At 48.1% G+C, this 115,343-nt stretch carries 89 protein-coding genes (2 of these 89 running past the window's edge); 4 read left to right on the top strand and 85 right to left on the bottom strand.

Translation table 11 applies throughout. The annotated features are described in order from the left end of the window. Nucleotides 1-1,339, top strand: partial view of an S-layer homology domain-containing protein gene (locus B212_RS33545; RefSeq protein WP_019915093.1) — the 3' end only. Its footprint begins 3,782 nt before the window's first position; the window shows 1,339 of its 5,121 coding nt (coding positions 3,783-5,121); its start codon lies off the left edge, out of view; the stop codon is at nucleotides 1,337-1,339. 232 nt (nucleotides 1,340-1,571) lie between these two features. Here B212_RS33545 and B212_RS0130125 read toward each other — a convergent pair whose 3' ends face one another. The 5 genes from B212_RS0130125 to ftsE form a co-directional block, all read right to left on the bottom strand. Beyond that, nucleotides 1,572-2,831, bottom strand: a complete 1,260-nt coding sequence (locus B212_RS0130125) for a PDZ domain-containing protein (protein ID WP_036670371.1) — start codon at nucleotides 2,829-2,831, stop codon at nucleotides 1,572-1,574. A gap of 167 nt (nucleotides 2,832-2,998) precedes the next feature. Continuing rightward, on the bottom strand, nucleotides 2,999-4,471 hold the full coding sequence (locus B212_RS0130120; RefSeq protein WP_019915090.1) for a S41 family peptidase: 1,473 nt from the start codon (nucleotides 4,469-4,471) through the stop codon (nucleotides 2,999-3,001). A gap of 130 nt (nucleotides 4,472-4,601) precedes the next feature. Beyond that, complete coding sequence (locus B212_RS0130115) at nucleotides 4,602-5,918, bottom strand: murein hydrolase activator EnvC family protein (protein WP_019915089.1); 1,317 nt, start codon at nucleotides 5,916-5,918, stop codon at nucleotides 4,602-4,604. Between the two features lie 56 nt (nucleotides 5,919-5,974). Next, nucleotides 5,975-6,889: a permease-like cell division protein FtsX gene (gene ftsX, locus B212_RS0130110; RefSeq protein WP_019915088.1), complete on the bottom strand. Its 915-nt coding sequence runs from the start codon at nucleotides 6,887-6,889 to the stop codon at nucleotides 5,975-5,977. Further along, nucleotides 6,879-7,565, bottom strand: coding sequence for a cell division ATP-binding protein FtsE (gene ftsE / locus B212_RS0130105; protein WP_028531121.1), 687 nt, complete (start codon nucleotides 7,563-7,565; stop codon nucleotides 6,879-6,881). The genes ftsX and ftsE overlap by 11 nt, the downstream gene beginning before the upstream one ends. Before the next feature lie 663 nt (nucleotides 7,566-8,228). On the opposite strand from ftsE, the gene B212_RS0130100 reads away from it, so the two are divergent. The 3 genes from B212_RS0130100 (at nucleotide 8,229) to B212_RS0130090 (ending at nucleotide 11,207) form a co-directional block, all read left to right on the top strand. Further along, complete coding sequence (locus B212_RS0130100) at nucleotides 8,229-9,650, top strand: VanW family protein (protein WP_019915085.1); 1,422 nt, start codon at nucleotides 8,229-8,231, stop codon at nucleotides 9,648-9,650. A 95-nt stretch (nucleotides 9,651-9,745) separates the two neighbouring features. Then, on the top strand, nucleotides 9,746-10,153 hold the full coding sequence (locus B212_RS0130095) for a hypothetical protein (protein ID WP_019915084.1): 408 nt from the start codon (nucleotides 9,746-9,748) through the stop codon (nucleotides 10,151-10,153). A 268-nt stretch (nucleotides 10,154-10,421) separates the two neighbouring features. Further along, on the top strand, nucleotides 10,422-11,207 hold the full coding sequence (locus tag B212_RS0130090) for an alpha/beta hydrolase (RefSeq protein WP_019915083.1): 786 nt from the start codon (nucleotides 10,422-10,424) through the stop codon (nucleotides 11,205-11,207). A 105-nt stretch (nucleotides 11,208-11,312) separates the two neighbouring features. Here the strand turns inward: B212_RS0130090 and argH are convergent, their stop codons facing one another. The 80 genes from argH to B212_RS0129690 all read right to left on the bottom strand — a co-directional run. Then, a complete protein-coding gene (gene argH, locus B212_RS0130085) occupies nucleotides 11,313-12,728 on the bottom strand; it encodes an argininosuccinate lyase (protein ID WP_019915082.1) in 1,416 nt (471 codons plus the stop codon). A gap of 147 nt (nucleotides 12,729-12,875) precedes the next feature. Next, on the bottom strand, nucleotides 12,876-14,108 hold the full coding sequence (locus B212_RS0130080; RefSeq protein ID WP_019915081.1) for an argininosuccinate synthase: 1,233 nt from the start codon (nucleotides 14,106-14,108) through the stop codon (nucleotides 12,876-12,878). Nucleotides 14,109-14,447: 339 nt separating this feature from the next. After that, nucleotides 14,448-15,416 (bottom strand): ornithine carbamoyltransferase, encoded by a 969-nt coding sequence (gene argF / locus B212_RS0130075; RefSeq protein ID WP_019915080.1) that lies wholly within the window; start codon nucleotides 15,414-15,416, stop codon nucleotides 14,448-14,450. Beyond that, entirely contained in the window at nucleotides 15,413-16,699 is a 1,287-nt protein-coding gene (locus B212_RS0130070; protein WP_019915079.1) for an aspartate aminotransferase family protein, read from the bottom strand. The genes argF and B212_RS0130070 overlap by 4 nt, the downstream gene beginning before the upstream one ends. Nucleotides 16,700-16,754: 55 nt before the next feature. Continuing rightward, the gene (gene argB, locus B212_RS0130065) at nucleotides 16,755-17,576 is read right to left on the bottom strand and encodes an acetylglutamate kinase (protein ID WP_019915078.1); all 822 of its coding nucleotides are present in this window, start codon (nucleotides 17,574-17,576) and stop codon (nucleotides 16,755-16,757) included. Nucleotides 17,577-17,615: 39 nt separating this feature from the next. Continuing rightward, nucleotides 17,616-18,848 (bottom strand): bifunctional ornithine acetyltransferase/N-acetylglutamate synthase, encoded by a 1,233-nt coding sequence (gene argJ, locus B212_RS0130060; RefSeq protein ID WP_019915077.1) that lies wholly within the window; start codon nucleotides 18,846-18,848, stop codon nucleotides 17,616-17,618. Nucleotides 18,849-18,869: 21 nt separating this feature from the next. After that, a complete protein-coding gene (gene argC, locus B212_RS0130055; RefSeq protein ID WP_019915076.1) occupies nucleotides 18,870-19,925 on the bottom strand; it encodes an N-acetyl-gamma-glutamyl-phosphate reductase in 1,056 nt (351 codons plus the stop codon). Between the two features lie 284 nt (nucleotides 19,926-20,209). Next, complete coding sequence (locus tag B212_RS0130050; RefSeq protein WP_019909933.1) at nucleotides 20,210-21,430, bottom strand: IS110 family transposase; 1,221 nt, start codon at nucleotides 21,428-21,430, stop codon at nucleotides 20,210-20,212. Nucleotides 21,431-21,697: 267 nt separating this feature from the next. Beyond that, on the bottom strand, nucleotides 21,698-22,591 hold the full coding sequence (locus B212_RS0130045; RefSeq protein WP_019915073.1) for a YitT family protein: 894 nt from the start codon (nucleotides 22,589-22,591) through the stop codon (nucleotides 21,698-21,700). Nucleotides 22,592-22,694: 103 nt separating this feature from the next. Next, nucleotides 22,695-23,808 (bottom strand): peptide chain release factor 2 gene (gene prfB / locus B212_RS0130040; protein WP_156830410.1). Its coding sequence is split into 2 segments (ribosomal slippage): nucleotides 22,695-23,735 and nucleotides 23,737-23,808, totalling 1,113 coding nucleotides; the frame shifts between segments, so codons are not numbered across the junction. A gap of 525 nt (nucleotides 23,809-24,333) precedes the next feature. After that, entirely contained in the window at nucleotides 24,334-26,841 is a 2,508-nt protein-coding gene (gene secA / locus B212_RS0130035) for a preprotein translocase subunit SecA (RefSeq protein WP_019915071.1), read from the bottom strand. A gap of 321 nt (nucleotides 26,842-27,162) precedes the next feature. Then, complete coding sequence (gene hpf, locus B212_RS0130030) at nucleotides 27,163-27,714, bottom strand: ribosome hibernation-promoting factor, HPF/YfiA family (RefSeq protein WP_019915070.1); 552 nt, start codon at nucleotides 27,712-27,714, stop codon at nucleotides 27,163-27,165. A gap of 277 nt (nucleotides 27,715-27,991) precedes the next feature. After that, nucleotides 27,992-28,189 (bottom strand): cold shock domain-containing protein, encoded by a 198-nt coding sequence (locus B212_RS0130025; RefSeq protein ID WP_019915069.1) that lies wholly within the window; start codon nucleotides 28,187-28,189, stop codon nucleotides 27,992-27,994. 221 nt (nucleotides 28,190-28,410) lie between these two features. Next, nucleotides 28,411-28,746 (bottom strand): flagellar protein FliT, encoded by a 336-nt coding sequence (locus tag B212_RS0130020; RefSeq protein ID WP_019915068.1) that lies wholly within the window; start codon nucleotides 28,744-28,746, stop codon nucleotides 28,411-28,413. After that, nucleotides 28,739-29,131 carry a flagellar export chaperone FliS gene (gene fliS / locus B212_RS0130015; protein ID WP_019915067.1) on the bottom strand — a complete coding sequence of 131 codons (393 nt, stop codon included), beginning with the start codon at nucleotides 29,129-29,131 and terminating at the stop codon, nucleotides 28,739-28,741. Before fliS ends, B212_RS0130020 begins: the two co-directional genes overlap by 8 nt. 31 nt (nucleotides 29,132-29,162) lie before the next feature. Then, nucleotides 29,163-31,061, bottom strand: coding sequence for a flagellar filament capping protein FliD (gene fliD, locus B212_RS33540; RefSeq protein WP_019915066.1), 1,899 nt, complete (start codon nucleotides 31,059-31,061; stop codon nucleotides 29,163-29,165). 16 nt (nucleotides 31,062-31,077) lie between these two features. Further along, nucleotides 31,078-31,467, bottom strand: coding sequence for a flagellar protein FlaG (locus tag B212_RS0130005; RefSeq protein ID WP_019915065.1), 390 nt, complete (start codon nucleotides 31,465-31,467; stop codon nucleotides 31,078-31,080). Between the two features lie 142 nt (nucleotides 31,468-31,609). Beyond that, complete coding sequence (locus B212_RS35780) at nucleotides 31,610-33,352, bottom strand: flagellin N-terminal helical domain-containing protein (protein ID WP_019915064.1); 1,743 nt, start codon at nucleotides 33,350-33,352, stop codon at nucleotides 31,610-31,612. A 302-nt stretch (nucleotides 33,353-33,654) separates the two neighbouring features. After that, entirely contained in the window at nucleotides 33,655-33,888 is a 234-nt protein-coding gene (gene csrA, locus B212_RS0129995; RefSeq protein WP_028531118.1) for a carbon storage regulator CsrA, read from the bottom strand. 1 nt (nucleotide 33,889) lies between these two features. Then, the gene (gene fliW / locus B212_RS0129990; protein WP_442950104.1) at nucleotides 33,890-34,345 is read right to left on the bottom strand and encodes a flagellar assembly protein FliW; all 456 of its coding nucleotides are present in this window, start codon (nucleotides 34,343-34,345) and stop codon (nucleotides 33,890-33,892) included. A gap of 106 nt (nucleotides 34,346-34,451) precedes the next feature. Beyond that, nucleotides 34,452-35,018 (bottom strand): DUF6470 family protein, encoded by a 567-nt coding sequence (locus tag B212_RS0129985; RefSeq protein WP_019915060.1) that lies wholly within the window; start codon nucleotides 35,016-35,018, stop codon nucleotides 34,452-34,454. Nucleotides 35,019-35,033: 15 nt separating this feature from the next. Continuing rightward, nucleotides 35,034-35,951, bottom strand: a complete 918-nt coding sequence (flgL, locus tag B212_RS0129980) for a flagellar hook-associated protein FlgL (protein ID WP_019915059.1) — start codon at nucleotides 35,949-35,951, stop codon at nucleotides 35,034-35,036. Nucleotides 35,952-35,965: 14 nt separating this feature from the next. Next, the gene (gene flgK / locus B212_RS0129975) at nucleotides 35,966-37,561 is read right to left on the bottom strand and encodes a flagellar hook-associated protein FlgK (protein WP_019915058.1); all 1,596 of its coding nucleotides are present in this window, start codon (nucleotides 37,559-37,561) and stop codon (nucleotides 35,966-35,968) included. Nucleotides 37,562-37,618: 57 nt separating this feature from the next. After that, nucleotides 37,619-38,119: a flagellar protein FlgN gene (locus B212_RS0129970; protein WP_019915057.1), complete on the bottom strand. Its 501-nt coding sequence runs from the start codon at nucleotides 38,117-38,119 to the stop codon at nucleotides 37,619-37,621. A gap of 12 nt (nucleotides 38,120-38,131) precedes the next feature. Continuing rightward, complete coding sequence (gene flgM / locus B212_RS0129965) at nucleotides 38,132-38,419, bottom strand: flagellar biosynthesis anti-sigma factor FlgM (protein WP_019915056.1); 288 nt, start codon at nucleotides 38,417-38,419, stop codon at nucleotides 38,132-38,134. 105 nt (nucleotides 38,420-38,524) lie between these two features. Continuing rightward, on the bottom strand, nucleotides 38,525-38,932 hold the full coding sequence (locus B212_RS0129960; RefSeq protein WP_028531117.1) for a TIGR03826 family flagellar region protein: 408 nt from the start codon (nucleotides 38,930-38,932) through the stop codon (nucleotides 38,525-38,527). Nucleotides 38,933-39,098: 166 nt separating this feature from the next. Further along, complete coding sequence (locus B212_RS0129955) at nucleotides 39,099-39,971, bottom strand: ComF family protein (protein ID WP_019915054.1); 873 nt, start codon at nucleotides 39,969-39,971, stop codon at nucleotides 39,099-39,101. Between the two features lie 30 nt (nucleotides 39,972-40,001). After that, nucleotides 40,002-42,161 (bottom strand): helicase-related protein, encoded by a 2,160-nt coding sequence (locus B212_RS0129950; RefSeq protein ID WP_019915053.1) that lies wholly within the window; start codon nucleotides 42,159-42,161, stop codon nucleotides 40,002-40,004. Nucleotides 42,162-42,246: 85 nt separating this feature from the next. Beyond that, entirely contained in the window at nucleotides 42,247-42,702 is a 456-nt protein-coding gene (locus tag B212_RS33535; protein WP_019915052.1) for a hypothetical protein, read from the bottom strand. Between the two features lie 221 nt (nucleotides 42,703-42,923). Beyond that, nucleotides 42,924-43,646, bottom strand: a complete 723-nt coding sequence (locus tag B212_RS0129940; protein ID WP_019915051.1) for a response regulator transcription factor — start codon at nucleotides 43,644-43,646, stop codon at nucleotides 42,924-42,926. 4 nt (nucleotides 43,647-43,650) lie between these two features. After that, nucleotides 43,651-44,808, bottom strand: a complete 1,158-nt coding sequence (locus tag B212_RS0129935) for a sensor histidine kinase (RefSeq protein WP_019915050.1) — start codon at nucleotides 44,806-44,808, stop codon at nucleotides 43,651-43,653. A gap of 58 nt (nucleotides 44,809-44,866) precedes the next feature. Beyond that, nucleotides 44,867-47,596, bottom strand: a complete 2,730-nt coding sequence (locus B212_RS0129930) for a stalk domain-containing protein (RefSeq protein ID WP_019915049.1) — start codon at nucleotides 47,594-47,596, stop codon at nucleotides 44,867-44,869. Nucleotides 47,597-47,843: 247 nt separating this feature from the next. After that, on the bottom strand, nucleotides 47,844-51,881 hold the full coding sequence (locus B212_RS0129925; protein WP_019915048.1) for an Ig-like domain-containing protein: 4,038 nt from the start codon (nucleotides 51,879-51,881) through the stop codon (nucleotides 47,844-47,846). A 237-nt stretch (nucleotides 51,882-52,118) separates the two neighbouring features. Next, nucleotides 52,119-53,321 (bottom strand): methionine adenosyltransferase, encoded by a 1,203-nt coding sequence (gene metK / locus B212_RS0129920; RefSeq protein WP_019915047.1) that lies wholly within the window; start codon nucleotides 53,319-53,321, stop codon nucleotides 52,119-52,121. Nucleotides 53,322-53,519: 198 nt separating this feature from the next. Next, nucleotides 53,520-53,786 (bottom strand): alpha/beta-type small acid-soluble spore protein, encoded by a 267-nt coding sequence (locus B212_RS0129915; RefSeq protein WP_019915045.1) that lies wholly within the window; start codon nucleotides 53,784-53,786, stop codon nucleotides 53,520-53,522. A 190-nt stretch (nucleotides 53,787-53,976) separates the two neighbouring features. Further along, nucleotides 53,977-54,516: a hypothetical protein gene (locus B212_RS0129910; protein WP_028531115.1), complete on the bottom strand. Its 540-nt coding sequence runs from the start codon at nucleotides 54,514-54,516 to the stop codon at nucleotides 53,977-53,979. Nucleotides 54,517-54,621: 105 nt separating this feature from the next. Next, nucleotides 54,622-57,525 carry a beta strand repeat-containing protein gene (locus B212_RS0129905; protein ID WP_019915043.1) on the bottom strand — a complete coding sequence of 968 codons (2,904 nt, stop codon included), beginning with the start codon at nucleotides 57,523-57,525 and terminating at the stop codon, nucleotides 54,622-54,624. Between the two features lie 510 nt (nucleotides 57,526-58,035). Then, nucleotides 58,036-58,377, bottom strand: a complete 342-nt coding sequence (locus B212_RS0129900; RefSeq protein ID WP_019915042.1) for a hypothetical protein — start codon at nucleotides 58,375-58,377, stop codon at nucleotides 58,036-58,038. Between the two features lie 152 nt (nucleotides 58,378-58,529). Then, entirely contained in the window at nucleotides 58,530-62,447 is a 3,918-nt protein-coding gene (locus tag B212_RS0129895) for an S-layer homology domain-containing protein (RefSeq protein ID WP_019915041.1), read from the bottom strand. Nucleotides 62,448-62,606: 159 nt separating this feature from the next. Further along, a complete protein-coding gene (locus tag B212_RS0129890; protein WP_019915040.1) occupies nucleotides 62,607-63,734 on the bottom strand; it encodes a glycosyltransferase family 4 protein in 1,128 nt (375 codons plus the stop codon). A 116-nt stretch (nucleotides 63,735-63,850) separates the two neighbouring features. Next, nucleotides 63,851-64,606, bottom strand: a complete 756-nt coding sequence (locus tag B212_RS0129885) for a WecB/TagA/CpsF family glycosyltransferase (protein ID WP_019915039.1) — start codon at nucleotides 64,604-64,606, stop codon at nucleotides 63,851-63,853. 7 nt (nucleotides 64,607-64,613) lie between these two features. Beyond that, nucleotides 64,614-65,753 (bottom strand): polysaccharide pyruvyl transferase CsaB, encoded by a 1,140-nt coding sequence (gene csaB, locus B212_RS0129880; protein ID WP_019915038.1) that lies wholly within the window; start codon nucleotides 65,751-65,753, stop codon nucleotides 64,614-64,616. Then, nucleotides 65,726-67,765, bottom strand: a complete 2,040-nt coding sequence (locus B212_RS0129875; protein ID WP_019915037.1) for a DUF5693 family protein — start codon at nucleotides 67,763-67,765, stop codon at nucleotides 65,726-65,728. The genes csaB and B212_RS0129875 overlap by 28 nt, the downstream gene beginning before the upstream one ends. Before the next feature lie 105 nt (nucleotides 67,766-67,870). Beyond that, complete coding sequence (locus tag B212_RS0129870) at nucleotides 67,871-69,589, bottom strand: phospho-sugar mutase (RefSeq protein ID WP_019915036.1); 1,719 nt, start codon at nucleotides 69,587-69,589, stop codon at nucleotides 67,871-67,873. 49 nt (nucleotides 69,590-69,638) lie between these two features. After that, nucleotides 69,639-70,061, bottom strand: a complete 423-nt coding sequence (gene fabZ / locus B212_RS0129865; protein ID WP_019915034.1) for a 3-hydroxyacyl-ACP dehydratase FabZ — start codon at nucleotides 70,059-70,061, stop codon at nucleotides 69,639-69,641. A gap of 292 nt (nucleotides 70,062-70,353) precedes the next feature. Continuing rightward, on the bottom strand, nucleotides 70,354-70,584 hold the full coding sequence (locus B212_RS0129860; protein WP_019915033.1) for a DNA-directed RNA polymerase subunit beta: 231 nt from the start codon (nucleotides 70,582-70,584) through the stop codon (nucleotides 70,354-70,356). An 8-nt stretch (nucleotides 70,585-70,592) separates the two neighbouring features. After that, complete coding sequence (locus B212_RS0129855) at nucleotides 70,593-71,414, bottom strand: flagellar hook-basal body protein (protein ID WP_019915032.1); 822 nt, start codon at nucleotides 71,412-71,414, stop codon at nucleotides 70,593-70,595. A 17-nt stretch (nucleotides 71,415-71,431) separates the two neighbouring features. Next, nucleotides 71,432-72,307, bottom strand: a complete 876-nt coding sequence (locus B212_RS0129850) for a flagellar hook-basal body protein (RefSeq protein ID WP_019915031.1) — start codon at nucleotides 72,305-72,307, stop codon at nucleotides 71,432-71,434. A gap of 50 nt (nucleotides 72,308-72,357) precedes the next feature. Beyond that, nucleotides 72,358-73,356 carry a rod shape-determining protein gene (locus B212_RS0129845; RefSeq protein WP_019915030.1) on the bottom strand — a complete coding sequence of 333 codons (999 nt, stop codon included), beginning with the start codon at nucleotides 73,354-73,356 and terminating at the stop codon, nucleotides 72,358-72,360. A 153-nt stretch (nucleotides 73,357-73,509) separates the two neighbouring features. Further along, entirely contained in the window at nucleotides 73,510-73,797 is a 288-nt protein-coding gene (spoIIID, locus tag B212_RS0129840) for a sporulation transcriptional regulator SpoIIID (protein WP_019915029.1), read from the bottom strand. Between the two features lie 211 nt (nucleotides 73,798-74,008). Beyond that, nucleotides 74,009-74,752, bottom strand: coding sequence for a M23 family metallopeptidase (locus B212_RS0129835; RefSeq protein ID WP_019915028.1), 744 nt, complete (start codon nucleotides 74,750-74,752; stop codon nucleotides 74,009-74,011). 61 nt (nucleotides 74,753-74,813) lie between these two features. Further along, a complete protein-coding gene (gene spoIID, locus B212_RS32840; protein WP_019915027.1) occupies nucleotides 74,814-75,968 on the bottom strand; it encodes a stage II sporulation protein D in 1,155 nt (384 codons plus the stop codon). A 162-nt stretch (nucleotides 75,969-76,130) separates the two neighbouring features. Further along, nucleotides 76,131-77,513 (bottom strand): UDP-N-acetylglucosamine 1-carboxyvinyltransferase, encoded by a 1,383-nt coding sequence (gene murA / locus B212_RS0129825; protein WP_019915026.1) that lies wholly within the window; start codon nucleotides 77,511-77,513, stop codon nucleotides 76,131-76,133. A 147-nt stretch (nucleotides 77,514-77,660) separates the two neighbouring features. Continuing rightward, complete coding sequence (locus B212_RS0129820) at nucleotides 77,661-77,918, bottom strand: DUF1146 family protein (RefSeq protein ID WP_019915025.1); 258 nt, start codon at nucleotides 77,916-77,918, stop codon at nucleotides 77,661-77,663. Nucleotides 77,919-78,043: 125 nt separating this feature from the next. Continuing rightward, nucleotides 78,044-79,348 (bottom strand): hypothetical protein, encoded by a 1,305-nt coding sequence (locus B212_RS0129815; protein WP_019915024.1) that lies wholly within the window; start codon nucleotides 79,346-79,348, stop codon nucleotides 78,044-78,046. A 27-nt stretch (nucleotides 79,349-79,375) separates the two neighbouring features. Further along, nucleotides 79,376-80,074 (bottom strand): thioesterase II family protein, encoded by a 699-nt coding sequence (locus B212_RS0129810; RefSeq protein WP_019915022.1) that lies wholly within the window; start codon nucleotides 80,072-80,074, stop codon nucleotides 79,376-79,378. Continuing rightward, nucleotides 80,071-80,334 (bottom strand): acyl carrier protein, encoded by a 264-nt coding sequence (locus tag B212_RS32835; protein ID WP_019915020.1) that lies wholly within the window; start codon nucleotides 80,332-80,334, stop codon nucleotides 80,071-80,073. The genes B212_RS0129810 and B212_RS32835 overlap by 4 nt, the downstream gene beginning before the upstream one ends. Continuing rightward, nucleotides 80,331-82,139 (bottom strand): ABC transporter ATP-binding protein, encoded by a 1,809-nt coding sequence (locus B212_RS0129800; RefSeq protein WP_019915019.1) that lies wholly within the window; start codon nucleotides 82,137-82,139, stop codon nucleotides 80,331-80,333. Before B212_RS0129800 ends, B212_RS32835 begins: the two co-directional genes overlap by 4 nt. Nucleotides 82,140-82,144: 5 nt before the next feature. Further along, a complete protein-coding gene (locus B212_RS32830) occupies nucleotides 82,145-83,872 on the bottom strand; it encodes an ABC transporter ATP-binding protein (RefSeq protein WP_019915018.1) in 1,728 nt (575 codons plus the stop codon). Nucleotides 83,873-83,876: 4 nt separating this feature from the next. Then, a complete protein-coding gene (locus tag B212_RS0129790; RefSeq protein WP_019915017.1) occupies nucleotides 83,877-84,440 on the bottom strand; it encodes a chorismate pyruvate-lyase family protein in 564 nt (187 codons plus the stop codon). Nucleotide 84,441: 1 nt separating this feature from the next. After that, entirely contained in the window at nucleotides 84,442-85,410 is a 969-nt protein-coding gene (locus tag B212_RS0129785; protein ID WP_019915016.1) for a hypothetical protein, read from the bottom strand. Next, nucleotides 85,410-87,131 (bottom strand): carbamoyltransferase family protein, encoded by a 1,722-nt coding sequence (locus tag B212_RS0129780; RefSeq protein ID WP_019915015.1) that lies wholly within the window; start codon nucleotides 87,129-87,131, stop codon nucleotides 85,410-85,412. The genes B212_RS0129785 and B212_RS0129780 overlap by 1 nt, the downstream gene beginning before the upstream one ends. Nucleotides 87,132-87,147: 16 nt before the next feature. After that, the gene (locus tag B212_RS0129775; protein ID WP_019915014.1) at nucleotides 87,148-87,945 is read right to left on the bottom strand and encodes a dimethylarginine dimethylaminohydrolase family protein; all 798 of its coding nucleotides are present in this window, start codon (nucleotides 87,943-87,945) and stop codon (nucleotides 87,148-87,150) included. A 6-nt stretch (nucleotides 87,946-87,951) separates the two neighbouring features. Next, complete coding sequence (locus tag B212_RS0129770) at nucleotides 87,952-91,155, bottom strand: non-ribosomal peptide synthetase (protein WP_232231600.1); 3,204 nt, start codon at nucleotides 91,153-91,155, stop codon at nucleotides 87,952-87,954. Nucleotides 91,156-91,175: 20 nt separating this feature from the next. Beyond that, the gene (locus tag B212_RS0129765) at nucleotides 91,176-94,436 is read right to left on the bottom strand and encodes a non-ribosomal peptide synthetase (protein ID WP_019915012.1); all 3,261 of its coding nucleotides are present in this window, start codon (nucleotides 94,434-94,436) and stop codon (nucleotides 91,176-91,178) included. Nucleotide 94,437: 1 nt separating this feature from the next. Continuing rightward, on the bottom strand, nucleotides 94,438-97,668 hold the full coding sequence (locus tag B212_RS0129760) for a non-ribosomal peptide synthetase (RefSeq protein WP_019915011.1): 3,231 nt from the start codon (nucleotides 97,666-97,668) through the stop codon (nucleotides 94,438-94,440). Nucleotides 97,669-97,680: 12 nt separating this feature from the next. Further along, nucleotides 97,681-104,172 (bottom strand): non-ribosomal peptide synthetase, encoded by a 6,492-nt coding sequence (locus B212_RS33530; protein WP_019915010.1) that lies wholly within the window; start codon nucleotides 104,170-104,172, stop codon nucleotides 97,681-97,683. Further along, on the bottom strand, nucleotides 104,172-104,447 hold the full coding sequence (locus B212_RS0129750; RefSeq protein WP_019915009.1) for an acyl carrier protein: 276 nt from the start codon (nucleotides 104,445-104,447) through the stop codon (nucleotides 104,172-104,174). The genes B212_RS33530 and B212_RS0129750 overlap by 1 nt, the downstream gene beginning before the upstream one ends. 7 nt (nucleotides 104,448-104,454) lie before the next feature. Further along, nucleotides 104,455-105,969: a class I adenylate-forming enzyme family protein gene (locus tag B212_RS0129745; RefSeq protein WP_019915008.1), complete on the bottom strand. Its 1,515-nt coding sequence runs from the start codon at nucleotides 105,967-105,969 to the stop codon at nucleotides 104,455-104,457. Between the two features lie 27 nt (nucleotides 105,970-105,996). After that, complete coding sequence (locus tag B212_RS0129740; protein WP_084673379.1) at nucleotides 105,997-107,163, bottom strand: archaeosine biosynthesis radical SAM protein RaSEA; 1,167 nt, start codon at nucleotides 107,161-107,163, stop codon at nucleotides 105,997-105,999. 126 nt (nucleotides 107,164-107,289) lie between these two features. Next, nucleotides 107,290-107,982, bottom strand: a complete 693-nt coding sequence (locus B212_RS0129735; RefSeq protein WP_198015904.1) for a hypothetical protein — start codon at nucleotides 107,980-107,982, stop codon at nucleotides 107,290-107,292. Between the two features lie 557 nt (nucleotides 107,983-108,539). Then, nucleotides 108,540-108,947: a F0F1 ATP synthase subunit epsilon gene (locus B212_RS0129730; RefSeq protein WP_019915005.1), complete on the bottom strand. Its 408-nt coding sequence runs from the start codon at nucleotides 108,945-108,947 to the stop codon at nucleotides 108,540-108,542. A 65-nt stretch (nucleotides 108,948-109,012) separates the two neighbouring features. Continuing rightward, nucleotides 109,013-110,410, bottom strand: a complete 1,398-nt coding sequence (gene atpD / locus B212_RS0129725; protein WP_019915004.1) for a F0F1 ATP synthase subunit beta — start codon at nucleotides 110,408-110,410, stop codon at nucleotides 109,013-109,015. Between the two features lie 42 nt (nucleotides 110,411-110,452). Then, a complete protein-coding gene (gene atpG / locus B212_RS0129720) occupies nucleotides 110,453-111,322 on the bottom strand; it encodes an ATP synthase F1 subunit gamma (RefSeq protein ID WP_019915003.1) in 870 nt (289 codons plus the stop codon). Nucleotides 111,323-111,475: 153 nt separating this feature from the next. Further along, the gene (gene atpA / locus B212_RS0129715; protein ID WP_019915002.1) at nucleotides 111,476-112,987 is read right to left on the bottom strand and encodes a F0F1 ATP synthase subunit alpha; all 1,512 of its coding nucleotides are present in this window, start codon (nucleotides 112,985-112,987) and stop codon (nucleotides 111,476-111,478) included. 11 nt (nucleotides 112,988-112,998) lie between these two features. Next, nucleotides 112,999-113,550, bottom strand: a complete 552-nt coding sequence (locus B212_RS0129710) for a F0F1 ATP synthase subunit delta (protein WP_019915001.1) — start codon at nucleotides 113,548-113,550, stop codon at nucleotides 112,999-113,001. Beyond that, entirely contained in the window at nucleotides 113,547-114,035 is a 489-nt protein-coding gene (gene atpF, locus B212_RS0129705) for a F0F1 ATP synthase subunit B (RefSeq protein ID WP_019915000.1), read from the bottom strand. The genes B212_RS0129710 and atpF overlap by 4 nt, the downstream gene beginning before the upstream one ends. Before the next feature lie 99 nt (nucleotides 114,036-114,134). Further along, nucleotides 114,135-114,359, bottom strand: a complete 225-nt coding sequence (gene atpE, locus B212_RS0129700; protein WP_019914999.1) for a F0F1 ATP synthase subunit C — start codon at nucleotides 114,357-114,359, stop codon at nucleotides 114,135-114,137. A 106-nt stretch (nucleotides 114,360-114,465) separates the two neighbouring features. Further along, nucleotides 114,466-115,293 carry a F0F1 ATP synthase subunit A gene (gene atpB / locus B212_RS0129695; RefSeq protein WP_019914998.1) on the bottom strand — a complete coding sequence of 276 codons (828 nt, stop codon included), beginning with the start codon at nucleotides 115,291-115,293 and terminating at the stop codon, nucleotides 114,466-114,468. Nucleotides 115,294-115,322: 29 nt separating this feature from the next. After that, on the bottom strand, nucleotides 115,323-115,343 hold the end of the coding sequence (locus tag B212_RS0129690; protein WP_019914997.1) for an ATP synthase subunit I. It continues 357 nt past the right edge of the window; 21 of the gene's 378 nt are visible here — the last part of the coding sequence; its start codon lies off the right edge, out of view; it ends in the stop codon at nucleotides 115,323-115,325.

The following is a 115,343-nucleotide window of genomic DNA, read 5'->3' as shown; positions in this document are numbered from 1 at the left end:
TAAAGCGACTGTAGGCTCAAACTCTGCATCTTCTGCAGACATTAACATCAAGCGCCATACGAATACCGATGGAACCAAGAGTGATGAGCTGGTCATCTCGGCAGCAAATGCAGTGGATGCTATCGCCAAAGCCAAGGATGCCAAACTTGACAAGATTCAGATTACGATTCCGGATGCAAAACATGAGGTTACCCAAACCTCCCTGCAACTGGACAGCGGCGTAGCAAAACAATTGGCTGCGGCCAATCTTCCGCTGGAGATTATCACCAGTCAAGGAATCGTCACTATACCAACAGCTTCTCTTCAAGGTATTGAAGACAGCGTCAAGCTGGTAATTAGTACTGTAAAATACAGCAATGACCAAGCCCAAGCGCTGCTTCAGAGCAAAATCGTAACAGCAGTATCCGATAAGGTTCAACCGGTATTACTCACTCCAGCCCTGCAAGTAAGCGGAAGTGCAGCTATTACAGGACAACCTATCAAAGTGATCATTCCACTCCAAGGAGTGGCAGTACCGGCCAACGCACAGGAACGTGAGGCATTCGTCAATTCTCTCGCTGTATATGCAGTCGATGCCAAAGGAACTGTTAGCCTGATCCGCGGAAGCCTTGTTGATCTTGGCGGCGGAAATTACGGATTGGAAGTTATGGGCAATGTCGGCGGTAAATATTCTGTACTTCAGTGGCCAAATAGCAACCTGTCTCAACTATTTACAACTGATTCCAAATCGCACAGTGCGTATATCAAAGGGTATACGGACGGTACATTCAAACCGGACCTTGCAATTACAAGAGCTGAGCTTGCAGCCCTAATTGCCCGCAATCTGGATCAGAACACATCTGTTAAAGCCGCTGCAAGCAGCTTTTCAGATGTCAGCAACAGCCACTGGGCTTCCGGTTACATCGCACAGGTGGTTGCCGCAGGAATCATGAAGGGCTTCCCTGATGGTCAATTCCATCCGAATCAACCAATAACCCGTGCCGAAATGGCGCTGCTAAGCGCACGTTTCAAACAGCTTACCTTCACCGAAGATGGCACTGCTGTTTCCTCCATCTCTGATGTAGGTACTCACTGGGCTGCGGGAGCTATTGATGCGGCCCGTGCTGCAGGTATCATGAAGCCATATGCAGATGGAGCATTTGCACCAGCCAAATCGTTGACACGTGCAGAAGCGGTCACCGTAATTAACCGCCTGTTCGCCAGAGGGCCGCTTAACGGTGTGACATCTCCTACTTGGTCAGATGTTCCGGCTAGTCACTGGGCATTTGCCGATATCGAAGAAGCAAGTAAGGATCACACCTATCGTATTGACAACAACAAGGAATGGCTGACCCATTAATTAATCATTGCGGACAAGTTGTAGGGGGCGTCAAGCCCCCTACTTCTTACACCGCACACAAGACAGATAACACCAGAAAGCACAAGTGGGAACGGCTTCGCCGTCCTTAAAAGGACGGTATCCGTTTCAGCGAGAAATAGAAGCAAAAAATGCCCTTTTGATTCCCAAGGCGGAATTCAAAAGGGCATTTTAATATTTCAGGATATTCCATATCTTGCACAGACACTCTTGTCTATAGCCGCTTATCCTGCACTCGGCTCCGGCTCTTCCCGGTCTTCATTGAGATAATGCTGAAGATGCTGGACGGCTTCGCCTCTGCCGTTACCGTTCCGTCCGGCTCCGGCACCAGAATGATGCCGAGCTGATGGTGGTCGCCATCGTAGATCGCCCGCTGGAGATATTTGCTCTCGCCTTCGCGGTTCAGCACCTCCAGCTTGCAGAACGCGGGATTCATGCGCAGCGCCTCATGAAGCTGCGCCGCATCGGTCAACAGAACTCCGTTGACCTTCAGCAGAATCTCGCCCGGCAGGATGCCCAGCTCCTGCGCGGGGCTGTCCGGCAGCACGGCCAGCACCTTGCGGCCGGCAGCCGGATGCACGAAGATGGGGCTTAGACTGCGCTCCTCCAGAGCGCCGTACCAGCCCAGAGCTTCGTGCAGCAGTACAGCCGCGAGCGACGCGAGCACGGTCAGCGGGCTCCACCAGGCGGCAAGCAGGCTTAAGCCCAGCAGGACGATGCTGTACAGCAGCAGCCGCCCTGCTGTGCGGGTACTCTTGCGCCCGGGCAGCAGGCCCTGGGTCATCTCGCTGAAGCCGATGATGACCGGCAGGGAGACCAGGCCAAGCCCGCCGCCCAGCAGCGGGTGCCAGGGCAGATCACCGATTCCCGCTCCAGGGGGAATCAGCAGGAACAGCGGCAGCGGCCAGAAGGCTTGCAGTTGATAGCCGCCAACAACCTTGCCGCGCTTGCCCTTGAGGAAGAGCGGCGACGCCAGCCCTGCGCCCTGCCAGCGCGCCAGCAGCGCTTCGGCAAGATGCAGGAGCGCTGCCAGCACCAGCAGCGCCGGGATATTCATTTCCCTGATCGCTCCGGCAACCGTTCCTGCCGGTCCGTTCTGCAGGGTACCCGGAATGAAGGAAAGGACAAATTGCACAATTCCCAAGAAGCCTATGGAATAGGCAAAACACAAATAGCGCACACGAAAGAGCATAAGCACCAGACTGACAATCCAAATGCAGGCCACCGCCGTCCCTGACAAGGAAATCCCCAGCAGAACAGCGGCAAGGGAAACAACCAGCCCCATCACCAGGCCGCTCCATACCGTGCGCCAGGTTTCCCGGCCCCAGCTATGGAGCTTCACATGGATCAGCTTCCGTTCCAGCGCTACCTGCCTGCGGTAATAGAAAGCGATAAAGAGAATAGCAATATAGTAATAAGGCTGAATCAGCAGATGTATGGCCGCTGTGCCCAAGCTTGCAAGCAGTTCTGGCATCCCATTCAAACCGTTCGTCACACTCCTTTGGGTCCGGCAAGTTGAAACGGCTTCTCCGTCCATAAAGGGGCGGTATCCGTTACAGCGAGAAATATTAGGCTGATTGATGAGTTGAAATATACAGATCCTTATATTATTAGAAAAAAAGAAGGCTGAAATCAGCCTTCTTACTTTTTCGACGACGACGCCTTAATTTCCTTCTGTATCTCGGCAATTCCCTTATTGAGCTGATTGTCGTTGACCGGGTCCTTAATGGCCTTGACCAGCGCCAGCTCCAGCGCCTCGGCTGTCTTGGCATTGATGATGCCGGTCGCCTGCAGCTTGGATGCGCTTTGGAATTTCTTGACCGCATCCTTCGTCGCCGTATCGAAATATCCATCCTTGCGTCCCGGCTTGTAGCCAAGACCATTCAGCATGATCTGCGCGTTCTTGACGTCCGTGCTGTTCATATTGTATTGCAGGGTTACGCTTTTGTTAATCGGTGCTACCGAGAAGTAGTCCGGCTGGGCCACGGCGATATCCGGCTTGATGCCCTTGCCGTGAATCCATGTGCCGTTGGGCGTCAGCCATTTGGCAATCGTAATCTTCAGCAGGCTGCCATCTCCGAGCTGCTTGTCGAAGCTGGTCTGCACTGTGCCTTTGCCGAAGGAATTGTCGCCAATCAGCTTGGCTCCCGCAGATTGCTGCAGAGCTCCGGCCAGAATCTCCGAGGCACTTGCACTGCCTTTGTTCATCAGCACTACGACCGGATAATCTTTGCTTGAGCCCTTGGAGGTGCTTACCTCACGTTTCTTATTCTTATCCTCAACCTGAACAATGGCTTTGCCGGATGGAACGAATTGCTGTGCCATCTCGATAACAACCGGCAGCACGCCGCCCGGGTCGTTGCGGACATCAATAACAAGTCCCTTCATCCCCTGCTTCTCCAGCTTGCCAAGCTCTTCCTTGAACCGTTCAGCGGTATTCATGGAGAACTGCGTCACTTCGATTACACCCACGCCATCCTTCCCAAGCTTGGCGTAGACCGTCTCCAGCTTCACATCATCGCGGGTGAGCACGAACTCCAGCGGCTCCGCAGCGCCGGCACGCTGAATCTTCAGCGTGGCCTTGCTTCCCTTAGGGCCGCGAATCTTGGCTACCGCGGCATTTAGCTCCATCCCTTCAAGTGTTTCTCCGTTCACGGACAGAATGATATCCTTAGCCTGCAGCCCGGCTTTTTCAGCCGGTGAGCCCTTGATCGGGGAGACGATAACCACCTTACCGTTATCCGAAGATACCTCTGCCCCGATTCCCGAGAACGAGCCTTCGATACTCTCCTCGAACTTCTGCGCTGTTTCCTTACCCATATAATTGGAATAAGGATCGCCCAGTGCCTCCATCATCCCGTTGACAGCACCGTCGATCAGCTTCTCCCGGTCTACCTTTTCGTAGTAGTTACCCTCAATCAGACTCAGTGCGGTTCCAAGCTTCTGCGATTCCTTCTCCTGAAGACCGCCGGCCGCCGGCACGGGCGCCGCCGCTACTCCTTCACCCGCAGCTTGTCCGAATACATTCACATAGCCGGTCACACCCAGAGTCAGCAGGCTGCCGCACAGCAAGGCGGCGATCATCATAAACGCCGCTGTGCTTTTCTTCAACATGATGTTCCCACCGTCCCTTCTTATCTATCTCATCAAGTCCAGTATTCCGCTTCCGCAAAGAACGGCATCTCTTCCAGTATATGCCGAAAACTGCAATAATATTTATGATATAGAATCAATGTCTTTAAAATCAAAGATAAGGCATCGGATCAACCGGTTTGCCGTCAATCCGTACTTCGAAGTGCAGATGCGGACCGGTTACACGTCCGGTGGCTCCGGATTCGGCGATAACCTGGCCGCGTTCCACGCGGTCACCCACCTTAACCTTGATGCCGCCTTCGCGAATATGGCCATAGAGCGTCCATACACCGCCGCCGTGGTCGATGATCACGCAATAGCCGTACCCGCTCCACCACTCTGCTACAATTACCGTACCGGAATCGGCAGCATGAATGTCGGTCCCCTGCGGAACGGCAAAGTCCGTACCCGTATGCATCTTGCCTACCTCACCGGTTACAGGATGCGTACGCAATCCATAAGGCGAAGAAATGCGTGCCGAGCCAACTGGAAGCAGGAACGGTCCGTTTCCACCGGCATATTCCTCCGCAGCAGGGCTGCTGTCTGAGCTTGAACTGCTGCTGCTGGCTACTTTGGCTCTGGCCGCAGCAGCGGCAGCCGCTGCTGCGGCTCTACGGGCCGCGGCTGCTTTGGCTGCCGCCGCTTTGCGTGCGGCTTCCTCGGCTTTGATCTTATCCTTCTGTTCCTCAAGCGCCGAACGGTCGCTGGCGAGCTGCACCAGCTTGGCATTCTGCTCTTCCGTCACGCCGTCCGTTTCTTGGATTTCCTTATCATAATAGGCGATAAGCTCCTGCTTCTCCGCCTCCTTATCCTTCAGCACGCCTCGCTGGGATTCCAGATCCGTATACAGTTGCTTAGCCTGCGCGTACTGCCCTTCCAGCTCTTGCTTCTTGGCAATAACCGTCTGCTTGTCCAGCTTATGCTGTACCAGCAGGTCCTGATCCTGATCCACAATCATCTTCAGCGAGTCCGCCCGATCCAGGAAATCAGAGAAGCTCTTCGAGGAGAGCAGCACATCCAGGTAGGAGACTGCACCGTCGGTGTACATCAAGCGGACCCTGGATTCAAGCAGCTTCTCCCGGGCGGCGACACGCGCTTCCGCCTCATCGAGCTCATTCGCTGTAACCTTCAGCGATTTCTCCGTGCTGGAGATTTTTCCGGAAATCGTTGTCATCTGACCCTTCACCTGACCAATCTGATCCAGCACGTATTGGAGATTTAGGTTTGTTTTGTTCTTGTAATGCTGGGCCTCCTGATTGCGTGAAGCAGCCTTCTCCTGCGCCGCCTTGGCAGCCTGCACCTCTTGCTGCAACTGCTTTAGCTGCTTGTCGATCTCAGCGACCGAAGTCTTTTTGGCATATCCGTCAGAGGGCTGGAATAATGTCACAGCCAGCAATACAGCGGACAATCCGGCAGTAATCTTCTTCAACTCGCACTCCCCGTCCTTTATCCTGTTATGATCGTCATCCTCCCGCGGATGATGGACTATACTTTCAAAAACTTCCGGATCGACACGCTGCTTCCCCATATACCAATCAGTACGCCAAGGCTAACCAGCAGCCCGCAGAATAGAAGCCAGATATTGCCAAAAGGAATAAGCTGCAATCCCAGCATCGGGTCTCCCTGCACAGAAGATGTCAGGCTGCTGTAGCCAACGTAGAGCAAGCCCGAGGTAATCAGTGAACCAATTAGGCCAATGAGCGCCCCTTCAACAAAGAAAGGCCAGCGGATAAAGTAATTCGTCGCCCCGACCAGCTTCATAATACCAATCTCCCTGCGGCGGGCAAGAATTGTAACCCGTATCGTATTGGAAATCAGGAACATGGACATAACCGCCAGCCCTGCTACAAAAATAAATCCGATGTTGCGTATCGCCTTCGTCACCTTGAAGAGCGTCTCCACCGAGCCTTTGCCGTAATTCACTTTGTAAATGGGCTGCTCTTTATGGGTTGTGTTCAGGGCTTCGATCTTCTCCGCCACAAAAGGAACGGTTGTCGGCTGAACTACTTCCACTAGCAGCTTGTCCGGCAGAGGATTGTTATCATTATCAAAGCCCTCCAGCAGCCCGGCGGCATCCGGTCCCATATCCTCGCGGAATTCCTTCAGCCCCTGCTCTTTGGAGATGAACTCTACCTTGCTGACTTCCGGCATACTGCCGATTTCATTTTGCAGCGTTTCGCGCATTTTCTGATCGGTGTTCAGGGCCAAATGCACGTTGATCTGCACCTGGCTGTCCGCCTTGTCGGCGACCGCATTGACATTAAGCACTAGCAATATAAAAACACCAAGCACGAAGAGGGAGACGACAATAGACGTGATGGAAGCCACCGACATCCAGCCGTTGCGGAATACATTTTTGAAGCCTTCCCGCACATGCCGCAAGAAGGTTTTAAAACTCATAACCATATTCCCCTCTCACTTGGTCTCTCACAATGTTTCCGTTCTCAATAGCGAGTACGCGTTTGCGCATTTTATTGACGATATCCCTATTGTGGGTAGCCATTACAATCGTGGTCCCGCGAAAATTGATTTCATCCAGCAGTTGCATAATTCCCCAAGAGGTTTCCGGGTCCAGGTTGCCGGTAGGCTCGTCCGCAATAATGACGGAAGGGTTGTTGACAATCGCCCGCGCTATTGCAATCCGCTGCTGCTCCCCGCCTGATAGCTGCGAAGGCTCGCGGTTTGCTTTGCTGCGCAGTCCGACCAGTTCGAGCACTTCAGGCACACGCTTCTTGATGACCTTCTTCGGCGCCTCGATAACCTCCATCGCAAAAGCGATATTCTCATAGGCGGTCAGCTTCGGCAGCAGGCGGAAATCCTGGAACACCACGCCGATATTGCGGCGGACATAAGGAATTTTGCGCGGCTTCAGCTTGCCTATGTTAAACCCGCCTACGGATATTTGCCCTTTGGTCGGCGACTCTTCTCTATAGATTAATTTCATGAACGTTGATTTACCGGCACCGGACGGTCCGACGATATACACGAACTCGTTGCGGTCGATTTTGACGGATACGCCTTGAAGCGCATGGGTTCCATTGGGATAGGTTTTCCACACATCCTGCATTTCGATCAATTCATCACTTCCCGATTCTGACATATTCCCCTGTGCCTGCTTTCTGGCAGCAAACCACAGTAGTTTCCATTAACTGCATTCATACCGCAGGCGTATCTATTGTAACAAATCCGTAACTGCTTGAGTACCCGAAAGTTTTTCGGACAACACACATATACATATAAAAGCACCTATAAATACCTGCTCAATAAAGGGATTCTTCGTATCCAGCCTCTGTTCCTTACAGACCGCAAGGACGTTATTTTCCCGAAAGGGATAGATTTAGCCGAAGGACGGACCGTAAAGCGCTTATCGCCTCTTCGGCAGGTATATTTGGGGTGAATATCTGCCCATAAAGGCGCTGGAGTCCGCACACTTGCGAAAAAATAACTTCCAGTGGAAATAAGAGCGGCTCAGTCCGTTACAAGCAGGTAGACTCCTCCGATCAGGAGATGATTCTGTTCGCGGGGCCTGATACGCCTCCAGCGTGATCTCCACGCCCTGACCCGTTCAGCGGAGTATCGTTTGAATTCCAACATTTAGTTTGGACTTCCCCTCTGTCGCTACTGCCCTTTAGTTCAACATATCTATTTATTATATCGGCTGCAAAGAGCTTTCCTTAAGCCTGTCCGCCCCGGCCCGCGCTGAATCAGCGCAAATCCGCCCTGCAGAAGGAGATTATTCATGAAAAAAACCCATACCGCCCTCATCATAGTGATCGGTCTTATATTGACTGGCTCACTGGTAACCGGAGGATTGCATTTATATGGAAATCAGCATACCCTGCCCCAAAAAACTGCCATTGCCGGCTGGGACCTTGGCGGAATGGACGTTGCCGTGGTGCGCACGGAATTGAAGTCACGGCTTAAGGCGCTGGAATCGGTTCCCTTGGTGCTGAAGGCGGAAGGAAGTACAGAAACAACCTTGACACTGAAGCAGGCTGGAATGGCCTATGATGCGGCGGATTTCCTCCGTACGCTAGACACACTCACTGAGGGCGGATTGCTTGACCGGGTGCGCGCCCGCCTGAGCTTTCCCCGCAGCTTCGAGCTTGGGATGAACCTCGATCTCACACAACTGCAGAAGCGCCTGAGTCCCGCCTGGGAAAAAAAGACCTTCGGCGCCCCCGTGGATGCCGTCCGGGTAATCACCGCAGATGACCGTGTGGTGTACACGCCCGGAACAACCTCCTTCGAGGTAGACTGGCATGCGCTGGAGCTTACCCTGCGGGCGGCTGTGCCATCCACCTTGCGCAGCAGCGGCAACCTTCAGGGGAAGCCAATCGTCTTTGAAGTGCCTCTTAGCGTTCAACAGCCGGATGTTACCTTGAAAGCGCTGAAAGCTCAAGGTGTTGAACGAAAAATCTCTGAATTCAGCACCTCGCTCGGCGCAAGCGGACCCGGACGCACCTTCAACATCGAATCCGCCGCCCAAGCCGTTGACGGCACTATTCTGCCTCCGGGTGCCGTCTTCGATTACGGCAAAGCCATTCAGAAGGCACAGGCAGACACAGGCTTCCGGGAAGCGCCGGTAATCGTCAACGGCAAACTTCAGCCCGGCACAGGCGGCGGCATCTGCCAGGTGTCGAGCACGCTTTACAACGCTGCGCTCCGCTCAGGCCTCGAAATCGTGGAGCGGCGGAATCACTCCCTGCCGGTCAACTATCTCCCGAAAGGCCAGGATGCCACCTTTTCCGAAGGCAACATCAATTTCCGTATCCGCAACAACACCGGCAAATACCTGATTATCAAAGCGGGGGTGCAGGGCCGCTATTTAACCGTGAAGCTGTTCGGCACATTCCCGAAGAACGTGACCTTTCTCATCCAGTCCCGGACAGTAGAGGTGCTGCAGCCTGCCGACAAATACGTAAGCGACTCCTCGCTTCCGCGCGGCGACACCCGCGTCATTCAGAACGGCAAAACCGGCTATATAGTCGAGACCTACATCACCCGCCTGATTGACGGTAAAGCCGCTGAGAAGAAGCTGCTCTCCCGCGACACCTACTATGCGCAGAAACGCATCATTGCCATCAACCGGGGCGGCATGGGCAAGTCACTGCCGGAGTCCCCTAGAAACCCGCTGGTGGAGGATGGCGTACGAGGGTAATCTTTTCTTTACATTGCGATTACCTTTGTCCCCATTGCAGTTTATGATTGAGCGTTACTGTAAGAGTACAATGATCACAGAAAGGATGAACTGCAATGAGCATCATCGCTGCCAATGAATTATCCGCCATTCTCCGCATGGCTCCGTCAGTTCCCGCCTCCTCCACCTGCCGCGAAACCCTGCGCGTGATGTTCCAGCACCCGGAAGCCAAATCCATCGTTGTCTGCAATACACACAATGAGCCGGTTGGGCTGCTGATGTGCGAACGCTTTTTCCTTAAGGTAACCGGACGTACAGGCATGGAACTCTTCTACCGGGAATCCGTAACCAAGCTCATGAACCGCAAACCGCTAACCGCCGATATTTCCGCCCCGCCGTCCCTCGTTTTAACTTCAGCCATGAACCGCCCCGATACCCTGAAGCAGGATAGCATCATTATTACGTCAAACGGCACCTTCGCCGGCGTAGTTTACACCTCGGACTTGATTGGCGGGCAGCAGTAGAACTGCTCCCCGTTTGCTGGCTTTGTGTATATATTCGGCTAGCCGCCGCCTCATTCCTCTGCATGAATTCCTCTTTATGTGCCGAAATTCTTTTCCATTCCAGCTTTACCCTTGTTCACCGCCTATCAAGTGTCAGATCGCCGCTAGGGCGGTGAACCCCTATTTCGGATCTAAGGAAAGCCCTTTCATCGGAGCTATTATACTGTATTAATACGCAAATATGGTACGATGACTATAAGCCTGGACGAATGGAGAGGGGATATGGAACATGGCTTTAATAGAATGTAAGTTTTATTCGGAAGTGCTGGGCCTGAGCACCTCGATGACGGTTATTTTGCCCCAGCAGACGACAACGCAGATTGGCATGAGCAATGTAACACGCGGAAAGCTGCACCCGACACTGTATTTGCTGCATGGCCTGTCCGACGATGACTCGATCTGGCTGCGCCGGACCTCGATTGAACGTTATGTCGCGCAAATGGGGATTGCCGTAGTGATGCCGCAAGTGCACCGCAGCTTCTACACAGATATGGCGGAAGGAGGCCGGTACTGGACCTTCATCAGTGAAGAACTTCCGGAGCTGGCCCGTTCTTTCTTCCCGCTGTCGCCGGAGCGTGAGGATACCTTTGTGGCCGGGCTGTCGATGGGCGGCTACGGGGCAATCAAGCTGGGACTGCGCAAGCCCGAGACCTTTGCGGCGGCGGCGAGCCTTTCCGGGGCGCTCGACATGGCACATCATTTCATGAACATGGAAGATCCCACTAAGAAAGCCCCTGAGTATGAACGGATTTTTGGCAAAACCGATATCGAAAACACCCCGCAGGATCTGCTCTGGCTGCTGAATGAGGTTGACCACTCCACTGGCCCCAAACCGCTTCTCTATCAATGCTGCGGCACGGAGGATTTCCTCTATGACGATAATCAGGCGTTCCGCAAGGCGTGCGCCAAGACTTCGCTGTCTCTGACCTATGAGGAAGGTCCGGGCGAACACGAATGGGGCTATTGGGATACCAAAATTCAAGATGTGCTGGCCTGGCTGCCGCTGGGTAAGTGAGGGTAGACCTCATAGCGGATTAAAAAAAGACTGTCCTTCCGCATCACCAAAATGCGAAAAGACAGTCTTTATTGATTTCAGCCGCCAGATTGGCCTTACGGCCTCTTAGCCTATCGTATTCACGTGCTGCGCTACCCACTCACCGGTCTCTTGCAGTGCGGCTTCGGCGCGCTCAATCGCTGCCTTCACCTGCACCGAAGCCGTGCCGCCGTAGACGTTGCGGGCGTTCACCACAGCCTCCGGCTGCAGGACGGCATAGATCTGCTCATCGAACAGCGGGGAGAACTCCTTGAACTCCTCCAGCGTCAGATCAAGCAGGAATTTGCCTTCATTGATGCAGTACAGCACTGTCTTGCCAATCACCTCATGCGCCTGGCGGAACGGCAGACCTTTGCCTACCAGGAAGTCGGCGATGTCGGTTGCGTTGGAGAAGTCCGTATTGACGGCTTCGCGCATCCGGCCTTTGTTCACCTTCATCGTGGAGATCATCGGCGCGAATAGCTGCAGCGCTCCGGTCAAAGTGGCTACAGTGTCGAACATGCCTTCCTTGTCTTCCTGCATATCCTTGTTGTAGGCCAGGGGCAGCGACTTCAATACGGTCAGCAGGCCGATCAGATTGCCGTAGACACGGCCTGTCTTCCCGCGCACCAGCTCCGGCACATCCGGGTTCTTCTTCTGCGGCATAATGCTGCTGCCTGTACAGAAGGCATCGTCCAGCTCCACGAAGCTGAACTCGGTGCTGCTCCACAGCACCAGCTCCTCGCTGAGCCGGGACAGATGGGTCATAACCAGCGCGGCATTCGCCAGGAACTCCACGATGAAATCACGGTCGCTGACAGCGTCCAGACTGTTCTCATACACGCTGCCAAACCCAAGCTGCTCCGCTACAAAATGACGGTCAATCGGGAAGGTGGTTCCCGCCAGCGCCCCTGCACCCAGCGGCAACACGTTGATCCGCTTGTAGCTGTCGGTGAGTCTCTCCGCATCGCGGCGGAACATGGACACGTAGGCCAGCAGATGGTGGGCGAACAGAATCGGCTGGGCACGCTGCAAATGCGTGTAGCCCGGAACAATCGTCTCCACATTGTCTTTCGCTTGTCCAATCAGCGCTTCCTGCAGCTCATGCAGCAGGGCCACCAGCTCCACCACGCGGTTCCGCAGATAGAGGTGCATATCCGTAGCCACCTGATCATTCCGGCTGCGTCCGGTGTGCAGCTTGCCGCCGACAGGACCAATTTCCTCGATCAGGTTCTTTTCGATATTCATATGAATATCTTCGTCCGCCACTGAAAATACAATCTCGCCCGTACGCACCTTCTCCAGCACCTTGTTCAGTCCATCCTTAATCGCCTCTACGTCCTCTTGCGGCAGGATGCCGCATTTGCCCAGCATGGTGACATGGGCCAGACTGCCCTGCACATCTTCTTCAGCCAAGGCTTTATCGAATCCGATAGAGGCTGTATATTCCTCCACCAGCTTGTTCGTTCCTTTGGTAAAACGTCCGCCCCACAGCTTGCTCACCTGTTATTTCCTCCTCTGCCCGACGTTAGAAGGGCCGCTCCTGTCCTGACGGGAGGAACGGCCTTCTGTGGGCTGGTTATTTCACGCTATGCTTTATATTTCCCGCGGAAACGGGCCGCGTCCTTTTATGGACGGCGCAAGCCGTTTTTACTTGGATTCTGCTACACCCGCCGAAACCTTCAGACGCAGGGCGTTCAGGCGGATAAAGCCTGTTGCATCCCCTTGGTCATAAGCCTGGGTCGGGTCAGCTTCCATTGTCGCAATATCCGGGTTGTACAGGCTGACCGGAGACTTCACGCCAGCTCCGATAATGTTGCCCTTATACAGCTTGACGCGCACGGTTCCTGTAACGTTCTTTTGGCTTTCCTTCACCAGCGCCTGCAGCGCAAGGCGTTCAGGCGCAAACCAGAAGCCGTTGTATACCAGTGTGCTGTAACGGGTGATCAGGCTGTCGCGCAGGTTCATTACTTCGCGGTCCATGGTGATGGACTCCATTTTGCGGTGTGCAGTGAACAAAATCGTTCCGCCCGGAGTTTCATATACACCGCGGCTCTTCATGCCGACAAAACGGTTCTCTACCATATCGACGCGTCCAATGCCATGCTTGCCGCCGAGTTCATTCAGCTTCTCCATGACCTGGAGGGGAGATAACGACTCTCCGTTCAGCGCCACACAGTCGCCCTTGAGGAATTCCAGCTCCAGGTATTCCGGCTGATCCGGGGCATCCTCCGGCGCATTGCTGAGGAGGAACATCCCTTTGTTCTCCGGTGCGCTTGGATCGAACCAAGGATCTTCCAGCACGCCGCTCTCATAGCTGATGTGCAGCAGATTGCGGTCCATGGAATACGGCTTGGCAGCCGAGGCCTGGACCGGAATGCCATTCGCTTCGGCGTAGGCAATCATTTCCGCACGACCCGGGAACTGGCTGCGGAATTCTTCCAGCCGCCAAGGTGCAATCACCTTGATGCTTGGCGACAGGGCCGCCGCATTCAGCTCGAAGCGCACCTGGTCGTTGCCCTTGCCGGTTGCACCGTGGGCGATGGCCGTAGCGCCTTCGGCGATGGCGATGTCCACCATGCGCTTCGCGATCAGCGGACGGGCGATGCTTGTGCCGAGCAGGTACTGGCCCTCATACAAAGCACCCGATTGGAACATCGGGTAGATGAAGTCACTCGCGAATTCGTCGCGCAGGTCATCAATGTAGACCTTCGACGCGCCGGTGGCGAGCGCTTTTTCCTCCAAGCCTTCCAGCTCTTCCTTCTGGCCGATATCGGCTGTAAAAGCAATAATCTCCGCGTCATAGGTTTCTTTCAGCCATTTCAAAATGACCGAGGTATCCAGCCCGCCGGAATAGGCGAGCACGATTTTTTCTTTTGGCATGGGGGTGTGACTTCCTTTCGTGTGGGGGGTATAAGATGAGCCTGGACCGGCGTGTAGAAATCTGTTGCCCGGACGCAACTGCGTGAAATGTTTGGACTTCCGGCCGCTGTTGTCTCCAGATGTTTCTGAATTATACCGCTAAGCGGATAACATCTGGAGACAAAGGCGGACGCTATCGCTCCTACAGTTCCAAACTTTCACTCCGCTGCTTCGCACCAGATTCTAACGCTTAATACTAAGTTCATCTTATATAGTTTTTTATATAATATTAGACCCATACAGGCTCGACGGCTCGATCCTGAATTCCTCTAAATCCTAAATTTCAAACGCGAATGCAGCTTAGCCCATCAACGCAGCCATCAGCGCCTTCTGCGCATGCAGGCGGTTCTCGGCCTGGTCGAAAATGACCGAGTTCGGACCGTCGATCACGCCGGTGCTGACCTCTTCTTCGCGGTGGGCAGGCAGGCAGTGCAGGAACAGATAGTCACTCTTCGCGCCTTTTACCAGTTCTTCGTTGACCTGATAGTCCTTAAAAGCAGCCTCACGCGCCTTCTGCTCGGCCTCGAAGCCCATGCTCGCCCAGACGTCCGTGTAGATCACATCGGCATCCTGTACAGCTTCCTGCGGGCTGCGGGTGATCACGATTACCGCTCCGGTCTCCTTGGCAATCTCGCGCGCCTCCGCCACTACAGCCGCATCCGGCTCGTAGCCCTCAGGTCCGGCAACCGAGACATTCACACCCAGCTTGGCTCCGCCGATCAGCAGGGAATGCGCCATGTTGTTGCCGTCCCCGATATAGGCCAGCTTCAGGCCCTTCAGCTTGCCCTTGTGCTCGTATACCGTCTGGTAATCGGCCAGCACCTGGCACGGGTGCGCCAGATCGCTCAGCCCGTTGATCACGGGAACGGAAGCATAACGGGCCAAATCCTCTACTTTATCATGGCCGAAGGTACGGATCATAATGCCGTCCAGATAACGCGACATCACCTGCGCTGTATCGCCAACCGTTTCGCCGCGTCCGAGCTGGATGTCATTTTTGCTCAGGAAAAGCGCATGGCCGCCAAGCTGATACATGCCCACTTCGAACGATACGCGCGTGCGGGTCGAGGATTTCTCAAAGATCAGTCCAATGGTCTTGCCCTTCAGGGGCTGGTAGACCTCACCGCTCTTCTGCTTGCGCTTCAGCTCAATGGCCAAATCAATCAAATACGTGATTTCCTCCGGGCTGTAGTCGTTCAGCTCCAGCAAATCACGGCCTTTAAGCTGCTGTGCTAGTTTCCCGGTATCCTGTTGTACTCCCTGGCTCATGAACCTGCCTCCCACTTTCCATTGTTAGCATAAGTATGAATGAGTTCCGAAAGGATGTCCACCGCCTGGTGGATCTCCTCGACGCTTACATAAAAGTTAGGCAGCAGCCGAATCACATTCGGTCCGGCCTGTACGAACAGCAGTCCGCGCTGCTGTCCAGCCAGCACAATGTCCCCTACCGGCGCTGCGCATTCGATGCCGATGAGCAGGCCTTTGCCGCGGATTTCCTTCACAAACGGCGTATCCGCCAGCTTGTCGCCCAGCAGCCCCTTGAGGTACTCGCCCATGTCGGCGGCACGCTGCGCCAGATTATCCTCCAGCATCGTTTCAATCGTCGCTTCCATCACCGCCGCTGCCAGCGGCGTTCCGCCAAAGGTGCTTGCATGCGCACCCGGGCTGAACGCTTCGCGCAGATAGCCCTTGCCCAGCATCACGCCTGCAGGGAATCCGCTGGCCACGCCCTTAGCCAAGGTGAAAATATCGGGCTCAATGCCGTAGTGCTGATGCGCGAACAGCTTGCCCGTGCGCCCCATACCGGTCTGAACCTCATCCACGATCAATAGCAGACCGTGCTCCTTGCACAGCGCTACAACAGCGTCGAGGAACTCCTGCTGCACCTCCAGCACGCCGCCTTCAGCCAGAACCATCTCCAGCATGATTGCTGCGGTATTCTCGGAAATTGCGGCCTTCAGCGCCGGAAGATCATGCAGCGGCACGGTCTTGAAGCCTGCCGGGAGCGGCAGGAAGCCTTCTTTTACCTTTTGCTGCCCGGTAGCTGTCAGTGTCGCAATGGTCCGTCCATGAAAGGACTGCTCGAACGTGATCACTTCATAACGTCCCGTCCCCTTCACCTTCTGGTGGTAACGGCGCGCCAGCTTAATGGCCGCTTCATTCGCTTCGGCCCCGCTGTTGCAAAAGAATACCTGATCCGCACAACTGTTAGCTGTAAGCAGCGCCGCTACCCGGTCCTGCCCCGGAATGTGGAACAGGTTCGAGACATGCCACAGGGTATCAATCTGTTCCTTCAGCTTCGCGCCAACCTTCTCGGGAGCGTGTCCCAGACTGGTTACGGCGAGGCCGCACATGAAATCAAGATACTTGTTACCCTGATCGTCCCATACCCAGCTACCCTTGCCCTTGACGAGACTGATGTCATATCTCGCGTAGGACGGGAATACCGCACTCAGCTTGGCAGGAGCAGCCTCCTGAACCTCCTTTTCCACTGAACGGTCCTGCGGCTCCCCTGTCAAAGAATCTTTGTCCGCTTGCGTAAGCTCACTCATTCTTAGTCACTCTCCCACCATGCTGCTTCCGGTATTCCCGTCAGCGCTTGTTATTTTATAATGAACGAATAATCCGTGTTCCCAGCTCTTCACCCTGCAGCACCCGGCTGAGCACCTGCGGCTCCTTGCCGTCAACAATGACCACTTCCGACACGCTGCCCTGAATGCAGTCCATCGCGGCGCGTACTTTTGGAATCATTCCGCCATAGATCTCGCCGCTCTCGATTAATTCCTCAATCTGCGTTACCGTTACTGATGGAAGCACTTTTTTGCGGCCATCTATCGTGCGCATAATACCCGGCACATCCGTCACGACAATCATTGAGGGCGACTCAATAAAAGAAGCCACCGCTCCCGCCGCCGTATCTGCGTTAATGTTATAGCGCTGACCCGCAGCATCTACGCCAATCGGCGCAATTACGGGGATATAGCCCATCGCCAGCACACCTTTTACAATCTCCGCATTGACCTCCGTCACTTCGCCAACCAGTCCTACCTCGCCGCTGTTCGCGACCAGCCGGGCGGTAATCAGCCGTCCATCCACACCGGATAAGCCGAGCGCCTGTCCGCCGCTGCCCTGAATCCTTCGGACAATCGCCTTGTTGATGCTTCCCGCCAGCGTCATCTCTACGACGTCCAGCACTTCCTCGGTCGTCACCCGCAGGCCGTTCACGAAGCTGCTCTCGATACCCAGCCGCTCCAGATTGCCGGAGATCGCAGGTCCGCCCCCATGAACAATAACGGGCTGAACGCCGCTTAGCTGTAGCTCCCGTAAGTCCTCAAAAAACGAATCGGGAAGCGCAGCCAGCGTACTGCCGCCGCATTTCATCACGAACAAGCCGCCCGCCCTGCGATTCTCTGTAGTTATCAAAGTCATAGTATCAGTATCCTTCCCTGGCTTTATACAAGCCGCAAATCAGGTACGGTAGGCGGCATTAATGCGCACGTAATCATAAGTCAGGTCGCAGCCCCAGGCTGTTGCCTTGCCGTCACCGTCAGCCAGAGTTACCGTAATCAGCACGGTATCGCTTTTTTGCAAATAATGCAGAGCCTTCTCTTCATCAAAAGCCACCGGCCGCGACTGCCTCAGCACCGCAATCTCACCAAGCGAAATATCCACCCGCTCCGGCGATACCGGCACACCGGCGCGTCCTACAGCAGCTATCACTCTGCCCCAGTTGGCGTCCGCACCGAAAATCGCCGATTTCACGAGACTGGAACCGACCACCGTCTTGGCAATCGCCCCTGCCGCCTCGTCGTGCACCGCACCGCTTATCTGTACTTCAATCAGCTTGGTCGCACCTTCACCGTCCCGGGCAATCGCCATCGCGAGACTCCTGCAGACATGCGTAAACGCCGCTGCAAAAGCCTCCCAGTCCGCATGCAGACGCGTCAGCTTCTCATTTCCCGCAAGCCCGCTTGCCATTGTGACCAGCATATCATTCGTGCTTGTATCTCCATCTACCGTAATCATATTAAAAGTCGTATTGGTCGCTGTACGCAGCAGACTGAGCAAATCCTCTCCGTCAATCACAGCGTCCGTGGTCATGAAGCCTAGCATTGTCGCCATATTGGGATGGATCATTCCTGACCCTTTGGCTGCTCCGGCAATCGTAACCTCCACTCCGCCGACCGTTACTGTAACACAGCATTCTTTTTTAACTAAATCCGTTGTAAGTATCGCCTGGCTGAACTCCTCCGCCCCTGCGGCTCCCCCATCCAGCTTCTCCGGCAGTCCGGCAATACCGCTGCGCACACGGTCCATCTTCAGCAGCTCACCAATCACGCCTGTGGAAGCAACCGCAACATCCTGCTCACTTACGCCCAAATAGCGGGCAGCGGCAGCGCGCATCTCGTAAGCATCCGCTTCACCCTGCTCGCCCGTACAGGCGTTGGCGTTCCCGCTGTTCACAATAACCGCCTGCAGCGTGCCGTCGACCAGACTCTCCCGCGTCACCTTCAGCGGCGCTGCCTGGAATACATTCGTTGTATACACCGCCGCCGCCGTTGCCGGCACCTCGCAGAGGATCGCTGCAAGGTCGTTGCGTTCCGTTTTTTTGAGGCCGCAGTGCAGCCCTCCAGCCTTGAACCCTTTAGGGGCAGTAATACTTCCGCCGTCCACGACGGTAAAAACCTGCTTCTGAGTCATTGTATTGTTGACCGCTGAACCTTACGGATACACAGGCGTGTAGCCAAGGCCACGGGTTTCCTCCCATCCCATCATCAAATTCAGGTTCTGAATCGCTTGACCTGCCGCGCCTTTAACAATATTGTCAATGACGGATACAATGGTCACCCGACCTGTACGGGCATCTGTAGCAAAGCCGATATCGCAATAATTGGAGCCGCTGACCTCTTTGGTCGCCGGAAGCACTCCCGCATCACGAACCCGCACATACGGCCGTCCTGCATAATACTTACGGTATAATTCCACCAAATCCTGCTCGCTGTATTTACCGTTCATCCCGGCATACATCGTGCTCATAATCCCCCGGGTCATTGGCACCAGATGTGTGGTGAATGTAACCATAACCTTCTCTCCCGCAATCTCCGTAAGCGTCTGTTCAATTTCCGGGATGTGCTGATGCTTATTAACCTTGTAGGCTTTGAAATTCTCATTAATCTCGGAGTAATGGACCATCAGACTCGTCCCCCGGCCTGCCCCGGACACCCCTGATTTCGCGTCAATAATGATACTGTCGTGCTTGATCCAACCAGCCTGCAATGCCGGAATCAAGCCAAGTAAGCTAGCCGTCGAATAGCAGCCCGGATTAGAGATGAAATCCACGCCAGCCGCGCGTTCTCCGAACACCTCGCATAATCCGTATACAGCCTGTTGCAGATACGCCTCGGGCGCAGCCGGATGTTTATACCACTGCTCATACTCCGCGCTGTCCTTCAGCCGGAAGTCACCGGACAAATCAACGACCTTCAGCCCTGCCTCCAGCAGTTGCGGCACCAGCTTCGCGCTTACCCCGGACGGCGTTGCCGTGAAGACCACATCCGCCCTGCCGGCAATCTCCGCTGCATCCACTCCATCCAGATTGCGCTGCACAATGCCTGTTAAATGCGGAAACCCCTCCTCAATAGGCGCGCCTGCGCTTGAAGAGGAGATCACTGAAGTAATCTCTATATCAGGGTGGCTCTGCAAAAGCCTAATCAGCTCCACGCCCCCATAACCCGTTGATCCAACAATTGCTGCTCTCAGCTTGCCTGTCACTGTCATCCCCGCTTCCTGCTTATCATGGATAAAATGAATACCGTCCTTAGAAATATGTATTATTATACGACCGAATTAATATAAATACAACACGTAACGTTAAGTTTATTGGGACAAGTGGAAACGGCTACGCCGTCCTTATAAGGACGGTATCCGTTTCAGCGAGAAATAGAAGGATAATTTATAGAGTAAAACATATAAATTCTGCCCTGAAAATAAAGTTGCTCTAAGGAACCAAAAGTGCGCATACCAAAACAAACCCCATGTTTTTATTTTTTTGAAATTGGCCGTTAGGCCGATTGTTCACTCAGGTTTACTTGATACCCGAGCGATTCCAAGCGTTTTATGGATCGGTTCATTACCATCTCGCGGTTTCGTTGGTCGAAGTAGTCAAACCCTAATTCTTTATATGCTTGTCTTCGCGTTAACAAGACATAGACTATCGCTAAAATGCTGTGCCCGACGGCTACGGCTGCTCTGTTTTTCCCTCGCCTGCCTGCGATCCGGTGATATTGGGCCGACAGGTAGGTGTTCTTTTTTCGTCCTGCCGCTCGCGCCGATTCCACCAGTGCACTTCGCAGCTTTTTATTCCCTTTTCGTGTCCTTGCTGATCGTTTTTTCCCCGCGCTTTCATTGTGACCTGGAGTCATACCTGCCCAAGAGCATAAATGCCCTGCGCTCGGAAACCGTGTCATGTCGGTCCCAATTTCCGCCAGAATTTGTTCGGCGGTTCGTTTACCGACACCGGGAATGGTATCCACTAACTTCAGGTCCTCTGCAAAAGGGGCCATTCGGCGCTCAATCTCTTCATCCAGTTCAGTGATCAACCCATTCAACTGGTCAATATGTCCTAATTGTTTCTCCAGCATGAGCAACTGATGAGGACCTAGGCTTCCCTCTAGTGCCAGCTTTAATTGTTCTTTCTTGGCTTTCAGCTTCTTTTGCGCAAAGTCCGCTAGAATCGAAGGATCCGTTTCGCCCTGAATCATCGCTTCCAACATGTTTCGTCCTGACACTCCAAGCACATTGGATGCCACGGACGAGAGCTTGATATTGCCTCCTTCCAGCACCTTTTGCAATCGGTTCACTTCCCGGCTTCGCTCTTCGATGATACTTCGCCGATACCGGATCACTTCCCGAAGTTCCCGCTGCTCCCGATTCGGAATATAGCTCCCTTGCACCAGCCCATGCCGGAGTAATTTCGCAATCCATTCCGCATCTTTCACATCTGTTTTGCGTCCGGGCACGGCTTTGATATGCTGCGCATTCACGACAACCGGCTTGACGTCTTCCAGTTCAAGCAGGTTATAAATCGGTTTCCAGTAATCTCCGGTGCTCTCCATCGCGACATGGGTGCACCGCTCGCTTTTAATCCAATCCACTAAATCGACTAGCCGGCGAGTCAGCGTTTCAAAGCTTCGAATCTCCTTTCCTTTCGGGGTGATGATACAGGCTGTGATACTCTTCTTGTGTACATCTAATCCACAACAACGTTCAATGAGGATCTCCATCTTTTCTGTCTCCTGCCTGCTGGCGCTTATTAAGGCTGGTGCAAAGACCAATGCTAAGGTTATTCTGCCCTGCGTGCTTCCCCGGAGGGAGCAACAATCTGTGATGCACCGGGTCGTTGGGGTCCGTCTTATATTCGGGTTCGTAACACCAAGAAGTTCCGACCTACCTTCGCCAGCCCAGTAACCAGTATAGACAATATTTTCATTCCTCAGTGATGCCGCGCAGCGGCATGGGTGTCTTATATTTTAAAAAAAGAGCGCAGCCCCCTAAGGAGACTGCACCTCTCTTTTGAACCCTTCGCCCAGTACTTCATGTGCCTCGGTTATAATAACGAACGCCCCCGGATCTACGGAACGAACGATAGCTTTTAGCCGGGTAATCTCATTTTGACCCACAACCACCATAAGTACGGTGCGATTGTCGCCAGTGTATCCGCCTTGCGCGTTCAGCTTGGTCAGCCCACGATCCAGATCAGTGAGAATCGCTTGTGCAATGTCATCCGTCTGGTCGGAAATGATATACGCTACCTTAGTAATGCTGAAACCAACCTCCAGCGCATTGATCACCCGGCCCGTCACGAACAGACCGATCAGCGCATACATGGCCTGTTCCATCCCCAGCACAAAAGCAGCCAGCGTAATCACCGTACCATCCAGCAGCACAACAGAGAGCGAGAAGCTGAAGCCGGTGAATTTCTGGATAATCTGCGCCGCAATCGTCAGCCCCCCTGTCGATCCCCGCCCACGGAATACCAGTCCAAGTCCCAGCCCTACGCCAATCCCGCCATAAATGGAAGCAAGCAGGGGATTCGTAGTCGGCACCGGTCCATCCTTCGTCAAAAAGATAAACAACGGCAGCACAAAGCTCCCCAGCAGCGAGCGGAGTCCATACTGTTTGCCAAGGAATATAACTCCAAGGAAGAACAGCGGAATATTCAGCGCCCACTGTGTGAACGCCGGTTCAGCCCCCAGCCAGGCCTCCGCGAGTACCGATAAGCCAGATACCCCTCCAGATGCAATCCGGTTGGGCAAGAAAAACAGATTGAACGCCAGCCCCGTAATCAGTGAGCCAACGAGAATCAGTACAATATCTACCGTATGGCGCACCGGCCCGTTCAGCGGAATCAGTGGCGGTTTGTTGCGTGAATTGATTTTTTGCATGTGATTCTCCTTATTCTATACTTCGTCTACATAAATATACTTTAAGTTACACTCAAAAAAATCCCTACACCTCCGAAGACGCGTAGGAATTATCAGTATACCCTTATTCAGCTTCTGTCTTAATCTGGCTGCGCAAATAACCGTCAATAAAACCATCCAGATCGCCGTCCATGACAGCTCCCACATTCCCTGTTTCCACGGAAGTACGGTGATCCTTTACCATACTATAGGGATGGAATACATAGGAGCGGATCTGGCTGCCCCACGCAATATCCGATTGCTCGCCGCGAATCTCATCGAGATGCTGCTGCTGCTCCTGCAGCTTGCGCTCATACAGCTTGGAACGCAGCATCTTCATCGCTTGTTCCCGGTTCTTGATCTGAGACCGCTCGTTCTGGCAGGTCACCACGACGCCTGTCGGCAAGTGAGTGATACGCACCGCAGAGTCTGTCGTATTGATATGCTGACCGCCTGCGCCGCTGGCCCGGTACGTGTCAATCTTTAGATCCTCTGTACGGATATCCACTTCTACGTCATCCGCAATTTCCGGTACGACATCGCAAGATACGAAGGAAGTATGCCGTCTGCCCGAGGCGTCGAACGGAGAAATGCGCACCAGCCGGTGTACCCCTTTTTCGGCTTTCAGATAGCCGTATACATTATACCCCTTGATCAGCAAAGTAACGCTTTTAATGCCCGCTTCATCACCCGGCAAATAATCCAGCACCTCAACCTTGAAGCCGCGCTTCTCGGCCCAGCGTGTGTACATGCGCAGCAGCATTTGACCCCAGTCCTGGGACTCCGTTCCACCAGCACCCGGATGCAGCTCCAGAATAGCATTCAACTTGTCATAAGGTTGGTTAAGCAACAGTTGGAGTTCGAAATCATCGACCTTGCCAGCTACGCTGCGGATCGTCCCGGCAACCTCTGCTGCAAGATCTGCGTCGCCCTCTTCATCCGCCAGCTCCGCCATCATCGCCGCATCATCATATTCCTGCTGCAGCTTCTCGTACTGATCCACACTGGATTTCACTGCATTCATCTCGGCAATTACGCCTTGAGCCTTATCGGGATCATCCCAGAAACCCGGTGCAGCCATCTTTTCCTCGAAGTTGGCGATCATCTCTTGCTTAAGATCTAAGTCAAAGAGACCCCCTAAGGTCTGTTAGTTTCTTGCCTATTTCACGCAGGTCCTGCTTCACATTAGCGTCAATCATTGTGGTCACTTCACCTTTCAAAATAAAATATTGCGGCCGGGCCGGCGGTTTGGACATTGGTAGCTTTGGTTGTTACTGCCGCTATCAAGAGCAAGTTCTTTCAAACAGTCTGATTCGGTGTGAGCCGTAACTGCGGGGAATGTTTGGACTTACGGCCGCTGTTGTATTCAGATGTTTTTTGATTGTACCGCATAGCGGATAACATCTGAATACAAAGGCGGACGCTCCGCTCCTCCAGTTCCAAACTTCCCCTCCGTTACTTCCACCTGAATCCAGGTTTCAAGAACTTCGCCTTCCGCTTCGCTTAGGAATCAACATAACTCCCAAAACCCAAAAAAGCGGCCGGGCCGCAAACGGGGAGTCCCCCGGGCCCAGCCGCTTTTTATTGTCATTATAACCCTTGAACAGTTGAACAAGACATAAGTACAGTGCTGTAAACAGCTTTTGCAGTTTAATGTCTGCTCACTCGTTTACGGCGGAAATAAAGCCAAGGGTCAAAGGCCAAAAGATAAAGGCCCGCTGGCCTTAGGCGTTCTGGCCGTGGCAGTTCTTGTACTTCTTGCCGCTGCCGCAAGGGCAAGGGTCGTTACGGCCAATAGTCGCTTCGACGTGTACCGGACGTTTCTCGGCAGGCTCACCGTTTGTGGAGATTTTGTCTTCTTCCACTACGGATTGCCGCTCCTGATTGGTCTCAATATGAGCCTTCATAATATAGGTCGCGACTTCTTCCTGAATGGTAGCAGTCATCTCATTGAACATTTCAAAGCCTTCAAATTGATATTCACGAAGCGGGTCGGTACCGCCGTATGCGCGCAGGTGAATCCCTTGGCGGAGCTGATCCATCGCGTCAATATGATCCATCCATTTGCTGTCTACGGAGCGAAGCACAATAACCTTTTCGAATTCCCGCACCAGCTCTGAGCCAAGGCGTTCTTCACGGGCTGCATATTTCTCCAGCACACGGTCAAAGATGAATTCGATGATCTCTTCAACTTCCTTGCCCCACAGATCATCGCGGGTCAACTGGCCTTCCTCCAAAAGCTTGCTGTTCACATAATCAGCAACCTCTTGCAGCTCCCAGTTTTCGGGAATGTCATCACTGCAGTGGGCATGAACGATACGGTCAATAACCGGCTTAATCATTTCAACTACAATGTCTTTGATATTGTCAGACTCCAGAATCTCGCGGCGCTGTTTGTAGATAATCTCACGCTGCTGATTCATCACGTCATCATATTGCAATACAACCTTACGGATATCGAAGTTGTTGCCTTCGACGCGTTTTTGGGCTGATTCAACCGCACGGGTAATCATCCGGCTCTCAATAGGCTGATCCTCTTCAAAACCAAGACGGTCCATCATGTTCAGCACGTTGTCCGCACCAAAACGCTTCATCAGCTCATCGCCGAGCGACAGATAGAACTGAGTAGAACCCGGGTCACCTTGACGTCCCGCGCGTCCGCGCAACTGGTTATCAATCCGACGCGATTCATGACGTTCTGTACCAATGATATGCAGACCGCCGAGATCCGTCACACCTTCACCTAGCACAATATCCGTACCGCGGCCAGCCATATTCGTTGCAATGGTTACTGTGCCCGGTTGACCGGCATGGGTGATAATCTCCGCTTCTGCCGCATGGTGCTTGGCATTCAGCACCTGATGTTTGACACCTTTGCGTTTCAGCATCTCGGATACACGTTCAGAATTCTCAATAGATACGGTACCTACCAGGACAGGTTGGTTCTTTTTGTGGCGTTCCACAATTTCCGCTACAACCGCGTTGAACTTGCCGTTTTCGCTTTTGTACACAACGTCCGGCATATCCTCACGCTGGTTAGGCTTATTGGTTGGCACCTGCAGTACTTCCAAGCCATAAATTTTCTTGAACTCTTCTTCTTCCGTCTTCGCAGTACCGGTCATACCACCCAGCTTACGGTACATACGGAAGTAGTTCTGGAATGTGATTGTAGCAAGCGTCATGCTTTCATTCTGCACCTGAATTTCTTCCTTAGCTTCAATAGCCTGGTGCAAACCGTCACTGTAACGGCGTCCAGCCATCAGACGGCCTGTGAATTCATCGACGATCACAACCTCGTCCTCATTCACTACATAGTCTACGTCACGGCGCATAATTACATTAGCCTTGAGCGCTTGTACAATATGATGGTTCAGGGTTACATGACTGTGATCATACAGGTTCTCAATTCCAAAAGCGCGTTCAGCCGTAGCCACACCCTTTTCGGTCAGAGCAACGGATTTCACTTTTATATCAACCGTGTAATCCTCTTCAGCAGTCAGCTTCTTCACGAAGCGGTCTGCCGCATAGTACATCTCTGTCGATTTTTCTGCTTGTCCGGAAATAATAAGAGGAGTCCGTGCTTCATCAATCAGAATGGAGTCCACTTCATCAATTATACAAAAATAGAGCGGACGCTGTACCATCTGCTCCTTGTAGAGCACCATGTTGTCGCGCAGATAGTCAAAACCAAATTCATTGTTCGTGCCATACGTAATATCGCAGGCATAAGCTTCTTGTTTATCAGCATGGTCCATGCCGCTCAGGTTCACCCCAACCGTCATGCCCAGAAAGTTATAGATTTGTCCCATTTGTGCACTGTCGCGCTGAGCCAGATAGTCATTGACCGTTACGACATGCACGCCTTTGCTAAGGAGTGCGTTCAGATAGACCGGCAGTGTACCTACCAGTGTCTTCCCTTCACCTGTCTTCATCTCGGAGATCCGGCCTTCATGCAGCGCCATGCCTCCAACCAATTGAACGTCAAAATGCCGCATGCCCAGCGTCCGTTTGGAAGCTTCGCGTACGGTAGCAAATGCCTCAGGAAGAATCTCTTCCAGGGTCTCGCCTTTCTCAATACGGGCACGGAACTCTTCGGTCTTAGCCTTCAGCGCTTCATCCGAAAGCGACACGAAATCCGGCTCCAATCCATTAATTACTTCGACCGTCTTCATGAGACGTTTGACGTCCCGTTCGTTGGTATCTCCGAATATTTTTTTTACAAGTCCTAGCATGGTTAACCCCTTTCATGCAACACAGATGGTGGAATCGAGCCCATCCTCACTATTTATTGAAAGGGCCATATATGATTTCGATTCCGCTGCTTCATAAATTGTAACAGTTTGTAAGAGAAGCCGCAACACAAGCACCAGTAACCTTATTTTCCAAATTGCCGTTTGAAAAGGATACAACGACGTTTGTTTCATTATTTGCACATTACTTACACAATTATATACGTACAAGAGCCCTATTCGCATCAAGCGAATAGGGGCTCGGTTAATTTTCTACGTCAATCTGACGCAAATTGTCCTCACATGTCTAGCCTGTTACCAGACCTAGTCTTGTTCGATCAGACCATATTTGCCGTCATTGCGTTTGTAAACAACGCTTACTTCAGAAGTATCAATGTTGGAGAACACGAAGAAACTGTGTCCAACCATGTTCATTTGCAGGATCGCTTCTTCCACATCCATAGGCTTCAAGGTGAAGCGCTTGTTCCGCACAACCTCCAAATCATCGTAATCCTGTTCCTCCACAGCAACGCTGCTAGGCACTCCTTCCACAAAGAGCGTCTTCAGACTTCCTTCCTGGCGGAACTTACGATTCAGTTTGGTCTTGTGTTTACGAATCTGGCGTTCCAGCTTGTCCACTACAGCATCAATGGATGCATACATATCATCACTGCGGTCTTCCGCACGAAGCGTCACACCAGCCAGCGGGATTGTAACTTCCACCGTATGAAGGCCGCGAACAACGCCAAGCGTCACATATCCTTCTGAGGTAGGGGGTGCATCGAAATACTTCTCAAGTCTGCTGAGCTTCTTATCAACATAATCTCTCAAAGCGTCGGTCACTTCAATTTGTTGACCTCGAATGCTGAATTGCATGGGCACTCCTCCTTTGTTTACACGTTCATTATACCAAATTGTCAGGGCCAAGTAAAAAACAAATCATGACAGCCTTTACATTTAGCTAACAAAAGGTGTTACCCCTGTCCACAAAGTATACATAATGGCCTGACAAAAGCAGCTTGCCTCCTCTAACCGGACCTTCACCAATACCCACACAACAAAAAAAGGACCTTGGGAAGATCCCAAAGTCCGCGCTAGCGTTGTCTCAATTGCTAACCATCTACCATATATGTAGGTCGGCTGCGCCGGATGATTATAATTTGATGACGTTAGCTGCTTGTGGTCCGCGTGCGCCTTCAACGATATCGAACTCTACGGATTGGCCTTCATCCAAAGTCTTGAAACCGTCAGTTTGAATCGCGGAGAAGTGTACGAATACATCGCCACCATCGGCAGTTTCAATGAAACCATAACCTTTTTCTGCGTTAAACCATTTTACTTTACCTTCCATTGACTAAACATTCCCTTCGTCATCAGATGAACGTGAGTCCTGCTCACAATTCGACTATACCACCGCTGCTTCTCTATTGTCAATTGGAATAGTAAATGTTTTCTTTCAATTTTTTACCATCCATAATTTATGATAAATTGCAACTGGCGATATCCGAATTAAAAAAGGAGCAGACGGTAATTAATACCCCGCAGCTCCTGAGATGAAACAATTGGAAATTATTATTTTCGGCGGTCCATGAGGATGCTGTCCGGTGAATAACCTGCTTCGTATGCATTACGCTGTACCTTGGCTTGACCACGCTTCTGCAACCAGCCTTGGGCCTCAAGCCGCAGCTCATTCATCCGGTCAAGCAGCGCATTGTCATTCTCCAGGATTCGATTAATTTCCCGTTTTTGTGCAGGGGTCGACGGACTAAAAGCGACTTTTTCTGCAATGGCATCGACAAGTTTCTGCCGTTCCTCTACAAAGGCTTCAAGCTCTTCATAGTTAGCTTCCTTGAGCTTACGCATCATCCCCAGGGTGAGCTGATCCAGATTGAGAATAAGTTCATCCATTCGCAATCTCAGTCTGGCTCGCCGCAAGCTTAGAGGCTTGGAGCCAGGTTTCCCGGAGTTCTGTAAGGTAGCCTACGGCCTCTTCCGCTTTATCTACACTTTTACGGATATTAGCTTCAACCAGCAAGAAATTCATATACTCATATAATGAATATAGACCTTTGGAAATTTCATAGGATTGATCTAGTGTGCTCATTAGCTCGCTCACAATCGTCTGAGCTTTACCCAAATTAAGGTTTGTTTTCTCGTAATCCTGTTTATTTAATCCATCTATTCCTGCCCGGGCAAAACGAATTGCTCCATCATATAACATGATAAGCAACTGGGCCGGTGTTGAAGTCTGGACAGAAGACTGTCGGTATTTCTCGTAAGGAGATGTAAGCAATAATCTCACCCTCTAGTTTGAATTATTATGCCTATTGAAACAGCTTCGAAGTCTGTGATTGCATCTTATTCATGGCTGTCTCCATGGCTGTGAATTGCTTATAGTAACGATTTTCGGCTGCATCCAAGTTTTTCTGCATGAGATAGATCTTATTGTCGTATTCTTTAAGTTTCTTGCCCATAACGCTTTCCGATTTAAAGCTGCTGCTCAGGTCCATAGAGTATTTATTAGTACCTGCACGTTCAGAAATTTTGTCCAGTGCACTCGAGACCTTATCTGCTAACTTATCAAAAATCCCCTCTTTCGGAGCATTTGCTGGACCTTGAAATAAATCCTTTGCGAGCTGCGGGTTGGCGTCAATTGCATCCTTGAGTTTCTGCTGATTAACTACCAGCTTACCGTTCTCCAGATAATTCCCTGTAGTGATTCCCAGAGTACTGAGTGACCCTAACTTCTCAGAAATAACACTTCGCATCTCTGCCAAAACTGAGTTTACTATATCATTATTCTTGAATAGACCACTTTTCGCTTTCTCCGTCCAAGTCTTAATGTCATCATCCGTCATTGCTTTCTTTTGATCATCCGTTAACGGCTTGAAGTCACGATACTTGATTTCGTCAACCTTCGCATTCAACGTCTTAATCAGTTCATTGTAGTCATCTACAAAAGAATTTATTGTCTCTATAGCTTTATCAGGATCGGTTTGTGTTTTAATAGTGAACGGAACGTCAGTTCCGCTTTTGTTCGTCGTTTCAAGCAGAGTAAGTTGAACACCATTAATAGTAATAACATTACTACTGGTATCTTTCAGATCTACACCATTAATGTTGACCTTAGCATCCTGCCCAGCTTTTTTTGGATCAAAATCACTAGGGGCTGATACTGCAGACTTTACTCCCTTGAACAGCTTCAGGAGATCGTAAGCATCCCCCCCTAGCTTCACTTCGCCAGATGCTGCCGACAGTTTTAATTTCCCGCCGGTAAATTCCGCCTGCACTCCTGTTGTAGCCGTCTCATCATTTATTTTGGTCACCATTTCATCTATAGTCATCTTTGCGTCAAAAGAGAACGACTTATTATTCACACTGAATTTATAGGTTAACTTCTCTGCATCTTCTATTTTTGTCCCATTAAGTGCATTATGGAGAAAGGCCAATGATTTGGTGCCATCCATAATACCTGGACCATTCGTTTCAACCTCGGTTACTGTTTTTTTGTTAAATAGTCCCAGCAAGGTACTTCCGCTACCGATAGCTAAGTCTTTTTTGGAATCGTAGTCAGCCATTGCGAGCTTGGGATCACCGCTGGTTTTAGAAGCAATGGTTAGTTTTCCGGTGAGCTCATCATAACTTGCGATAGCGTTAGCCTTAGCATTCGAGTTAATCGTTGACACCATAGTCGATATAGAGGTTAGGCCGTTAAACAGTGAATTTCCATCCGCGTCCTTGAAATTCTCACCATTGATAGAGACGTCAAACCCTTTTTTAAGATATTCGGTTCTGCTCTCATCTGAAAGAAGAGATAAATCCACACCGTCAAGCTTAGCGAGTGAAGTGGAGTTGGATACACCTTGACCTAATCCATCCTTCATCGTCAGCGATGTCCGGGTAGCCAACTGGGTGACACTCACCTTCATATCTATCCCAGCGGCATTATCCTGTGCCTCAGCTTTTACTGCATCTGTATTTCCCGTTACAACTGCCTTATTAGCGTTAAGCGCAGCGCTTCCACCATATTTGGTGGTTGATATTAATTTATTCTGGCGAAAATCATAAAGCTTGCTATTTAACTCCCGGTACCCGTCCCGCGTCCAGTTCAGGATCTGCTTATTCTGATTCAGAGTATCCAGTGGAACACGTTTGGCAGCCATCATACTCTTAACCATACTATCAATATCCATACCTGAAAATCCATTTACACGTGTAACCAAAACAGCACCTCCTAAGTTAGATTTTCTCGTCTACGAGTATACCAGCAATTTCCATCATTTTAGCTACCAAATCCAGAGTTTTCTCTGGGGGGACCTCGCGAATAAGTTCACCTGTATCCTTATTGAGTACCTTAACCATAATATCATGTGTCTTCTCATGGATGCTGATCTCCAGCGTGGTCTGGGGTCCCTGTAGTGACTTCACTGCCCGTTCGATAGTACGGATGAGTTGCTCCTCGGCAACAGACACGTTGACACCTTGCATCTCCTTCAAGCTCATGTCCTTGGTATCACGTATAGCGGATACTTGACTTGCGGGTGTCACCGATTCTTTGCTGGTCGCAACTTCAGGTCTGCTCTGCCCACCCGATACAGTACTTGCAGAAAGCGAAAACTGTACATTCATTAACCCCGACCTCCAACAAAACTTGTTTTATATTGTATATATCGGTTTGTTTCAGGGATAATTTAGGACTTTGTTCAAGTCAAGAGAAAAAAAGAAAAAAGGCCCCGGGATTCCCCAGAGCCTTGAGTAAAGCGAGATAAAATTAACGAAGCAATTGCAGAACGCCTTGCGGCTGTTGGTTAGCTGTCGCCAACATAGCTTGCGCAGCTTGAGCAAGGATGTTGTTCTTTGTTTGTTCCATCATTTCTTTAGCCATGTCAACGTCACGGATACGGGATTCAGCAGCAGTCAGGTTCTCAGAAGCTGTTCCCAAGTTGTTGATAGTGTGCTCCAGACGGTTTTGCACAGCACCTAGTTTGGAACGTTCGCTAGATACAGAGGCAGTAGCCTTATCCAGAACATCGAGAGCAGCAGCAGCACCGTCTTTAGTGGCAATGTTCAGAGCAGCTTCGCCCTTAACATCGTTAGTTCCGTTAGTTACCGTATTAGTTTTAGTGAAGCCAACGTCTCCAGCTTTACCAGTGATACCCAGAGCTTTAGCTCGCATGTCACCAATGGACAAGCTCATGGATTGACCAGAGTTAGCACCGATTTGGAAAGTGGTTGCGAAGTCTTTTTGCACTCCGCCATCTTTGAATGCAATATTATTTCCTTCTTCGCCGCCTTTTACAGCAGTAATAGTGATTGCAGTAGCTCCTGATGTTGCAGTAACAGTGACTCCTTCAATTTTATTACTAACAGTATCAGCGATTGCTTTAGCAAGAATTTGATTTTTGTTGGTTGCTTCAGCTAATGCAGTATCAATTGCTACACCAATACCATTACCTTTATAAGCACCTTCACTAGCATTGTAGAACTCAATTTGTTGGTCCCCGATAGTGAATCCTTTGCCTACAAGACCTTTGAGTGCTGTGTCAGTATTAACACTTGCGAAATCAATACTAGCGTTTGCTTTGATTGCAGCAGTTGTTGTACCGACATTAGCTACGCCAGTAGCACCCTTACCCAAATCGGTACTTGTTACTGTAGAAGCTCCAATATTACCAGCAGCACCTTCAAATGCCCCACCTTTAACAGCTGTAATTGTAATATCGCCGTTAGCTCCACTTACAGTATAATTTCCTTTTAATACTTCATTAGAATCAATCATTTTTTGAAGTGCTTCTCTTGCACCTGCTGCGGAAGTGTTTACATCATCAGCTACCTCGTTTGATGCAACAGAAGCAGTAGTATCTGTAACATTATATGCAATTCCATCTTTACCTACACCATTTGAATCTTTTGCTTGGAAATTAACAGTTAATGTTTGGCCATTCAATGTAACAGCAAGCTTATCTCCAGCAGCAACATTCTTCCCAGTAGCAAGTGCTAAAGTAGTAGTTTGCGTAGCTTCAACAGTTAACTTGTCTGCCCCAGAAGCTAAGTTCGCCCCGTTAACTACACCTGAACCAACAAGGTTCGTTTTCCCATCACCTTGCAGCAATTTCTGAGTGTTGAACTCAGTAGTGTTACCGATACGGTTGATTTCGGAAGTCAGCTGGTTCATTTCGTCTTGCAGAGCTTGACGGTCGGAATCAGTGTTAGTTCCGTTAGCGGATTGGTTAGCGATTTCGCGTTGACGTTGCAGAATGCTGTGAGTTTCGTTCAGTGCACCTTCAGCTGTTTGAATCAAGGAGATACCGTCTTGAGCATTACGGGAAGCTTGATCCAGACCGCGGATCTGACCGCGCATTTTTTCGGAGATTGCCAGACCAGCAGCATCATCACCAGCACGGTTGATGCGAAGACCGGAAGACAGCTTCTCAATATTTTTGTTAGTGTTAGCTGTGTTGATGGACAATTGGCGGTGAGTATTCAACGCCGCGATATTGTGGTTAATAATCATTTGATATTTCCTCCCTGAAATTAAGTTAGTTCCACATCCATGTGGTAAACGCCAAACCATTAAGGTCGGCCGCCCTGCCGGATCAGCGTCTAAACTATATATCGACAAGGACTCCCGAACTATTTAGAGTGATTTGAATATTTTTTATTTTTTATTGAAAACGAAAACAAGCCGCCTCCTCAATAAAGGAACGCAGCCTGTTGCAGCAAAGGAATCTTTCACTCCCATAATGAACTACAAAAACCATGCAGCAGTCAACACCACCACCATAGCTAATTTGCTCGATCGTTTTAGATAAGTTATTAATTCGGACCACGCAAACGGTGAATCAGTGCATTTAAATCAGATTGTTGCGGAGCAGCCGATTCACGGTTGGCTTCCTGTATTGAGAGGTATACCTCTTTACGGAAAATATCGACATGCTTCGGCGCTGAGATGCCTATCTTGACGGTGTCTCCATCCACACTCAAGATAGTGAGTTCTATCTGGTCCTGGATGACGATGGACTCCCCTTTCTTACGGGAAAGCACGAGCATTTCATCCACCATCCTTTCCGTCAATAACTGGCTGCTCCTGCAGCAAGCTATGCTTAGTATGATAAGGAGACCGGTGCAAAACAATTTGCTTACCGGATCGGGTGCTAGGATTAAGTACAATAGGAGCGAGGAGATTAATGGTTGACTGTTCAGCTTGTTCCTTAAGAGTGATAATGCAGCGTACCACTACATCTGTAACGATCTCCAACTCCTCCGCTTCATCATCCGGAAGCTCAAATTCAAAGGTTGGGTAAAAAGCAAAAGGATCACCAAGTAAAAAAGACAAGCCCTTATCTTTTACGGACTGGAGGACCCAAAACGGTGTCTCCGCCATGGGAATCAAGGCAAAATCAGTTTCATCATCAAACCCAGGCAATCCCTTGGATAAGTGAAAAATCTGCTCTTCTCCTACCTCAAGTTTTCCCCAAGACAGCGTTTCTATAATCAAGTTGTTCACTCCTTAGAAGTTCTGCATTAAGCAAAACTTATTTCAATAGATAGTATTCTCTTTGATAACACAAAAGCTATAGAGGCGCATTACGCACATCTATAGCTTACAATAGCTACATTTGAACATTTACTTCCGGTGGTATAAACTTCACGGAGGCGTACTGCTGCATATAGATATTTAACTTTCCGCGTGTATACTCAATCTCTGGACGGTGCCTTACCACCTGAATATCAACCTGCGCCGGCCGGAAGCTGATCTCAGGAGCCCTCGTCTCAAAATGAATGTCCACATTGTCATAGGACGCCGGGCCACGAATCTCAGGGAAAGAATTAGGCTCCGTATCTGTACCATAGACCTCTTCAATGGTATTGCCAGGTTTGTAAAACTCGGCCATCCGGTTTCCTTGTTCAACCTTTCGCGCCAAATTCTGAAGATATAGCTGCTGAATACCGGAATAAATTCTCTTGTTCATATCGATCATGCTGCCGCCATAATAGGCCGCCCGAGCAGCAGATTGGTCTATCGTAAGCTCCGGGCGTGTTGAGTGTACATTTAACTCTCCAGGATTGGTCGTGATATTAACTTCAGCCTTAGGCTGGGTAATGGAGTATGTACCCGGATCAGCGTCAATGCCAAGCAATGCCGGTGTCTGTCGAATTTGCAGGATAGACTGCAACATCGAGCACCACCTCCATTATCTGATGAAGTCCACTAGAGTTGCAGAAATAATCTTGGCTCCCACGGACAGGGAGGCATTATAGATATTTTCTTGTATCTTGGACTTCATAATCAGTCCTTCGTAATCGGCATCCTCTGTCTTGGCCTGGAGATCGGTCAGATTCGTATTCAAATCACTCAGACGGCCCTGCATTAATTCCACCCGGTTAGTTTTGGCACCTATCTCAGAACGAGCTGATAGAATCGTCTCAGTTCGTGTGTCAATATTATCCAGCTCTTTGGATACTGCAGTAATGTTGCCGGATTTCAAACCTGCAGAAATATTATTAATGATGGTGAATAGATTATCCGCATCACCTGTTTTGCCAAAAACATCATTCCCGGTCATATTGATTGGCATCTGTACCCCTTCGCCTACAATATATTGAATCTCTCCGGGGTCCGTGGTAATAGCTTTGGATGTATCATATGTACCATCAACCCCTATGGCAAAATCATAAGGTTTGGAGTCATATTTCTCACCGTTAAAAATATATTTGCCGTTAAGCTTGCTATTGGAAATATCGACCAACTGTTGTTTGAGCTGCATTACTTCTTCATTAATGCTGTCCAAAGCGGACTGCGGATTACTGCCTGTAGAAGCCTGGACGGTTAATTCACGCAGACGTTGAACTACATCTCCTGCCTGTCCCAGCACTGTATCGTTATAGTCCAGCCAAGAAAGCGAGCTGTCTACATTCCTTGTATACTGCTCATTTGATGAAAGCTCCGCCCGATAACGCAGGGAATACGTAATACCAACCGGATCATCCGAAGGCTTATTGATCTTGCGTCCGGTGGACAGTTGTAGCTGTGTATCGTTCATAGTACGTGCATTACGGTTCAGGTTAAGCAGCAACTGTGAGCTCATCATATTGGAGGTTACCCTCAACATCTACTATTCCTCCTTTATCTGCCGACAGTGCCGGTAGAATTAATCAGTTTATCAAGCATCTCGTCATAAGTGGTCATAAACCGTGCTGCGGCACTGTAAGCATGCTGAAACACCAGCATATTCGACATTTCTTCATCGAGGGATACGCCACTCACCGATTGGCGGCGGGAATCCACTTGCTTCACCAGATAATCTGCATTGCTAGTCTGACGGGTAGCTTCTTGGGATTGAATCCCAAGCTGGCCTACCATGGAGCTGAGATAAGACCCAACAGTGCCTGTCTTGGAGCCATCCGGTGTAGTGAAGGTGTTATTATCCTTTAAATTACCGAACATCAGTGCCAAGGTGTTGTTTCCCTTGATCACAGTGACCTTACCGGAACTATCTGTTTCTGCACGTAGAGCGGTAGCAAAGAGAGTAGGGTCATCAGCGATCGACGGGTTAATTCTAATATTGCTGGCAGTAATCGCTTCTCCTGCAACGGAAGATGTAAAGAAATCCCGACCTGAACTGCCGTCCAATGCATAGCCTAACTTATGTAGACCATTTAGACCTTTTACTGTTGTCTTAAGATCACCCGTCAGCGGGATGGGAACGGCAGAACCTGCAAGGAGCTGGGTCTTCGTACCATCCGTATTAATAATTTCCGAATCCTTGAGGACTGTAGTGCCTGCGGGAAGAGTAGAGCCTGCCGGAATCGTAACCTGAACCTCACCCGTAGCAATCGTATTAGCCATAGTATCCAGTTGCTTCTTGTAATCAGCAACATAGTTTTTGCTGGAGAAGATCATTCCATAGGCTTCCCCCGCCTTCAGATCTCCAGAGGCATAAGCGGTATTCAGAAAGGCACTGTCTACCGTTGCAGTAACAGCCGCCCCTTGTACAAGCTGCTGCGACCCCAGGGAAATATTATAGCCCGCATCCGTATCCAACACCGTGATATTGGCAATCTTGGACAGTTTGTCTGTCATCAGGTCACGCTGATCCCGTAAATCGTTGGCACGATCCCCCATTCCCTCGATCTTGGCGATGGATGAGTTTAAATCGGCGATGGATTTCAGATAACCCTGAGCCTCTGTCCCTTTAACATCTATGTTAGTTGTGAGGTCTTTATCCAAATTATTTAATTGAGTGCTCATATAATTCATAGCATCCGTAAGAGACTTCGTAGTTTGCACTACAATTTTGCGGGCGGTAGGGTCATCCGGGTTCTTACTAAGGTCTGACCAGGACTTCCAAAAGTTATCAAGTACGGTTCGAATCCCTGTATCCGACGGCTCATTTACAATCGCTTCGAGCTTGTCCAGTGTATCCGATTGGATGGTCCAGTTACCGCTGGCAGAACTCTCCCCACGGTACTGATCATCCAGAAACATCTCACGAATCCGTTCGATAGAGGTGAACTCCACCCCGGTCCCCAACTGACCTGGAGCTGTAGAGTTGCTGAAGCCATATGCCTCAATAGGCGAAGCAGCCTTCATGTTGACACGCTGGCGGGTATAGCCTTCTGTATTGGCGTTGGCGATATTGTGTCCGGTTGTGTTGAGTGCAGCAGTCTGTGTAAACAGGCTTCGTCTTGCCGTCTCTATTGAGTGAAATGTAGATGTCATGCTACTTGTTCCTCCCTTGTGATTGCTCCGGGAAAGCGGCCTGCGAGAAAGATAAGATTATCCGCGGGCGTCAAAAAGACCCGGCCGAGCGGCGCTGCTTCCCTTGTCGGACGGATGATGATAGGTAATATCCTGGTTCGGCCTTCCGACGAGCAAATCCAGGGAATAATCTATAAAGGTAAGCGACTGCTCTATCAGCTTCTGGTTCAGCTCATTGGCCTCTTTCAAGCGGTGCAGCGTGCCTGAAAGCTTCTGCTGAATGTGCACCAGCCGCGATTTGTCTTCTGGGTCAAATACAAGACGGGACAGCTCTGTGAGGGTCAGATTCAAGTTGGAGCGTATTCCAACCCCCTGCAGAAAAGCATACGCAGCCTCGGCACGTTTCTCCTCAAGCTGACCGACCTGCTTCATAAGCTTGGACTCCCGGTTCATGATGTCGATAAGATTATCTACCTTGTTATCTATAATGGTCTGTTTCTTAAAAGCGGCCAGATCCAGCATTTCAATATGCGCTTCGTCCAGCCGCTCAAGCAATTCGATCAATGTTGTCAATGGCATGGGTGTCTTCACCTAATTCTCGGAGGATTGCTTAAAGTAAGGGGCGAGTGTGTCTGCGAGTTTGGCTGCGTCAACTTGGTAAGTACCTGCGGAAACCTGCTGTTTCAAGCTCTCAATCTTGCTGGAACGTTCAGCATCAATCTGTCCGCTCTTCTGAGCCTGCAGAAGTTTAATGGCTTCATCCGAAATCGAAACCTCATCCTTGCGTGAACTCTTCTTCATTTGTTCCTGTCTTTGCGATTCCGCACTGCGTTGATATGGATTAATGGGATTAATCCGTCCGGTCTCGTTAATTTTCATTACTTCACCTTCCTTCTAATATAAAAAAGCCGATAATCTTTACTAAGTTTATCGGCCAGTTTTGAAACATTTTTTATAGCTGGAAACGTTTTTTTGCTGATTTAATTATTCGCGGAGCTTATCGACGGCCCGATAGGCGCCTTCTCCCGGCTTTTTGGGAGTGTCCGCCGCTGCAACTTCCTTGACCGCGTTTGAAAAATCCTTCCGCAGCCGGCTGCGGCAGCTTTCACACATAGGCCCTTCCCGGATCAAGGTTCCACATACTTCGCAGGGGTACATCATATTAGGCGCATTTGCTATAGAGATCCGGCCTTCGCGAATAAAACGAGTAATTTCCTTAATCGAAATTTCCGTCGCATCGGACAACTCCTGAATATTCGTGCCTCTGTTCTCACGTAAATAGTTTACACATATTTCATATTGATGTTCCAATTCCTTAATGCAGGGCTGGCACAGGTCCATAATATTCTTGACATATAACCGGCCGCATCTTGGACAATTATCAAGGTTCATTTTCAGCAGCGGCTCCCTTCCATACAGTGTGTGCAGCATATAGACATCTTATGATCCTAGATTACATGATTGTAAGAACTTCGTCTATGATTAGTATCGGCTATAAAATCCCTTTGATTATATTTTCATAACAAAAATAGTATTAACAGTGATTTAACATAACTCATTACGAACGGGCCCAGGTCAGGCTATATATTTCTGCTAGGCAACCAAAGCTGCCAGTCAACAGATTAAGCGACTCTGCGCAGGCACGGATTGTACTTCCCGTGGTATAAATGTCATCAATAATGATGATTTGCAGCGGGCGAGCTGGTATCTGCGGTCCGATGGAATCCAGCCGTTCCGCAAATAGCTTCCTTACCGAAGGGTCTGGATTGGCGGCAAAAGCGTGCTTCATATCATTTAGCCGTTCGGCCCGGCTTTTGAAGCTTTGCTTACCAGTATGGTGAGTGCGAATCAGCAGCGGAAGCTGCGGAATTCCCCTGCGCATCGACAGAACGTCTGCAAGCCGCTCCGCCTGATTGAAGCCGCGCTCCGCAAGCCGGGAGTCACTCACGGGTACCGGGACCAGCAGATCAGCTTGCCACAAGCTGACGGAGGAACCACGTTGGCCTGAACGGCTGGACAAGAAGGAAGGGAGTTGCAAAGAATGGGCGTTGTGGCCTGCCTTTGCTCGTTCCTTTTGGAGTATGGCATACGCTCTGTCCAGCATCAGGCCTAGCAGCGGAGCGAGCCTTTCGTTTCCACGGTATTTATACTGGCCTAAAGTTTCGCGCATCACGCTTGTATAAGCTACTGAGCTGCGGTTGCACACGATTGGTCCAGGCTCACTGCTTCGGCTGCAGTCGGGACAGCCGACGTGACGGCCGCATTTGGAGCAGCGCGGACTGCGAATCCACGGGATGCTGGCTTCGCAGTTCATACAAACTCCAGGCAGTCCGGATGAAAGCCTGCTATTTTTTCCGCAAATAAGGCATGGGATAGAGGAAGGATAGAGCAGGGTCTGGGCTTTTTGCAGCCAAGTATTTAGGGCAAACATGGACAACCCTCCTTGCCAAATTAATATTTTTCATTTTCTCCGGTGAGGCTTACTTATGCTCAAATAACCTTGCCTGCGGGCAATAGTATTCATGGTGCGGATCTGCGAGATTGCTCCCCTCTGTGATCTCGTCCACTGCGGCGATGCAAAAACTACTGTTCCCGCCGGGTCGTCTTTGGAGCGTCCGGCTCTCCCGGCCATCTGGACCAAAGCCGCTTCGTCGAACAGGCCGCTGTCCGCATCCAGAATAAATACATCGCTGCGGGGAACCGTAACGCCCCGTTCGAGAATGGTGGTGGTTACGAGGAGAGAAACTATGCGGCTGCGGAAGGCTGCAACTTTCTCTGCTCTCGCCGGGTCCTGGGAGGAGGTGCCCTCAATAGCAGTACCGGGAAAGTTTCGCCGGAGCAGGGTCAGTATTCCCTCAATGTGGGCAATCCGCGATACGAACAGAAAAATTTGCGCCTGGCGTGTGAATGACCTGCGAAGTGCCTCCAGCAGTGCTCGGGGAAGGAATCCGCGCTTCAGGCATTGCTGTACCGGGGCCATCTCCAAATGCCGGGGGACCGGCAGCGGATGACCATGGAACCGTACTGGTACCCTGGCATGCGGCAGCTTGCCGGAACGGGCCAGATGCTGCAGCTCTTTGGGAGGTGTCGCAGACAGATAGATGAACGAGCCTCTCGGTTTGGAGGCATGCTCAGCGGCATAAGCCAGCATTGAATCGTTATGAAAGGGAAATGCATCTACCTCGTCGAGTATGACCAGATCGAAGCTCTGGTGAAAGCGCAGCAACTGATGGGTGGTGGCCAGGGTGATCCGGCCATCGCTCCAGCGGTCTGCGCTGCCGCCGTACAGCACGGCGAGGGTCTCCGCCGGGAAGGCCCGTGCGAGCCGCGGCGCCAGCTCCAGCACGACGTCGCGTCGCGGCGTCGCGACAAGCGCCCGGCCTCCGGCAGCGAGCACTGCGTCAAGGAGCGGGAAAGTGATCTCTGTCTTTCCCGCTCCCGTAACCGCCCAGAGCAGGAACCGCTCTGGGCTTTTGGCGGCGGAGCGCTGCCGCGGCTCCGCCAGGAACCCAAGTGCAGCGCCGGCGGCCCCCGCCTGCGCCGCACTCAGCCCCCACCGGCGTGCCGCCACGGTGGGGGAAGCGCCGGCCGTGCACTGCACGGCCGGCGACGCCGCGCTGCGCAGCAGCAGCGCGCAAGCCCGGCTGCGCCCGAGTGCGAGGCAGGCCTCGCAATAGGCGCAGCCCGCAAGGCCGCACGCGGCGCATGCCGTGCGGCCGGTGGCGGCGCTGCCGCAGCGCAGGCAGCGCATTTGCGCGCGGCGGGCGGTGGCCGCGCCGCGCCGGGGCAGGCGAAGCGCCGCAGCCTGCAAGAGGCGCGCGGCCCAGCCGGGTCCTGCGCGGCGCAGCGCAGGAGCCCTGACGGCGGCCTCAAGCCTCAGCCGCCCCTGCAGATGCGCGAGCTGCGCTGCGGCCCGCCAATACCCGGCCAGCTCCGGAAGCACCTCCGCCAGAAGCGCTTCCGCTTCAGGCTGGAGCAGCGAGCGGCCCGCAAGCGCTTTGCCCAACTGGTCAGCTTCTGCTCCAAGTGTTAATTGCCCTATGCCTTCCTCCGCGTAATCAGCTTGTACCATAGCCTTACTATGCAAATTTGTATGCTCTCTTGCACTCTCCACTTTCATAGAAACGGTTTGCTTTGTAGCCTCGCTCTCCTTCCATCCATGTTCCAGCTCTGAATGCCCTCTAACCAAGTCGGAAGCTCGATCTTCAGCAATCCATTCAGGCCTTGCCTCCCCACGGCTGCTCTGGCTGAATTGAAAGCTCCCTTCCCTGAATGGCGGACAGATAGATATCCCTTCATAAATCCAGCCTTTATCCCACTGCCCTCCCTTCTCCCGCTCTTCCCGAAGCTCAATACTCAACACCTCTGCGATATACTGTGCCCAGTCCTCTTCCTTCCACTCCTGCATCGTCTGAATTGACTGGAAGCTCTCACGCAGCTTTACCGCCCAGCCAAGAGGGAGGGATGGAGATAACAGCACCAGCTTGTCTGCCGCCCCGCTGTTCCAGCCTTCGTGCTCTTGTCCAGTACCGCTCCACCATAGGCTATCCACACGCATATCCAGCGTAATCCATACCTTCCAGCGTCCATCACAGTCCACAGCATACACAGCAGCTTTCATTCATTCCGCCCCCAAAAGGTTATGTAGCAACGCAAAAAAGCACACTCCCCGAATTTTCGAGAGTGTGCTTCACCCGCTTCTTGCATCACTTGCGTTTTTTATGATTGTTCGCCTCGCTTTGCTTGGCATCCCCTGCTCCCCGCATCTGCAGAAAAGGCAGCGGAACCGGTTGCCCGGGCTCGCGCAAATCCAACACAATTCCCATCTGCGGTTCACTCCCCGCCTGTAAGGTGCGTATGGCCGGAGCAAATTCCAGTCCTGAACCGCTGCGGGCCAGCCTAGAGGCTACCGCCAATGTTCCATCACTCGAATCATCGTCGATTAAGGTTACTTGCAGCAGCTTCCCTTTCAGCAAAGCATAAAAAGTCAGCGCTCTGATATACCATTCCACCACATATTCATGATTTCGGGTAATGAGAATATAATGAAGCCGCTTCCCCGACCGAATGTGCTGCGGGGACTGCTCCCGGTTATGCAGAACATGAACCAGCAACACCGCAAAAGCATAGATGACCGCAATCCAGATTAACTGGGCTACCATAGAGATACACCTCCTCTTATACCGACACTATATGCCGGTGATCAAAGGTCGGTGACTGCCCAAGACCGCCTTACGGCCAACCATCCCCGCTTAATGCAGCCTCGCTGCACTTTCCCACGAATATTGTGGGTTCCCTATAACCGAAGACTGAAACAATACTTTAACTGCAGCAGCGCGGCTGCAAGCATTATATGTAATGTTTTAAAACATAAGCCCTGTGTCTATAATGTTACCCAGCCATATTTTATCGAATTAATTACAGCCTGCGTACGGTCGTCAACCTCCATTTTTTGCAGGATGCTGCTAACATGGTTCTTGACCGTCTTTTCACTGATGAACAGATATTCGCCAATCATCTTATTGCTCTTGCCTTCAGCCATCAGCCGCAGAACCTCTGCTTCACGGCGGGTCAGCGGATTATTGTCGCCTGCGACAAATTTGACGCCAGCTTCCTTGACTGCAGTCTCAGCAATAGCGCCCGTCTCATTGAGATAAGTCATGCGCCGCAGTTGATTGATCAGCTTACCTGTTACCTTTGGATGAATGAACGCATGGCCTTCACAGACGGAACGGATTGCATTAATAAGCGATTCGGCCTCCATGTCCTTCAGCAAGTATCCATTCGCACCCTTACGCAGCGTTTCGAATACATAACTCTCATCGTCATGAATCGACAAAATAATCACTTTGACATCGGGGAACATTTCCCGCAGCTTTTGCGTGGCTTCGACACCATTCTCCACCGGCATATTGATATCCATCAGCACGATATCCGGTTTGTTTTCATTGCAAAATTCAAGCACCTGGATTCCGTCACCGCATTCGCCAATGACCTCGATATCTTCCTCCATATTCAAAATCCGCTTAAGTCCTTCACGAAACAACTGATGATCATCGGCCAAAAGAACTTTTATGGGCGACTTGCCAGAGATCTGGTTCTCCATCACATTACTCCCTTCCCTTCTCTACATTCGTCGGAATGTGAACTACGATTGTTGTGCCCTGATTCTCGGCTGACAGTATTTCCATTCTTCCTTCGAGCAGCTCCACGCGTTCCCGCATGCCCACCAGCCCAAAGCTCTCCCGATTGGCTTGCTCGCTTACCTTCTTCACATTAAAACCTAACCCGTTATCCTTGATGACAATCTTGATCAATTGCGCCTGATAGGTAATTTCCACCAAAACGTAGCTGGGAAATGCATGCTTTGCCGCATTGGACAAAGCTTCCTGCACCAGACGGTATACCGCCGCCTCCATAGCTGAGGACAGCCGGTGCTCCTTCCCCCTTGTTTCAAAAGAGGTGCGGATCTTCGTCTTCTCCTCGTAATCATGTACATATTTCCTCAGTGTCGGAATCAGTCCCAAATCGTCGAGCGCCATCGGACGCAGATTAAAAATTACCTTGCGCATTTCTTCCAGGCTGTACCGCACCTGACCTTTCAAGTCTAATACTTCGTCCTGCACCAGCCCAAATTCCTGCTTCACCAGCATTCTTTCAACAATTTCCGTCCTAAGGACTAGATTCGCCAGCATTTGAGCGGGACCGTCATGAATTTCCCGGGCAATTCTTTTCCGTTCCTCTTCCTGAGCCAGGATAATCTTGAGGCCGATCATCTGTCTGTTTTTCGCGGATTCGACAATTCTCGTCACTTGTCCTAGTTCTCCAGATAAATATTCCAGGACCACACTCATCTGAGAGCCAATTGCCTCTGCGCGCTCTACTGAATTTTCTACGCTGCGGACCCGCAATTGCAGCTCGTCCCGTCTGCTCCGAAGGTAGACCTCCCGCTCTCTCGTCATCATGAGTTCAAGCTGAAGCTCCGTTGCTTTCTCATAAGCGACCCGGATATCCCTCTCGGAATAGCGGACAAAATCCCGGCTGACCTCAGTCAGCCGGATACGGGAGCGGTGATACTGCAGCTCAAGCTTGTCTACCTTTTTCAATGTTTCATCCGTTTCATCCATAACCCGCTGCAGTTCCTTGTTGAGCGCAACAAGCTCATCCCGTGCAACCTGCAATATTTCAAATATTTGATACTTGCTGCTCTCCATCACGTCGATGGTATTCTTAATGACGCGATCTATCGCATCGGCTTGAAATTCCACGGATGCTTGCCCCATTTCTATCGGATCGTATTAATGGCTTTCCATTAATATTACCATATCACGATTCGATAGTTACGGTCTTCGTTTTCTGTTCCCATTTTACAGTCAATCCAAGCTGCTCCGATACCAGTCTAAGAGGTACTAAAGTCCTGCCCTGCAAGATTACAGGCGCAACTTCGGCACCCTGGCGTTTTCCGTTCAGCACAAACTCCTCTTTATTCACAGTCAGATCCAGGACCTTGGCTCCGCGAAGCACCATTATTTTTTTAGTGCTCGGATTCCATGCCGCATTGCCGCCAAAAGCATCCAATACATATTTAATCGGCACATAAGTGCTTCCATCTTTGACAATTGGCGAAACATCTATCGCCCGTTTGGTGCCGTTCACTGTCATTGACTTGGAGCCGATGCTCATTGCGGCTGTGCCCTTCAGAAGTCCGACTTCGCTGGACAGCGACGGCATTACAAACGACAAGTTGTCAAAAGCAACCGTTCCTGTCTTCGCCCGCTCATCCTGGCCTTCCTCCACATTCACCACGTATAGCCGCTTTAGGGTTGCCGGGAATTTAATACCGGAGCCTGAGAGATCAATATTGAGGCTCTTCCAGCCATTCCAGTCAATCACCTTGGCCAGATCTATATAGGATGTCTTGCCGCTTCCGTCTACGACTTCAGCGCGCAGCCAGTTTAGACTCATATCTCCCATAACGTCCAGCGACATGGAGGTTGCTGCGGCTGGAATAGTCTTGCCGCTTGTCCCGTTGAATTGGGCATAAGCGTACATTTTACCACTGCCTGCAGTCATATCATAGCTGAGGGACAGAACCTTGGAGCCTGCGCGCTCAGCACTGCCTGCTTGGATAGCTGCAGTTCCCACGACACCGCTCACATTGGACGTGAACGCAATCGGGTAACTCACATTCTCAAAATCCTCCCACGCCGTAGCTGCCGCTGTGGACAACACAACCGCCGTGCTGAAGCCGTCATAGCGGGCGATAGCATATCCTGTAGTCACGCCCGAATCTACCGAATTAACCGTCAGCTTGCCATCCTGCACGCTGCCCTTAAAGCCTATGAATTCCCACTTCAGCGCTGATGCCGGGACCGCAAGCGTCGCTCCGCTGCTGGCTACAGCGGTTACCGGGACGGATACGGAGGTACCGGCCGCAAGCGGAGCCGTCGCTGTGCCGACAGTGAGGCTAGAGATATCCTCTCCGCCAAGGACGGTTATCTTAGTAGAAGCGCTGGCAGCACCGCTAGTGGCCGTCAAATTCACAGTTCCCGGCTTAACTCCGGTAGCTTCTCCACCGTTTACCGTCACACTGCCGCCGCTTGAGGACCAGACTGGACTGGAGGCTGCCACGTCAATTGGATTATAGTAAGTATCATAGCCTTTTAATGAATAGCTTGCCTTTTGTCCGATCAGCAGCACAGAGCTGCCGCTAATCTTGATCCCTTTCACTTCCCCTTGCGGAGCCGAGGTATAGACCCCCAGTCCGTTGACGATGCTGCGCTGTTCCGTGCCATACTCAGTATTGAAGGTCAGCGTAGTCGAGGTTTCAGCAAGCGGCCGGTCCACCATGGTTGTAGAGCCGCCTCCGTCCAGATTCATTCCCTTCCAGACTCCGATGCCTGTCATGAAGGATTGCAGCTCAGTCAGCGACATGCCGGCACTGTTCGCATTATCTTCCACCGCTATCACGTACACATATCGGCCATCCTGCGAATAGCCCAGAGCCGTGCGAGCGCGGTATCCCCCGATGCTGGATGTGGAGCGGGAGAACGTAGCCGCCTTACCGTTGTTCACCAGAATAGTGTGTCCCCCGATCATCATCTGCACGGATGCCGGGTCAAGCTCCTGCTGTGTAGTTTTGGAGCGCAGGGTGTAGACACTGCTCAGCTTCTGCCCAACAACGAGATGATTCTTCACGAACGCGGCCCCAAGCCCGTGTGTCCGCAAAATATAGGCTCCTTTTGGCACAGATATAGGTAAAGCCTTATCCGCAGAGATCTGGGTAATCACGTCATTCTCCACCAATACCTCCGTAGGAGTGGTAGAGCTGTTCTTCGGGCGATCCAGCGCGGTCCAAGCATCCGTATATATGTATGCGGCATTGGCGTGGCTATAGATGGAACTGCCGCCCTCTGGACTGTACGCTCCCTTGTTGATACCGGATAACGGAAACTGTGATCCGTCCTCTGCGGTTACCAGACCTTCGAATGAATACTCGTCAATCACTGGCTTCCGGTCTTTGGTCACGGCAAAAGCGTACATCCCATCAAGCTGCGAGGGTGTTGATACAACAACACCACCGGAGACCTGACCGCCGATAGGTGCGCCTTCGCCCCCTGTATTGAAATAGTCACCGTTCACAGCAGCAACGGCTCCTGTCTCTTTGGCCATGCCGCCTGTGCTTTGCCGCGTCGTTAATTTCCCGTCCTTACCGGTCATTACATCAAGGGATACATAAGGGTTGTTGAGATCTACCCGAATTACATCCGCCAGCCCGGTTGCTGTTTTGCCGGAACGGGCCGTTGTGAATTTATATTTCATCATCATAGCACCGGAAGTGATTACCTCTTCACCCAGCTTAGTCACAGAAAAAGAGGCCGCTGCGTGAGCCACAGGTGCACGCCCGGGACTAATTTGCGGGATGCCTTCACTGCCGATGACCGGCATAATCCACAGCACTCCTGCCAGTGAGGCAGCGATCCATTTTTTTGCATGCAGCTTCTGTGGTCCCCGCGATTGCTTTACGCGTTTCTTCTCCATAAAAACTTCATTCATTTCGGCGTAACTCTCCCATCTCTTTTTTAATACAAGAATCTCTCAAAGTCTGGGAACATGTTCCTAGTTTCCCGCTATACCATTAATAGACTGAATTTCACACGAAAAGTTGCGAATATTACTAGATTAAAGCCAAAAAGGGCCCCTGCTGGAATCGTCTGGAGAACGCAAATTAACCCCACAAAGTGGGGTTTTGACTATAAAAAAAGGCCCCGCAATAGCGGGACCTCCAGGCAAATATTTTGATCTACAAATATCCTGCAGTCGTAAGCATCCGCTGTAGCATCACTGCAGCTTGAGCTCGTGTAGCATTACCCTGCGGGTCAAATTTAGTAGTGGTCATGCCCAGGATAATTTTTTGCTGCACCGCTTTGGCTACAAATTCAGCGGCTTGGCTTTGAATTCTGGCACGGTCCTTGAAGGCAGCTAGTATGGATGTTGGGGTGCCATTCAAAGTTACCGGATTGCCGCTATACTCCATAGCCCGGATAATCATAATCGCCAGTTGCTCACGAGTAATATTATCATTGGGGCGGAATGTTGCATCTGTATTTCCGGTAATTATCCCCGCTTTGGCCGCTGCACCTATATAATCACCAATCTGTGTGGAGGTCTGCACATCCCTGAAGCTCTGCGCTGTCTCACGATTTCCCAGCAGACCCAGACCACGGCTAAGCATAACAGCAAATTCGGAGCGGGTAATTTTCTGTTCAGGGTTGAAGGTGCTGCCATAGCTGCTGTCGATGATATTTTTGGCAGCTAGCTGAGACACGATGGTTTTACTCCAGTGATTGGTCATGTCGGTAAAGCTCCGCGTGGAGAGGAACGTTCCCACAACCTGGTTGCCGACCATATTAGCACGGATTACAGTATAGCTTCCTGACGAGCTGAGCTTGGTAGGAAGATAGGCCGCATCATAATAAGCAAGATCCAGTCTGGCGGCTGATGTCTGATCACTGTTCAGAGTAGACGTTGTACGCACGGTGTACTCAGCGGGTACACTCAGTGCCTTGGCATTGGTGTAATTGCTGCTTACCGCAGCGGACAGACGGATATCCACAAGTCCGGTTATCGTCCGCAGTCCCTGAGTCTGAAGCTTCTGTTCAAAGGGTGTGAACGTACCGGCTGGCACCTTATCGAGCCGCAGAACAAGCGAGATATTCTGGCTGTCCGCAATTAAGGTGGCGGCAAGACCGGTCATATCCACATCATTCAGCGCGAGCTTGTATAAGTTATCTCCATAGCGTATTAAGATTTCAGCTTTTTTATCACGATTCACTGCATCCAGCAGTGGCTTCAGCGGCAACGTCACATAAGCTGCTGATTCTGTTGAAGGTACTTCAAACGCTAAAGACGGAGTTCCGAGCTTGATTAAATAATCATAACTTGCGGTCAGACGGTCGGCGGTCAGGCTGTATCTTTTTACTGACTGGCTGTATATCGAGCGGTCATCTGCCGGTGTCGCCGAGTCGCTTTTGAGCAGCGCGTATTCTTTTCCAAACTCACTGGCTGCCAGTGTGCCCAGGTAAGACGGACGTCCTGCTGCTGTCGCTGAGCTTATTCCTGTCAGATTCTGCACAGAAAGCCCGCTAAATGAAGCAAGCGTATTGCCGCTCAGATCCTTAATTGCAGCCGAACCGGACATGTAGGATAAATCGACCGTTTGACCCGGTTTTATCATGCTGGATAGTGTTAATTTAAGGGTATTGCCGGAGAGATAATAGGACTGTACTCCAATACTGCTGCTGTCCGCTCTGACTCCAAACAGGCTGGCATTCGTTGTGTTGGACGCCTGCATAGTTTTGCTAAAGGTTACAGTGAGCTCGTCCCCATTTACTGTCGCAGAACTGATATCTGGTACGGATGTACCACTGCTCGCTGAAACCCCCAATGGCTGCAAGTTAATGTAGGCTGCACGGTTACCGTTAAGGTCGCTAATTCCCGCTGTCCCCGGCACGTAGGAGATGGTAGTCGCCTGGTTAGCAACCAGATTGCTTTGAAGCGTCAAGGTCACCTGATTGCCGCTTACCGAAACAGACGTTACATAATTTGGCGTACTGCCCACCAGTACAGAAAACTGGCTGTTCATCGGCAGATTCGTTGAAGACAGCCCCTCATTATAGGTCAGTACTATATTTTTGCCTGAGCCGGTAGCACTTTGAAACAGAGGTGGAGTTGTATCCGCCGCGTTGCGGATATAAAAATCACTGAAATTCCCTATATTCAAGCCATTCACATCCTGAAGCGGATAAGAGCCTGCGGAATAGGATACGCGAACCGTTTGTGCACTTGTTGCTTCATTGTTCAAACCAAGGGTTACAGTGCCACCGCTGGAGCTGATAGAGTTAACCCCAAGCGAATAGCCGTCCGCATATACATTAAACTGGCTGTAAGCATTAGGCGAGACCGCCTTTAGAACATCGTTAAAATTCAAAACTACTGTTTTGGAAGACAGCACTCCGTCTTTGGGCACAGACAATACAGATTGAACACCATTTGTGACTTGACGCAGTGAGAAGGCAGCCGCATTGTTCCCGCTCAAATCCTGAATGTTCCGCAAACCGCCCGTATAGCTGATTTTAACAATCTGTCCCACAGCCACACCTGTACCAAGCGTAACAAAAACACTGTCTCCCTGAACGTAGATACTGTCAATCGCACGTTTCTCATCATTAACCGTCACAGTGAAGCTCGAGGGGAGCAGCGCGGCACCGGCACTTAAGGCTTCATCATATCTCAAACGAATGGTGCGGTTATTATCCATCTGTGCTGCAGACAATACAGGGGCTGTCTTATCCAATGCAGCCGTCTTAAAGCTCCAGTTGTTCTTGCCGCTAATCCCGCCAAAGACCTCCTGATTATTCTTGGCATCCACAAAGGCACCGTTTGCGATGTCGATATAATAAGTCATATTATTATCGAACGCCGCAGCAGGGGTAATAATATATTCAGTCGCCGTAGCCCCTGCCGTTAAAGTGGAGGCTAGCTTAGTTCCATCCCCTTTATAAAGAACTACAGGATTTGCAACCGTATTGTTCAAAACGACATCACGATTGAACGTGATTTTGATATTCGGACTGAGACTTACAGCCTCACTGCGGTCCGCCGGACTGAGCGCTTGGATGCCAAAGGTTGTTAATTTAGCCGTCGTAAAGCTCCAAGTATACGTCCCCGACGCGGGAAATAAATTACCATCCTGATCATAAAAAGCCCCTTGTGGGATGGTTACCGTATAAAAAGTGTTTTCTTGCAGCGGATTCGCAGTTGATGCAGCACCCAGCGTTATAGTACCGGTTCCCCCGCCTGTAACTGCCGAAGAATTGACGTTGAAATATCTTGTACTGCCTGGCGATAGCAAAGGTGTCAGTGAGATCACTCCGGATGCAGGCATCATCGGACGGTCAAAAGCAAGCTTAAGATCACCAGTAGCAGACACTCCTGTAGAGCCACCGGCTGGTGCAACCGACACATTCACTCCAGCAGCCTTAGTCGAAAAACTCCATACACTGCCGCTGGAGATCCCGGAAAAGGTCTTATTCTCATCATCTTTTAACGCATAATTGTCAACTAATACATAATAGGAGCTTCCAACGGCAAGCTTACTCGCCAGTGTTAGTCTTACTGTGGTAGAAACCTCGTCAGTCTGGACATCCACCCAGGGTTCGCCGTCTTTGATCTTAAACTCCTGAATCAGGGAATTATTCGCTGAAGAGATCAGCTTAACAGAACCGCCGCCCCGCTGGAGCCTCTTGTTTACTTTAAAACTGAGCTGCGTCAATGCCCCCGCATCTACCCGCGAAATATTCGCTGGTGAGTAGTCACTGGCAACAAGAGATGGGTTGTTTACCGGCGCCGTGATAAAGGTCCAGGAAGTCGCCGCAGATTCTGCCCCTGCACCATCCTTGAACACTCCCTTGGGAATGGATACCGTGTAACTCTTATTGGGCTCTAGCTGCTTACCTGCTCCCCACTTGATTTCATAGTCCTTGGCGCTGCCAAACAGTCCGGCACTGCCAACAGAGATTGTAGCAAACGGCGTACCCGAACCTGATGGGGTAATAGTGATATCTCCACTCTGCGGGTTCACCACACGGTCAAAGCTTAGTTTGATTGAGGAAGCAATATTTATATTCGTCTCTCCCGCAGCCGGTGAAGTTGCGGTTATGCCAAATTCACTCGCGGCAAAAACTGCCGGTGTTCCGATTCCAATTGATGAAGACACAGTCCCCAAGACTAAATCTCCTGCCAGAATGAGTGCCGCCAATATGGTGATTTTTCTTTTCATGCGGTGATAGACTCCTCTCAAGCCATAACTTCGTTTTTACATATATTCTTATATTTCGGCAAAAGAGCTTCCAAAGTTTAGAAGACTTCTAGATTGAGATACAGCCAGGAACTCTTCAGTCCAGTCCATTTATAGACACACCAAAAAGCCCGCAGAAGCAGCCTCAACAATCGGAGGGCCGTCCTGCAGGCATTTATATAATATTTTAGCGGCGGAAAATTGAAAACACAGACAACCCTATAGTTCCGCTTGTGCTCTCAGCAACTCGGCTTTGTCTACACGTTCCCATGGAAGGTCGACATCGGTGCGTCCAAAGTGACCATATGCTGCAGTTTGTCTATAAATAGGCTTACGCAGATCCAGCATGGAGATGATTCCGGCTGGACGAAGATCAAAGTTGCGGCTGATCAGCTCGGCCAATTTTTCTTCACTGATTTTGCCTGTTCCGTATGTATCCACATTAATCGAGACAGGATTAGCTACACCAATTGCATAAGCCAGTTGAATTTCACATTTATCAGCAAGACCCGCAGCTACCAGATTCTTGGCTACATAACGCGCGGCATAAGCTGCGGACCGGTCGACTTTGGTCGGATCTTTGCCCGAGAAGGCACCGCCACCATGACGGGCATATCCGCCGTACGTATCGACAATAATCTTACGTCCAGTCAGACCGGCGTCACCTTGCGGACCACCAATAACAAAACGTCCTGTCGGGTTAATGAAATATTTAGTATTCTCATCAAGCAGCTCAGCAGGAACCACTGGCAGAATCACATTCTCTTTGATGTCAGCCTGTATTTGCTCAAGCGAAATTTCTTCGGCATGCTGGGTCGATACAACGATTGTATCTACACGCACCGGCTTCTCACCATCGTACTCAATCGTAACCTGTGTCTTACCATCAGGACGCAAATATTCCAACGTTCCATCCTTGCGAACCTCGGACAAACGTCTGGCGATACGGTGAGATAAAGCGATCGGCAGCGGCATTAATTCAGGAGTTTCATTGGTAGCAAAACCGAACATCAGACCTTGGTCGCCGGCACCAATATTGGCAGTTTCTTCAGCAACCTGTGCAGGATCACGGTTCTCCAGCGCAGCATTTACCCCTTGGGCAATGTCAGCCGACTGCTCATTAAGCGAGCTTAAAACTGCACATGTATTATAATCAAAACCAAATTTTGCGCGTGTATAGCCAATTTCCTTGATCGTATTGCGTACAATCGCCGGGATATCCACATATTCAGATTTGGTGCTAATTTCTCCAATCACCAGTACTAGGCCAGTTGCAACAGCTACTTCGCAGGCCACACGGGCATTAGGATCATTAGCCAAAAAAGCATCCAGCACCGCATCAGAAATCTGATCGCAGATTTTATCGGGATGCCCCTCTGTTACGGACTCGGAAGTAAACAAATGACGTCCTTTAATAGACACTACAACAACCTCCCATATTGTTAGTCTGACACTGCATAAGGGGGCTCCTTAATAAATAACAGGCCATAGAAATAAAATCGGATAAGTTCAAAAAACGAACCTTTCCCAAACGGAAAAGGTTGATGGCTTTCCTCAAAAGTCATATTAACTTATTTGCCGGATGCTGTCAATTGGAGCCAGTCTCTTCACGCTTCGAAATTATTGAAAAAGAGACTGCTCAGCCTGCTTCACAAGTCTCTTGGTTATTTCCCCACCTACAGATCCATTATCGCGGGAAGTGAGGTGTCCTAAATATAATCTGCTGCCCATCCCGCCACTAACTGTTCCAAGCTCCGATGCAAATTCTGTATCTGCCCCACCACCATATGAAGCGCCATATAAACCAAATTCAGAAGCGATTTCATACTGCATTTGTTTCAGCATTGCCCGGCTTTCCGGTACCACTGTACGGTTTGTACGTGTCATGATAACGCCACCTCCTGAAAATTTTTTAAGATTACAGGAAGTATTGTACGCGAAATCCGCCAGTCTCAATCACTTTAATCTTTGTCAACTGTGGAAATGAGTGCCGAAGTATACTGCACCTAATAAAAGGACATTCTATTTTATAGGAAATAAAATTTTTAAATACCATAAGGATTAACCTGAATATTGTTTATTTCAAGGTATATGTTCCACGGACCATTACAACCAAACCTAATGTTTGTCCATCTTGAACAGCTATACCCCGACCTTCACGGGGAAAGGACAACAAATGATTGGAAGGAGCAGACACTCCGTTAGCAAGGTCAGTACCATCCGTTAAATCTGCTACACCGTTAGTATCATTCGAATAAATAACGGCTTTACCTGCGCGAACGATAAATTCCGCACCTGCCCCGGCAATCAAAATTTGTCCAGGTTTTACGTCAACAATTTTGGCCTCGTTACCCGCATTTTGAGCTGGTGTTGCCGTTGGTGCAGTAGTTGCTGCCGGAGTAGCCGTAGCAGTAGGCACTTGAGTTGCAATACTGCCGCCTTGAATGGCTTTCTGGATTTGTTGATCAACATAGCTCTTGGTAACCACCGGATCATCTGCCGTCCCTGGCTGCGATCCGACACTAGCCCCTTCGGCAAAAGGATTAAATATTGATCCTGCAACAAGGGCAATACCAATAACTGCGGTCACTGCAGATATTTTAGTGAGTTTGTTCATTGGCTTGTGGCTCATTCCTTTCAACTCATGATCGCAATGGTGATAAAGAAAAAGGCAGAGAGCATTACTGCTCTCTGCCTTAATTTGAAGCTTAAGTGAAAGGTATTATTTCACTGAGATGCTTGTGCCAGTAGTGATTGGGTTAGCCAATGTGCTCAAGTCAGTTACATGAGAAGCAGTGGCAGTAATCTTAACAGTCAAGCTTGTTACCTTGTTTACATCAAATGCAGTACCGCTAGTAGCAGTGGATCCTGTTTGGATAGAGATATCACCAGCAGAATAAGTACCGTTGTTATCAAGATCCAAGAACAGACGTCCGTCTACTACTGTCTGTTTCAGAGTCACAACATATTTACCAGCATCTGTACCAGTACCTGGAACGAAGGTAGCAATGTTTTTCAGTTGCGCACCAGTCACAGGAATATTATTGATCAAGAATTCGAAGTCCTCATAAGTTGCAGCCGTAACTCCAGATACAGATTCAGTGAATCCAAGAACGATAAGTCCATTGCTGGAGATCGTTGCAGTTTTCAATGTTGGAGCCACATCATCAACCAAGGCAAGACCAGTGATAGCAACAGCGTTAGCGATATTGCCAGCTTTATCTTTAACATTGGTAACATTAAGTGTGTAGTTAGCTGTTTCAGCAACAGATCCGGCAGGCAGATTAATTGTTGCAGTCACACCTGTTGCAGAACTTTCAGTACCAGCAGTTACGTTTACAGTAACATAAGCACCTACTGGAAGAGCTTTACCATTCAACAGGTAGTTACTTACGCTTTGTACAGAAGCAAGATCCAAACCAATGTTGTCAGTAAGCGTGATTGCAATTGACGAACCAGATTTGGAAGTTGTAGCTGCTTTAGCTGCAGCAGTTGTTGTCAATACAACTGGCTTATCGGAATCCGAAGATGCCCCTACTGTAAATGTGAGGACAGCAGCACCGTTAGTGTTGGATTGGCTGGACAGATCTTTAGCAACTCCACTATTTACACGCAGAGTGTAAGTACCTGCGGACAAAGAAGTTCCTGTAGTGACACGAATTTGTGTAGCATCATCAGCATCGGAAGACAGGCCAGTAAGAGCTGGGGAAGCTACGACAACACCATTCGAGTTAATTAACGTGAATGCAGTAGTCGCACCGATCGCAGCAACATCTTCGCTGAATTTCACTACAATTTCGCCATTGGAAACTTTGCTAGTAGTGTAAGAAGCTGACTGAACTACTGGAGCAACAATGTCTTTAGTCACAGAAATCGCATGGCTCGAAGTCGCTTTAGCATTGCCCAAAGTATCAGTAATTGCATCAGTCAAAATTACTGTTCCAGTGAAAGTACCAGAAGTGTTAAATGGCAGTGTAGGAAGACCCACATTCAATGTTTTGCCATCAACAGTGATCTTGGAAAGATCAAGTGAAATGGCAGTACCATTTCCATCAAGCACTTTTACTGCTCCAGCAGTTTGCACACTAGCTGAATCAATAGACTTATCAAAATTAATTACCAATTTGTTATCACGAGCTGCCGTTACACTTTGAACAACTGGTGCTACAATGTCAGAAGATACAGTAACAGACAAAGCCGTTGGGTTAGGATTCAAGAAGTTACCAGCATAATCTTTGAAGTTCAGTGCGCTGATATCGTAAGATGTTCCAGCAGTCAAAGTTTGGCTAGTTGTTACTTTAATTGTTGTAGGTGTGGAACCAACAACTGAAGTTGCAGCAACTCCACCAACATAAACGATAGCGCCTGTAGGATCTACTGGTTCAGAGAATGTCAATGTAACAACATTTGTAGTAGTTTTAGCAGTTGCACTAGCAGCGCTAAGAACTGGAGCTACAGAATCAGTTACACTCAAAGTTGTATTGAAATCAGCAACTGTTGCAGCACTAGTATCTTTAACATTCTTCACATTAAATTTGAAAGGAGTTCCGGCAGTAACACCACCGAGGCTTGCATTCAAATTAGCTTGTGTTGTGATTGTTACTGTTCTCTTGTCAGATCCCAATTCAATCACAGTTCCATCAGTTGCATTACCTTTAGAACCTTTAGCAGGAATTGCAACCGCGGAAGCCATTCCATTGGTTTGGTAAGTATAATTAGCTACTGTTTCTGCAGAAGTTTGATCCACAGTTCTGTTGAATACTACTTGAAGTTGCTTAGCATTCAGAACAGTTACGGATTTAACTTGCGGAGCAGTCAATGTAACTGTGTATTTGTAGGAGTAACCGTTGTAAGTGAAGCTTACTTCAGTTGCTTTGTCAGCTACAAGAGCAGTAGTCAATTTGATTTCAGCAGTTTTGCCGTCAACAAATGTTACGCTCAAAGTTGTAGCATCCAAAACTTCTACAGTTTTGATAGCTGGAGCACTAGTCAAGTTGCTAACTGCATAAGCTGCTTCTACTACCAAAGAGCGGGTAGCGTTAGCCTTGAAGTTAGTACCTTGAGGAACAAGGCCTGCGTTGAGAACTGATTGAGCATAACCCTTAGCCCATGCAGATGCAGAGTTATCAGTTGTAGTTGGTTGCTCAAGTTTCAAAGCGCGAGACAATACAGTCGCTACTTCTTCAACTGTTACTTTACCGCTGTAGTCGAAGATACCTTTTACAGTATCTTTACCCTTCATAAAGCCTGCTGTAGTAGCAGCTTCAATGTAAGGAACTGCCCAGAGGCTAGCTGTGTAACCTTTGTCTTTGTAAGACAGTTTACCGGTTACTTCAGTAAGATTGAACAATTTAGTGATGATCTTAGCGAATTCAGCACGATTCAGGTCTCTTTCAAGATGAGCTTGACCGTCTTCGTATCCGTTAAGGATACCTTTAGCTGCCAAAGCATCAAATTTTGCTTGTGGAGTTGTTGCAGTTTCACCAAACGCTACAGAGGCAAACATCGAGAATGCCATTGCTGTAGATAATGCTACGGATAAAATTTTCTTCATAACCTTTTTTTCTCCTCCTTGGACATTCATGAACTGAGAATTTTCTTTAGTTGGGTAGCTCATGTCACTCATTAGCCGATGCACCCCCTTTCCCGAGTTGAGCATATTAAGTATAAATAATGTCTGTGACGGGTATCACAGAAACTTGTAAATGAATTCTAGGCACAACAATAGTAGATTCCTAATTCTACCTAAGTATTATACAATGTGCCTCAAGTCACGTAAAGCTAATTTTTCCATTCGGCAATGTTCTTTAGCCGCTAAAGCCGTTCAACATGTGCCTTGTGTAAGTGACTCTACACCTTAAACGCAAAAGTTTTGAGAAAGTTGCGCTTTATTCAAAAAATAATTTCAAATTTTGCCCTGAGCTTGTTCCAATAGAAGATACATATGTATGTTCTACTAACTATTGTTAATGTTGGGCGGCTACGGAAATCAGTATAGCATAGAGACTTTAAAGACGTCATTAAGCAATATTTGTTAGCAAATAAAAATCATTCGTTGTCTACAGCCCATATCGCCGCTTCTAAGGGCAAAACAAAAAGCGCCGGAAACGGCGCTTTCCTCTATAGCTATTATGGACTAGCGAATCTTCATTGAAAGTTGGATCAATTCCTGACGTTTCTCAGTGCTGGAATTTACATTCTCATACATGGTATCTATTGCCTCGCGGTTATCGCGGTAGGTCTTCTCGTGCTTGATTGTGGTATGGGACCACTCAATTAAAGCATTCTCGGCAATCACAAGATCATTATATGCGTCATGGAACCCCGTAGCCTGCACCAGCTCTTCCATAAGCTCTTGCGTAATTTCCTGCAGTGCCCGCTTTGCGGCAATTTCCTTTTCCAAAACCTTTGCTCTATTCTCAAACGAATTTTTGGCTTTCATGTAATCCAACTGTGCTTTTGATAAAATCGGCTTCATCGATGGCTTTCACCTTTCAGAAAATAATATTTTCTAAGTTATTGTAACTTAAAACGATGCAGAATACAAAGTTAATGTCAGCGGTATGTAATTTTATTACAAAAGAACAGGTCCGCGAACAGTTTTCGCGGACCTGCTGTACTATTGCAGCATTAGTTGAAGTTTTTCGGGAAGATACTCGTGCTCTTCTGTAATAGAGCCACGGCAATTTTACCCGCTTCCGCTCTAGTCAGCTTGCCCTTTGGATTGAAATTATATACAGGCTTGGTTTGGCCAGAAATTGTTACCGCGCTGCCTTCCATAATCTTCGCTTTGGATACTGCCTCTATGGCCGGTCTCGAATAGAAGTCCATGGTGCCTGAATCAACAAATGACTTGCTAAGACTGGTCAGAAGCTTGGCATCGTTCAAAGACATTTTGAGCTTCAGCGCTCTTGCGATCATTACCGCCCCCTGCTCTCTTGTCAGCGGCTGGTCTGGACCGAAGAATCCATCACTTAGTCCCGTAATGATCCCTGCTCTCGCGGCTGTCTCAATATGCTTGAAATCCCATGTGGTGGAAACTGCCTCCGGTACAATATCAAAGAAAGTTTGCTGGCTGTTATTGTAGTTCAACGGAATATTCAGTCCCTTGACCAGCAGAGTAGCGAATTCACCGCGTGTTGTTGTATCATCCGCTCCAAATTGGTCAAAACGCAGATTCTCCATGATTCCTTTGGAGTATAGACCATTAAGAATATTTCTTGCCCAAGGATGATTAGTGATATCTGTATACCCACGGCGCAGTTTCATTACCGTGTAGTAACCAAATTGATCAAATGGTACTGTAATGGTGTGTTTCTTCGTGTCAACCTCTCCGCCGATGTTCTCCCACTGTCCGGAGTCCGTATAACGGAACACTGTGATTGAAGTACCCACTTCGTCTACAATACTCGGATTAAACGTTAGTGTGAGTTCTCCCCGCTGAGAAGGAACGATTTTACGTTCTGCCTCAATCTGCGTAAAATCACCTTCTATTGAGTATGGAGCAATACCATTGGTAGCCGGCTTATAAAGAGCGTCACCTTTAATGCCTTTCTCTCCAAGTCCGCCGCTTAGCCAATAAATATCGGATACCCGGGAGAAATTATTAGTTTCCACTGTTGAGTTGAACCGCAATACCAGGTCAGAAGGAATCAACAATGTGCTAAGGCCTCCTGGCGTGCGGGCATCGGCATCTACGTTAATCGTATTTCCGTAGTCATTCTTACGTTCAACGACACCATCTACCGGGTCTGCAATACCGAACAACAGCTTCGTATCCGGATAGTATTTAGCCGCTCCTGAAGTGGTGTAACCTTTCATTAAGGTTCCTTTCGGGAATGACAGCTCCAGTGCCTTGTTGAATACGCTATATTTAGCTGCCACTTTCTCAGCCATGAACTGCGTGTCTATTTGTACTGCACTTGCGTAATACACATTAATGGTATCATTTAAAGTTGAGCCGGCACGCACGATCTGAATTTTGATTGCTGTAGCCTTATCCGGCTTCAACCCTACATAGTCCAGGGTGAATCTGTTGGGCAAATCTGAACGCTTTACAGCTTCAAACTTATCAATCATGACTTTAGTTGCACCCTCAGCCTCAATATCAAAGCGGACAAAGTTTTTGTTGACGACGATCTGTGATCCAACGGTTGCTACTGGAGACAGAACGCGATATGCAGAAACTTGCCGTTCCACTTCCATACGTTGATTAGTGCGCGCGCCGGTTTCATTGATCAGCTCCAGATTATAAACGATGCTACCAGCAGTTTCGGCCGGAATATCCATGATCCGCAGAATGAAATCCGTGCTGCTGCCGACGAAATCATAGTAGTATGTCTTTCCTTTAAAAGTAAATTGCTCAGGGCCTTTCTTAACTGATGTACTGCCCAGAACTGCATTATCTAAAGAAAAAAACAGCTCCGAACCCTGGTATAAGTTCAGTTTGGTTGCCGCTCCACCTCTTAAGACGATATCATAGCTGGTTTGACTTGTAATAAACTTTTCGTCCTTATACGTGAAATCTGAAGTCAATCCCAGGATATCGTTCAATTCCTTCTCGCTGTATTCCTTAATATCAGTGTGGGTTAGCGAGGCTCTACCTTTGGATACCATAGGATGAAATTGCGACAGGTTGGAAACATTGGTATCTACGATATAGATCTTGAGCTCTTTGCGCACTTCTCTTTTATTCCCTACATTATCCATAGAGGTTCCCACAAACACAATCTTGTTCTCACCGAAAACCAGCGGCCCCGAAGAGGTAATTGGCAAATTAAAGGAGAATTTCGGATTGTTTGTCGGCTCAAAACTAGTGCCTGTAATCGGTGGAGTCAACTTGTCATTCGAAATTCCGTTCACAAAAAATTGCGCATTGCTAATATTTTCAAATCCGATGTATTCACCTGATATTGGCAAATTATTAGAAGCGGTGGCGGAACTAAACGTATAGGTCTGACCATCATTCAAGTTGGCTACATAAATGTAGTTCTTAGAGACATAAGCAATGTCTGCATTGTAGAAGGATTGCGAACCTGAATATTGAAATTTCACCTTCTGTTGTCCATTTGAAAACCCAACAACCTTATATACAGCCTCATTAGTAGCGAGCCCTGTGACACTAGTCTGTTTCTCCAATGTAAGCGAGGCACCCAGAGGAAGGTAAGAGGCTACCAAATTCTGGGTTGGAACAGCACTTGACTTGACTAGAATATAAAAAGTAGGCTTCTCGACCTGTGCACCATTTAAAGCCAGCCTGGAAAGTGCTGTACTGGCAACAGCCTCGCCATTATACCCTGACAGATAGTACATATCCGTAATGACGGTCTCGCCCGGTAAATATTTATACGATTCTTTTACCGACGTATTATAGGTGCCATACTTGATTCCCACAGTTACAGTGGATGTTCCTGCAGTAAGCGTAAACGGAGCAGTGGCCTGAAAGGTAACCAGTCGGTATTGAGGTGTTACACCATCCGGAGCAGGTATGATAATCTCGTTCTGCGGTGTTGTACCAGCAACCGTTGATACCGTGCCGTCAGCTGCGACATCATAAGATTCAAGCACATTAACCGGAACCACTGTGTCGTTAATTTTCACTTCATTGTCATCTTTAAAGGACTTGGTGCTCGCATTATAAGGCAAAAGCACCTGGCCCATAATCTTCGCAGTAGTATCTGGTGCTGTCAACGTAGGAACGTTATTAAGGATATTATAAGCTATATCTTTTGAGCCCGATGTGCCATGAAGGATTCTCAAATCAGTAAATGGCTTGTTGGTGTCAAAATAATACACTGATCGTTTGATTGAAATCGAGTCAGCCGCATTCTGCACTACGATGTCCAGCGTATTCTCTCCAGATTTCAACGTAAGCGCCGGAGTGAAGAAGGTTCCATCCTCAAGCAAAGAGGTCTGCAAAGAAGAGCCCCCGTTCAGAGACACACCCACCTTCGTAGCATTCGTTACTTTACCCTGGAGTGTAATTTGCTGGTTCGGCACAACGACTTTAGTTCCCTCATTCAAGTTGATGGCAGTAGGACCGCCTCCAAGCACCTGAAGGGACGAAATAAAAGGAACCTTATCATAAAGAACATAAAATGATTCAGAGCGCTGCAAGGAGCCTTGCATCCCTGAGAAGGTGATTTTATTAAAACCTGTAAACAATGTGAGTCCACTTGCAATAAACCGGTTATCCGGGTTTGTGGTGTCGGTGGTTACCGCACCAGTTGTTGTATGTGTTTCATCGGTCACCCATTTACCCCCACTCTGGGTCATTTGCTGTACAGTAACCTTCATAGTAGAGGCTGTTACCTGTGCATATGTACCTGTAATGGAAAAATTGGGAGCACTAGTCTTATATGCAGTGTCTCTTGTGATAGAACCGTCTACTTCCATTTGCAGCGCCGCTGTATTCCGTAGCGTGAGATCATCCGGACTGAAGTAAGTCGTGGTCGCTGCTGCCGCTATGGGCGTATATTTGCCTGGAAACATAGAAACGATCAGAGCCGCCAGCAGCAGCCAAACGAATGGTCTCTTAAAGCGTAACATGTGTATATCTCTCCTTTGAGTACATATTTCGTTATTCTTCACTCTGTTCTTTATCGGTCATTGCTACAGAATTTTTTAGAAAAAAAGCAAAAAACCCATCCTTAAAAGGATGAGTTCTGTCAGAGAAGGAAGATAATAGCATGATGTCAATTATAGCTGTTACGATTTGGAACCGCGCTCCGGACTGAGCTTCACTCGCATTCTTAAGAGGAAGTCCAGCACAGGACGTTTGGTCTTGCTGATGACTCCAGTGATCTCTGCCCCAATCTGCAGAAAGAAGAGCATTACGCAAATTACTACGAAGGTAACCCAGTTCGCTTCGTTCAGAGACGCAGACGTCTGAATAACAGCGAGTACTCCAAAGAAAGCGGCAATACCGTAAATGATCAGCACCGTCTGGCGGTGGCTAAAGCCAAGCTCGCGCAGACAGTGATGCAGATGACCTTTATCCGGGGCAAAAATCGGTTTCTTCTGCAGCTTCCGCCGGATGATGGCAAAAAAGGTGTCCGATAACGGAACTCCGATAATTAAAAGTGGTGTTATAAACGATACAACTGCAATTTGCTTGAATCCAAGCAGTGCAAGCAGTGCTAAGCAGAAGCCCAAGAATAACGAGCCGGTGTCGCCCATAAATATTTTGGCGGGATGAAAGTTAAAGAACAAGAAGCCTAAAATACTGCCCAGCAGCAGCAGACAAAGAAGTGCAACCATAGTGTTGCCCATCAAAAATGCCATTACTGCAATTGTAGCAATTGCTATACCGGACACACCCGCAGCAAGCCCGTCCAACCCGTCAATCAGGTTAACGGCATTCGTAACACCGACAATCCAGAAGATAGTCAGCGGAATGGCAATCCAGCTCTCCAAAGAGGAGTACGTATTATGAAATGGAATGTTAACGAAATCAACGGTAATCCCGAATCCGAAAACAACGATACAGGCTGCAGCAATCTGGCCTACCAATTTCACCTTTGCCGAAAGCTCGAACCGGTCATCCAGCCCGCCGATAAGAACGATCAGTCCGCCGCCTGACAGCAGTGCTTTGATGAAATTAGCCTCTCGCGTAGTGAACTCGTAAGGAATGATTGGCAATACGGCAAGCAGGCCGAGCACAAACGCCAGGAAAATACCTAATCCGCCAAGGCGGGGCATAATTTTCGTATGCACTTTACGGGCATTCGGCACATCTGTCGCACCAATCCTGATAGCGAATTTCTTCACCACTGGTGTCAAAAGCAGTGCAAGTCCCATGCACACAATAAATCCGGCGATGTATATGATAAGCATTTGATCAGTCGACCCCCATTTCTCTACCGCATTGAATTATACGCTGAAGTAAAAACAAATTCCAATTCCGTTTTTAGGCTGCTGAAGGGATTTTCACGGTAAATATCTGTATTTCACTAAACTTTTGTCACTTTATCTTTCTCACGCAGCACTTTTACTGCGAATTTCGGCAGCGCAAGCATTCTTTTGTACCGGGTAGGTTCCTTGAGAAGACGGTATAACCATTCTGCACGGAGTTTTTGGAAGGCTTTTGGCGCCCGGCGGCTCTTGCCCGAGATTACATCAAAGCTTCCGCCAACGCCCATCATAACCGGAATGTTCAGCCGGGATTTATATTTGGCAATCCAAGGTTCCTGGCTGTCGGCCCCTCTGGCGACAAAGAGCAGATCAGGCTGAGCCTGGTTAATCGTATTCAAGATTTCTTCATCTGCTTCCGGTCCAAAAAATCCGTCATGATACCCTGCGATAATGATACCCGGATACTGAGATTGCAGGCGGGTGGCCGTCTCACCAATCACTTCAGGTGTAGAACCCAGCAGATATACCTTCCAGTTGTAGCTTTCGCCTTGATGCAGCAATTCATGTAAAAGATCAAAGCCTGCAACACGTTCAGCCACAGGCTCATGGCAATACTCTGCTGCCCATACAACCCCAGTTCCATCCGGCACCACCAGCTCCGCCGACTTCATAATTTCCATATAAGCGGGGTTATCCAGAGCGGTCATAACCATAATCGGATTGGCTGTAATCACCTGATGCGGCTCACGGTTTCTTACTGCTTCCGTCAAATAGGAGACAGTGGCTTTCATATCGACTTTGGATACCCGGATGCCAAAGATTGGCACAGTGGGTATCTTACTATCTGCTTTCACTTATCAATCACCCTTTACGGCGGAAATATTCAATAATCTGACGGGCCGGAGCCTCAGCCTCTTGGACCAAGGAAGCAATCTGCGGCTCCCGCTTACGTTTCCATTCTTCGCCCGACTCCAAAAGCTGAACAACCTCGGCGGCAACTCTATTGCTGTCCAGGGCAGCAGTTGAACCGATGGGCTGGCAGCCAACCCGCTCCAGAAAATGATCAATCTTCGGGTCATAAGAAATGCCGATGAGGGGAACTCGTCTTCCTGCGGCATAGATCAGGCTATGCAGGCGCATCCCAATCAATACATCACATTGCCCTACCTCACGAAGCATCTGCTGCGGATGAAGAGCATCCTCACAAATACTGACCGTCCCGCCAAGTCCAGATATTTCCTCCTCCAGCTTCAGCATCATATAGCGGGAGGCTTCATTATCTGAGGGATGGTGAAAAGGCAGAAAACGCAGATGAAGCGGCAATTGTGCACACGCCTTTAGCAACCCTGCGGCCAGAGCATCCAGCTCCTTACGGGACTGTTCCCAGAAACGCACTGATATGCCGACTGTTTGCTGAGCCCGGCTTTCCAGGTCAGTTATCCGGCTGTAATCCTTGCTGTCTTCCGGCAGGTTCAAGCCCATAACCGGATCAGGAACAACTTCAACTTGGTCTCCGTTTAGCCCCATAGATTGAAGTAGCCGGCGGGACTGCTCGTCCCGCACAGATACATAGGCACATTTGCGAAACACGGACTTGATCAATGGGTGAAAAAGCTTGCGGTTAACCGGGCCTATCCCTTGGGCATAAATAAAGGTTGGCTTGCCCAGCCACTGGGCAAGCTTGATGATGCCCAGGTAGTACGGGATGCTTTTGCTGCCTGTTACATCTTGCAGCAGGCTTCCTCCGCCGCTGATCAGACCCGCGCTGTTCTTGATTGCACTTCGCACCTCGCCGAGCTTCATTCGATGAACGGCCTTCACGCCGTAAGTTGCAGTGGTCCACTCTGGATCTATGGATAATACAACGGGTTCAACCTTTATACCCGCAGCCTGCGAATGCTTCTGCAATGCACTCAGAATGGACTGCAGCACTGCCTCATCGCCGCTGTTGCGGAAGCCATAATAGCCGGAAATTATAATTTTTTGAGCTGAGGCGACCATCGTTTCCAACATCCTTCCACAAGCTGCCATACACCCACGGCGATGACACCAATGATCAGCCCCAGGCTCAGACCCAACAAACCGCGAACAAGCGAAATCAGAATCGGAGAATGAATATGCGCAAAGGTATCTATCATCGAAAGCTGGCCAATAACCGCGATAATCATGATGAAGGCCGCATTTCTGTATTTGTAGGCCATAAAGGCTCCCAAGATAAACAGCGGGTGCGCCAAAAGGAATTCTTTATTGCGTGGCCGGACTCCGGCAGTATTTTCCAGGAAGGTGCGGAATGACATTTCCAGCGAGCTTACATTACCGCCATTGCCGGTACGGCTCAAATAGTACATGCCCAGAATCCCCACGATACCGGCGGCGATTACCCAAGCCAGTGTAATAGGAGTGCGCAGCAGCTTGCCGGTCTTGTTAAACGCAAACTCCCCACGGTACAAAAGCACATACAGTGCAGTCAACGCAATTGGCGCTAAGTGCAGCAGACTTACCCCCCGGAACTGAGTAAGCACCAGGCTGTAGGTGATGTTGTTCAACAGCGCAATCACAAAAGGTACGGCACTGAGCGAGATTACCGCTGTCTTGATAAACAGCACAAGGCTGTGCACCAGCCGGCGGCGTGTCCCCATAACTGTGTAGGTCAGCGCGTTGCCACGCACCGGAGGTCCCATTTCATTAATTTTCCGGACGGCCAGCACAGTTGCAACAGTAGGCGCACTAATGGCCACAGCAAGCGCCAAGGCCTGCTCGAAAAGCGCTGGCTTAACCAGCATCAGTCCCGCGCTACCCGCAAGACCAAACGCAAAGGCCGGAAAAGTAAGCAGCGGAATGAAATAAGAAACAAGCAAGGCTATCATAGCAACAGCGCCAATAACAGCAACCAGCTTGAAGTACCGCTGATAAGAAGAATCCACTACGTCGAAGGCGGTGGCTTGTCCTAAAGTGAACCCGTTATCCTTAATCTTGTCAACTGCCCCGCCAGGCTCGCTCAGACTGGTTACGAGGTTATCCAGCGTATCGGTAATCTGTGCCTTGGTGGTGTCCCGCGACGGAATTGTATTGAGATAAATCATGCGGATATTGCGGTCCTTGGTGGCAAGCGCAAAGCGGTCGGCTATCGTTTCCGGAGATAAACCGGAGTCGCCTTCGCTGAGCGAATATAGCCTTGCTACATTATAATCCAGTTGGTAGGCCAGCTTATTAAAGCCTTTTTGCTGTACTTTAATATTCTCAATCGTAGCAATGCCAATTCCGCGCTCTTTAAGAAGTTTGCCAAATGCGGTGATGCTGCCTTGATCGACGTCATCATTAAATCCTTTAACGGACTCGCCTTCAAAAAGAATACGTTTGACGCCCAGCTCTTCATAGCGGTCGAGAAGCTTGGTAACCGCAGCCTCATTGTACGGCAAGGAGTCGACAAGACGGGGAACGATGCTGAAGCCTTTTCCATGCAGCATCTCCAGCGTAAACGGGTCCGGCTGAAGCGGCTTCAGTGTGGCATCCTCCAACGGAGTTTTTACAATGATTCCCTGTTGCCCGCGGAAGCTCCAGTCTTCCGTTGCAATTCCCATGCCGCTGAAGGCATCACGGATTATCGGTGCAAGCACCTCGTTATTTTTGGGACTGGTAAAAAGAATATACGTATAATTCTCGTTCTCAGGAATCACAGAATCCGTCAGGTTGGCGATATCCGTCGCCCCCCACATCATCAACCGCCGGGCTTTGCGGTAATCATCCAGAGTGTTCTCATAAATTGCCATGCTCTGCACTCCGGCAGCCTTTAACCGGTCAAGCTGCTGGGAGATGTAATCCTGCGGATTCGCCCGGTAGCTTGCTGCATCCACCAGGTCACGGTAATCAAAAACAAATTCAATCGTCTTGGAAGATTTCTCCGTTTGCAGACGATCATAGACAACCGGCAATGCGGCAATCACACCGATCACCACAATAATCCACAACCACTTCCGCGAAGCTATATTCCAACGTTGCCATTTCTGCTGCACCCAAAAGTACCTCCTCTATTACATCAGCTTGCTGACTCACGAAGAAACGGATGCACGTCCTAATAAGAGACTGTATCCGTTTCTTGTGAGGCTTAATAACTTGTATTATTTCCCGTCGACACGCGCCATAACCTGCTGTGTGAGCGCTATAACCTTGTCTTTGGCATTCTGGAGGGATTCTCCGCGTACCGCGAAATATACTTTGATTTTTGGTTCTGTACCCGATGGGCGGAGGCAAAACCATGACCCGTCAGACAACAAATATTTCAGCACATTCTCCTTAGGCAGACCGTTTAACCCTAGCGAATAATCCAGAATCTCACTCACAGCGGCTCCGGCAATCTCCCGCGGAGGGTTGCTGCGCCAGTCGCTCATGATCCCCTGAATTTGCGCTACGCCATCTTTCCCCTTCAGAGTGCGTGATTCCAGACTTTCCAGAAAATAGCCGAATTGCTCGTACAGCTCCTGAAGCACATCATACAGCGTTTTGCCTTGTGCCTTGTAGTAAGCTCCCGCTTCGGCAATCAACATGGAAGCAAGCACGGCATCCTTGTCACGGGCATAATTACCGGCAAGGTAACCATAGCTCTCTTCATAGCCGAACAGATACGTGTATTCACCGGACTGCTGGAATTGAGTCATTTTTTCCCCGATATATTTGAAGCCGGTCAATGTATTAAATACAGTAGCGCCATAATGCTCTGCTACAGCCGCTCCCATCTCGCTTGTCACAATGGTTTTGACAACAGCTCCGTTGCTCGGCAGCTTGCCCTGTTCCTGCAGACGGCTCAGGTAGTAGTGAATCATTAGCGCGCCGGATTGATTGCCGGACAGCACCACGAACTTGCCCTCATTGTCGCGCACAACAGCGCCCATGCGGTCTGCGTCAGGGTCTGTACCAATCAGCAGATCAGCACCCAGCTCCTCCCCAAGCTTCATTGCGATGGTAAAAGCTTCGCGCTCTTCGGGATTCGGGGATTTCACTGTGGAGAATTCAGAATCCGGCAGCTCCTGCTGCGGTACAACATGAACATGAGTGAACCCGATTTTCTTCAACACACTGCGGACCGGTAAATTCCCTGTCCCGTGCAGCGGGGTATAGACAATTTTGAAATCACGTCCAAGGGTAGAAGCGATCTCCTCGCGTCCGACACTGACAGCCGCCACAGTATCTGTAAAAGCTTCATCCTCTTTATCGCCCAACCAATGGAGCAGTCCCTTAGACTCTGCTTCTTCACGGGAAATACGTTTCACTCCATTGAAGGAATCAACCTCCAATATATGGGAGATCACCTTCTCCGCTTCATGCGGAACCAGTTGTCCACCCTCGGAATTATATACTTTGTAGCCGTTATATTCAGGAGGATTATGGCTTGCGGTTATAACCACGCCGCCCGTAGCCTTCAGGTGACGGACCGTAAAGGACAACTGCGGAGTAGAACGCAAGGAGTGGAACAAATGAGCCTCAATACCGTTTCCGGCTAATACCAATGCAGCCTCAAGCGTGAATTCCGGTGAAAACCGGCGGGAATCATGGGCGATTACAACAGAGGGTCTGCCTTCTCCCTTATGCTGCTCAAGAATGTAATTGGCGAACCCTTGAGTCGCTCTGCCTACCGTATACCGGTTGATCCGGTTGCTGCCCGCACCGATAATCCCGCGCAGACCACCTGTCCCGAACTCCAAGTCTCTGTAGAACCGTTCTTCCAGCTCCTGTGGCTCATTTGCTAGAAGCTTCAGCTCCGCCTTGGTGTTCTCGTCAACGGAAGGGTCCTGCAGCCAGCGTGACAGCGTTTCTGCGGCTTTTGGGCTTAATTGAGTCATATCAAAATCTCTCCTTCTCCATGTATGATATATGATTGTATAACAGGTGCTAGCTGAGCGCGAACATAATTTCACCGGAGGCTACAACCTTATCGTCTACCTTAGCGGTGGCTTGGCCTTTTCCGATGCTGCCCTTAAGCCGGGTAATCTCCACTTCAAGCACAAGCGTATCTCCCGGAACAACCTGACCCCGGAAACGAAATCCGTCTAGACCAGCCAGAAAACCAATCTTTCCTCTGTTGGCTTCCACACCGAGAATAGCCACAGCTCCAACCTGAGCCAGCGCTTCGGTAATCAGTACGCCGGGCATCACCGGAAACCCAGGAAAATGACCAACAAAAAAAGGTTCATTCACCGTTACATTTTTGATGCCAACAGCCCGTTTGCCCATTTCTATTTCGGTAATTTTGTCCACCAGCAGAAATGGAGGCCGATGGGGGATTATTTCTTGAATTTCATTGATATTTAGCATTTGTGGCAAAGCTCCTTTCGGATGTAACCGCGTCTTTGTACAATCTGCCGGTGCTGCATTTCTGCGTTATTCTCTGCTGCCCTGCATAAATATGGACAGCTTCGGCAAAAACTATAATTATCCTTCACCACCTGCAGCAGTGGAGGTTGAGATAAGGGGCTTTCTCCACCGCACACGGCAATATGGCGGAGAGGGCCCTTTTTGCTCTCAGGGGCCTCCATCATTATACATTTTCCAGTATAAAAAAGAAAACTCCCCTGTACAACAAGGGAGTCAATGAACTTACTGCATATTATGGTGAAAATACTAAATCGTAGACGTGCTTCCAGGTACTCCACTGAAGCACATCGCTGAATTCTTTTTTGCCCAATACTACATAACCGATAACGAGGCCGCTTGATAGCGCAGCAACAAGCAGCAAAGGAATCAAAAACCACTGTACAATGGTCCACTTGGCGATTCCGCGGCGCCTTACAGGCTGCTGCTGTTCTTCTTCCGGTTTGTTGCTGTTCTCTCGAACCATTCCTTCACCTACCCGCGCAAGTTATTAGCCAGGCCAAGCATCTGATCACTGGAGGAAAGCGCCCGGGCGGCGAGCTGGTAGTTGCGTTGAAGCTGCATCATTTCCGTTATTTCACTGCCTAAATCCACGTTGGACCGCTCCAGGTATCCAGAACGCACACCTATATTCGAAACCGTTCCCGCCGCTCTTTGCACAAAGGCCTGCTGAGCTGTGACTCCATTAGGAAGCACATAGAAATTACCATCTACAGCCTGCAAAGTACTCTTGCTGTTTGGCTCTACAATCATTAGAGTGCCTGCTACCGTGACCGGCGCATTCTCACTCGTCTTGGTCAGTACCCGGCCCCGTTCATCAATCGCAGCACTTACATTATTGGGTACCGTCACAGGATTGCCCTGCGTATTCAGCACGGGGTTACCTGAGTAGTCCACCAGCATCATAGTGTTAGGAGTCGTGGTATCCGGAACAAAATGAAAATCACCTTGCCGTGTATAGGCGGTAACTCCGTTCACCTGAACCCCAAACAATCCATTGCCCTGAATGGCCAAATCCGTTGGTTTGCCTGTTTCCCTAAGCGTGCCTTGCTCCCAATCGTTGGTAACCTTGGATACACGAACACCAAAGCCCATATTGAAGCCGAGCGGCATGCTCCGGCCAGGCTGATCATATTCCTTGGACTGCTGCTGAACACGGGTTAGCACATCCTCGAAGGAGCCTTCCTTTCTCTTATAGCCGTCTGTATCCATATTGGCGATATTATTGGCGATAAGATCCAAACGCTGCTGGAGACTGGACATCGAGACGGCTGCGCCGATTGCTGAGTTATTCACGGGTTACTCCTCCTGTCCTATACTCTTCCGACTTCAGTAACAGCCTTCTGCAAAGTACTGTCATAGAACTGAATTACTTTCTGATTCGCCTCATACGCCCGGTATGCTGCGTTTAAATCCACAGTTACCTGCGTGACATCAACGTTAGAGCTCTCCAGATAACGCTGCCGCACCTGCAAATTGTCCGTTCCGTTAGAGTACCGGATATCTGCAGCCTGGACATCATCGGCGTGGAAGACACCGTTCCCGTCACGTATCAGCTCCTGCGGCTTTGTAATCACGCTGACCCCAATCTTTGTTCCTGAGGGGCGACCCGTCTGCGGATCAATCAGATTGCCCTGCTCGTCCACTTTAAGGTTGTCCTGCGATCCTGTCAAGACCAGCGGTCTGCCGTTGCTGTCCAGAACCTTGAAGCCGCCTGCGCTAAGCACCTCTCCACCCGTGCCCACAGTGAAGCTGCCGTTACGTGTATATAAATTGTTCCCGTCATTATCCTGAACCGTAAAGAATGCCTGAGGACGATAAATCACTTCACCTTCAGGAGTCACATATTTGCCCGAGCCGTCAAAAACAATATTCTGGCCAGTTGCCGGATCTGCCACCTGCAGGTCTGTAGAGAGGGCAAAATCAGTGGTCTTGCCGCTTTCAACAATATCCCCCTGCAAATACTGAGAGATGGACTGTTCGGCAAATACCCCTGTATTGAGGTGGCCGACAGGCTTGATGGTACCATTGCTCATGGCAGAGATGAGCACATCGGGAAATGCATGGCTGACGCTGTCCACCTGCTTGTACCCCGTTGTTTGTAAATTGGCAATATTCTGTGTCGCCGTATCATGTCTGCGCTGCTGCGTAACCATTCCGGCAGCGGCCGTATATAATCCTCTAAGCATGAGGGCAATTCCCCTTCCTGATTCTGCTATTATCTTATATTATCGGCAGCCTAGAACTTTTTCTTAACGACTTTGTCCAAATGATCCAGCATTATTCCCGTTCCCTTGACGACACAGTGCATCGGGTCTTCAGCGACCCAGACCGGAACATGCAGTTGTTCGGAGAGCAGCTCGTCCAGCCCGTTCAACAGTGCACCCCCGCCGGTCAAAACAACCCCGCGGTCGATAATGTCTGCCGACAGCTCCGGCGGTGTGCGCTCAAGCACCGATTTGGCGGCAGCCACGATGGAGGAAACCGGGTCCCACAGCGCTTCCTTCACTTCGGCAGAAGAAATGCTCAGCGTCTGGGGCAGTCCGCTAACCATATCACGCCCGCGAATATCCATTTCGGCTTTCATGCCGCCTGGACGGACAGAGCCGATCGTAACTTTAATATCCTCTGCGGTTCGCTCCCCGATTAGCAGCTTATATTTCTGTTTAATGTATCTTAAAATGGCTTCGTCGAACTTGTCCCCTGCGACTTTGATCGAGGAGGCGGTAACGACGTCGCCCATGGAGAGTACGGCTACATCCGTCGTTCCGCCGCCAATATCGACGACCATGTTTCCACTTGGCTGATAAATGTCCATACCCGCGCCGATCGCTGCGGCTTTGGGTTCTTCTTCCATAAATACTTCCTTAGCCCCGCTGCGTTCAGCCGCTTCCCGGATTGATTTCTGTTCAACGGAAGTTATATTCGTGGGGGCACAGATCAGAATGCGGGGCCTTGCGTACCAGGTACGTCCGCCAACACTGTCAATAAAATACTTCAGCATCGTTTCCGTAATTGCAAAATCAGCTATTACTCCATCCCGGAGAGGACGGATTGTAGTAATATTTCCAGGCGTGCGTCCAACCATGCGGCGCGCCTGTTCACCTACCGCAAGGACTTTCTTCGTATCACTTTCAAGCGTGACCACGGAAGGTTCATCCAGAACAACTCCCCTTCCCTTGACATGAATGAGCACATTGGCCGTGCCAAGATCAATTCCGATATCCTTGCTAAGCATAATGAAAGAGCCCCCAAAGTGTTATTTTAAAATATAAGAAAATTCTTCTTGGATGAGAAAAATAGTTAGTTAGTCCTAAATTTAAAAATACCATACTTTAGGGGAATTATTCAATGTAATAAACCTGGATTATTCCTTAAATTTCCGAAAATCTCATGGCTTTGACGCTACGGCCACCTCGCGCTTTTTTCCCGTCGTTTTCTTATATTTGATTTTTGTAGCTTCTCCCCCCCGAAGATGACGGATTGACTTGTGATATTCAAGAATGTGCTTCACCTGATCTGCCAGATCAGGGTTGATCTCCGGCAAACGCTCGGTTAAATCCTTATGAACCGTGCTCTTTGAAACGCCAAATTCTTTGGCTATGGTCCGGACCGTGTGCCTGGTTTCCACGATGCAGCGTCCGATTTTGATCGTACGTTCCTTGATGTAATCGTGCACGCTCCCGCCTCCCAACTGTGGATAGTTTGGTACATTATATGAGGGGCGGGCCTATATATTCGCGCTTTCAGGACGTGACAAGCTTCGAAAGGCTCATTTTATTTAGTGGACAACCGTAAACAGGCCTTCTGTGAGAACAAGGCGAAACGGATGGTTTCTTATATCTGAACAAAAAAAAGGAGGCTGTACAGCCCCCCAATAAAAGTTATTGTTAACGCTGCGGCAGCAAATCCGAAGGATTAACTACCTTGCCATCCTCGTACACTTCAAAGTGCACATGATTGCCAAGATTCTTCTCAATTTCACTGCGTCCGGCGGTTGCCAGCAGGTCGCCTTGCTTCACTTCATCACCTTGCTTGACTTTGGTGTCGCCGAGACTTTGGTATACTGTCTTCAGATTGCCGGGGCCTGTGACCTCAACCACCTTGCCGAACACCGCAACATCCTCAACTCTGGTAACTTTGCCGCTGTGCGCAGCCTTGACGTCAAACGACTGATTATCCTCACGGGCAATGTCGATACCTGCATTCGGCACGAAGGTGTCGTTATACTGCACCATAGCTGCCACATGATTCTCTTCGGTCCCTTTTTCATCATAGAACGGCTTAACTACTTCTACTTCACCCGGATTTGCTACAGGCCAGGCCAGGCTTTCTGCCGAAGCAACCACTTCGACTGCCGCAGGGTCATCCTTGGCTGTGCCGGCTTCATTGCCGGAGCTTGCCGAATCCTGTGAAACGACGGCTGCGGTGTCTGGCTTCAGCGGCTTCTGGCCGGTGTCCTGATAGACCCACACCATGGTTAGTATAATTGCCGCTGCCGCCGTGTAGACTGCCGGGAATACCCAGCGCTTGGATAACAATCTGTTCCATGAAGAAGGCTTTGCGCCTGAATCTCCCTGCTTATTTTTGAGAGATTCATCATGGTTTGGTTTGTTTTTGTCTTGTTCATTCATATGTTTATCACCTCAGTAACCAGTGTTACCGGGCGCTTCGCTTTTATACGTATCTTGCAAGTTATTTTTTCAGAAGAGTTGAGACTTGGTTAAAAGAGATCCCGCTGTAATAGTGTTTGAGAATCTGTGTAGCGGTCCTCCCCTCCTTGGCCATGCCGTTGGCCCCCCACTGGCTCATGCCAACCCCATGTCCGTTGCCGTAAGTGGTAATCAGAACTTTGCCTCCCTGCCGCTTCCAGGTGAACTGGCTGGAGCGAAGCCCCAGCTTCTCGCGTACCTCCCGTCCCGTAAAGACGGTGCCTCCGATGGAGATTTTCTTGACCCGGTGTCCGGCTGTCAGAGACAGCACCTCGGCTGGCAGGCCTGAAGAGGAAGAGACCGGCTTCATCAAGGAGGAGGCTGCCAGATCTCTCGAAACGGGGAGGGCTATAGCTGCAAGCCCCAGCTTCTTCATCAGTTCCGAAGTCGTGAACGTATATGTCACCGCCAGATTAGGCGTGATTTCTTTATCCCACGGGCTGGCAACGCTGCGCAGATAAGGCACAGACGCATTCCAGTAGTCTTCCGAATTCTCTGTATACCCTCCGCTTGAGGCAAAAAAGGAAGCCGTGATCGGCTGGCCCCGATAGGTCATGATGACACCGCGCGTCTCCAGGACCGCGCGGCGGAGTTTGTCCAGCCCGGCGCGCTTGCCGCCGCGCTTCCAATCCCGTTCCAGCGTGGCCTTGGATATGTAAGCCTGGTGGCTTACCGTATCCGTCACATCCGCGCCCGGAACGGGCACGCCGCTTCTGTCGCCGGCCAGCAGGCGGCGGACAATGAAGGTGCGGGCCGCAACGGCCTGGGCTTTGAGCGCTTCGAGCTCAAAGTCAGCCGGCATCTCGGCCGCCACCACGCCGCTGACGTAGTCCTCCAGCGGCAGCGTCTCTATTTGTCCGCTATGCGACAAATAGACGGAGACCTTCGGCTGCGGAGGTTCCTCCGCAGCCGTTCCCGGCGGCGCCGGGGAGGCCGTGGCCTGCGGCACGGCCGGGGGTGCCGGTTGTCCCCCGCGCAGCGGGACAACCAGCAGCGGCAGCAGCAGCCCCGCCAGGAGGGGCGCTGCGAGCCAGGCGGCGGGCGCAAGCCGCCTGAGCCGGGGCGAAGCACGCCGCGTGCGCGCAGCGCGGCGTCGCGAATTCATGATTCGCCGCAGCAGATTGCGTAACTCTTTCATCTCTTAAGCTCCTTTCAGTTGTCATCGGTGATTCTTATAGATATGAATTTCCGGCAACTGCTAGAACGCTATTCTGAGAGAAAGAGAATTATTCAATCCTTGTCAAGAAGCAGAAAGAGACCGGCCGCGATACGCGGTCCGGTCTCTTCAAATAATTTGCGATTATACCCAGGTTGGCAGAATCTGAAAGCGAGACTTAATCTCTTCACTTTTATGGGACTCGTTTCTGGCAGCTTCCGGTTTGAGGGTTTCTTCCTTTGCAGCCGGGGCCGCAGATTCCGAATCTTCCATGGAAATCCGCCATATGTCCGCACCAAGTCCTGACAGCTTCTCGGCCAAATGCACGTACCCACGGTCAATATGATGGGTTCCGCTAACTTCCGTAGTACCTTCGGCAACAAGGCCCGCCAAAATAAGCGCAGCGCCGGCACGCAGGTCTGTAGCGCATACTTTGGCGCCGACTAGCTGAGCATTACCGGTTACAATAGCGGAACGGCCTTCGATCTTAATCTCCGCGTTCATATTGTGAAATTCATCAACATGCATGAAGCGGTTCTCGAACACCGTCTCCGTTACAACACTGGTGCCTTCGGAACGAAGCAATAGAGCCATCATTTGCGACTGCATGTCGGTAGGAAAGCCGGGATACGGCAGAGTCTTCAAATCCACAGCCTTCAGCGGCTTGTCGCTGATTACGCGAACACCGTTCTCGTCAGGAATAATCGTAACGCCCATTTCCTCCATCTTCGCAATAACTGGTCCCAGGTGATCCGCAATTGCACCTTCCACATAGACATCGCCGCCGGTGATCGCTGCAGCCGCCATATAAGTGCCCGCTTCGATGCGGTCAGGAATGACATTGTGTCTCACCCCATGCAGACGTTCTACGCCTTCGATGCGAATGACTCCGGTTCCCGCACCGCGCACGATTGCGCCCATACCGTTCAGGTAATTGGCCAAATCAACAATTTCCGGCTCTTTAGCCGCGTTCTCAATCAAGGTTACGCCTTCGGCGAGTGCCGCCGCCATCATTATATTTTCGGTCGCACCTACGCTGGCCACATCCAGATATACTTTAGCTCCACGCAGCCGTCCGTTTGATTTCGCTTCAATATAGCCCTGGCCAAGACTGATCTCGGCACCAAGCGCTTCAAAACCCTTTAAATGCTGGTCAATCGGTCTTGTGCCGATGGCACAGCCGCCCGGTAAAGAAATACGCGTACGCCCCAACCGTGACAGAAGAGGACCCATCACTAAAAAAGAAGCCCGCATTTTCCGCACCCATTCATATGGCGCTTCACAGGAGGAGATGTTTCTGGCATCCACCTCGATAATATCGTTCTGGTATGTAACGCCCGCACCCAGAGATTCCAGCACTTTGCTGATTGTCATTACATCGTCTAACGGAGGTGCGTCCACAATGACGCTTACCCCTTCTTCTGCCAATAGAGAGGCGGCTATGATCGGTAGTACGGAATTTTTTGCACCGCTAACTTTCACGCTCCCGGTCAATCTGTTGCCACCGCGGACGATAAATTTGCTCATTACGGTTTCCCTCCGCGTCCATTATTTCTGATATTAATTTTCGAAGTTAAGATGCATGTGTTAATAAGTGTTAACATTATAAAACCTTATTATTCGACAGCTTTCTACGTCAAGTAGCCGGCAACACTTATAACCTTCCGGCCATTTTTAAAACATGTTGCGGATTTGCACACTCCAGCCCAGGTAATCCAGCAGAAACCCGGCCACAAAGTGGCCCAGGACAATGGCCAGCAATAAATGCAGCAGCCTTCCTTGAGGGCTCTTGGGATATCTTATGACCAAATCGAGCTTAAGGTTCTGAAGTGCCCACCAAGATAATACTACACAAAGCAAAGAAACAACCATCGAAACTAAACTGCTGCTGCCGATTGTGCTGGACAACTCATCAGATAACCTTTGATTCATGTTAGCCCCCCGTGTATTGCTTACTCGGAAATCGACTCTTATATCATACTTGTGCAGGGGAAAAGAATCCAGTACTTTTACAAACTTTTAAACATTCTTGGTAATCTCAGAATGTGAAGTACACACTAATCTATATTAACGGCAATGTTCTCTTCAATGTTTAATAATAGTTTTCTTATTAGTACATCCTCTTGTTCCATAATATCCTTCGTATAATAGATGATTTTATCCAGCAAAGCAACATTCTTGGTGGAGTTGTACTTCAACGCCAAATTTCCTAGTATAGCCGAGATTTTGGCTAATTTTTCATATTCATATGTTAACAAGGCAACATCAGCTTTCAGATGCTCTTGTATAAAGCCGAGTCTGAGAACCATCATTTTTTTGTGTTCCTGCAAGAGACAAAACACTCTTTTATCCAAATAATCATCCGCTGAAGTATTCCTGATTATAGTGATTAAATGCCTGTAAACATCTAAACCGTATTTACAATTATACGTCCACCAAGAAGGAAAAGCAGGTTGAAGAATACTCGGCTGTCCTGTCAGGTAGCTTCTCAGAGAATTCACAAAATATCTCTTGTTAAAATCAACTTTGTAGTCTAATGATTTAACCCGATACATGCAGATCTCAATCCAGTCCACAGATACAGTATTGAAGGCCCTCTCCATCTGTTCAAAGGAACATTTGGATAGAACATATCTCCCTTCAGAAAAATTGTTGGCAATATAAAACTCCTCGTTCTCCAGGTCAAACCCGTAAATCAGGATTTCGTGGGGGAAATCTGACTTGTTATAATATTGGGAAGGAATATGAAAGAGGTTGACGATGAGATAGCAATAGAAATCATCATTTATAGCATCGACAAGGAAATTTCGGATGGATGTGAAACGTTTGCTGATCATTTCTCTTCTTAACTTATAATTCTCAAGCCAAGGACAAGTATCCAGAATGTTATGGTTCTCAAAGAAATACCAGTTATAATTATAATCATAACAAATCTGAGTAAAATTACTGTAGAACCAGGGCTTATTTTCCTCATTTATTGGAACTATAGAACAAAGGCTGGCATAACAATTATAAGTAGAAAGTAACGGGTTCGGGTCCATAAACAGTACTTTTTGAGAAACAAAATTCGTCTCCGCGCAGTAAGCATGTGACCTTACTTCAAAACCCTGAGATCCTGTTGTGCAATATATCTGGAATTCACTGGTGTTCTCTTTGATTTCCAAGTAGTCCGAAGGCTCGATGGTTGCTGATTTTCCATTGTATTTGATGTGGAATAGATGGCTGCCCGAATTCGTTATGTACATGTAGAACTGATTTTTGGGGTAACTGAACGAGCATTCCTGTAATCTTGCAAAATCACAAAACACGATTTCCTCAACATCCTGATTAATCTGTACCGGTTCTGTTAAGACTCTAGGCATTATGTGAAATCCCCTTATTTCCTCAAGTTAATAATCCACAGTCATTTGATTATGAATAAGATGAAGTACCTCTTCCTCGAACTCTTTTATAAAAAAATGCCCCCCTTGAAACTCAGTATATTCCGGCAGAGCTGTAGTGTATTTGTTCCAATTCTTTAGATCTCCCAGGGTCGATTGATCATAGGTACCATATAAAATATGGACGGGACATGTTATTCGGGGTGGTGCCTGTTTAATCTTATGGTCATAAATGATGAAGAAGTCATTTCTCAGAATAGGCAGGAAAAATTCTCGATACGTGGGGTCTTGAAGATATTCCGACTCTGCGGCTCCATAAGAAGTTATCTTCCTAACAAACAAATCATCTTCAAGCAGGTGATCTGCCTCCTTATTGGAATCCAATTGGGGGCATGATCTGCCTGAGAGGAATAACTGGTCGATCTCCTTCCCTTGTGCCTGCAAAGCGAGTGCCAATTCATAAGCCAGTAAGGCCCCCATACTATGCCCAAACAAACCAATGCGGTTTGCCGGGGATATATAAGGTGTTATTGTGGACAGCAGATCTTCGATGGCTTCCTCAAACACGGTGTAGAAGGGCTCACTCCACCGCGAGCCTCTTCCTTTCAATTCTAAAGGGATACATACCGTGTCAGGAATTCTATTGTTCCAATGACGGTAGATGGACGCTGATGCTCCGGCATATGGAATACAGAACAAGATCCTCATAGTTCCTTCATCTCCGTCAAGCTATGCTGCTGCTGTAGCGTTTCTTTAATTTTCGCGGGGGTATCAAAGAATTCCTTAAGCAAATAAGAATCCTCCAAATTGAATTCGAACCGTTCTTCACACTTGATGACTAATTCTATAAATTTCATTGATGTCAGTCCCAGCTCATCCAGACTCTGATCATCCGGGATCGTTTCTTTCGTTTGCATAACTTCCTGAATAATGCTGTCTACCTTCTGGTCAAAAGATTGTGTATTCATTTAGCGTGCAGCTCCTCACCCTGAATATCCTCTTTCTTTGCTTGTTGCCCCTCAGAACCAGACTCCAGCAAGAGCATTTCCATGATAACCTTATTATTTTGCAGTTCTTCGAATGTTCCCACTTCTGCAACAGCGCCTTGTTCCATAACAACAACAAGATCGGCCTTCTCCATTAAGTAGCTCTGATGGCTGACTACGATCAAGGTATGGGTACCTTTTTTCTTCAGCAGATCACTCCATAGTAAACTTTCCGTTTCATGATCCAATGCACTGGATATGCTGTCTAGGAAAAGGATCTCACAGTGTCTGATGTCAGCCCGCGCAATAGACACTCTTTGCCGCTGCCCTCCGGATAATCTGGCTCCTTTCACTCCCGCTGAGAAATCATCCTGCTCATCGAATAGCTGCATATCCGCTTCCAATTGAGCGGTACGGAGCGTATCCTGCAAATGCTGCTCTAAATCCACTTCTCCCAGAAGGATGTTGCCCCTGACAGATTCATTAAAAATAACTGGATTTTGAGAAACGTAAGCGGTTCTTGGCGGAATGAAAAATGTGTCTGGCGACTCCACTTTTTGATGGTTCCAGTAAATATCCCCTGAATCCATTTTTAATGAGCCCAAGATCGTTTTTAACAGTGTGGTTTTGCCTGAACCTACTTTACCTGTGATGACTGTCAGCGATCCTTGTTGTATCCTGAGGCTGACATCCCTGACCCCATTAGTTGAATTAGGGTAATAATACGTCAGCGCACTCAGCTCCAGTACCTCCAAAGGCTTAATCGTATTGGACTCTTGCGGCTTCTCCTCCTGCTGATCTTGGAACAAGGACGCATGTGCAAAAACATCTTTCGGGTCATCATTTCCCTCATTAATCCTGCGGATAGATACCCCTACGCGCTGGTAGCTTGCGACTACATTGCCGAAACGCAGCATCATTTGCGTCACCCACGTTAAATAATATGTGAACATAGCGAAATCACCTGCTGAAAAACCTGTTTTATCAATTCGCAATGCAGCCAGCAGTAAGATTACCCCTGTTCCCAAATTGACAATATTGGAGTACGTGGAGTTTAAAATCGTCCCGAACAGATTCTCCTTTACAGCAATATCCATTCTCTGTTTATTCAGTCTTTTGAATTCCCCGGAAACAGAGCCTTCGGCTCCAGCAACCTGAACAGCCTGGACAACAGAGAAAATCTCTCCGATAAATCCATTAACTTTTCCTGTTTTTCCTCTCGAAAGGGTCTGGTAGGCTTGAATTTTTTTTCTGGAAATTTGTGTGATGATGATTACGATCACCAGGGGAATGAATACACAAATGGTCAACGCAACATCCGTAGTGAACATAATGATCAAGGCTGTTGTCGCAAAAAAGAAAGCACCGAGCACATCAAGAAATGTAGTGAAACCCAAGAACATGCTTGTATTCTCTACATCGTCTCTGAACCGGTTGATCGCTTCTCCCCTTAATGTATTTAATGAATTTCCCGCCGGCCGCTTGAAGTATTGCACAAGCATATTCTTGCGCAGCAATGCTGCGACAAGCTGAGTAAAGGTCACATCTACGTAACGATTTAAAAGAAACACAAGAATTCTAATGATGTGTCCAAACAGAAAAAATGTGATTAAGCCCCATAGTATACTGGTATTAGAAGTATCTGAACTAAGCCTGTTAAAAAAATTCTGACTTACATATGCAGGAATCAAAAACAATAACCATCCCAAAATGGATAAACCCGCATCCGCCACGTATAGGGCCGGTTTGTAAGTGACCAGACGGAGCAACCCTTTCCACGGCTTCATAATTATCACCCTTTTTTCACTAGATCTGAATTCCAATACGACGCATGCAGCTTATGCTCCATTTGGCTTCTCAAGCCCTGCTCCACGATCTCACCGTTTTCCAAGACCAAGATATGGTCAACGAACCGCAGTGTCTGTAAGCGATGGGCAATGATAATGACAGTGCGGTTGTTGCCCAATTTGTTCAGGGCGGCAACCATTAAATTCTCCGTCAATGGATCAAGGTTAGCTGTGGCTTCGTCCATGATCATCAATCGCGGGTTCTTGAGCATAATTCTTACCATTGTTATGAGCTGCGCCTCTCCCTCCGACAGACTCATCTCGTCACTCTTCAACTGACTGTCCAGACCGTTCGGAAAGGAGCAATACCACTCCCATAAACCCAGCTCCTGAAACGCTTCTTTAATCTCAGAATCACTGACCGACTCATTAAAGAAGGTTATGTTGTCCCGCAAAGTACCATGAAAGAGCTGGACTTCCTGTGTGATGATCGCAATTTTACTTCGCAGATTTTCAATATTATACGAGCGGACATCTTCTCCGTTAATCCTTATCACTCCAGAACTCTGTTCTATAAACCGGAAGATAAGCTTTATAATTGTTGATTTCCCACTGCCGGTTCGTCCGATAATCGCCAGGGATTGGCCGGAAGGAATCGTAAAGGAGAGGCTTTTCAGCACCGGTTTGCCTGGTTCATATTCGTAGACAACATCCTCGAATTCAACCGAAAATTGCTCTTCTCCATTCAGCATCTTACTTCCATCTGTAACCACACTTTGTTGACCGAGAATCTCCTTGATTCTGTATATACATGAACTTGCCCTTTGCAAGTCCTGAAACTGATTCGACATCTGTTCAATAGGATTCCGAATCATTTGGGCATAGTTATAGATCAGAAAGACCGTCCCTACACTCATCATTCCTTTTAGGAAAAAGAACAACCCCATTCCCAAAGAAATTGCCGTTCCCAGACTGAATAGCACTACGGTTGTTCCCCATATGGATGTGCTGATCATAAAAGCGGCTCTGTCCCTTTTCATCTTGACCAACATTAATTTCTCCAGTATTCCTACTACATACTTAGTGACATTATTCGTTTTGATGGCCTCGACCCCATACAGCTTTTCTTCTATATAGGAGAACACATTCGCACTAGACTCCCGGCTTTTAATCCAATTTTTCGTAGAAATACCGCTGGTCTTCCTGAATACAAAAAATACAAAGAGACTGAATAACGTAAAGCAAATTCCTACCCATAGATTCACAGAATATAGCGCAACCAAAATCCCCAGCAATAATAATGTATTACTGATCAGAACAACAAACATATTCGAGAAAAAATTAGAGAGGAAGGAGACATCCCCGTCAATCCGCTCAATCATTTCACCCGGGGTTTTTGAATTATGGAAGGAGGGATCAAGGCTTAGGCAATGATCCATCAAGTCCTCCCTTAGCTGATTGGTTGTTTTCCATGCTAACTGTTGGCTTAGAAATGTACTTAGAATTGTTATGAGTTGCCCTGCTAAAGATAACCCGATAAATAACAGGGCAATTTTAATTAATTTCCTTGAAGCGCCGGAAGCCAGAGAAATATCTATAAACTGAGAAAGAATGTACGGATTAGCCAGACTAATTCCAGTTGTACCTATCACAAGCAACAGTAACAAACCAAGTAATAATTTGTACGGGCTGATATAGGCCGTCATTATACCGCGTTTATTATTAGATCCCATAAATTCAACTCCAGGATTTATTTACATTTTCTAAATAATGTACAGAAAAGTGTTCAGCAATAATGCATATCGGTTGCCGCTGACTGCTTATTTGATATATTTTTCGGACAACCCTGTCTTTCTGGTCCTGCAACACAACGGAATAACTCTCATTCATGCCTGCCGGCATCACACTTACATCGAGTATTTTCCTATGCACTTCCCACTCTCTCTCCTCCAGTATTTTTCCAATTGGAATATTCGTATTTTCCAGGCTGCTCTTAATTTCTGGATCGAGATTGTGATTAATAAATAATGTAGTGGCATAGATAACCGGTGTAATCATCGAGTAGTTATCTATCATTAAATTGGCCTGCCTATAAGAAAAGTCATTAGTATTACCTTTGTACATCTCCTTATAGGCCTCTGGAATCTCCTTTACTTTTTGATGTGAGATCACGTCCGCCCGGAGATTCTGCTGATGAATTATCGACAAAACCTGGGTCATGGAGGCTGTGCTATATAGCAGCAGCGCTCCGAGCGGTTGATTAGCCATCAAGTGCTTTGGTTCACAATGAGGAAGAGACAATTCAATAACCTCCTAAAACAGAATAATGTTCTGCCAATAATGCTGCCTCTAGCTGTCTAATATTTAGCAGCTTATCCTTCAGTTTCTCAGAATGGCCCGCATGCTGCTGAGCTCCTTTGTTATATTCAATCTGCACCCTCTGCCATCCCGTGATCAGCTTGTCGAGCCGCTCCATCAGCTTAGGTTCTATAATTACATCTGGACATTGTTCCGTACACCATCCCAGAAACATCTTCGTTTTTTGCCAGGCAGCATACCAGGCAATGAAGCATTCGTTGAGTTTCGGAATGATTTGAGGATCATAGATATTCCGGGACTGCAAGAAAACATCCAGGATAACATCATTCTCCGGGTCCGCTACTCTCTGCTGCAACAGATGCTCAGCATGGGTTCTCAGCAGTTCCTGAATATTCGGTATGCGGCAATCGAATGAATCCATATTCTCCATGAAGTAGGGTACCCAGTAATGACCGTTTGCCCCTTCTCCTTTCAGTACTGCTTCATCCAGTATCCCTCTCTCAATCTCCGTAATTAAATAATTCTGGGAATCGCCAACAGTATAACTACTCTCTGTTACTCCCAGTATGGAGAGCCTTGTTCCAAGACTCTCCTTTCTGTAATTGGGGGAATAGGGGATAAAGAAGCTATCTCCTGATACAAAAAACGGGCGTTGATGCTTATCGTATAGTTCGTAAACACTGTTAAAGCTCTCCTCCTGTATATTCCCTGTACAGATTCGGATTCCGTACAAACTTCTCGCCTTATTCCAGAAGTCTTCTTCCTCAAAGTGTTGCAGGAAGTCTCCCTTCCGCAGACATTCATCTATAAGGGAATACACATTATGGAAATCATTGTAGAAAAAAGGTCTCATGTCGTACCCGTTGCTCTCCAGATAGGTTAGCGACTGATGCTCTTTGCATCCGGTGATAAAATGATATTTTCTGGCGACTTTCAGGCTATACTGACTCATTAAGCCCCCCCTTGATGGAGGGAGATATTCTTGATCAAATAATCTCCTATCGCCAAGTAGTCAATATTAGCATTCAAGAACGTGCGGATAGCTCCCTCCGGATTACATACGATAGGCTCGTTGTCATTAAACGAAGTGTTCAACAGCATCGGCACTCCAGTAATTCCTTTGAAATGTTCAATCAAGGAATAATATCTCGGATTGGTTGACTTCTTCACAGTCTGAATCCGGCTTGTCCCGTCCACATGCACCACAGCCGGGATCTTATCCATCACATTACTTTTGACCTTATACGTGATTAGCATATAGTCGGACACGTCCGACTTCTTGGGAATTATAAAGAATTGCTCAGCGTCCTCATCTAATACACTTGGAGCAAACGGGCGGAAGTCCTCTCTTTTTTTCACAGCTCTATTCATTCTTTCCTTATTCCCGAGTACTCTTGGATCAGCAAGCAGACTTCTATTCCCAAGAGCTCTTGGACCGAACTCCATTCTGCCCTGGAACCACCCGACAATATTTTGGTCTGCCAGCAGCTGGGCAACCCGTTCTTCAATATTAGTTATTTTCTCAAATGTCAGGCCATACTCTACTAAAGTTGCTTCAATCGCTTCATCTGTGAATTGCGGCCCCAGATAGGCCGTAGTGACTTGTGGCGGTTGATAGTTCGCCAGATGGATATTCCATAGCGTATAAGCCGCTCCCATAGCTGTGCCTGCGTCATTTGCAGCGGGCTGAATATAGAGATTCTGGAACCCGGATTGATGAAATGCTATGCCGTTGGCAACACAATTGAGCGCAACCCCGCCAGCCATGCACAGGTTCGTGCTTCCTGTCAAATCATAGGCATGGTTGACCATGCTGACCAGAATCTCCTCCGTTACAGCCTGTAAGGCGGCGGCAATCTTTGTATGAATATCAGTAACCGGCTCTTCCGCTTGTCTCCGGGGAATGCCAAACAGCTTCTCCAGGCCTGTGAAATCATCTTGTCTATACCGGAGAATCTCAGGATCTGTGGTAAACTTCCCATGCTTCCCAATAGCAACACAGCTCCGAAGCTGACTGAGAACAAGCGGGTCTACCGCAACATAAGAAGATAAGCCCATCACTTTGCATGCATCATATTCGGAGAATCCCAGGAACATGCACAGTTTCTCCCACAGGAAGCCCAATGAAGCCGGATACAAATTCTCATCCAAACGGACAATCTGATGGTCAGAACGTTTCCCATACCCCACCAAGGTAGTAGCAGTTTCTCCGATCCCATCAATAACTACTACTGCAGCCTCCTCATACGGAGAAGCAAAAAATGCAGAAGCCCCATGACAAATATGATGATCAATAAAATGAAATTCTCCGCAGAAGCCCATCTCTTTAATCAACTCTTCTACTTTTAGCGTATTGAGGTAGAATTCCGTCTCTCCTCCTTCGCTACCCCAGTTATCTATATCCACATAATCCTTGATTTTATAAGTATCCAAGCGCCGGGCTGGATTAATGGAATAACCGATGTGATCAACATTCTGCAGCGTAATCCCCGCTTCTTTTAGACAATAGGAGATAGATTGCAGGGGTAATTCGTGAGGATTATCCAATCTTAATTCCTTGCCATGCTTTTTGCGGTTGAAGCGTTCTTCCTCTACTGCGGCAATAACCACACCATCTTTCATCAGGCAGGCAGACGACTCATGATAAACAGAATTAATACCCATTATGTACATTTTTTTAATCCCCTCTTTATAGTGTTAGGACTAGGCAGCGCAAGCTTGCACCTGTTTTTTTGAATTCGCTCATCGGCAGCTTGATCACATTGAAGCCGATTTGATTAAGCTGGCGCTCCAGCTTTTCCGAGCAGTTATCAACAAGAACATTCTGGTTGACCACAATATTATTGCAAACAAAATCACAGGCATCTTGTTCATCTATTTCAATACATACCTCTAAGCTTCTCTGGATCTGTTGAATGGAAGCTTCAGTGAAAGCGGACGGATAGTACATCCCAATATTTTTGGACAAAAGCGCAATCGCATGGCTATTATGGAAAAAACGTGCGTCTGCTAATTGAACCTCGCCCAGAAGCTTCAGTTCTTCAAAGACTTCGCTCGTATATTTGCAGGCTCCCTGGGAAGAGCGCCCTCCGTAGCCGATAAAGTAAACATCATCATATTGGACGACATCACCCAGGCCCTCAAAACTGATATTTTCAGGAATATTAAATACTTTATAATCATGGCTCTTCATCCAGTCTACGTAATGAACAATTTCAGCTTGTCTTTCCTTATGCCTGAAGTTGGAGGGAATGAATTTTCCGTTATAGGCCATTCCGGCATCGCCCACAAAACACATATCCGGAATACCTTCTACTGGATTTAGCAGTTCAATCTCTACTCCCAGCTGAATTAAAGTGTTATATAAATTTTCCCATTGTTGCATAGCCAGATTGCCGTCAATTTGTCCCTCTGCATCTGTCCAGCTGTTTATTGAATAATTGATTACATAATAATCAGGTCTACACATCAGTAATTTGATTATCATCAGCTATCACTCCGTTAAATTAATGATTATTGAAGCCAGCGCCTCAATGGTAGGATTGTCCAGAAAGGTTTGCAACGGTAAATCACAATCGTATATTTCTAAAATTTTGAACAGCATTAGCGGCACCAATAGTGAATGCCCACCGAGATCATAGAATTTTGCCCTACATGAAATTTCGGCAGGGTCAACTTCGAACAGTTCTCCCCAGATCCGGGCCAATTCCTGTTCCACCTCATTCTTAGGCGTTGTGATTTCAGTGTGTATTTCAGGCATTGGACGGTCCAGCAAATTCTGCTTATCTATTTTGTTATTTGGACTGAGGGGAACCGACTCCATCCAGTCAAAAAAGGAGGGGATCATATACTCTGGCAATTTGTTGGCCATATCCTGCTTCAATAGAGCATAGTCAATTTTCCTATCATCGCCCGGAACAATAAAGGCCACCAATTGCAAGATATTGAACCGGTCTGGTTTGATAAGTACAACGGCATCCGAGATCCACGGCATCTGTTTCAGTGTGCTTTCGATTTCACCCAGCTCAATGCGATATCCCCTGAATTTCACCTGATTATCCACCCGTCCGATGAACTCTATATTTCCCTCAATGTTCCTCCTGCCCAAATCCCCTGTTGTATATAATCTTATGGTCTCTGTCTCATTGACGTTGTATAAGATAAATTTCTGGCGGTTCAGCTCTGTGCGGTGGATGTATCCATTGGAAACTCCTGCTCCACCAATGAATATTTCACCTGTGACTCCTTCGGGACAGAGCTTGCCATAGGAATCTATGATAAAAATGCTTACATTAGGCACGGCTGTTCCGATCGGCACAGACTGCTGCGAACCCAGCTTGAAGTTCCTGACTTTATACCAGGCTGCAATTATAGTAGTCTCTGTAGGCCCGTACAGATTATAAAAATTCCTATTGGCCGACCAATGTTCTGCTACAAGTTGCGAGCAGGCTTCCCCACCGGTATATACATTTTCTAAAGAAGGAATTGAATGGCTTACTAAATGCTCCAGAACAAGCATCGGCAGATTGGCATCCGTAATTAGGTGCTCATTCATGTATTCTGCTAATTTAGGAATGGATGTCTTGACATTATTATCAAGCAGGTACAGCGCAGCTCCCGCAGTTAGAGCCGTTAACGTTTCAAATATACTCACATCAAAATTCATGGATACGAACTGAGTAACTCTTCTGCCCGGTTTGAGGCCGAATTCCCTGGCACCTTCGAAAATGATATTGCTCAAGCCGCTATTCTTCACCATGACTCCATTCGGAACACCAGTTGACCCGGAGGTATAGATTACATAAGCCAGTTCTTCACCGGTAATCTGCAAGCTTGGATTCGCCCGGTTATCCTCTTGAGAATCCTCAGCCATACCGTTGATATAGATCAACTCAATATCATGCTCGGACAAGTCCAGAGCAACCTCTTGAGATACGATTACTTTTTTCATTTGTGTATCTTCAATAATGTGATATAACCTCTGCAGTGGATATTCAGGGTCCAAGGGAACAAATGCCGCCCCTGCCTTCAATATCCCTAGAACTGAAGTAACATACTCTATGGATCGTTCAATATGAAGACCAACACAATCGCCTGGACCTACGCCTTGGGTAATAAGCCGATGGGCTAATCGGTTAGCCCGCAAATTTAATTCTGCATACGTTACGGAGTCAGCATGGTCTACGACTGCCGTATGTTCAGGGTACTGCTCAACACAGCGCTCAAACAGCTGATATATAGGGCGCTGCTCCATTCTGTTCTCAGAATCTTTTCTGAAATTATGGCTGATTTCGCTTGGGGTCATAATATTCAGGCAGCCGATGGGAGTCTGCTGTTCCCGGATAATATGCTCCACCAAAGTGCAGAAATGACGAACCATATTCTGAATAGTCTGTGAAGTAAACAGCCAGCAATTATACTCAAAAACAAGGTCAATTCCGTTAGCAGTTTCGGATACCGCTAGTGTTAAATCATATTTTGCCGTATCCATCTGAACAGGGTAGATCGAGACCTCGCATTCAGTTAAATGAACAGTTACTTCGGACACAAATCCCCATACATACATCACCTGGAATAAAGGATGCAAGCTAGGGTTCCGCGGCGGATTAACAGATTCGATGATTTTGCCGAACGGAATACTTTGATGAATCAAAAGATCCTTGACTGTAACGGAGACAGCCTTCAAAAGCTCATCGAACGTTTCATCTGCATCTACCACTGTTCTTACCGGAAGAGTATTTGCAAATAATCCGACTACCTTCTCCTCATTCGCTTCCAGACGATTCACCACGGGCGTTCCGATGACTATATCCCTTTGTCCTGTATACTTGAGCAGAAAAATATTGAATACCGCCAGAAAAAACGTGTAGCTTGTACAACCACACTCTTTACAGATTGCGGTTATTTGATTTTGGAGTTCCTTTGACAAATGCCCTTTGATTTCTCCGCCGTCAAATTTATTTAGATAGGGTCTGGAAAAATCGGTAGGCATAGGCAAAAAATGCGGGGCGCTTTCCAAAAGATTTTTCCAATAACGAATCCCGTTTAGTACATCCCCGGATTTGCTGTTCTTCCCCTCTGACAAGACATGATTCTTATAATGATCTGTAGCAGCCGGCTCCGGCAGATTTGCCCCTGCAATATCTGAACAATAGCTGTTATACAGCTCCTCCAGATCACGAAGCAGGATGACATTCGACCAGCCATCCGTGATGATATGATGCAGAACTATGGAGAACAGACTTTGCTCAGAATCCAGAATAAGCAGTACAAACCGTACAGGTGCAGACTCCTCAAGAACAAAGGCTTCTTTGCATATTTCCGTTAAAATACGCTGCGCTTCCGCTTCCCGTTCTTCCAGATCGAGGTGCTGTAAATCGACTACCCGAAAATCCGGTGATTCATCCACGGCTTTCTGCCACAGCTCGCCTTTTACCGAGTAAATCCTGTGAGTTAATATAGGGTGCTTACGCAACATTCCCCTAATAGCAAAGCTTATCCCGTCTTCTCTAAGCTTTCCCCGAATCCGCATAGCCAATGGAACATTGTATTGGGAAGAGCCGGCTTCACGCTTCTGTATAAACCATAATCTTTGCTGCGCATCTGAAAGAGGATACTCACTGGTATTGTCGAGACCAACAGCGGCCTTTTGCCTCTTTTTCAATAACTCGAATAATTCTTCTCTCTTGCGCTCCATTTCATCTTGATCAGAAGAAATCATACCTTCTCCTTCTTTCTTAATTTCTCAAGCATCGCGTCAATTTCCGCATCGGTCATGTTATTGATAAATTGCTGAAGCTCGGCGTTCTCATCATAAGGTTCTTCTTTCGCATCCAGCTTACTTTGAATGAGGATAGCCAGATGCTTAATCTGCGGACCAGACAGGAATTCCTGAAGACTCAGTTCAATATCGAACTTCTCCTTTATGCGAATAATCAACATCATTGCCTGCAAAGAATGACCGCCCACCTGAAAAAAGTCATCGTCCGCTTGAACTTTCCGCCGCAAGAGTGACTCCCATATTGCTAAGAGTTGCGACTCTACACCGCTGCAAACCATAGGATCGGGATTTTCAGATTTGCCTTCTTCACTTGCCACTCTCTCTCTTAGCCCGGCTCTATCAATTTTGCCGACTTCATTAAGAGGCATTGAATCCAGCAAATATATCCTGGAGGGGATCATATACTCTGGCAGTATCGTCGACAAATAAGGTTTAAGATCAGGCTTAGCTTGCTCTGCATCGGTATTACTTTGTACAAATGCAACTAACTCCCCCTGCTCATAGAGCACTGCAGTAAGCTGCACCTGCTCGTAAAGGTTGATCGCCCTCTCCACTTCAGCCAGCTCAACCCGATATCCGCGGACTTTGACCTGGTTGTCCAATCTCCCTAAATACTCAAGTTCACCGCCGGGATGAAACTTTGCACGGTCTCCCGTCTTATAGCATCTCCCTGAAGATTGCTGAATGAAATATTTCCCGGTCAAAGCTGCGTTATTCAGATAGCCTTCAGCAACTTGCGCTCCACTCAGGTAGAGTTCACCTTCACTCTCGTTCAGCGGCTCCTCTTCATCAACTGGTACAACTCTTACCTCTACATCCGGCAATGGAAAACCAATCGGAACGGAATGTCCTAACCTCTCATCTCCCACGCTGTAAGTCAAGACTCCTACAGTAGTTTCAGTAGGGCCATAGTGATTGTAGATTTGACATTCGGAGGAGACTTTTCGAATGCTGTCAACAACACTCCACTCCAGGGTCTCCCCTCCGAAAACAATCGCTTTGTTCGGAAGCAATCTTTGATCCACTTGTCTGCCGGTAAGTGCTTTAAAGTGGGAAGGGACGATTTTGTAAATATCTATCTCATTCGCGTGAATAAAAGCAGCAAACAAATGAGGGTCCAACGTTGTTTCTTTTGGCGTAATGTGCAGACATCCTCCAGTAGCTAATGCCGGAAAGATCATCGTGTACCCCAGGTCACTATAGAAGCTGGAGACAAGTGCAAACTGACGGCATTCATTCAGTCTGAATCGTTGCACAATGGCCTCTATATAATGGTTCAGCTGTTTGTAACCGACCATTACACCTTTCGGAGTGCCTGAGGTGCCAGAGGTATAAATCACATAGGCCAGATCAGAATTACACCTTCTAAGTACCCGGTTATTGTATGCCCTACCCGTCAGTTCAGATTGGATATTCTCCAAATACACAATATCAATAGAAGCAGCCAGTGCTTCAAAGCGGGCTTGGTATTTCTTCTCGGTAATTAGAATCCTCAGATTGGAGTTATAGCATATTTCCAGTATTCGCTTGTCTGGAAGCTCTGGATCAATAGCCGAGTATCCCAGCTTCAGCTTCATCATTGCGAGCATCGTTATGACCACATCCGGTCCTTGATCCAGACAAAAACCCGCCAGTACCGGCTGTGCATCCAGCAACTTCTCCAAATGATTAATCACGCAATCCGATCGTTTATTTAATGTTTCATATGTGTATTCCTTTTCCTTGTATACCAAAGCAGTACTACCCGGATTCAAATTGACTTGTTGCTGGAATGATTTAAGAAATCCCTGATCTTCCTCCGAAACCTCGGCTGGTACCTGCAAAGATCTGCTCTTATAAAACATTTCCTCCAGCGGAAGCTTGGGACTGCTTAATAGCTCTGCCAGAATAGCTTGATAGTCTCTGCACATTTCCTCCATCTGTTCAGAACTGAACAGCCCAAGATCATATGAAAACCAACCATGTATCCCACCTGGGATAATCTCCAGATTTACATGAAGATCATATTTCACCCGCTCAGGGTTCAGCCCTAACCGGTCTATATGAACCTGCTCAGATTGTAGAGACTGAGGTTGATTCTGAAGAGCAAATAGAATCTGATAGATCGGATGAATATTGGCATTTCTACGGGTTGCCGCTACATTTTCTACCACCTTTTCAAATGGAACTTCCTGATTCATCAAGGATTGGATGAATTCATTTCGCACGGCTCTGAATAACTCGTGAAACAGCCAATGGCCTTCGATTCGGTTGCGCAAGACAACTGTATTCACGAAACATCCTATGGTCTGTCCAATCGCGGGGTCGTTCCGGTTAGCTACAGGAGTGCCAACTAAAAACTCCTTGTTTCCGCTATGCAGCCATAACACGACGGTAAACGCAGACATCAAGGTTACAAACAAAGTTCCGCCATGATCTATACTAAAGGCAGACAGTTGATCAACCATCTGCTGGTCCAGTTGGAAGGACACGAACTCCCCGCGATTACTGTATTCTTTACGCCAGATGTAGCTGTATAGTCTCTTAGGAAACACCTTTTCATGATGGAGCAGCTTGTTTACCCAGTAATCCATTTGCTCTTTGGTATATCCTTTTGAAGACACGTTATAATCAGCAAATTGAATCTGAGGCAATAATTCAGGAATCGGACGTTTCGCTGCCAATGCATCATATACTTGAAAAAGCTGTGACATAAGCAGATTATTGGACCAGCCATCGCTGACGATATGATGCACAACAAGCAGAAGCACATGTGTATCCGAATCTATCTGATAGAGAACCATGCGGATCAACGAATCATTTTGCAGATCAAAGGCTACGCCGGCCTCCCTCTTTAATTCCTGTAAAATAGCGTCCATTGGATAGTTGAGCATAGATTTGTAATGCATACTGATGGGTCTATGCTGATGAACGGTTTGTACAGGAAGTTCTCCGCTGAGATGAAAGGAGGTCCGTAGAATGTCGTGACCCTCAATAACTGTGTTCATAGCCAGCTCAAGCCATTCCCTGCGAAGTGTTCCTTCCAGCAACAGCACAAGCGGCATATTGAAAATTCCAGCTTCCGGTCTCATTTGATCCATATACCAAATTCCATACTGCGCACTAGTTAAGGGGAAGTTCTCCCTGTCCGGGTTCGGACTCACACACCATAGCTGTTCATCTTTCCGCCGGGTAGGCTCACCCTTGAAAGGTTCCATGCTATTGATCTTCTCCTTTGGCTATAAGTTCCGAGACGATTCCACTAATTTGCTCCAAGAGCGGATGATCAAAAATATCCATTAGGGTCACATCAACATGAAACACCTCTTGAATGCGCCTAATCAACTGCAGAGCATTTAGGGAATTTCCGCCCACCTCAAAATAGTGGCTTTTCTGTGTATATCCCCGGGTTCCAGTAATCTCCGACCATAGACCGCTTAAGATTCTTGCTTGCTCTTCATGGAGCTTAAAAGACTCATTCACATCAATCTCTGCAGATTCATTCGGTCTCGGCAATTTCTTTTTGTCCACTTTCAAATTGGGAGTAAGCGGCAGCTCCTTCAACAGCATAATAATCGAAGGGACCGAATAAGCCGGTAGCAGCGTACTCAGATGGCTTCTTATTGCTTGCTCTGAAATATCTGCTACAGCGTAAGCTACCAGAACCGGTTCCTGCTGTATATCATCCCGCAGAACTACGATACTCTCTTTGATTCCCGGATGTTCATTTAAGACCTCTTCTATTTCATCCAGCTGAATCCGATATCCATGCCACTTGACCTGACGATCCTCTCGCCCCATAAATTGAAGCGTTCCATCATTCATCCATCGGGCTCTGTCACCGGTTTCATACATGATTCCCTCATGAAAAGGATCTTGTCTAAATTTGGCCTGCGTTAACTCCTTTTGATTCAAATAACCCCTGGATACACTCTTCCCGCCTATATACAGGCTTCCTGTCACTCCTGCAGGTACTGGCTGATCATATTTGTCCAGGACATACATATTTGTATTCGCAATAGGTCTGCCAATAGGAACTGCTCCGCTTGAATCATCCTGCAAGTCCGGGCTTACCTTATGAACAGAAGACCATATCGTAGTTTCCGTTGGGCCATACATATTGTAAATATCCCCTTGGAACCCTGCCGAGTATATCTCCTTAACCAGCCCCGTCCCAACTAATTCGCCGCCCAATAAAATGGTCTTCAGATTAATATCCTTGATGAGGTGCTGTTCGAGCAAAATCTTCATCATGCTTGGTGTACTCTGAAGAATGGTAGCATTGTGCTCTGCGATCATAGACTTCAGTGAGAATTGGCTTTCTTTGCCGATTAATTCATTTTCAAACACAGCAGTTTTGCCTAGTATTAGGACGCTAGCGCCTTTTATTAACGGGGCCAGAAGCTCCAGCAAAGATATATCAAAGACAATTGTTGACGAAGCGACCATTACGTCTTCATCGCAGATCCCAATTACTTTGGATACACTTATTAAGGTATTGATCAGATTCACGTGAGTAATCATGACACCTTTGGGCGCTCCCGTAGAACCAGAAGTATAAATTACGTAGGCGGTAGACTCTGACTGGCTGCTTAATTCATCTACAGGCAAATTTGAAAATAATTGTTTGTCTTCAGCAGGTACGATAAGCTCAGTTCCCGTTAGCGCAGGCAGCAAGGCTGTCTCAGGGTCAGCAACCACATATTTCAATCCTGAATGCTTGATAATTTGTTCAATCCGCTTCTCCGGGAACGTAGGATCTATCGGCAAAAAGGTTCCGCCGGATTTAATAATCCCTATAAGATTGATTAACAACCCCAGCGATCTCTGCATACATAGTCCCACTAAGGTATTGCTGCCAACTCCCCTCTCTCGGAGTAATCTGGCAACCTGATTAGACTGATTATCCAGTTCCCTGTAAGTGATCGAGCAATCTTCGAAAAGGGCCGCCACCCGCTCTGGATACCGGGATGAGGTTACCTTAAAGCATTCCATTATATGCTGTGGAACCGTTAGTTCTTCTGTTCTGCTCCATTCCGAAGTCAAGGTATTAAAGCTCGCTTCATCAATAAGAGAAAGTTGCTCTATCGGATTCTGCGGATAAAGCACCATTTGATCCAACAGGTGATAATAGTCCCTGATCATAGAATGTATGGTTGCAGAATTGTACATATCAGAGTTATACTCAATCGCCAGCTCCAGATTCTTATCATTTTCAGTAATATCAAAGATCATATCCATCTTGGCGTAGCTATTATCCAGTCTTGTTACCTTCCAGTGGCCTTTTGAATCATCAAATTGCGACAATGTATTGTTGTAATTAAACATGACCTGAAAAATAGGATTGAGATTAGACTGTCTATTAGGATTTATCTTTTCCACGATGCTCTCAAATGGAACTGACTGAAAACTTTGGACTTCAAGTAAATTCCGCCGGACCTGTTCCAGCAGATCAAGCACTGTTGCGGCCTCCTCATGAATTCTGAATCTCAAGGGAAGACTGTTTGCAAAATAACCGAACACCTTCTGAAAATCCTGATTCACTCTATTAGCAAAGGCAGTTCCCACTACAATGTCATCCTGATAGGTATAACGATGGAGTAGTATGACAAAGGCTGTTAGCATTGAATTGAACAGGGTCGTCCCTTGTGCTGCCGAAAACCTCCGCAAATCCTCCAGCTTGTTCTGTTGAATAGTGAAATTAGCCCCACCGGATTTTGGCCGAATACTTTTGCTGCGCATGTGATCCGAGGGCAATCTTAAAAGCTCAAAGTCCTTAAACATGTGCTCGAACCTTTGAATAGAATCCTTAAATTCACCGTTCAACAACTTTCGTCTCTGAATTTCACAATACTGTCCATACTGGGCTGGCAGTGGCGGAAGCACCATTGCCGTGCCGGTCAGCAGTGACTGGTATATTTCATACAGCTCATTGAAAAAGATAGCGTTGGACCAACCATCACAAATTATATGATGAAATACGAAGAGCAGTTTCCATTCGCCCGAGCCTTTTAGCAAAGTAGCCCGAAATAATGGAGCTGATCTTAAATCAAAAGGTTGCTGAATAAATTGAACGATTTCCTCACAGTTATCATCCTGCACTGTAAACTCTGACAAGGAAATTTCAAGATGATCCAGAATAATCTGCTTGTACTCGGTCTTACTTGAAATACGCGTCCGTAAGGCTTCGTGTCTTTTAACTAACAGGTTAATAGACTGTTCCATCCGCCTAACATCCGTATTCATCTCAATATTCAGTACAAACGACTCGTGATAAGCAAGAGTTGAGCTCATTTCATCCAGAATCATTAATTGCTGCTGTGAGAACGATAAGGGATATTCATTGAGCTGCAGAGAGTCCGATGTCACCGGATGCTGTTGGTTTCTAAGCAATATCTTCAACAGCTCACTTCGCTTCTGGTGAACCGACTTTTGATCGTATTCTTGCATGATACATCCACCTCATATTTCGAGTTTTTGAATTAACTCATCCAGCTCATCCTCGGACAAAGAATGCACATACTGCAAATTATCCAATATAAAGGATTTCTCTTTACTCATAATGTTTTCCAGTTCCAGGCTCAGCAGATGGATAGTTGGGTTGTCGTAAATTTGCTTAATAGATAGATCAAGCTCCAGCTCTCTATTGATCTGATGAATGATCCTTGTGATTACGATGGAGTTCCCTCCCAATTCAAAGATATTATGATTTATCCCAATATTCTGGATTCTTAAGATTTCTGCCCAAATGGTAGCAAGGTGCTTCTGTAAAGGTGTCAGCTGATCATGATTGGCTTCATGCTGTTCCCCCGCCGCTATTTTGGGTTTTGGAAATGACTTGTAATCTATTTTTCCGTTGGCGGTTAGTGGAATATCGTCGACCTCGACAATAAAGTCAGGAACCATATATGACGGCAGCAGTGTGCGCAAATATTCCTTCAGTGCAGCAGTATTTCCCTGCTGCCTGGAGCTGCTTGCAGGGATATTAAAGTATTCATTCAAATCGGTATTCTGTAAGCCAGCTGGAGACTTCTCATTCAGCAGATTAAAGCCTTCCGGCTGGGTAGTGATTAGAATATCTGACTTCCCCATCTCACTGTATCTGAACTGCAGCTGCTTGCCGGATTCCGCAATCCGTCCGCGCAGTTCACTCACGGCAACAGCATCATCTTCACTGCTCGTCAATGTAACGGCAGAGATCGGCGTGTTCCCGGATTGAGCCATCAGCAGATCGTAATTCTGAATATCCTTAGCCACAAGGGAATTCATCATCTCAGTAATCAAGACGGGTTCTTCCATTTCCAGCAATCTGTTCAGTTGTCCGTGAGTCAATAGTGACTCCTCCAGCTCTACCCGGCTCATGCCAGAATCAGAGCAAGCCGCCGGCTCGTCACCGATATGAATAATAACATCGTATCTGAACTTGCTAAGCTCGTTGGCGTAGCAAGCTTCCTTCGGCAAAATGTCTATAGCTGAAATTCTGGGCTCCCAATCTTTCAAGTGCCTGAAGAGCTGCGGATGAATGCACAGCTCCTTCTCCGACTCCAAGGATCTCTGAATCTCATCTAATAGCTCTTGGACTGTCTTATCCTGCTTAGCTCTATATAATAAGGTTGAAGAATAAAATGCCGGCAATAGTGATAAATCCCGAATATCTCCGATGAAAATTTCTCCACATCCGGCGATCTTATCAATAGATTGCTTCAATACAGATAAAAAGTAACCCGCGTTAGGGAAGTATTGCGAGACAGAATTTATGATGATTACATCAAAGGACTGGCTTTGAATCCCTGACAAATCATTCGCCATTCGCTCTTCAAGGAAAATCGTGTCTTTATGATCCTTGTAGAACTCGGAGAGCCTGCTCACCGCCATTTCAGATAAATCTATCCCATGATAAAATACTGCCTGAGGTGCTACAGCATGCAGGATCAGTCCCGTCCCACAGCCAATTTCCAGTACTCTTTGCGGGGATAGGGATAGAATCCTTTGAACCGTCTGATCCAGCCATTCCTCCATCTCCACAGTAGGAATTAGCTTGTAGTCATAGCTGCTTATCCAGCCACTGAAATCATGAGTAATCCCCTTCTGGGATTGGGTGTATATTTCATTAAAGACGTACCCCCACTCTCCTACTGTGCCTCTATCATCTCCAGGATATTGACTGTCACCTTTCGTGATATACGAGATCAATTTCTTATCCGTCGGATCGTTCTCTGCCTCTTGCATCATCGTAACGGCTTTACTAACCTCGGGATGTTTTATGAGCGCAGTATTGATCTCCCCCAGCTCAACCCGGAAGCCTCTATTTTTCACCTGGAAATCTCTTCTGCCCAAAAATACAATGTAGCCGTCTTTATGGAGCAATCCATAGTCACCGGTTCTATACAGCCTTCCGTGTTCCGGATGATGAATGAAAGAAAGGGATGTCTTCTCTGGATCGCCCTGATACCCTTCGGCCACCCCGGCCCCTCCAATATAAAGTTCACCTTCTATACCGACCGGACAGCACTCCAAATTGAAGTTCAATACCATAACCTTCTGATTATCCAGGCTGTATCCGTAGGGAATACTGCTCCAGGAATCTTCAATATGGGTTATTGGATAATAGATAGACCATATTGAGGCTTCTGTGGCTCCTCCAAGACTGACAACGGAAGCAGCTGTAAAATGCGCCGTGATCTGTTCTGGCAAATTCATCGGAATCCAGTCTCCACTCAATAAAGCCAGCCGTAAATGGTCATCCCTGGCATCCGGTGACAAATAATCGACCATCAAGCCCATGAGTGAAGGGACAGTGTTCCATATGGTGATATTCTCCTTCTCCATGATCCGCCTAATCCCGGAGAGGTTAGTCGGGTCATCAACCTGTACCAGGGTGGCACCTGAAATTAGAGCGCCAAAAATATCGTATACCGACAAATCAAAACATAAGGATGACAAACCTATGATCCGATCACCAGTCGTAACATTGAATTTCCGGTTAATATCTGTAATTGTGTTCACAGCAGCCATATGCGTAATAAGCACGCCCTTAGGCTGACCAGTACTTCCTGAGGTATATATGATGTAGGCTATGTCCGCTGGATTATATGATATTTCCGGTAAGTCACAGGAATATCGACTGTAATCCAATTCCTGTTCTCCAAGCACGAGTTGGCAATGACTATTGTGCCGAATATGATTCTGATAGGCTTCAGGCGACTTGGGATCTATCGGAACATAGGTCCCTCCTGCCTTTAACACCGCAAGGACATGAACAATTGACCGCAAATCACGGGTTGCATAGACTCCTATCCGATCACCCTTCTGAACATGATGGTCCAGCAAATAATGGGCCAGGCGATTGGATTCCGTCATGAGCTGAGAATAAGTCATCTGTTCATTGCCGTGGATCACTGCAATTTCATTGGGTGTTTTCTTAGCCTGACTTTCTATTAAATCTTGTAAGGTAGTCCCCGAAGTAAGGAGGGCTTCATGTTCGCTAATTCCTTCTACCTCTTGAACCGCCAAGAAGCTGTCTGCTCCATCTATAACTCTCTTTATAAGAGATATGTAATATGTGAACATGGAATCTATTGTTTCCTGTTCAAACAATTGCTCTACATAATCCCAGCCAATCACCAGTTCACCGTTATTCTCCATGACTTGGTGGTCCAGATACACCTGCGAGCCTTGACCGTATAAAGTTCTTACCTCTCCTATCCGGGACCAATGCCCCCAGCCCTTGCTGTCTTCACTGATCATACTTGTAAAGACAACCGGGATCGCTGCCTGGAAGCCCAGACTATGGTATCTGGAATACTCTCTTATAAATTCCACGCCATCGAATAATCTGTGCTCAAGCGCTTCCAGTAATGTGGCATGCAGCTTCCGGGTTTCGGCCCATATGGATGAGCTATCAAACATAACCGCAATCGGAATAATCGAGGTGAAGTCGCCCAGCATCTCCTTAGCCTCGGGATGAACCGGAAGACGGTTAAAGGATGTTAAATTAAGCGCCAGCTGCGATTGATTGCTCCAATGTGCAAGCACATAACTGTATAACGTGCATAAGAGCGCTGACATTGTAACTTCATGAGATTTCGCCAGACCCTTAAGCTTCTCACACTGGTCAGCAATCAGAGATTGACTGATCCGCTTGAAGTTTGGCTTCCTGACCGAAGACACAGGCTGCTGCAGATTGAGCAAAGGCGGCGTTGGAAATGAATTAAGCCTGGAGAGCCAATACACCTTGTCCTCAACATATTGTGCCGTATTCTTCAATTGAGAATAAGCGGTCATGTAGTTTCTGGTGTCAAAACTTAAGGGCCGTAGGAGACATTCCGGTTCAGCATAGACATTCATCAATTCCGCTGCAAATTTCTGTAAACTCCTTGCATCCACAATCAGCAGGTCGAAGCTAAAAAACAAATGATGCAATGTATCCGAGACCGCATACGCCTTAACCTCAAACAATGGCCACTTCGTGGCGTCAAACATTGAACGGGCGTACTCTTCGCGTGCTATTTCCAATTGTTTATCTTGCTCCAATGGATCTAAATGCCTCAAGTCCACAACTTGAATGGTATACGGAGGAACGTCCTCCAAGATCTTTTGGTAACCATCCAGGCGGAATACAGTTCTTAAAGTAGAATATTTATGAATCAGCTGCTGGAGGCTGGCATTGACCCGTTCAATGACCAAGGGCGATTCAATCTCCAAAAATACATAGTTTGAAATCCCCCCCAATTCAAATCTTTCGTCTCTACCAATCAAATAGGCACTTTGCACCTCAGTTATCGGGAAATACTCCGTATCCCCCCAATCAACTGAAGGATTCTCCGCGAAAGGTACCGTTTGATTCTCTCTGGATTCGTCATTGGCCTGTGATGCCAAGTATTCTGCAATATCCGCTATGCTGCCCAAACGGTGAAATTCTTTGACACCAATATCTAAGCAGAACTCCTTTTTGATGAGATCAATAATAATCAGCATTGAAATGGAGTCTCCGCCCAATTCGTAAAATGAAGCGTGAACATCTACATCATCATACTCAAGTATTTCTTCCCAAATACTGCTTAATGTATTTATGGTATGCTGCAGCCCTATGACTGGAAGCAATTCAGCAGCAGCCACATCATGTTCCTGGACCTTATCGTTACCCTTGTCCTTGTACGAAGGACGGCCAATTCGGGAGAATGATGCCGGGAGATGAATCCAGCATTCTTTTTTGTCATAGGGATAGTACGGTACTCTTACACGGCCTTGATTGTCATACAGCATTCGCCACTCGATATTAATTCCATCCAGATACAACTGGCACAGCTCACGCCAAAGCCCTTCTGGTGCTTCGCCTTCTCTCAACAACAGGAGCAGCTCATTGGAGCGCCGGCTGAATTTACGGGAACCATCAATATCTTTATAGTGGTTAGACTCACCCGTACTTATAAATTCTCCAAGCTCTTTCAGCAATTCATCCACATTTGTGAAAAATACGCAGAAGCTGTGCCGGTAATGTCCTCTGCCCGTGCTCTGAGTGAAGCAAATATCGTCTATATCCTCGGTTGTTGTTGTTAAATAGGCGGCATAATGCTCCGCAAGCTTTAGTAATGAATGCTTAGATTTTGCCGATATAGCCAGGATATTGGGTCTTGAATTGCTTGATCTCTCCGTCTTGCGGGTGCTTTCAGGTGCTTGTTCAAGCACGACATGACAATTGGTTCCACTTAGACCAAATGAGCTTACTCCGCATATTTTTCTCGTTACATCCCAGGGAGCTAACTTGCTATTTACAAAAACCGGAGATTTCTCGAAATCAATCTGTTCGTTAGGCTCAGAATAATGAATGCTCGGAAGAAGTTTACCTTCCTTCAGCATAAGTACAGTCTTTAATAACCCCGCTATACCCGCCGCCTCGTGCAGATGCCCCAAGTTGCTTTTTACAGAGCCTATCGCGCAAAACTGCTTGTTCGCCGTATAGTTCTCGAAAGCCAGACGTAATCCCTCAACTTCAATAGGATCTCCAAGCTTTGTACCTGTTCCATGCGCTTCAATATACGTAATTTCCTCGGGATTAATGTTTGCATTGTCCCACGCCTCCCTAAGAACGTCTGCTTGAGCATGAACATTGGGAGCTGTAATCCCTATGGTAATTCCGTCCTGGTTAATTGAACTTCCTTTGATTACAGCATAAATATGATCTTTATCTTGTATCGCACTCTTCAAGGATTTCAGAAGCACAACCCCTGCGCCTTCCCCAAATCCACTGCCATCGGCTGTATTATCAAACGATTTGGTTCTGCTGCTGGAGGATTCAATCCCGATAGTCCGATTCATAGCAGGGAAGAGATTCAGCCTGGCACCACCTGCAAGGGAATAGTCAGTTTCTCCTTTGATAATAGAGCTGCAAGCCAGATGAATCGCAACAAGCGAAGATGAACAAGCCGTATCCACAAGCATTGTCGGCCCCTTTAAATCCAGATAATAAGAGATCCGGCTGGGGAGCATGGAGGGCAAATTGCCTAAATACAGCGTAGTGTCATCAATGCCTTCAATGTCAGTAACCGCCTGCTTGTATTTGAAATATTCTTCTTCGATCTTTATCCCCGCATAGACACCTGTTCTGCTGCCCGACAATTGCCCCCCTCCATAACCAGCATCTTCAATGGCCTCATGGGAGACTTCAAGAAATAAACGCTGGGTAGGGTGCATGTATCTGGCATCCTTCGGAGACAATCGAAAAAGTTCATTATCGAACAAATTAATATTCTCCAGATAGGCCTGCTGCGGCAATCCTCCCTGAAATTCTTCACTGTATTCTTCTAAGAAAGTTCTTCGCCATTCCGGCATATCCGTGATCAAATCCGTTCCTTCTGACAGCAACCTCCAAAAGTCCTCAAGATTATCACATTGCGGCATTCTAAGCGAAACACCAATAATGGCCACGTCATTGTCTATATTCGTACTTTTCATTAGTGATCACCTTCCAGTGATTTTTTGTTATCTATGATGGCCAAAGCATGGTTAGCTATGGTAAAGACCGTCGGGTACATAAAAAAATGCACAACCTGAAAGTCAATTCCCAATTCTTGCTGGATACTTGCTGCAATTCTCGTTAGTTGCAGGGAATTCCCGTCCACCTCCAGAATCATTCGATCCAGCTCCGGCACATTGCCCAGGCACATTTTCAAAATCCCGTTAATTATGGTTATGATCTTGTTCAGATCTTCCGCTTTATCCATGTCCATCGCAGCTTCACCTCACTTGTAATTGACCATACTGGCGAATCAGCTCTTGTCTCATTACTTTTCCTGTTGAAGTTCTGGGCAGTTCCGAGAGGCAGATGATCTGCTGCGGACATTTGTAACTTGCCAAGCCTTGGACACAATGCTCCGAAATTTCCGTAATACAGAAGTTATCATCGGATTCAAGAACTACAGCAGCAAATGGCACTTCACCCATAAGCTCATCGCTCGCTGGGAAAACGACACATTCCGCAACACAATTTAGCCCCAGGATATACTCCTCAACTTCAAGCGGATTAACCGCATAACCGCCTGTTAGAATAATGTCTTTTACTCTTCCGACAACATACAGCTCTCCCTTAGCCCCACGTTTTACAATGTCACCTGTCCGCAAAAAGCCGTTATCAAACCATCGATCAACGATTCCATCCTCTGGATTCTTCCGTGTAGGCTGGATATGATCAGCTTTGATCAGAAGTTCCCCGGCTTCATGTACTCCAACCTCTTCATTACGCTCATTCACAATCTTCACGTGAAATCTTGCACTTGGAATGCCGACACAATTGGCATTATCCGCGAATGAAGGGTCATTTGCACTAATGAAGCCTGCGGCTTCGGTAAGACCATAATGATTAATAACAGGGATGCCGTAGTATTGGTGAAATTCCGAGGCGGTTAGTTGAGACAACACCGCGCCTGCGGAAATCGCAATTCTTAGTGAGGAAAGATCATAATCCGCTCCCGTGAATTTCGCGTGTTTGTTCATATATTCGAACATAGTCGGAACCCCTGCAAACACAGTTGTCTTGTAATCTTTCATTTTCGTCAAAAGTGAATGGTACTGAAAGCTATCTTCAAAAATCATAGCAGCCCCACTCCAAATACCCGCCGCAAGAATCGTATTCCCACCGTATAGATGGGTTAATGGAAGCGCAGAAATAATGACATCCTGACGGGTGAAGCCGAACTGCTCAGCAGACAATCCGGCTGCTGTTGTCAAGGCCTCATAGGTTAAATATATACACTTAGGTGTACCTGTACTGCCGGAGCTTAAATAACAGCCCATAATCTGGTTGTATAACGGCATCTTTAACTGCAGATTATTCCCAGGATCATTCTGGGATTTAATCAATTGATAGCGAATACAATATTCATTTGAATATGCCTTCGGCTCATATATTTCCTGAATTAACGCTGTTTTCTCCTCATCTGTCACGATAAAGGCGGGTTGTACAGTATTAAGCAGCGTTGATAGATCGCCTTTTTTCAGGTGAATATTTATCGGATTGACGATAGCACCTATTCTGCATACTGCAAAATAGCAATATATATATTCCAGAGGATCGCTGATACTGACACTCACAATATCATCTTTACCGATTTCATAAGACAGCATGTTCTGGGCGACCCGGTCAATCATCGTTACAAATGTGCCATATGGAATGGGCGTATTGTGTGAAATGAATAATATCCGTTCTGGTTCGTGAGTTGCCCTGTCATATATGATATCTAAAATAGTTTTCATATTGCTCCCTTCCGTTTCATCACCAATTCAGGTATCGGAAACCGCATAATCATATTGAAGGACATTTAGTAAATCTCTGACCCTTGCAGGCAGCTCAGTTCCGGAGGACTGTTCATGAAGAATTATGTCCATCCAATCTTTTTTACATTGGCAATCCAGTTGCTCGAACACGCTTAAATCCCCAATTATGTTGTATTCCCCAAACTTATTGAACATGGCTGTATCGCATTCAACACAATTAGAGGCTCTGGATTCTGAAGGTACGGAATAGCTGGTTGGACTGATATACAGTTTTGTTTTCAAATTCAAATCGTGTTTTCGCTTTAGAATTTCAACAACGGACCACAGCCTGCTGGGAGAATACATATTCCGTTTCCATAGTTCATGCATCAAAGTAAATTTCTCAATCGTAGGCAATTCCATATCAATCCGGTTAAGCTTGAACCGCTCAAGATAACGCAGGCTTTCCACATAATCATCAATAGCTTCTTTTTCCGATAAGAACGGCGGTTTTAGCATTAGCAGCGGAACTATGCTGATATTGTACTTATTGGCCATAGCTACATTTCTTTCAAACACCGAATTATCAAAGCTTTTATTAATACAAAGATCCCGAATCATTGGATTCGCTGATTCGAACCCTACTGAAATTTCCAGATCCAGGTCAGTCGCTTCCTTTACGGCCTTCAATTTTTTTTCTGAAATATCTTCTACTCTGGCTTCCATGACTATCTTCTTAAGGTGCTTATATCCGCTGATGATCTTCAGTACGCTGGTAACCGCATTCAAACTGATTTCTTTCTCATTCAGCATGCTTCCATCATTGTATAAGCAAACAATCTCAGATTTTTGAAGTTCATTTGCCTTTGTTACCAAGATATTATTGATTTGACGTATGTAATCTTCATCAGAGACCCGCCCACCAAAATTCGTCGCATTATAGAAGCCGCAAAATGTGCATCCACCTGTTTCTGTTGTTAGAGAACAGCCCGTTCCCCGTAAAAAGATTACTAACCGCTCCACAGGTTTCCCGTTAATAAATCCAGTTCTTTGCTCTGTAAAAATAACCTCGTCAAATTTTTTTATAGTTTTCTTGTAGTTTGCTTCAGATAATTTCCTGATACTTCTCAAATACCCACGCAATTCTTGTCTTAATACGCTATGATCCGAATGATTATAAACCACTTTTTCCACCTCTCAGTTAGTTCCTGCGCGTTAGTTGTAGATATAACCTATTTGGATTGGACTGTGAAATGCATAGAACTGCACCGGAAAAGAGCATTAATGTAACCGTCTACAATTCTCGTCTGGGCGAATAACCTATTTTCTCCCAAGGATCTCAATCAACTGATTTAATAACGATTTCTCGACCTGCATTGTCCGTTGCAGCAAATCTATCCCACCACTTAATAAGCCCTTATTGCCAGTAAAACTATACTTTAGCATCATATTTCTTAATTTTGAAAACGTCTCTTCTACGGTTTTCCATTCAACGACAAAATCTTTGCTACTCGACATGTAACCTTCGCTTATCATATAGTCGATTCTTTGGGACATACAGATTTTGTGTTCCCATAAAACATGGAAGGGCCTAATGTCGAAACCTGTTTGCGGGTCAATATCGGATTTGATATACTCAATCAGACAATCATACGCTGCAAATCCATAAATGTAGTCTTCCGATTCATTACGGAACATCCTGAAATGCCGCATCGGGTTAGACGATAACACATATTCACGAAGCGATTGGACCACTAATTCCAGATCAAATTCGTACTTAAAATCGTCTCTTCGTTCCATAATAAGCAACTTAATATCCCAATTTGGAAAGGTCGTTTCCAAGCTCTCCAGTTCTGTAAAGGGAATTCTCGTCTCGGAAAATTTACGTTCTTTGTCAAACCCCAATGTACTAAACGAATGATCGTCGTATCCATAAAATAAAATGTCATGATACAGATGTTTTTTCTGATAACGAATTCTTGAAGATATATCATACTCATCCACCCAGGTCATGACATAACGATTCCTTCGCAAATTATCCTTAATAAATTGAAGGACTCCACCTTTGTACATCTCTGATATTAATTCACGTTTGACAAAGTGCGACTTAAGGTGGGGAAATCCTTGAGGATAATCCATGAAAAAATATTGATTGAAAAAATTAAATCCTCCCTTACCGTTGGTCAGAAAATTGCTTGGACAACAAATGTGAATAAAATTGGAATAATACCAGGGCTTATATTCTTCCTCTGTGGATACTATTGCGAGCGGAAATGCCAGGTTTTGATATCCTATTAAAGATGGTTTTGGATTAATTGGTAGTTTTATTGTAATTTTAATTACCACACTTTCAAATATCTATAATATACCAAAACATTACTTAATTTAGTATAAACCAAACATTACAATAATCAATAGACAAAAATAAATGTTATACCCCATAAATATCGTTTATTTTAGTTTTATATGTACATAAAAAATTAAAATTTTTATTTAAAATAAAGCTGGAAATACAAAAACAAACAGTACACCATTAGAATAACGGTGCACTGTTTGTTTTTGTATTTTATTTAATGTTTTTCTGAGATCTTGATTCGCGTGACAGCACGCTGTAATGCCAGCTCTGCACGGCGATGATCAATTTCATCCTGTTTGCTGCGGGACTGCAGGCGACGCTGAGCACGTTCCTTAGCTGCTTCTGCGCGTTCAACGTCAATTTCCGTAGGCAGCTCGGCGCTTTCAGCCAGAACGGTCACCTTGTCTTTATGCACTTCCACGAACCCGCCATGAACAGCGATAGTGGTTGTAGCGCCAGCCGCTTTGACGAACATTGGAGCAACCTGAAGTGGAGTAACAAGCGGAATATGTCCCGGCAAAATCCCCAGATCGCCATCAACTCCCTTAATTGTCAGGCTGTTAACCTGATTGGAGTAGACCAGATGCTCCGGTGTTACAATTTCCAACAAAAAGGTGTTCACGTTCATTCCTCCTAAAAGCTTCATAAAGTAAGGCTCGTATCCAAAGCAATATCCTTAGCCCGGGGTTACATTGATTCTGCCTTTTTAATAGCTTCTTCGATCGTTCCAACGAACAGGAACGCCGCTTCTGGAAGATCATCATGTTTACCTTCTAATATTTCCTTAAAGCTACGCACCGTTTCTTTTATTGGAACGTATGCGCCCTTTTGACCTGTAAATTGCTCAGCTACATGAAGAGGCTGCGACAAGAAACGCTCAACCTTACGAGCACGGGCCACAATAACCTTATCTTCTTCACTGAGTTCATCCATACCCAGGATAGCAATGATGTCCTGAAGTTCGGTGTAGCGCTGCAACAGCTGCTTAACGCCCTGAGCAACATTGTAGTGCTCTTCGCCGACAATTTCCGGAGCCAGGATACGCGAACTGGAAGCAAGCGGGTCTACAGCCGGAAAAATCCCTTTCTCGGAGATTTTACGCTCCAGGTTGGTTGTAGCATCCAAGTGCGCAAACGCCGTTGCCGGTGCAGGGTCAGTGTAATCGTCCGCCGGCACGTAGATGGCCTGAATGGAGGTAACGGAGCCCTTTTTGGTGGATGTAATACGCTCTTGCAATTGACCCATTTCTGTTGCCAGTGTCGGCTGGTAACCTACCGCAGAAGGCATACGTCCGAGAAGGGCGGATACTTCAGAGCCGGCTTGGGTAAAGCGGAAGATGTTATCAATAAACAGCAGTGTGTCGCGGCCTTCCACATCACGGAAATATTCCGCCATAGTCAGACCGGTCAGAGCTACACGAAGACGCGCGCCCGGCGGCTCATTCATTTGCCCGAATACCATTGCCGTTTTCTTGATAACGCCGGAATCGGTCATTTCATGATACAAGTCATTACCTTCACGGGTCCGTTCACCAACACCCGCGAACACAGAAATCCCGCCGTGCTCCTGTGCGATGTTGTTGATCAGTTCCTGAATCGTTACTGTCTTACCTACGCCTGCACCGCCGAAGAGACCAATTTTGCCGCCCTTAACATAAGGTGCGAGCAGGTCGATAACCTTGATTCCGGTTTCCAGAATTTCAGCTTGTGTAGACAGTTCATCAAAAGTCGGAGCCAAACGGTGAATCGGATTTTTGTCAGCAACAACTTCCTCACCGTTATCAATCGGATTACCCAGAACGTTAAATACCCGGCCAAGAGTAGCAGCACCAACTGGAACCGAAATCGGTCCACCCTGGTCAATTGCTTCCAATCCGCGAACCAGACCATCTGTGGAAGACATGGCGATACAGCGCACCAGATTGTCACCCAGATGATTGGAAACCTCAAGGGTCAAATCAATGGTGCGGCCGTTGGCCTGGCTGGTTACAATCTTGATAGCGTTGAAAATCTCGGGCAGTTGGCCGCGTTCAAATTCAATATCAACAACCGGACCCATAATGCTCACAACGCGTCCTTTGTTCATCTTTATATTTCCCTCCTCGAAAGCTGTTGCATTACTTACACTTTAAGATTGCGCGCTCGCTCCGGCCACGATCTCGGTAATTTCCTGCGTAATTGCCGCCTGACGGGCACGGTTGTACGTAAGTGTAAGTTCCCCGATCATTTTCGACGCGTTCTTTGTTGCACTGCCCATTGCTGTCATTTTCGCACCCAGCTCGCTGGCTTTACCGTCCAGAATTGCGCTGTAAATCAAAGTTTCCGCATATTTCGGAAGCAGTACGCCCAGTACATCTTCCGGTGAAGGCTCATACTCGTAGCTTGCAGTTGCTCCTGCATGATCAGCACTTTGTACTGTGTCCATAGGCAGCAGACGTTCAATGGTCGGTATCTGGCTGATAGCATTGACAAAACTGTTGTAGCAGATATACAGCTCGTCATACACACCAGTCTCAAACTGCTGTACTGCCGAGTAAGCAATCGACTTGATGTCAGAGAACTTAGGCGTGTCGGACAGTTCAGTAATCTCTTCCACAATCGGATATTCACGGCGGCGCAAAAAGTCGCGACCCTTGCGGCCGATTACAAACAAAGCATACTCATCCTTGGACTTGTGGCGCTCTGCGAGCAATAACGTCAATTTACGAAGAATATTGGCGTTGTATCCCCCTGCAAGACCTCTGTCCGAGGTAACAAGCAGATAAGCGGTCTTCTTAACGGGACGGCTGACAAGCATAGGATGGGTTATACCTTGTGTGCCGGCAGCTATGTTCGCTACAACCTCTTTCAGCTTGGCTGAGTAAGGACGCGCAGCTTCCGCCTTCTCCTGTGCTTTGCGCAGTTTGGAAGCGGCAACCATCTCCATAGCCTTGGTGATCTGTCTGGTGTTCTGAACGCTTTTGATTTGACGTTTAATATCACGCATGCTTCTTGCCATGATTTCACCACCTTAGAGCTTTGACTTTAGTCAAAGCTAACTTCGTAAGCATAACCTGAGCTTTGGCTCCGCCAAAGCTGACTTCGTAAGCATATACTAGAGCTTTGGCAAAGCCAAAGCCCGGTTCGCAGCATAGTTGAGTTCTACCCCAGATTAACTGGTAGCAAAGCCTTTTTTGAACTTCTCGATAGCTTCTTTGAGGGCAGTTTCATTGTCTGCAGTCAAATCCTTCGTATCCGTAATGGATTTGAGGATGCCGGCAGCGCTGCTGTCCACAAACGCCAGGAATTCCTTCTCAAAACGTCTAACATCTTTAACGGGAATATCATCCAGGTGACCTTTGACAGCGGTATACAAGCTGATAACCTGATGCTCAACCGACAAAGGCTGGTTCACGCCCTGCTTCAGAATTTCCATCATACGCGCACCGCGGTTCAGACGGGCTTGCGTAGATTTATCGAGATCGGAGCCGAACTGGGAGAACGCCTGAAGTTCGCGGTATTGGGCCAGATCCAGACGGAGCGAGCCTGCAACCTTCTTCATCGCTTTGATCTGCGCGGAACCACCAACGCGGGATACAGAGATACCAACGTTGATTGCCGGGCGTTGACCCGAATAGAACAGGTCGGATTCCAGGAAAATCTGGCCGTCCGTAATCGAGATTACGTTCGTAGGGATGTAAGCTGATACGTCAGAGGCCTGTGTTTCGATAAATGGCAATGCGGTCAATGAACCGCCGCCAAGCTCGTCGCTAAGCTTAGCTGCACGTTCCAAAAGACGGGAGTGCAGATAGAATACGTCACCAGGGAACGCTTCGCGGCCCGGTGGACGGCGGAGCAGCAAGGACAATTCGCGGTAAGCGGAGGCTTGCTTCGAAAGGTCATCATAGATGACAAGGACATGCTCGCCTTTGTACATGAAGTATTCGCCCATTGCGCAGCCTGCGTATGGAGCGATATACAGCAGCGGGGACGGCTCGGAAGCCGAAGCAGTTACAACAATTGTATATTCCAGCGCACCGTGGCGGCGGAGGGTTTCCACAACCTGTGCTACTGTGGATTGCTTCTGACCGATGGCAACATAGATACATTTCATGCCATTGCCTTTTTGGTTGATAATCGCATCAATTGCGATTGCAGTCTTACCCGTCTGACGGTCACCGATGATCAGCTCGCGTTGACCGCGGCCGATTGGCACCATCGCATCAATAGCTTTAAGACCGGTCTGCATCGGTTCATGAACCGATTTACGGTCAATAACACCTGGAGCATTATGTTCTACAGGACGGAATTCAGTGGTTGCAATTGGACCTTTGCCGTCTAGCGGCTGCCCCAGCGCATTCACTACACGGCCCAGCATAGCTTCACCAACCGGAACCTGCATAATTTGTCCTGTACGTTTTACTTGATCGCCTTCACGAATTTCCTTGTACTCACCCAGAATAACAACACCTACGTTGCTTTCTTCCAGATTGAGCGCCATGCCTACTACTCCGTTGGAGAACTCCAGCAGTTCTCCCGCCATCGCGTTTTCCAGACCGTAGACACGGGCGATACCGTCCCCGACTTGAATGACGGTGCCAATTTCGGCAACTTCGATATCGGCTTTATATTGCTCAATTTGACTTTTGATCAAAGTGCTGATCTCTTCAGGTCTGATGCCCAATATCCTCACCCCTATCTTCTTAGCTTATCGTTAAAAGATTTCTCGAGACGCGCAAGTTTGCCGGACAGACTGCCGTCATACAGCGTATCGCCGATCACGACCTTCAGTCCGCCCAACAGGCTCTTATCAATCAGATTCGTAACACGAATCTTGCGTTTGGTAAGCTGGCTGAACTCTGCAGCTACTGTATCCTGCTCTTCCTGACTCAACGGATAAGTAGAATACACCGTTGCATCACCGATGCCAAGGGCGTCTCCTTCTATTTTGATGTACGTTTCCAGCAGATCAGCAAAAATATCGGTTCTGCCCCGCTCAACCAGCAGCTCTACCGTGTTCATCACCGTTGGAGAGACCTTATCTTGAAGCGCCGTACGCAGCACCTTCAGCTTGTCGGACTGCGAGATCCGCGGTGCAAGAATAAACCGTTTCACCTCTTGGTCATTATGAAGCACTTCGACTACTGTCTTTAGCTGTTCTTCCACTTCAAGGGTAATGCCCTTATCCACCGCTGCACTATACAAAGCATTGGCGTAGCGTTTGGCAACTACCGTATCGCGGCTCATGATCGGCCTCCTACCTCTTTGAGGTATTGATCAACAAGCTGCTCCTGTTCGCCATCGGCTTTAACTTCTTTTTCAAGCAGCTTGGAAGCAATCCGAACCGATGCAGTTCCAAGCTCGCTGCGCAATGCTTCCACTGCCTTGTTCTTTTCGTTATCAATATCGCGGACAGCCTCGTCCTTAAGACGTGCAGCCTCAGACTTGGCCTGTTCCAGAATACGGTCAACCTGATTGCTGCTGGTTGCCTGCGATTGCTGGATAATGAGCTGTGCCTCCTGGCGCGCCTGCTGTAGAGCCTGCTTCTGTTCTTCAACGTACGAAACAGCCTGCTCTCTGGTCTTCGCCGCTTCATCCATTTGCTGCAGCACTAGCTCACGGCGTTTTTCCATAACGGAGAACAACGGCCCGAAAGCGTACTTATTCAGCAAAAAGTATAAAATCCCGAAGGCAATAATTGCCAACACGGAAGATTCCCATACAAAAGACAATGTTAGACACTCCTTTCCGATGCACGTTCATGTCTTGGGTCGTTCCTAAAAAGAAGGCGCGGAGGGCTGTGGCCTTCCCCGCCAAACATTTGTAATTAATTAAGCTCCAATGTAGAACATGAACGCAAGTACTACACCGATGATCGGAAGGGCTTCTACCAATGCAACCCCGATAAACATTGTAGTTTGCAGTGTGGATTTTGCTTCCGGTTGACGGGCAATACCTTCTACTGTTTTGCTGACGATCAGACCGTTACCGATACCGGCACCCAGCGCTCCCAAACCTACTGCAATTGCAGCTGCCAAATAAGCCATAACTCCCATTGTGTAAATCCTCCTCAAAGATATGTTTTAGTGTGTATTAATGAGCCAGACTTGAAGTGTGCTTCCGCCTTGGCATAAATCCTACATCTCTATTAGCATCCAGCGTTTAATGCTCGTCGTGGGTTTCCAGCATTTGCGAGAAGTACACCATGGTCAGCATAACGAAGATAAAAGCCTGGATGGTACCGATAAACATACTGAACCCTTGCCATACAATTAAGCCAAGTACAGACGCAATCCAGCCCCCTACACCAAGCGCAGCCAATTTGAGGATAACCGATATCAGAACCTCGCCGGCAAAGATATTGCCGAAAAGACGCATGCCGTGTGTCAGCAGCTTCGATATCTGCTCAATCAGATTGATTGGGAAGAAGAACGGGTAAGGCTGAAAGTAGTGCTTAAAGTAATTCTTGGTATTGCGCATGATCCCCAGGATGTGCGACATCAAGAAGATCATAACTGCCAGCCCCATTGCAACAGCAGGATCGGCTGTCGGTGATTTCCACCAAGCCACCCCTACCTCGATATCCTCGTGAGATGCAGGATCGGCTGCGGCATGGAGTCTGTCCAATTCTTTTACGACAGGATCAATTGTCTTGCCAAAAATCTTGGCGTGTTCCGCATCGTGATAATCCGTCACAATACCAAGTGGAAGCCCAAGCAGGTTACCGACGAACAAGAACATGATCAGCGCAAGGCCAAGGGAAAGAAAAGGTTTCCCTTTTTTCAAATCCATTGTACTTGAAATCAGGCCTTGAACGAACTCAACCGCCCATTCCAGGAAATTCTGCAGCTTACCGGGATTCTCGACCGACAAGTTGCGTGTTGCCAATAGTCCGAGCACTAAACAAATGGTACAGGTCACTAACAGCATCAGCACAATAGAAAGGTCAATATGTAAGCCGCCTAGCATAATAACTGGTGATTTATGCATTTTTCTCACCCCTTTCTCCGTTGGAACCTTTAACTTTCTCTACGCAAAAA

This window comes from Paenibacillus sp. HW567 (assembly GCF_000374185.1).
Taxonomy (GTDB): domain Bacteria; phylum Bacillota; class Bacilli; order Paenibacillales; family Paenibacillaceae; genus Paenibacillus_AQ.
Note: the sequence above shows the minus strand (reverse complement) of the source record. Positions and strands in the feature narration are given on the sequence as shown.

Excerpts from the sequence above, each read along its gene's own strand:
- B212_RS0129870 (WP_019915036.1), bottom strand. The coding sequence starts at position 69,589 with ATGACTCAATTAAGCCCAAAAGCCGCAGAAACGCTGTCACGCTGGCTG.
- csrA (WP_028531118.1), bottom strand. The coding sequence starts at position 33,888 with ATGCTCGTGCTTTCCCGTAAGAAAGGGGAGTCCATCGTCATCCAGGAC.
- B212_RS0130095 (WP_019915084.1), top strand. The coding sequence starts at position 9,746 with ATGAGCATCATCGCTGCCAATGAATTATCCGCCATTCTCCGCATGGCT.
- B212_RS0130100 (WP_019915085.1), top strand. The coding sequence starts at position 8,229 with ATGAAAAAAACCCATACCGCCCTCATCATAGTGATCGGTCTTATATTG.
- B212_RS0130050 (WP_019909933.1), bottom strand. The coding sequence starts at position 21,430 with ATGGAGATCCTCATTGAACGTTGTTGTGGATTAGATGTACACAAGAAG.
- flgM (WP_019915056.1), bottom strand. The coding sequence starts at position 38,419 with ATGAAAATTAACGAGACCGGACGGATTAATCCCATTAATCCATATCAA.
- B212_RS0129940 (WP_019915051.1), bottom strand. The coding sequence starts at position 43,646 with ATGGAGAACCAGATCTCTGGCAAGTCGCCCATAAAAGTTCTTTTGGCC.
- B212_RS0129930 (WP_019915049.1), bottom strand. The coding sequence starts at position 47,596 with ATGAATGAAGTTTTTATGGAGAAGAAACGCGTAAAGCAATCGCGGGGA.
- secA (WP_019915071.1), bottom strand. The coding sequence starts at position 26,841 with ATGCTAGGACTTGTAAAAAAAATATTCGGAGATACCAACGAACGGGAC.
- B212_RS0129910 (WP_028531115.1), bottom strand. The coding sequence starts at position 54,516 with ATGAACAAACTCACTAAAATATCTGCAGTGACCGCAGTTATTGGTATT.
- B212_RS0129765 (WP_019915012.1), bottom strand. The coding sequence starts at position 94,436 with ATGGAACCTTTCAAGGGTGAGCCTACCCGGCGGAAAGATGAACAGCTA.
- B212_RS0129860 (WP_019915033.1), bottom strand. The coding sequence starts at position 70,584 with ATGGTTCGAGAGAACAGCAACAAACCGGAAGAAGAACAGCAGCAGCCT.
- murA (WP_019915026.1), bottom strand. The coding sequence starts at position 77,513 with ATGAGCAAATTTATCGTCCGCGGTGGCAACAGATTGACCGGGAGCGTG.
- hpf (WP_019915070.1), bottom strand. The coding sequence starts at position 27,714 with ATGCAATTCAGCATTCGAGGTCAACAAATTGAAGTGACCGACGCTTTG.
- B212_RS0129800 (WP_019915019.1), bottom strand. The coding sequence starts at position 82,139 with ATGAAGCCGTGGAAAGGGTTGCTCCGTCTGGTCACTTACAAACCGGCC.
- B212_RS0129735 (WP_198015904.1), bottom strand. The coding sequence starts at position 107,982 with ATGACCTGGGTGGATGAGTATGATATATCTTCAAGAATTCGTTATCAG.
- flgL (WP_019915059.1), bottom strand. The coding sequence starts at position 35,951 with ATGTTGAGGGTAACCTCCAATATGATGAGCTCACAGTTGCTGCTTAAC.
- B212_RS0129770 (WP_232231600.1), bottom strand. The coding sequence starts at position 91,155 with ATGGAGCGCAAGAGAGAAGAATTATTCGAGTTATTGAAAAAGAGGCAA.
- atpG (WP_019915003.1), bottom strand. The coding sequence starts at position 111,322 with ATGGCAAGAAGCATGCGTGATATTAAACGTCAAATCAAAAGCGTTCAG.
- B212_RS0129905 (WP_019915043.1), bottom strand. The coding sequence starts at position 57,525 with ATGAGTGACATGAGCTACCCAACTAAAGAAAATTCTCAGTTCATGAAT.
- B212_RS0130005 (WP_019915065.1), bottom strand. The coding sequence starts at position 31,467 with ATGAATGTACAGTTTTCGCTTTCTGCAAGTACTGTATCGGGTGGGCAG.
- B212_RS0130090 (WP_019915083.1), top strand. The coding sequence starts at position 10,422 with ATGGCTTTAATAGAATGTAAGTTTTATTCGGAAGTGCTGGGCCTGAGC.
- csaB (WP_019915038.1), bottom strand. The coding sequence starts at position 65,753 with ATGGTCGCCTCAGCTCAAAAAATTATAATTTCCGGCTATTATGGCTTC.
- B212_RS0130020 (WP_019915068.1), bottom strand. The coding sequence starts at position 28,746 with ATGGATGAACTTATTCTCAATCTGGATCAGCTCACCCTGGGGATGATG.
- B212_RS33530 (WP_019915010.1), bottom strand. The coding sequence starts at position 104,172 with ATGAAAAGTACGAATATAGACAATGACGTGGCCATTATTGGTGTTTCG.
- B212_RS0129710 (WP_019915001.1), bottom strand. The coding sequence starts at position 113,550 with ATGAGCCGCGATACGGTAGTTGCCAAACGCTACGCCAATGCTTTGTAT.
- flgK (WP_019915058.1), bottom strand. The coding sequence starts at position 37,561 with ATGACATCTACATTTCACTCAATAGAGACGGCAAGACGAAGCCTGTTT.
- B212_RS0129810 (WP_019915022.1), bottom strand. The coding sequence starts at position 80,074 with ATGAGGATCTTGTTCTGTATTCCATATGCCGGAGCATCAGCGTCCATC.
- B212_RS0129955 (WP_019915054.1), bottom strand. The coding sequence starts at position 39,971 with ATGTTTGCCCTAAATACTTGGCTGCAAAAAGCCCAGACCCTGCTCTAT.
- fabZ (WP_019915034.1), bottom strand. The coding sequence starts at position 70,061 with ATGCTAAATATCAATGAAATTCAAGAAATAATCCCCCATCGGCCTCCA.
- B212_RS0129835 (WP_019915028.1), bottom strand. The coding sequence starts at position 74,752 with ATGAATGAACAAGACAAAAACAAACCAAACCATGATGAATCTCTCAAA.
- B212_RS0129845 (WP_019915030.1), bottom strand. The coding sequence starts at position 73,356 with ATGCTTAGCAAGGATATCGGAATTGATCTTGGCACGGCCAATGTGCTC.
- atpD (WP_019915004.1), bottom strand. The coding sequence starts at position 110,410 with ATGAACAAAGGACGCGTTGTGAGCATTATGGGTCCGGTTGTTGATATT.
- atpE (WP_019914999.1), bottom strand. The coding sequence starts at position 114,359 with ATGGGAGTTATGGCTTATTTGGCAGCTGCAATTGCAGTAGGTTTGGGA.
- argB (WP_019915078.1), bottom strand. The coding sequence starts at position 17,576 with ATGACTTTGATAACTACAGAGAATCGCAGGGCGGGCGGCTTGTTCGTG.
- B212_RS0129985 (WP_019915060.1), bottom strand. The coding sequence starts at position 35,018 with ATGTTGCAGTCTATCCTGCAAATTCGACAGACACCGGCATTGCTTGGC.
- B212_RS0130045 (WP_019915073.1), bottom strand. The coding sequence starts at position 22,591 with ATGCAAAAAATCAATTCACGCAACAAACCGCCACTGATTCCGCTGAAC.
- B212_RS0130070 (WP_019915079.1), bottom strand. The coding sequence starts at position 16,699 with ATGAGTGAGCTTACGCAAGCGGACAAAGATTCTTTGACAGGGGAGCCG.
- B212_RS0129815 (WP_019915024.1), bottom strand. The coding sequence starts at position 79,348 with ATGCCTAGAGTCTTAACAGAACCGGTACAGATTAATCAGGATGTTGAG.
- B212_RS0130125 (WP_036670371.1), bottom strand. The coding sequence starts at position 2,831 with ATGCCAGAACTGCTTGCAAGCTTGGGCACAGCGGCCATACATCTGCTG.
- B212_RS0129915 (WP_019915045.1), bottom strand. The coding sequence starts at position 53,786 with ATGACACGTACAAACCGTACAGTGGTACCGGAAAGCCGGGCAATGCTG.
- spoIID (WP_019915027.1), bottom strand. The coding sequence starts at position 75,968 with ATGAAAGAGTTACGCAATCTGCTGCGGCGAATCATGAATTCGCGACGC.
- B212_RS0129925 (WP_019915048.1), bottom strand. The coding sequence starts at position 51,881 with ATGAAAAGAAAAATCACCATATTGGCGGCACTCATTCTGGCAGGAGAT.
- B212_RS33535 (WP_019915052.1), bottom strand. The coding sequence starts at position 42,702 with ATGGTAGCCCAGTTAATCTGGATTGCGGTCATCTATGCTTTTGCGGTG.
- B212_RS0129970 (WP_019915057.1), bottom strand. The coding sequence starts at position 38,119 with ATGCCATTGACAACATTGATCGAATTGCTTGAGCGGCTGGACGAAGCG.
- B212_RS0129895 (WP_019915041.1), bottom strand. The coding sequence starts at position 62,447 with ATGTTACGCTTTAAGAGACCATTCGTTTGGCTGCTGCTGGCGGCTCTG.
- B212_RS0129785 (WP_019915016.1), bottom strand. The coding sequence starts at position 85,410 with ATGAGTCAGTATAGCCTGAAAGTCGCCAGAAAATATCATTTTATCACC.
- B212_RS32835 (WP_019915020.1), bottom strand. The coding sequence starts at position 80,334 with ATGAATACACAATCTTTTGACCAGAAGGTAGACAGCATTATTCAGGAA.
- B212_RS0129775 (WP_019915014.1), bottom strand. The coding sequence starts at position 87,945 with ATGATAATCAAATTACTGATGTGTAGACCTGATTATTATGTAATCAAT.
- ftsX (WP_019915088.1), bottom strand. The coding sequence starts at position 6,889 with ATGAGTTTTAAAACCTTCTTGCGGCATGTGCGGGAAGGCTTCAAAAAT.
- B212_RS0129900 (WP_019915042.1), bottom strand. The coding sequence starts at position 58,377 with ATGAAGCCGATTTTATCAAAAGCACAGTTGGATTACATGAAAGCCAAA.
- B212_RS0129850 (WP_019915031.1), bottom strand. The coding sequence starts at position 72,307 with ATGCTTAGAGGATTATATACGGCCGCTGCCGGAATGGTTACGCAGCAG.
- B212_RS0129780 (WP_019915015.1), bottom strand. The coding sequence starts at position 87,131 with ATGTACATAATGGGTATTAATTCTGTTTATCATGAGTCGTCTGCCTGC.
- B212_RS0129760 (WP_019915011.1), bottom strand. The coding sequence starts at position 97,668 with ATGCAAGAATACGATCAAAAGTCGGTTCACCAGAAGCGAAGTGAGCTG.
- B212_RS0129960 (WP_028531117.1), bottom strand. The coding sequence starts at position 38,932 with ATGAACCTTGATAATTGTCCAAGATGCGGCCGGTTATATGTCAAGAAT.
- atpB (WP_019914998.1), bottom strand. The coding sequence starts at position 115,293 with ATGCATAAATCACCAGTTATTATGCTAGGCGGCTTACATATTGACCTT.
- argJ (WP_019915077.1), bottom strand. The coding sequence starts at position 18,848 with ATGACTCAGAAGCAGGTTTTTACCGTCGTGGACGGCGGAAGTATTACT.
- B212_RS0129750 (WP_019915009.1), bottom strand. The coding sequence starts at position 104,447 with ATGGACATGGATAAAGCGGAAGATCTGAACAAGATCATAACCATAATT.
- argF (WP_019915080.1), bottom strand. The coding sequence starts at position 15,416 with ATGAGCCAGGGAGTACAACAGGATACCGGGAAACTAGCACAGCAGCTT.
- B212_RS0129745 (WP_019915008.1), bottom strand. The coding sequence starts at position 105,969 with ATGAAAACTATTTTAGATATCATATATGACAGGGCAACTCACGAACCA.
- B212_RS0129890 (WP_019915040.1), bottom strand. The coding sequence starts at position 63,734 with ATGCTTATCATATACATCGCCGGATTTATTGTGTGCATGGGACTTGCA.
- B212_RS0129950 (WP_019915053.1), bottom strand. The coding sequence starts at position 42,161 with ATGAAAGCTGCTGTGTATGCTGTGGACTGTGATGGACGCTGGAAGGTA.
- B212_RS32830 (WP_019915018.1), bottom strand. The coding sequence starts at position 83,872 with ATGGGATCTAATAATAAACGCGGTATAATGACGGCCTATATCAGCCCG.
- B212_RS0130080 (WP_019915081.1), bottom strand. The coding sequence starts at position 14,108 with ATGCCAAAAGAAAAAATCGTGCTCGCCTATTCCGGCGGGCTGGATACC.
- argC (WP_019915076.1), bottom strand. The coding sequence starts at position 19,925 with ATGACAGTGACAGGCAAGCTGAGAGCAGCAATTGTTGGATCAACGGGT.
- B212_RS0130120 (WP_019915090.1), bottom strand. The coding sequence starts at position 4,471 with ATGTTGAAGAAAAGCACAGCGGCGTTTATGATGATCGCCGCCTTGCTG.
- B212_RS0130025 (WP_019915069.1), bottom strand. The coding sequence starts at position 28,189 with ATGGAAGGTAAAGTAAAATGGTTTAACGCAGAAAAAGGTTATGGTTTC.
- B212_RS0129820 (WP_019915025.1), bottom strand. The coding sequence starts at position 77,918 with ATGAATCAAAGGTTATCTGATGAGTTGTCCAGCACAATCGGCAGCAGC.
- B212_RS35780 (WP_019915064.1), bottom strand. The coding sequence starts at position 33,352 with ATGATTATTAACCACAATATCGCGGCGTTGAATACTCACCGCCAATTG.